Genomic DNA, 115,343 nt, shown 5'->3' with positions numbered 1-115,343 from the left:
CGTGAAAGCCAAAAACTTTTCGCATTTTTGTAATAGATCCAATAGCTAAGGCATGACGAATCGTATCTATCAATCTCTACTACAACAGAAAGCGAAAGGACATAAGTCGTTTGCCGTACTCATTGATCCAGATAAGGTAAACGCAGCGAAGATTGACGAGCTTACCACCTTGGCGGTGGAAGCGGGAGTAGATTATCTCTTTGTAGGTGGAAGCCTGGTTATATCGAACCAGCTGGATGAGGTTGTACAGCAAATAAAGCGGAATTGTGACATCCCGGTGATCCTGTTTCCCGGTAGCCCCTCTCAGGTTACCCGGTACGCCGATGCCTTATTATATCTCTCTGTCATTTCGGGCCGCAACCCAGAGTTGCTCATTGGCCAGCACGTTATATCAGCCCCCTTCGTAAAGCAAAGTGGCCTGGAGATCATCTCTACGGGTTATATGGTCATCGATGGCGGGGCGCCCACAACAGTTTCTTATATCAGCAATACGGCCCCCATTCCGGCCGATAAGAACGAAATAGCGATGTGTACCGCCATGGCCGGCGAAATGCTGGGCATGAAGCTGATCTATATGGATGCCGGCAGCGGCGCCCGCCGCCCGATCACCGAAAGTATGATCGAGAAGGTATCGCAGGTTATCGAAGCCCCCCTCGTTATTGGCGGCGGCATCACCAATCCCGAGAAGGCTTACCTCAATTGCAAGGCCGGCGCCGACGTGATCGTGATCGGCAACGCCATTGAAAAGGACGCCTCCCTTATCCGGGAAATGAGCGCCGCCATCCATTCGGTGCCCGTAAAGACCTCATAATTAATCCTTTATTGCATTTTAAGCTAGTCGCAAGCACTCGACAGCTACGCTAATGCCCTGACTAACAGGCGCATAGGTCTACTCTTATTGCCTGAATACTTAGCCCGAATGGCACTGGAGTGCACTAAAACAGGCAGTTTTCATAGAGGGCCAGTGCGGTTTGCAGTGAAGTACAGTGCCTATCGAACCGGTTATTCAGGCGGGTGCACGCGTGTTAAGTGCGAACCCGGCCTACGCGGTACCCAGCCCCTTTGGTCCCTTGACCTCCTGACTGGGGTGCCCGAAGTTCCGGCCCCGGTCCCCGGGTAATTCGCATCTGCCACCTTAAGCCTCCCAGCTCCGAATTCACCTACCCCAGGCTCCAACCACCCTGTCGCATCTGCCTCTCAATTCTGCCCCGGCCCCGGTAAGTCGCATCTTCCCCTCAATTCAAACCCGCCGATCGCACCTATCTCCTGTGCCCCTGCCCCACAAGTCGCATCTGCCCCGTACCCCCACCCTGCTCAACCAATCCCCTTTCCCAGTTGTTTGAATTTTGCAATCAACGGTTTGAAAACCGTAATTTGTTGGGTTGCCGGGGAGTGTAGCTTTGTATAGACATCAGCACCGCTCCATATTCTTCACCCGCATAATTATAGCCTTATGACTTTGGAGAAATCAGAAACACTAGAGGAGTTTTACAAAAAGAAATTCAACTACCTGCCGCAGAACCTCAAGCAGGATATCGGACACTTCAATGTTTTCAAGATTGAAGACACTACCGGCCCCCATGGAACACCCGCTAAATACAGCCGCCGTGAATTTTACAAGATAACCATGATGCGCGGCAACAATATCTGCCACTATGCCGATAAAAGTATCGAAGTGTCGGGCACTACCCTCATGTTCTTCAATCCCAATGTACCCTATGCCTGGGATTGCGGCGTGGATGGCGTAACTGGCTACTTCAGCATATTTACCGACGGTTTCTTTAATGGTAAGATGCGTGGCAGCATACAGGACTTTCCCATGTTTGCGCCCGGTGGTAAACCCGCCTACCCATTAACCCCCGAGCAGGACAAACAGGTGTCCGCCATTTACCAGAAGATGCAGGAAGAGATCAATTCAGATTATGTATACAAATACGATCTGCTACGTAACTATGTCACCGAGCTGATCCATTTTGCACTGAAGATTCAGCCCGCCGAAGCCCTGTACCAGCATCCCAATGCCAAAGCAAGGATCACGGCTGTATTTACGGAATTGCTCGAAAGGCAGTTTCCCATCGAATCGCCTTCGCAACGGTTTACCCTGCGCTCGGCCAATGATTTTGCCCAGCAGCTGGCGGTGCATGTGAACCATCTTAACAGGGCAATCAAGGAAACAACCGGCAAAACAACTTCCGAACATATATTCGATCGCGTGATCGCCGAAGCCAAGGCGTTGCTCAAGCATACCAACTGGAACGTATCGGAGATCAGTTATAGCCTCGGCTTTGAAGAGCCGGCGCATTTCAATAACTTTTTTAAGAAGCAGGTAGCCATAACACCCACCGCTTACCGCAATGCCTGAGATGCTTTGAACAGCGCTTCCTGCTCTTTCGGGTGACGGATAGCAGAAGTTGATGGCGGGCATCAGATGGCAGCGGCAGATAGCAAATGCACCGGCACTCAGTGGCGGACAACATAAATGCGATGCCAGCGAGTACCTGCACCGGCACACAACAAAAATGCACCGGCCCGTTCTTACGAACGAACCGGTGCATTTTCATTTACGGGAAAACCTATTTGACAAACCACTCGCTCCTCTCCACTCTACACCACGGTACTTGTGACTTCGTCACATGACCATCATGGCTCTACCGTAACCGCCGATCCTTCCACCCAATGCTTCTCCTCGGGTGTATAATACTGATAAGCATTGCTGGCCTTCGCTTTATAGCTACCACCTATTTCTGCTTTAAGATCCAGGTTGATCGTTTTGGTTTCGTTCCCGTCGAAAGATGTCCAGTAAAACACCAGCCAGTTGTCGAACAACTCGTAATAGGCTACCTGGTTCTTTTCCAGGATCTCTTTCAATTGCCAGGGCTGTACGGTGAGGCCAGCCGGTATGCCGATCTTGGCGATCGTCATGGGCAAAGCGTACTGCTCTTTATTCGTCACGGCGATCTCCATGCGTACTGTTTGGCCTACGCGCACAATAGTATCTGCCAGTTGAGTAGAGAGCTTCACGGCTGTCTTTTCATTGGATGGAGGAATATGTGTATGGTAATTCACTTCAAACTGGTAAGGAATATAACTGCTGTCGTCGCTATACTTTACAGAGAACTCATTCTTACCCGCACGAAGCAACAGCGGCGACATGGTACCCGGCACAACGGTTTGCTTATTAAGCGTAATATGTACTTTCGTTTCGTTGTCAGCCCTTTTTCTGAATTCATGGTAGCTCACCAGGGCCTGCAGGGCCAACACGGTGCCCTGGGTGGAGCCAAATCCATAGTAACTTTTTCTTTTTAGTATTTCCGACAGCACGCCATACAAGGTTGGCAATTCACTGAATTTATCGTGCATCAGCGCCAATGCGTACAATGAATAAGTTTCCACCTTCAGCGATTCGCCGTAGGAGCCAACCATGCTGGTATTTGCCTTCAACCTGTTTTCCTCGTAAAGCTTGTTGGCCAGCGATATCAACTGGCGATAATCATGTTGTTGTTTCATCGCGATCGCCGCATTCGCCATCATGGCTACCATGTACCCGTCCCTTAGGGTTAATGCACGCTGTACCGCTGCCTGATATTGGGGAAAGACCTCCTGGCCATAACCAGCCTTCGCCATGGCATATACGACATAACAATTACCGACATCTTTATACATTCCCGCAAAGCTGTCATAGCCTTGACTGGAATGTTTGAACCCAGCCAGCGTATCGCGGTGTTGCAGCAAAAATACTTTGGTGCGCTCCAGCATCTTTTCATCTACTTCGATAAATGCTTTCATATCGGTAAACTCCAGCAATCCATAAGCCGTTAACCCGAGGTGCCCGGGTGCGTGACCAAACCACTCAAAGCCACCCTTCGGCGTCTCAAATGAAAGCAGTCGTTTGTATCCTGATCTCAGGTATTTCATAGCCCGCGCTTCCAATTCGGCAGATGCCATTCCTTTACTCCGCAGGTATTTTATTACCAGCATATTAGGATATACTGTAGAAGACGTTTGTTCAAAACAACCATACGGTTCCCTGATCATCGACTCAATACCATCCATCAATTGCTCATCGATCTCTCTGAACAGTTTCAGGTTTGTTCGATAGCTAAATGGTACCGGAGAAGCTATGGGAAAAGTATGCTCTGTTGTTTTATCGCCCGAGAAAACCAATGATACAGGAAAGCCCTGCGGATTCACCTGCACCGGCCAGGACAGGATCTGTTTATGGCCATTGCCTTCTACTACCACCCTGATCAATCCCTGCGCCTTGTCGCTGGCGATTACGGGCACCAGGATCTGCCGGGCACTATCCTTACCTATGCTGGCAATACAGTCGAATGGCTGCAACAGCAAGCCCTTAGGCATCCCGAGATCGATGGTTACCTGCATATCCGCTCCACTGTTATTGGTGATGACAAGTGGTAGTAACGCTTTATCACCCACGGTGAAATACGGAGGTATTTTAATGTCCACACTCAGCGGCTCGCTCACTGCATAGGTATGTTCTTTTCTACCTGCCAATCCATTGTATCCAATACCTTCAGCAATAGTCCGGAACGTAGTAGTTGCATCGGAATTATAGAAAGTCACTTCAGCCTCTCCTTTCCCATTTGTCTGAACAACACCATTCCAGTAAATGGTTTCCCGGAAATCATCGCGAACATCGGTATGCGTGGTGACATATTGAGGTGCATAGAATTTCCGAACAACCGGTCTCGTTGCTTCGAGTGGTTTAATACTGACCATACCAAAAGCGTACCAGTTGGTGACATCGACAACGATCGATTCAATGCCCGATTTACGGGTTTCGATGACTATAACCCCATTGGCCCCCTGCGCTCCGTAAAGAGCGATCGCAGCTGCGTCTTTGAATACAGTTACTGAAGATATTTCGGAGGGATTGATCGATTGCAACCTGAAGTCTTCCACCGGCACACCATCCATGATCATCAGGGGGGGCTGGCTACCTGTAAGCGATCCCATGCCACGGACGGAAATCCGCAACTTATCCGCCTCATTGAATTGCGGCGTAACGATCAGGCCAGGCACCCTGCCCTGCAATGCGTTGTAGATGGGGCCATAGAGTTCCATGCTGTTTATCCGCAGCAGGGAAGTCGAAAGCATGCGTTGTGATATAGCCCCATATCCCACGACCACTACATCGTTGAGGTTGGAAGAGGTCATCAGCTTTTGGTCCAGCTCCATTACCTGAACGTTTTCCGTCGCGGATAATAATTGTTTCACTTCCCCGACAAGCGGTTCATCGGTTACCGCAGCGCCAGGCAGCAGGTTCCTGTCTTCGCGCCGAAGAAAAGTATTTTGCTGCTGTATCGGAGTATGTCCGATCCCGTTTCGATGCACGATTATAAACGGTTTACCCATCTTCTCCACCGGCTTTGCCAACAGGCTGTATTCGGTGCGGGGCAGCAGGTTGGTAAACTGGAACGAACCGTCGGGGCGGGTAGATGATTGGATCAGTTCCTGTGGTCCTCCTTGCCGCACAAGATAGACGGCCGTTTGTAATGGCTTGCCTCCCTTATCGAGCACCACGCCACTGATCACGTGCCCCTGGTCGAACAGGTATTTCACTTTCTTGGTTTCCTGCACTTCCTTAACATAGTCGAAATACCGGTAACCGTGGGTCATCATTACCAGGTCGAGCGCCATGCTTGCTTTGGGTTCGTTGATGTCGAAATAAAACAAGGGCTCCTCAATGGTGCCCGCAAGCTCGGAGCTCATGAGCAACCAGGAAAGGATATTGTGCTGCTTGTCGTTGGCCAGCGTCCACAACTTGTCATCAACAACAGCCAGCGATATATTGGAAGCAATGGGCCGATCGTTGACATCAGTTGTTTTTATCTTCAATAGCACCTTCTCGCGTGGTCCATACAGTTGCTTGTTGGGATGCAGAGAAATCTGCAGACCCTTGTTCTCATGCATGAACACGAGCCTTTCCTGCAAAGATTGATCCCGGCGGTCTTTTACCTCAAACCTTGTAATGCCAGCGGGAAAAACAGCCTGATCGATCTCCACCGTCGACCTGCCTTTTACATACAGATCCTGTGAGTAATACAAACTATCGCGTGAATACGCTGATAGAGAGACCATTTGCACTTTTGACGACTGAAGGTTCACCTGAACCGTATACTTCGTTTTCAGGATGTTCATAACCAGCCCTGATGGTAATGCCTCCGGTAAAGTATATGACTCCCTGATGCCTGCAGGTGTCGTGATCACGGCTCTATAAGAAGCGCCGGGCTGTGGCATAAAGAAACATTTGCCCATGCCCCTGTGGTAGCTTTCGAATGCCGTAACTATATTTCCCGATTGATCCACGATGTTTCCCTTCACATCGGCGCCCTTTCCATATTCATCGACTGCTTTAAAGGCAATAATGGCTGGCAGTCCCACCACCATATTGCCGCTTTCGGGCAAAAACTGCAGGTCGATCTTATTCAACACGATCGGGATACTGCGGGATACCGATTCGGTGTAAGCGTTGTATTGAACAGTTACGTTTAGCAAACCATCGTTAACGGCCAGGTCCTGCGGAAGCCTAAACCTGATCTTTGCCTGGCCCTGAGCATCCGTTTTCAAATGCGACGTGCTGACCGTCTGACCTCCGATAGCTACAGTGTAGGCAATATCGTGTGCACCTATCGGCTGGTCTTTTAAATTTCGCATGGAAAAATCAGCAACCGCTTCATCGCCCGCCCCATAACCTTTGGCCGCAAAATCGAGCTTCATCAAAATCCTTGGCGCGATCAGTTTCTGCAGGTAGATCTCTTTCGTAAATATTGTTCGCTCTTCTTCATTACGCATCCAGGTAGTATACGCCCGCAACTTATAGATACCCCCCTTGGCCGTGGAATCAAAATTCCAGGCTCCTTCGGCATAGCCATCGGTTACCGGCAGTGTCATCTTCTGGGCGATACTGCCCGCGGGGTTAATGACCTCCACATAAATCGTCTTACTCAGGAACGATGGCTTTTGCGTCCTGGCATCCACGAGATAACATTTGAAAAAAACAGTTTCACCGGGCTTGAAGTACACATGGTTGGCGTGCAGGTAAACTTTTTCCTTCATGGAAGCATAATCCCATAGCTGGGTATAGCCGGTAAGTGGCAACAGACAATACGCTATGATGAAAGAGGCAGCAACATATCGGGTTATAGTTCTCAGCATACGATTAGAATTGAAGGGAAAGATTGAATGCCAGTGAACGGGCAGAAGGGAGGTTGAAGAAGTCAAGTCCCGCCGTGTTGGGCTGATCTAGCAGCAATTGGGCTGGATCGGCTCCTTTGTAGGGAGTCCAGATGATGAAATTGCCGCCATGAAGGCCCAGGGTTAACTGCGGCTTTCCATAATTATTTGGGAACTTATACACCAGGCTGAGGTTGCCGAGGCGCAGGTAATCACCTTTTTGAATATACGTTTCTGCAACACCACTGTATCCATAACGAACCCAGCGGTTGGCTTCAAGCGGTTGCGTTGGGTCGTAAAACTTTACCGGAATGTCATTCACATGACCATTGGCCAATACGCCAGGGAATATATAATTCTCCGTGTTTCGGGCATCACCCGATGTTCCGGAACGGCCGTAGTAATCCAGCACGGCCTGTGTGCCATTCCAGATATCGCCGCCTTTCTTCCACTCGAGGTTTGCGGAAAGACTGAAGTGTTTCCAATAAACTACCGGGTTGTATTTAATCACAAAATCAGGAATGGGATTTCCGATAACAACGGACTGATTGCCTGCCAGGGGATAGCCATCATTTCCGATGAGGATATTATTATGCGCATCGCGTAGGTAGGCATTGCCGGCGATGGCCCCCAGTACTTCTCCTGCTGCCAGCACTTTGTGCACATTACTGAAGCCGGCCAGTGGCACCATTTGCCGGCCATCCTGCACCTTCAACACTTTATTGTTGTATGTAAAGAAACTCAGGTTGTGATCGATGCGCAAGGCATTCGATCCGTAGCCATGCCGCCCCTGCAGGTAATTGAGGGTAAATTCATATCCCTGATTCTTATGAGAGGCCATGTTGTGCAATTGCAGCATTCCATTATTCAGTATTGGGAAAACATCGTCATACGTATTCCTGCTGAAAACTTCTGCAGAGAATTGCAGCTGATAATCGAGGCGGAGCTCAAGTTTACCGGTCCACTCCTGGTGGCGGATCGCTTTCAGCTTATCGAAGCTTTCCACCTCCATCACCGGGAAATAACGCAGGAAGTCAGCTACCGGGTACTGCAACAACGCCAGGTGCCCCATGGAGCGGTCGATGGGCAGCTCGCTATTGAACCGGTTAAAAGATCCTGAGAATTTGATACGCAGGTTGTCAACGACATTATCATTTAGGTCTATACTGGCATTTATACCTGGAAGAAAAAAAGCATCGCGGGCGGCGGTGTTGGAAAAGTACATCTTGTTATTTACCTGCGCGCTTAACTCCACATCTCCTAAATATTTACGGAACCGATAGGCGAAGGACAGGTCGTTGACGCTGCGTTGGTACCGGTAGGCCTTACCCGGTGTGTACACTATCGTCGACCTATTGTCGCTGAACAGGTAATTAATAGTGCCCGCCATTTCACCCCGGTTAATATTCCAAAAGTATCCCAATTCGCCGGCGACGTTGTACCTGGTGTCTTTCTTTTGCCTTGCGGCGGTAGTGCCTGAGGGATACCAGGCAGTACCAGGTTTGTATTGTTCCAGCGTGCCCAGGTTAGTGTGCTCTGTGGAAGGCGCTATCTTCCACCGGAATTTTCCATTTCTCTTATCGGCCGAGAAACTGGCGCCGTTCGTGTTGCGCCCGTAAGTATTGCCATTATCTTTCAACAAAAACCAGGGGTTATCGCCCTGCGGGCTATAACTTCTCTGGCCACCGGCCAGGATATATCCTTGTGCATTGTCGAAGGTAGTGGGTGTGAGCAGCGATTGCTGGTAGGCTCTATTTAGAAAACCGATCCGGTTGCTATTGGAGAAATCATCCCTTATAGAGTAATATTGCGCAAATAACGAAGTTTGTTTAACGTAGGAATGCAGGTTGACCATCAGCTCATCGGTCTTGTTCTGGTTGCTGCTGAGTACCAGGTTGTCTATCACTTTCTTCAGCCGCACATTGGTCCATATCTTATTGGATCCTTTCTCTACAAACCTGGCTCTCAGCGTAAGCGCCTGTTCGAAAAAAGAGCCGGTTCGTAAAACACTGTTGTCATAGTCATGCGCCTTAACACCACTACCGGTACCGGCAGGCACCAGCCGGCCATAATCGTCGTAGGGATATATGCTATTGTCATATTCAAGAGCTGTCAGTGGAGGTCCGTAACTGTATAACTCTCCCGTCTCGGCCCCCCGCCATTGTAATTTGCCTCCCACCGTTCTGCCCTGAGCGTAGGCAGATTGAAGATCGGGCGTGTTATTAGCCCACTTCACACCAGCTGTACTGGTAAAAGAACCTCCCAACCGTATTTCCTGCCTGGAATAAGAGACGATGTTGGCAACACCATTCCGGATACGGATCTTTCTCACCGGAGAATAGTCATAATAATATCCTGAACTATTGGATCTTATTTTTCGGAATACCGTTTGGACACCCTGGCTGCTTTTTGATCGCAGACTATCATTCCGGATCAGGTCAAGGTATTCAGACGATATAACAGGCTGTACCTCCTGGCTATGGGCAATAAAAGGCAAGAGCAGTAAAGCAGGTAACAATCGCTTCATGCAAATCATTTTGGTAATACAATAAGTGTTATTGCTAATTATGGATGCCCGAAATGGCGGCATTACACAAGGCGCTTGAGAAAATATTCCCGGGCGGTTTGATTTTCGTAATAATTGCATTGAAAGCCGCAACAAAAGAGGCCTGGATGCGCTGTAGCTTTGTATTCATAAAACAAATAAACATATGGCACATCCTAAAGTATGGCTCGTAACAGGAGCTTCGAAAGGCTTAGGTCTCACACTCGTACAACGATTACTGGAACAGGGATATTGCGTAGCTGCTACATCGCGCAACAAGCAGGAACTGATCAAAGCTGTCGATACCACCGATCATCACTTTCTGCCCCTGCAGGTAGACCTTAACGATGAAGGCAGCATTCAAAAAGCCCTTGATGAAACGGTTAACCTTTTCGGTCAGATCGATGTACTCGTCAACAACGCCGGCTACGGACTGGTAGGCAGCCTGGAAGAATTGTCGGATGCGGAAGCAAGAAAGAATTTCGACATCAATGTATTTGGCACGCTCAATATGGTTCGTAAAGTAATGCCTTATTTAAGGGCGCAACAATCGGGTCATATCATCAACATCTCTTCCATCGCCGGCTTCATTGGCGCCTTCCCCGGTTTCGGTATCTACTGCGCTACCAAATTTGCCGTAGAAGGATTTACAGAAGCGCTGTCGGCAGAGGTCAAATCGTTTGGCATCCATGCCACGATCGTATCTCCCGGTTATTTCAGAACGCAGTTCCTGGCCGATAGCTCACTGGGCGTACCTGCCAGGCCCATCGAGGCCTATAAGTCAGTAAGAGAAACACAACAGTTTCACCAACAGATCATGAACGGTAACCAGCTCGGCGATCCGGTGAAGGCAGCACAGGCCATCATAGAAGTAGCCGCCAGCAAAAATCCTCCCCTGCACCTGTTCCTCGGCAGCGATGCTTATGAACTGGCCTATAACAAGATCAACTCTATCAAAGAAGAGATCGAAGCCTGGAAATCTGTTACCGTATCTACAGCATTCGACCACCAGCTTGAACAAGCATAGGGCCGCGCTGCACTTAAAAAGATTAAGATGTATGCCAATCCCATCTATGTATTCAGACTGGAAGATAAAGAGCTGTACCATACCTGCCGCCAGGAGATCCCTTTTTATGCGATTTGCCTGGTAGCAAATGACACCCCGGACAGCGGCGCTACGATGCGGTTTGTTCATCCGCAAGCCGATCGTTCAGCGCCGCCGCTGGCGGGTACCCTCCAGGGTTTTTCCTGCCTGTTCAATGCGGCCTGCCTGTCGGAGAAAATGCAAAACATATTGCGTGCATTACCGATGTTCAGAAAAAGTGGCAGTCCCGTGTATCTTTTAAATCCTGTACAGGTAGATCGATTCCGCCGGCTATTCGAGCAGATGCTGGAGGAGGTCAACAACAACTACGCGTTCAAGTATGAACTGCTGGGCAACTACCTGGCCGAAATGCTGCACCAGGTATTAAAGTTGCAGCCATGCAGGGCGTAATGAGGAGAGGAGCTTGCTGATCACCCGGCCAATGGTTCCATTGACCGGAGACCGGCAGTCCTTCGGGCAACGATGGCGCATGAATGCAGGCGATGAACCGCTGCGCATGCCCGCCAGGGAAGCCCGTTTTACGGGCCATCCTCATTTTTAGAAATCCTTAATGGTGGTTGTTAACAGATACAGGCTGCATTTACTAGATTTGAGCAATATGGCGCTACTTCGATACACTATCCTTTGTATGTTGATCGGCATTGGATGCACCGGTTGCTTTCGCCGCTGGGTGATGACCGATAAGGAGGTCAGGAAGTATTATGCCAACAAACCCGTAAAGCCTACCTGGTTCACCATACAAAACGACTCTGCGACCCTGTACTGCGCCACTACCGGTTCCGATACCCTGCCGCCGTTGTTGATGATACATGGCGCGCCGGGCGCCTGGTATGGCAGCCGCATCTTACTCGATGACTCAATACTGCAAAAGCATTTTCACCTCATTGCCGTTGACCGGCCGGGATATCACAAGTCGCGTTTTAAAGGCAAAAAAAAGGCCGTTACCTCCATCACCACGCAAGCGCAAATCATCCATGAGGCTCTGCGCCTCAACCGTTCGCACAAACCGGGCGTAGTCATGGGCAGTTCTTATGGTGCACCGATCGCGGGGAAGATCGCCCTGCTTTACCCGCAGGATTTCAATCACCTCGTGATGCTGGCCGCAGCCATAGATCCTGATAAAGAAAAGTTCTGGTGGTTCCACCCCTGGATACAGAGCGGCGGCTTTCCTTATGTGTTCTTTCCCCGTTTCCTGAAAAGTGCCACCGATGAAAAATTTGCCCATGCTGGTGAGCTGCAGAAACTGGCGCCTGAATGGCAAAACCTCTCGATCCCGGTAACAGTCGTACAGGGCGGCAACGACGATATCATTGAACCCGCCAACCTCGACTATGCCCGTAAAGTGCTGGCCGGCAAGCCGGCCAACTTCATTTACCTGCCCGATGCCGGGCACCTGATCCGCCTCCAGCGCCCCGATGTGGTGCGGTCGATCTTGCTCAATCCGCTTCCGGGGAGTACAGGAAGTACGATGACGCGGTGAGTGCCGGGGGGCGACCAGCGGGGAACCTTCGCCCCAACAATTTATTGATTCTCTTAATATTATCAGCCATTGGCGGCTTCATTCGGACGACTGAAAACCCCATTTCGGCCACCCCTTTAACCTTCCCTGAAGGCCTCCCAAACCAGGCTCAGAACTTTTTACACAAACGCTTGTTTGCTGGTTTTTACGGAATTAGCTAAAATTTTACATTAAAAATCCCCCTGCATGCTGAAAAAATGTTTTCTTTGCGGTGTCAAAAAAGATTGACTAAAATTTTCATCCCAGCAGAAAAGAAATGCAAAAAAATCTCACCATAAAACTCGCTGATGTAGTAGCGCAAAGCGTTATTACTATAGTGCGTGGGGTTTTTGCTGTACAACTCCGTACAGTTTTTGTTAGTCGCCCCGTCCCCGTTAGGGTGCGACGTTGATACTCAATTACCATAGCACTCCTTTTGTAATGGAACTATGCGCCCGCCCCGCGGGATTCGTGTCTTTAGCAGTGATCACTTCCACTGCATTCGTTCACATTTATAGTCTTGTCTAACATGGAAACTCAACATACGTTCCAGATAATAATAGCCAATGAAACCCATTTCGATTTCGCACAGATCATCTGCGACGAAATGGCCTCTTCCGCCAAAGCACGGGGTACCGGCATTGCCAAGCGCTCGCCCGAATACATCAAGGAAAAGATGCGTGAGGGTAAATCCGTGATCGCCTTTAACCAGGATGGCATCTGGGCCGGTTTTTGTTATATCGAAACCTGGAGCCATGGCGAGTACGTTGCCAACTCGGGCCTCATCGTATCGCCCAGCTTCCGCAAGGGCGGATTGGCCAAAGCCATCAAGAAAAAGATCTTCGAGCTCAGCCGCAAGCTGTACCCCGAAGCCAAGATATTTGGTCTCACCACCGGCCTGGCCGTTATGAAGATCAACAGTGAACTGGGTTATGAACCTGTTACCTATTCCGAGCTCACCCAGGACGATGCCTTTTGGGCTGGCTGCAAAAGCTGCGTGAACTACGAGATCCTGATGAGCAAGGAGCGCAAGAACTGTATGTGTACCGCTATGCTCTACGATCCCAAAGACCACTACGAGCCCGAAGAGACCAAGCAGTTCTTCGAAGAGAAAAAAGGAATACTCGAGCGTTTGCTCCGCATCAAGCAGTGGAAGTTCCTGCAACCCTTCCTGAAGAAAGACAAGGAAGACAATAGCCGGAAAATGGTAACAGCAGGTGGCCGGCGCAAGTCGATCCTGCAATACTTTTTCAATCTGTAGCAGGCGCATGGCGGCCAGGCCTTTCGAAGGCAGGCTGCGGCCAGGCTCAACAAAAATATTCAACACTTAATTACCATACATCAGCAATGAAAAAAATCGTTTTAGGATTCAGCGGCGGTCTCGACACCACCTTCTGCGTTAAGTACCTCAGTGAAGACAAGGGTTATGAAGTACACAGCGTCATCGTTAACACCGGTGGCTTCAGCGAAGAAGAGTTGAAACAGATCGAAGCACATGCTTACAAACTGGGTGTTAAAACACACACCACTGTCAATGCCGTTACTACCTACTACGACCGCATCATCAAGTACCTGATCTATGGCAACGTATTAAAGAACAACACCTACCCGCTCAGCGTAAGTGCCGAAAGGTTGAGCCAGGCCGTTCATATCGCCGAGCACGTGCAGAAACTGAAAGCTGATGCAGTAGCACACGGAAGCACCGGCGCCGGTAACGACCAGGTGCGCTTCGATATGATCTTCCACATCATGATACCCGGTGTAGAGATCATCACCCCCATCCGCGACCTCAAGCTGAGCCGTGAAGCGGAGATCGAATACCTGAAAGGAAAAGGTGTTGACTTGAACTTTACAAAAGCACTGTATTCTATTAATAAAGGACTCTGGGGTACCAGCGTTGGCGGAAAGGAAACCCTTTCTTCCAAAGGCATGCTGCCCGAAGAAGCCTGGCCTACACAGGTTACCGCTACCGGTAGCCAGGAAGTGAAGCTGAGCTTTGTAAAGGGCGAGCTGAAAGCGGTGGATGGCAAATCGTTTGATCATCCTTCCCAGGCCATCCAGTACCTGCAAACCATTGCGGGCCCTTATGGCGTAGGCCGCGACATCCACGTAGGCGACACCATCATCGGTATCAAAGGCCGCGTAGGATTCGAAGCAGCCGCTCCGATGGTGATCCTCAAAGCGCACCACGCCTTGGAGAAACACGTACTCACCAAATGGCAATTGAACTGGAAAGACCAGCTGGCGCAATTCTACGGCAACTGGTTGCATGAAGGACAGATCCTCGATCCCGTGATGCGCGACATCGAAGCCTACCTCGAAAACTCGCAGCAAAACGTAACCGGCGATGTATTCGTAAACCTGCAGCCTTATCGCTTCCAGGTGATCGGCATCGAATCGCCCTACGATCTGATGAGCAGCAAGTTTGGTAAGTATGGTGAAATGAACACCGGCTTTACCGGTGATGACGTTCGTGGCTTCAGCAAGATCTTCGGTAACCAGACCTCTATCTGGAATGCCGTGCAGGCCGATAACAAGAAGTAAAATATTAGCCGCGGCCCTGGAGGAAGATCTCCAGGTATTGAAGTAGTTGATCAGGGCCGCATTCGCAAGCATACAGGGCCGGCAGGCCCACCAAACAGGTTTATTATGAGTAAGAACATCAAAGTTGGTATCGTAGGAGGAGCAGGTTATACCGGTGGTGAACTGATCCGTTTGTTGGTACACCATCCGTATGTAGCTGTTTCTTTCATTCATAGCCGCAGCAATGCCGGCAAACCCGTTTACGCCGTACACGAGGACCTCGTGGGTGAAACCGACTGGCAATTCACCGGCGATCTCAACCAGGATGTGGACGTCGTATTCCTCTGCGTTGGTCATGGCGAAGCCAAAAAGTTCCTCGCAGAGAATCCTTTCAACGACAAGGTGAAGGTCATCGATCTTTCGCAGGACTTCCGCCTGACGGCCACTGCCAAACTCGGCAACCGCGAATTCGTTTACGGATTGCCCGAACTGAACCGCGAAGCCATCCGCACCGCACAGAATGTAGCCAACCCCGGTTGTTTCGCCACCGCACTTCAACTCGGACTGTTGCCGCTGGCGAAGGCTGGATTACTCAAACATGTGTACACTACCGGCATCACCGGATCTACCGGTGCCGGCCAAAGCCTCAGCACCACCTCGCATTTCAGCTGGAGGGCCAACAACATTCAGGCCTATAAAACCCTGAACCACCAGCATCTTAATGAGATCGGTCAGTCCTTGCTGCAACTGCAGCCCCACGGACAGATCGATGTGAGCTTCGTACCCTGGAGAGGCGATTTCACCCGCGGTATCTTCATCAGCTCGCAACTCGATTGCGACCTTACCGAACAAGAATTGAACGATCTATATACTGAGTTCTACGACGGTCATCCGTTTACAACCGTAAGCAAGCAGCCCATTTTCCTCAAGCAGGCAGTAAACACCAATAAGTGTGTTATCCAGCTGGAAAAAGTAGGCAGCAAACTCGTGGTGCATTCCATCATCGACAACCTGCTCAAAGGCGCTTCCGGACAAGCCGTACAGAACATGAACTTGTTATTTGGCCTGGATGAGTGCGCCGGGCTGAAACTCAAGGCTAATTATTTTTAAATACAGCTGCGCCGAAGTAACAGTGGGAGCTATCAATGCCCCGCACGTCGCCGGCAGGTCGCAGCTAAAAAAGTAGACCATGAAGTTATTTGACGTTTACCCCATCAACGACATCACCATCACGAAAGCCCAGGGCTCCAACGTATGGGATGCTAACGGTGAAAAGTACCTCGACCTCTATGGCGGTCATGCCGTGATCTCTATTGGCCATACCCACCCGCACTACGTACAACGATTAACCGATCAACTCAATAAAGTAGGTTTCTATTCCAACTCCATCCGAATACCCTTGCAGGAAGAATTAGCGACAAAGCTGGGCAAGGTATCCGGAAAGGAAGATTACCAACTGTTCCTCTGCAACTCCGGCGCCGAAGCCAACGAGAATGCCTTGAAACTTGCTTCTTTCTATAACAACCGTAAAAAGATCATCGCCTTCAAAAAAGGCTTTCATGGAAGAACCTCACTCGCAGTGGCGGCTACCGACAATCCGTCGATCGTAGCACCCGTGAACCAGACTTCCAATATCATCTTCCTTCCCTTCAACGATGAAGCATCGCTCGAAGCCTGCTTCAAAGCACAGGGCAGTGATATCTCTTCCGTGATCATCGAAGGCATACAGGGCGTTGGCGGCATTAATGTAGCTTCCATCCCCTTCCTGCAAAAGATCCGTTCACTCTGCGATGAGTACGGTGCCGTATTCATTGCCGACAGCGTACAGTGTGGATATGGCCGTACCGGCAAGTTTTTCTCGCACGACTGGGCCGGTGTTAACGCCGATATCTATTCCATGGCCAAAGGCATGGGAAATGGATTTCCGGTGGCAGGCATCATCATCGCGCCTAAGTTCCAGGCAAAGCATTCCATGCTGGGCACCACCTTCGGTGGTAATCACCTCGCTTGTGCAGCAGCCCTGGCCGTACTGGAGGTGATCGAAAAAGAGAACCTGTTGCAGAATGCGGAAGAACTGGGAGCTTACATCATGGAGCAACTGAAGGCAATACCTGAATTGCAGAACGTGAGAGGCCGTGGCCTCATGATCGGGTTCGATGTGCCGGAAGAACTGAAAGACCTGAAGAAGAACCTGCTCTGGAAGCATAAGATATTTACCGGCGAAGCAAAGCCTAATGTGATCCGCCTGTTGCCTTCACTGGCATTGTCGAAGAAAGATGCCGACCAGTTCGTAGCGGCAGTGAAAGAGGAGATCAAGGCACTGGCGCCCGTTCTTTAAACAACTCGATTTTACACTTACACTAAAACCGCTCTTCGGGGAAATGAGAAACTTTATTTCTGTACACGATGTTACCAACATCAACGACCTGGTGGCCAAAGCCCTGAGCTATAAGGCCAATCCGCTGAAAGATAAAACGCTTGGATCCAATAAACGGATAGGATTGTTATTCCTCAATCCAAGTATGCGTACCCGTCTCAGCACACAGATCGCTGCACAGAACCTCGGCATGGAAGCCATCGTATTCAACGTTGGCCAGGAAGGCTGGGCACTGGAATTTGAAGAAGAAGCCATCATGAGCGGCAGCACCGTAGAGCACGTGAAAGACGCAGCGCCGATCATGGGTAAGTACTTCGATGTGCTCGCCATCCGTACCTTCCCCTCCCTGAAGAACCGCGACGATGATTACAGCGAACTGTTCATTAAACAGTTCATCAAATACGCCGGCATTCCTGTGGTAAGCCTCGAGAGTGCAACGCTGCACCCGCTGCAGAGCCTCACCGATGTGATCACCATCAACGAAACGGCTACCGTTCCTTTTGGTACAGCCGGCGGCCCCATGTGGGGCAGCAAGAAAAAGCCGAAGATCGTGCTCACCTGGGCGCCGCATGTAAAGCCATTGCCCCAATGTGTGGCCAACAGCTTCTCCCAATGGATCAATGCCTGGGGCCAGGCCGATTTCGTGATCACCCATCCGGAAGATTACGAACTCGATACCCAGTTCACCAACGGTGCCACCATCACCCACGATCAGGATGCAGCCCTCAAAGACGCCGATTATGTGTATGTAAAGAACTGGAGCACCTTCAACAATGAGTATGGCCGCATCTACACCAACGATCCTGCCTGGATGCTCACCAACGTAAAGCTCGCGCTTACCAACAACGCCAAAGTAATGCACTGTTTGCCCGTAAGAAGGAATGTGGAACTGAGCGATGAAATACTCGACGGGCCCAACAGTATCGTTACCCAGGAAGCCTCCAACCGCGTATGGGCTGCACAGGCTGTACTGTCGGAGATCCTTAAAGCAAACTTTTAAACTGCCCGTTTGGAAAAGTTATTCGTAGTCAAAATAGGCGGCAATATCATCGACGATGAGGCCAAGCTGGCATCATTCCTCGCCTCCTTTGCTGCCCTGCCTGGTAAGAAGGTCCTGATACACGGCGGCGGCAAACTGGCCACCCGCCTGGCCGAAGAAATGAAAGTTCCCCAGCAGCTGGTCGACGGCAGAAGGATCACCGATGCCGAAACACTCAAGATCGTGACGATGGTGTATGCTGGCTATATCAATAAGAACATCGTTGCCAAACTGCAATCGCATGGCTGCAACGCGATGGGTCTATCCGGCGCCGATGGCAATGTTATTCAGGCGCACAAGCGCGTGCACCCCACGCTCGATTATGGATTTGTAGGGGATGTAGACAGCGTGAATGCCCCCCTGCTGAAAGTGTTGCTCGATCAAAACCTCGCAATCGTCCTGGCGCCCATCACGCACGATAAGCAAGGTCTGCTGCTGAATACCAATGCCGATACCATCGCGCAGGAAACCGCCAAAGGCCTCAGCGGTCATTTCGATGTGCAGCTGATCTACTCCTTCGAGAAAAGTGGCGTGCTGCTCGATGCCAGCGACGACAGCACCGTCATCAATGCCATTACACCCGCTTACTACCAGCAACTGAAAGCCGAACAAAAGATATTTGCCGGCATGATCCCCAAACTGGACAATGCCTTCGCTGCCCTGAACAGTGGTGTTAAGAAAGTGATCATCGGAAAAGCAGAGCAGTTACAACAATTAATTACCGGAACCGCCGGCACAACCATTATCAATGAGCAGTGATCGCATCAACCTATTGTACGAACAGGCGGTAGCGTTGCTGAAACAGCTAATCGCAACTCCTTCCTTCAGTAAGGAAGAAGAACATACTGCACAGATACTTGAACAGTTCTTTGCCCAACAGGGCGTCAAGGCCAACCGCTTCCTGCACAATGTATGGGCGGTGAACAAGCATTTCGATGCGGCCAAACCCACCCTGCTGCTCAACTCGCACCACGATACCGTAAAGCCCAATAAGGGTTATACACTCGATCCGTTTATCCCCGTTGAAAAAGACGGGAAATTATTCGGCCTCGGCAGCAATGATGCAGGCGGCCCCCTGGTATCCCTCATCAGCACTTTCCTGTATTATTATTATCGTGCCGATCTGAAGTTTAACCTCCTGCTGGCAGCCACGGCCGAAGAAGAAATATCCGGCCGCAACGGCATCGAAGCCCTGCTGCCCGAACTCGGAACTATTGATTGCGGCATCGTAGGAGAACCTACGCAAATGCATATGGCAGTAGCGGAAAGAGGCTTGATGGTGCTCGACGCGATCTCCCATGGCAAAGCAGGACATGCCGCCCGTGAAGAGGGTGAGAATGCGATCTATAAAGCATTGACCGATATAGAATGGTTCCGCACGCACAAGTTCCCGAAAGTATCCGACCTGCTGGGCCCCGTAAAGACCAGCGTAACCGTGATTGAAACCGATAACAAGGCACACAACGTTGTACCTGCCCAGTGCAAGTTTGTGGTAGATGTGCGGGTGAATGAACTGTATACCTTCGAAGAAGTGCTGGAAGTGATCCGCGCCAACGTACAATGCGAGGTACAACCCCGCAGCACCCGTTTACGCTCCACCTCCATAGCCCTCGATCATCCGCTTACGAAAGCAGGCATCAACCTGAAGCGCAATTATTACGGTTCCCCCACTACATCCGATAAAGCCCTCATGCCTTTCCAAACCCTCAAAATGGGCCCCGGCGATTCGGCTCGCAGCCATACCGCCGATGAGTTCATTTACATCGACGAGATCAAAGAAGGCATCGAATTGTACATCCAACTATTAAACCAGGTATTATGAAACTGTGGCAAAAAGAAAACACTTCCGTATCAGACCGCATTGAGAAATTCACCGTAGGTCGCGACAAGGAATTTGATATCCTCCTGGCAAAATATGATGTGCAGGGCTCTATCGCTCACGTAACCATGCTGGGCGAAGTAGGCCTCATGAGCAAAGAAGACGCCACCCTGGCGGTGAACGGACTCAAAGCCATCGCTGCCGAAATAGAAGCCGGCAAATTCAGCATAGAAGACGGTGTGGAAGACGTACACTCGCAGGTGGAAATGCTGCTCACCAAACGCATCGGAGAGGCCGGTAAAATGATCCACAGCGGTCGCAGCCGTAACGATCAGGTAGCGGTGGATATCAAGCTCTATCTACGTGCTGAAGTACTCTCTGTAAAGGAAGAAGTAAAAGCACTCTTCGACCTGCTCATCGCCCAAAGCGAAAAATTCAAACAACACTTACTACCGGGATATACCCATCTCCAGATTGCCATGCCCTCATCGTTTGGCCTGTGGTTAGGCGCCTACGCTGAAGGTTTGGTAGATGACCTGGAACTGCTGGCTGCCGCTTATGCAGTAGCCAATAAGAATCCGCTGGGAAGCGGCGCCGGCTATGGTTCTTCTTTCCCGCTCAACCGTACCCGCACCACCGAATTGCTGCAATTCGGTGCCCTCAACGCCAATTCGGTGTACGCGCAAATGAGCCGTGGTAAAACCGAACGCGTAGTAGCCACCGGCATCGGCGCTGTAGCTGCTACCCTCAGCCGCCTGGCGATGGATTGCTGCCTCTATATCAACCAGAATTTCGGGTTTATATCATTCCCGGCCGAATTGACGACTGGCAGCAGCATCATGCCACACAAGAAGAACCCGGATGTCTTTGAGCTCATTCGTGCTAAATGCAACCGCATTCAGGCTACCCCCAACGAACTCATCCTCCTGGTCAATAATCTGCCCTCCGGCTATCACCGCGATCTGCAGCTCACCAAGGAGATCCTGTTCCCGGCTATTGAAACGCTGAAGGATTGCCTGCAAATGACCCGCCTGATGCTGGAGAACTTGAGCGTAACTGAAAACATCCTCGACGACGAAAAATACAGGTACCTGTTCAGCGTTGAAGCGGTGAATGAATTGGTGAACAAAGGAATCCCCTTCCGGGACGCATATAAACAAGTGGGCAACGATATCGAGAAAGGAAGTTTCTCATTTGATTATAAGAAACAATTGCACCATACCCACGAGGGTAGCCTTGGCAACCTGTACAATGATTACATTGTTACAGCTATGAACAAAGTGATCGATAAGTTCTAATAGTTATCATTTCTACAAAAGCAAAATCCCTCTCTGGTCGCAGAGAGGGATTCTTATTTTAAGGCAGCGCCGGGGCGCTGCACTACATTGACTGGTTGATTATACGTCGAGCTTAGCGTATTTGGCGTGGCTCTCGATAAACTCACGGCGGGGAGCTACCTCATCGCCCATCAGCATACTGAAGATTCGATCGGCTTCAGCGGCACTCTCGATGGTTACCTGCTTCAACGTACGAGTTTCGGGGTTCATGGTGGTATCCCACAGCTGGGTAGCGTTCATTTCACCAAGACCTTTGTACCGCTGGATGGTAACGCTGTCTTCTTTACCGGCGCCAAACTTGGCTACAAGGCCCTTACGTTGCTCCTCATTCCAGGCGTAAGATTGATCCTTACCCTTCTTAACGAGGTACAATGGCGGCTGGGCGATGTAAACATACCCTTGCTCCACCATGGGGGCCATATAGCGATAAATAAAGGTCAGGATGAGGGTGGCGATGTGGCTTCCATCCACGTCGGCATCCGTCATGATGATCAGTTTGTGATAGCGGAGTTTAGCGAGGTTGAGGGCCTTGGGATCTTCGGGCGTACCCACGGTAACACCGAGGGCGGTGTACATATTGCGGATTTCCTCGTTCTCGTAGATCTTATGTTCCATTGCTTTCTCAACGTTCAGGATCTTACCACGCAGTGGCAGAATGGCCTGGAACGAACGGTCGCGGCCCTGCTTGGCAGTACCACCGGCCGAGTCACCTTCCACAAGGAACAGCTCGCAGCGTTCAGCATCGCGGTCCGAACAATCGGCCAGCTTACCGGGTAAGCCGCCGCCGCTCAATACGCTCTTACGTTGTACCAGCTCACGTGCCTTGCGGGCTGCTGCACGGGCCTGTGCCGCGAGGATCACCTTCGAAATGATATTCTTGGCTTCTTTGGGATTCTCTTCGAGGAATTTCTCCAGCGCTTTGGATACGGTACTGTCTACCACACCCATTACATCGCTGTTACCCAGCTTGGTCTTGGTTTGACCTTCAAACTGCGGCTCAGGTACTTTTACAGAGATGATGGCGCTGAGACCTTCACGGAAGTCATCCCCTTCTATCTCTACTTTCGCTTTCTCAAACAGGTTTTCCCGATCTCCGTATGATTTGAACATACGCGTAAGCGCCCGGCGAAAACCGGATACGTGTGTACCCCCTTCGATCGTGTTGATATTATTTACGTAAGAGTAGATATGCTCGTTATAACTGTCGTTATACGTGAGCGCCACTTCTACGGCCACATTCGTCTTTTCATCGCGGCCTTCAACGTAGATGATGTTGGGGATCAGGTTGGTTCTGCCGGCGTTCTTGTCGAGCATAGCGACAAACTCGGTAATGCCACCTTCGCTGTAGAAATTCTTGGTATAAGTAACATCCTGCTCATCCTTTTCACGCAGATCATTCAGCGTAATGCTGATGCCCTTGTTCAGGTAGGCCAGCTCACGCAAACGGCCTTCTAGGATGTCCTTCTTATAAACACTAACCGTGAAAATGCTGGTATCGGGCCAGAAGTGTACTGTGGTTCCGGTTTTCTCAGAAACACCGATCTCTCTTACAGGATACTGGGGAACACCAATGCGATACTCCTGCTCAAAAATCTTTCCTTCACGCTGAACTGTCACGTGCAACAGGGTGCTTAAGGCGTTCACGCAACTTACACCCACACCGTGCAGACCACCGGAAACCTTATAAGTGTCTTTGTCGAACTTACCACCGGCATGCAACACGGTCATTACTATTTCCAGAGCGCTTTTCTTCTCCTTGGTATTGATACCGGTAGGGATACCACGACCATCATCAATAACCGAGATCGAGTCATCTTCGTGTATCGTCACAACGATATTCTTACAATAGCCCGCAAGAGCTTCATCGATCGAGTTGTCAACTACCTCATATACCAGGTGGTGCAGGCCTTTTTCGCCAACATCGCCGATATACATGGCAGGACGCTTACGAACCGCTTCCAATCCTTCCAGAACCTGTATACTATCTGCTCCATATCCATTCGTAGCGGGGGTAAGAATTTCCTTGATTTCTGTATCCATAAATGGTTGAGAAAATGCTTGTGAGAGTTAAGAATGTTGTATCCCGCAAATGTACGAAAATTAAGGCTTTCAGCCGCTTTCGGAAGGCCATTTTATACACCTTTTTTCACCGTTTAACGCATTGTTTCTGAGCCCTTCAAAGCCCACTTTTAACACTCCTTTCAGATACCCTTAAAAAGCCACTTTTAAAGTTCGTAGTTTTACTGCACGATATTTGTTACAGAATACACCATTATCCCACTTACGACTATGGAATCTAAGAACCAATCTCAGATTACTTTCGATTTTTCTGAAGCTCAAACTCAGGAAAATGCTTCTGTGGGGGTAAGGATAAAATCCATCAAGCCCATAGAACTGCCCAGGGAAGAGCCCGAGGCCGAACCTGAGCTTGACCAGATCGATGAGGAGCCACAGGCAACCCCATCCCCCCTCCAGGAGGTGATGGCAGAAGCCTTAACGGCCGTAACCGAAGCTCCGGCCGCCAAACAGGCCGTTAAAAAGTCTACAAGGGGGCGTAAATCGCTGAAAGCACTCGACGCGGAGGCAGACCTTGTTCACATACCAGCAGACGAAATACTGTTCCAGCGGCAGTATTATGCGATCGGGGAAGTAGCCGAAATGTTTGGCGTAAACCAGTCCCTGTTGCGTTTCTGGGAAAATGAATTCGATATCATCCAGCCCCGCAAGAACCGCAAAGGCGACCGGCATTTCAGGCCCGTCGATATCAAGAACCTGGAATTGATCTACGACCTCCTGCGCCGCCGTAAACTCACTATAGAAGGCGCCAAAGACTTCCTCAAGAAGAATAAACAAAGCAAGGAAAACTTCGAAATGATCCAATCACTCCAAAAGGTAAAGGAGTTCCTGCTCGAGATCAAAGCAGCCCTGTAAATAGTTAGCCCTCCTTCGTAAAGATCGTAGCCGCCGCAGGTTCCGCAGCCGCCCTGGTTAATTGGATCCGCTGGCAGACTCCTTCATAACGATCACTCCCGGCTCTTTCGTAGCCAGCTTGATCTTCATGTCCTTCATCAGCGCGATGATAAAGAGGTTTACGTCCTGCCGCAGCGCGTTGAAATCGGCCACCGGAATAGTAGCAGTAAAGAACTCCACGTTCACGAGGTAGGTATCTTTAACAATATCAGAGAGGAATACAGTATAATTTTCTACCACATTGTTCCGCACCTGGAATTGCTGCTGAATGCGCAATATCAGTTGCCCGATGGCCTCATGCGGCGTATCGATGGCCAGCTCCAACTGCACAAAAGCCCTTCTCTGCGTACGCAGCGTGAGGTTATCCATGATACTGTCCACCATCTGCTTGTTGGGCATCGTAACAAAAGTCTTCTGGTCCGTACGGATACGCGTACTCCGCAAACCTATCTTCTCCACCGTACCGGTGATCGATTGCACCTTCACCAGGTCGCCCACCATGAATGGCTTATCAAAAAAGATGATGAAAGACGCGATCAGGTTCTCCAGGCTTTCCCGGGTGGCCAGCGCGATGGCCGCACCGCCGATACTCAGGGCCGTGATCAAATTTGTGATAGGATAGTGGAAAGCCAGCTTCAACACCATCAGCACACCCATGATCACAACAATGGCCTTGAAGAAATCCTTGAAGAACACCACCAGCTGATTATCTGTCTGGTCGGGCGTAAGATCGGCTTTGTGCTGTAGTATCATCGCTACAAAATCGATGATGCGCAGCAGCAGCCAGTTGAAAGTAATGATCATGACGATAATGGCAACGCCATCGATAAAACCATGCAGCTTCAGTTTGTATAAACTGATATCGAATAACCGGGGAAAGGTAAGTTTGTCGAGAGAGATGATGATCACCAGCATCAGCAGAAAAGTCTCCAGCGGTGATACTACGAGGTTTACAAACGATTTTTTGTCGACCCCACTGGCCACCCGGTGAATGACCCGGTACAACAAACCGGCAATGTACCGCGACAAATAACGCTTGAACAGTACGGCTAACAGTATAGAACCACCTACCAGCAAATAACTTCTGATCGTATTATCCAAAAAAACACCATCCAGGAATCTGTCCATGCTGCAAATTTAATTAAAACAGCCTCCGGAATCCCAAAGAGAAAGTTATAAGTGGCCTGTAATTAACGATAAGTATAAATTTCCAACTGCCCGTCGCGCAAAAGATAGAGATAGCCAGGAACAATTTTGATCTTCCGGGCCTTTTGCATGGAAGGTGGAATAGGATATTGCTGCAGGTTGAGGGTACCTGGCTCATAACGATACAATAGACCGGCATCACGTCCGAAGATCGTATTGTTGATCACCGAAAAATCGGTCCACCCGATAAACCGGATGCGGTTCTTGAAAGCGCCGTAATAGTCAAATAAATAGACACCCTTGGTGGCATCGTACAGGTACACCTGCTTGTTCTGGTCTACAATGAAATTGGGCGAGGGCATTGAATCGAACAGCAGTCTGAAATCGGCCGTCTGGTCAATAATGCGTCCATCCTCTCCTATCCGCTTCAGCTTGCTTTCCAGTTCGTCAAACACCCAGATATTGTTGTCATACGCCTGGCCGATCGCCTTTACCTGGAACAATTGCCGGCGCCGCAGATCGAGTGTAGAACGGGTATTCAGGAAACGGTCAAGCGTAACGACCGTACCAAAATCCTTAAAATACAACAGCACCTTAAGCGGGTTCGAAACATCGATGAACTGGATCTTGCCATACTGTCGCACATTATTGAAAACGGCAACAGAATCACCAGCCGGCCCCATCTTCTTCAACTGACCCGATTGATTGAGCACGTAGATATTACCCAGGTTATCGACCGTGAAGTCGGTAAAGTCTCCGGCGATGGTGCGCGACAAAATAAAAAAGCTGTCACGCTGCGCGGGCTGTCCCTGCTGCGCAAACAAGGTTCCGCCGGCGCCCGGCAGACAAAGGATCAATAGGAGGAATAATATCGTTGATCTTAATTGCATTATTGGGCTGCTTGCCCGCGGATGATCTTGTGTTCCAATTCAGGATACCTCGATTGCAAGGTAAGCTCTGCACCGTCAAACACCGCGTAGGTATAGTAACGGATCCAGTCGCCCAGGTTGATATACCGGCTGTCCTTATTCATCACAAAATCGATGGGTAAATGCCGGTGACCAAATATCAGGTATTTATAAGCCTTCTTCTGTAACACCTCCTTGCTGTAGATGATCAGCCACTCGCCCGCTTCGCCAAAGAACTTTTCGTCCGTTTGTCCGGTCATGCGGCGGCTGCGCCGGCTCATGTAATTGGCGATGCCCATGCCCATATAAGGCGGCAGCACACCAAACAGCCATTGACACACCGGGTTCCTGAATATCTTTTTGATGAATTTGTAGCCATGATCGCCGGGCCCCAGGCCATCACCATGCCCCACGAGGAACTGCTGGCCATTGAACTCAAACTCTCTCGGTTCGAAATACACGGGAATATTCAACTCCTGCTGCAGATAATCCTTCATCCACATATCGTGGTTGCCGACAAAGAAATGAATGGGAATGCCGCTATCGGTGATCTCTGCCAGTTTGCCCAACAGCCGCACATATCCCTTGGGCACTACCATGCGATACTCGTACCAGAAATCGAACATATCGCCCACGATAAAGATCACGGCTGCATCTTTCCTGATCTCTTCAAGAAATTCCACAATGAGCTTTTCCCGCTTCAGGCTCGCAGCCGCATCCGGAGCACCTAGATGAAAGTCGGAAAGAAAATATACTTTTTTACCAGCGGGTATGTTCATAGCAAAGCCTTAAAAAAATCCTGACTGACTCTTCTTCTGTTGTTCATCACGATACTGCAATACACTACCCGATACAATTGGTGGTTTACCCACCACATCCTGGTTGTACCAGTAGATCCACGCCAGTGTATCCTTTTCATTGATCACTACATTCACAGGTTCGCGGCGATATAAAGGCTGCTCGCCAGCATCGGGAAACACCCCCTCATAATCATCGAGCTGGCTCATCGCCCAATCGAATTCATCTTTATTGTTGAGCAGGTATAGTTCGCCCACGATCCACGCATCCTGATTAACAGGTACCGCAGCAGGGTATTCGCCCATATCGAACAACTTACCCTGCACCTTTGCCGGACCGATCAGCGTAAAATACCGGCTGATGTAGCCATAGGCAGGATGGTGAAAGCCGCTCAGCAGCGATCCGTACACAAATAGTTGATAGATTTCAGGAGCCATAAGAGGTGTAATGAATAGGTGAATACACGTAAATGCACAAAGCATGCCCACGTTTCACATTCCCTGTAAAGATAATGGCAATTGAAGAATAATACCGACGCAGGCTATTTGTCGACGAGGAATACATATACCTCTTTCGGCCCATGCACCCCTACCACCAGCGTTTTTTCGATGTCCGCCGTACGGCTGGGGCCGGTTGCAAAGGTGATCAGGGAAGGCAGGTTATTGCCATATTTCTCCCTGGCTTGCAACAGCCCGTCGCGGATATCGTACACCAGCTGGCTGGTATAGGCAATACAAATATGGATGGGGGCATATACGCTTACTGTTCGGCCGCTGGGCTGGCCGGCACTCAAGACGATAGTGCCCGTACGCGCTACCAGCCACTCGCAGGTAGTAATGGCCGCATCGCAACTGGCTACATCGCCATGGTTGAACGACTTAAAACCGTGGGTAGCAAGGTTACGCCTCAAATCATCTTCGCGGCAATAGATCTTTTCCCATTTATTATGGCCAATCACATGATCCAATTGGGCAGCCAGTTCCTGTTCGTTAAGGCAGAAGACAAACTTACCCTGGAGCTTGGAGAATTGTTCCGCGAACTGCACTTCCAGTTCCTGTTGAGAGGGCTGGAATACCGAACTGTTTCCTTCACTTTGCGGAAAAGGAAGAGGCGTTGACTGAGTCAACGCCTTCCGTATTTTCTTGAGAATACTTTCCCTTGCAGGAGAAATCTTCATAATATCAATTAAGAAGTAGCAGGATGGTTGGTTACATTGCTGTCGTACGGCGGCACACCTTCACTGATAGAACCTTCTTCAGCACCGTGCGTAGGATCACCATCCACATCCAGTAATTTCTTTTCACCGTAAGGACGTTTGCCGATCAATGCTTCCACATCGCTTTGGAATAATACTTCCTTGCTCAGCAAAGCTTCTGCCAGTTTTTCAACCTGTCCTTTCTTTTCAGTAAGAAGTTCTTTGGTCTTTTCGTAGGCATTATCGATCAGCTTCCTCACTTCTTCGTCGATCAACTTGGAAGTTTCTTCGGAATATGGCTTGGTGAAAGAATTTTCTGCAGCCGGATCGTAGAAACTTACATTACCTACCTTATCATTCATACCATACACCGTGATCATGGAGTAGGCAATGCGGGTGATCTGTTGCAGGTCATTCTGGGCACCGGTCGAGATCTTACCAAAGAAGATCTCTTCGCTGGCACGACCACCGAGGGTCATGCAGATCTGATCGGTGAGTTGATCGGTATTGTACAGGTATTGCTCCTTCGGTGTGTATTGGGCATAACCCAGTGCAGCCACCCCTCTCGGAACGATAGTCACCTTCAGCAGCGGATAAGCGTGCTCCAGGTACCAGCCGCAGATCGCGTGACCGGCCTCGTGGTAAGCGATGATCCGCTTTTCATCGGGCGATATGATCTTGTTCTTTTTTTCCAAACCACCGATAACACGGTCAACGGCATCCTGGAAATCTTCCATTTCTACTGATTGCTTGCCTTTACGGGCAGCGATCAGGGCCGCTTCGTTACAGATGTTGGCGATGTCCGCGCCGGCAAAACCAGGGGTCTGCTCAGCGAGTTTATGGATGTCTACTCTTTCAGATATTTTAATGGGCTTCAGGTGCACTTTGAAGATGTGCTCACGGCCTTTCAGATCGGGTTTGTCGATAGAGATCTGGCGGTCGAAACGGCCGGGTCGCAGCAGGGCAGAGTCGAGTACATCGGGACGGTTGGTAGCCGCCAGTACGATGATACCGCTTTCGCCGCTGAAACCATCCATTTCCACCAGCAACTGGTTGAGGGTGCTTTCTCTTTCGTCGTTGCTCATGATGGCGTTCTTGCCACGGGCACGGCCGATAGCGTCGATCTCATCGATGAAGATGATACAGGGCGCTTTTTCACGGGCCTGCTTGAACAGATCCCTTACACGGCTGGCACCCACCCCTACGAACAGCTCCACGAAATCGGAACCACTCATAGAGAAGAAAGGAACCTGTGCTTCACCCGCCATGGCTTTCGCCAGCAGGGTTTTACCGGTACCGGGAGGGCCTACCAGCAAAGCTCCCTTAGGGATCTTACCGCCAAGCGCTGTATATTTCTTGGGATTCTTTAAGAAGTCAACGATCTCCATTACTTCCACTTTCGCTTCGTCGAGACCAGCTACATCAGAGAAAGTAATATTGACCTTAGTGCCTTTATCGAAAAGAGTAGCCCTTGATTTACCAATATTGAAGATGCCGCCGGGGCCACTGCCGCCGCCTGCACCGCCACCCATCTTACGCATCAGCATCACCCAGATGAGGATGATCACTACCAGCGGAAGCAGGAATTGAATAATAGAGGTGAACCATTCGCCTTCCTGGGCAGGTTTGTTGGGTACTACCTTTACACCAGTATGGTCTTTGTACCAGCTTTTCAGCTCTTTATCAAACTCATCGGCCTTGATAACCTTGAATTCGAAGTGAGGGCCTTTTTCTGATACACCAGGCCATTTCTTGGAAAGCTGGTCTTTGTATTTCTGATAACCCGCAGAGGTAAGCGTGATCCTGATAAGGTTCTTATTGGTGATCGTCGTTAACTTATCGATATCCCCTTTCTCCAGCATCTGGTAAAACTCCAATTCATCAATTTCTTTGGCGTCGGGGGCAAAGGAACCGAATAACTGAAAAGCTACCAGTACAGCAAAGATGATCGCCCAAACCCAATAGATATTGAATTTCGGACCTTTACGCTGGCCATTATCATCACCTCTTGGGCGTAGGCGCGGAAAACCGCGTTCATTCTGTCTTGAATCGTCCTGTGACATATTGTACTTGCTTCAGCTTGTTTTTCTAATTAAGGATTATAGTGATGAAATTGTTCGAAAAAACCTGTTGAAATGGCAGATTCTGAACAGCTCCCGGTACACAATATCAAACATCCGGCCTTAAGAATCAAATTATTTATGCTCTTCGGCGTCGGCGTCGCTCCACATTTCTTCCAATTTGTAGAACTTACGAGTCTCTGGCAACATGACATGCACCACGATATTAACGTAGTCTACGATCACCCATTGTGCACCCTGGTGACCTTCGTGATGATAAGGCGTGTCTTTGGCTGCCTCCTGCACATGCGCTTCCACAAAATCGGCAATGGCTTTTACCTGGGTTGTACTACCAGCCTCACAAATGATGAAAAAATCAGCAATAGCTTCGGGAATTTTCCGGAGATCGATCGATATGATATGACTGCCCTTTTTCTCCTGAATAGCGTGGATGATGGCTTTAAAAATCTTCGAGTTCTTAGTTAACCTCGTTACACTGGTCCGCTTACGACGGGTAGCTAACATTGACAGTTGTTCCAATAATCATTACGTTTTAGATGGTCAAATTGTAATCCTGAATAGCTTATTGATCGCTGTCAGGATCCGCTGTATCCCGTTTATCAGCCTTGCTATTCCATTATCCCAATATAACAGCACAACAGCTTAAACGTTCAACAGTAATATCTATTTTCGTGCAATCCAAAAATAGTAATCTTTTGCCACATCCCGCTATTGGCCAACAGCTTATTATATTGCCGGTTATAGATAGCACCAACAACTATGCCATGGCCCAGGCAGCGGCTGGCAAAGCCCCGCACGGCAACGTCTATTTTACACTCGAGCAAACCGCCGGCAAGGGCCAGCGCGGTAAAACATGGCATGCCACCCCCGGCGAAAATATCATGATGAGCGTGGTAATCTACCCGGAAAGCCTGATAACCAGTCAACAATTTTTACTCTCCGCCGCCATCGCCCTTGGTTGTTATGATTTCTTTAAAATCTACGCCGGTGAGGAAACACGCATCAAATGGCCCAACGACCTGTATTGGCGTGACAGAAAGGCAGGGGGTATCCTTATTGAATCCAGAATCGGAAGGGCCGATCAGGAAGGCGGAACACCCGCCTGGTTGCTCGCCATTGCAGGTATGGGTATCAATATCAACCAAACCGGTTTCACGCCGCAAACCCTGCGCCCGGTCTCGCTAAAGCAGATCACTGGTAAAACCTACGATATCATCCCCTTGGCAAAGGAGCTTTGCCAGGCGCTAGAAAACCGCTACCAGGCATTACAGCACCCGCAACAGCTATTGGCTGATTATCACCAGGCCCTTTATAAATACAACGAGACCGTAAAACTCAAAAAGGATAATATCGTTTTCGAAACCACCATCCGGGGGGTTACCGCCGATGGCAGGCTGCATACGCAGGACACCATCGACCGGTGGTTCGGGGTTGGGGAAGTAGAATGGGTGATTCATCCCTGATATATATCAATTAAACGGAAGGGTGCAGCGTTTACTTCCATAACCGTATCAGATAGGGTATGAAAGCAATCCCTATCATAACCCCTTTAGCCTTTCTCTTAAGCGCCTGTGTCGGCATCGTCGACCCGCCGGCGCCCGACGGAGAACAACAAGCCTGGGTACCCGTATACGCCACGCCCGCCGCGATGCAGGCGATCGACATAACCGCCGCCAGGCCTACCCTCAAACCGGGAAAGATCTACAGCTATGGCAGCTATGTATTCCAGAATGAAATCCAGGAAGGCGTTCATATCATCGACCGTTCCGGCGCACAGCCTAAAAAGATCGCCTTTCTGAAGATCCCCTTCAGCACCGAGATCGCGGTAAAAGGTCATTACCTCTACGCCAACAGCGTGAGCGATATGGTCGTCATCGACATTGCCAACCCACAGCAACCCACCATCGTTAAACGGCTCAAAGACGCCTTCCCACCGGTATCGCAGGATTACCCGCCCTACAATAATGTTTATTTCGAATGTGTAGACCACTCCAAAGGCATTGTTGTTGACTGGGAACTGAAAACCGTTAAGAAAGTAACCTGCCGTCGTTAACATTAAACTATTACAGTGAGAAACCCCATCATATATACGCTCCTCCTGGTCAGCATCGGCATCACCAATCTGCGATGCTCCAAGGATTCTGCCGCAGCCTTTGTATCAACCACCGGCCAGGGCGGTTCGCTGGCCCGGTTTGCCATTACGGGCAATTACCTGTATACCGTAGATGCGTCGAAGTTGCGCGTGTACAACATCAGCGATCCCGCCGATCCCCTACTGAAGTCAACGGTAGAAGTAGGCTTTGAAATAGAAACGATCTATCCTTTCAAAGACAAGCTCTTCATTGGCTCAACCAGTGTAGTACACATATTCTCCATCGAAAACCCCGAACAACCGCAGAAGCTAAGCACCGCCATCAGTCCACAAGTGCTGAGGAGATGCGATCCCGTGGTAGCCCGCGATAATGTAGCCTACGCCACCCTGCGCACCAATGGTGCTTGCGGAGGCAACCAAAGCATCCTCGCCGTGTATGACATTACCAATGTCACCAACCCCATTCAGAAAACAGCCATCAACGTTCCGGAGCCTTACGGTCTGGGTTATCAACAGAACGCCCTGTACGTATGCAGCCGCGACAGCCTGCTGGTATTCGATATCACAGACGCCTGGCAACCCAGAAAGACAACAGCCCTCAAGGACGGATCTTATGTGGATGTAATACCTACATCCAATACCCTCATCTGCTGGGTGCGGGATGGCCTGCTGCTCTACGATATCTCAACCCCATTGACCCCTCAACTGATCACAAAAATCAATTAATGCCTGCTATACGATTTGTACTCTTATTCAGCCTCAGCTGTTGGATAGGCACCCTTACTGCCCAACCGAAAAAAGGATATACCATACCGCCAGACACCTGGTTGCTCCGGATAAACCCTATGGGCCTCATCGATCCCATCGAAACCAATCTTTCCCTGGGCACCGAATACCGGTTTCACGAAAGCTGGGCTACCTCGGCCGATGTAGCTTATGTATTTCAATCCTACAACGTGCGCAATGCCAAACACGCCAAAGGGTTCATCGTCCGCCCCGCCATCAGGAAATACTTCGACCGCGGCCTTAACACCTACGTGGAAGCCGAATTACATTACAAGATGGTGTCCAGCACAGTGGAAGATTGGGTGGGAAGGAAGACCGTAAACGGCGTGGCAGCTTACCAGGAATACAAGCGTTTCCATGCCCGGAAAAATGTAGGTGGACTGCACCTGAAACTGGGCGTGCAGGAAAGCCTCAACAGGTCACATCGGCTATGGCTGGAAGTATATGCCGGCATTGGCGTACGCCACCGCTGGCTCACCAACGACCTGCCCTCCGACGCCACCTACCAGTTCATGCGATCGATGTTTGCCACCAACCTCAACGAAGAAAGATCCACCGTACCGGCCTTTGTTGGCGGCTTCAGGCTCATGTATAAGATTAATTGAGCGCACCAGGCGCCGCTCCCCCTCGGGTGCCAATAAAGCCATGACAGCAAATACGGCCCATGAAAAAGGACCACCCCTTACGGGATGATCCAGCCGTGTTAAAATAAACCCGGATTCCTATTTTTTCTTACTGAGGGTGAATACACGCGACAGGTTGAACCCAAAGCGGATCTCTCCTTTCCAGAAGTCATCGGTGGTAGTGGTTAAGAAAGCCCGTTCGTTCATACCGATGGCATTGGTAAAATGCAGCTGAAAAACGTGCCCTCCGGTCTCGAAATCGAAGCCCATTGCAATCGGGTCCTTGGTGCCCTCCTGCCGGCCAGCCAATATCGGTGTATAGTCTAACACAAAAGCCGTGCGTTTAGAGAGTTTGACACGCCCTCCCATGCCGAGTGCCCAGGTATTGTTATCGTCCTCTGCACCCGGCACCAGGTTGCGGTGCAAAAAGATAGGATTCAGCTGCAAGCTCAGCCCCTCACTGAACTTTCGGCCAATGATCACTTCCTGAAAAAAAGCCAGCCGGTGCTTGAACTCATACGCATCTTTGGGCTCGGGAAAATCCTGTGTTCTAACTGTCATGCCCGTTATCAATACCACCGAGAAGGGAAACCCACCCGGCCCCTTCGATTGCCATATAGGACGATATTTAATAAATCCATCCAGTTCTTTGTTCACATTGCTTCGACCTATACCGATTGTAAGGCTTTTCCCCACCCCATAGTCAAACCCAAAACGCGTATTGGCCTCATCCAAGCCGAAAAGATCTTCGAAGCCGTTTTGAATAGTGCCAAACCGGTGCAGGATACGCACATCCATCACCCCTTTGCCAATGAACTCCATCGAGTGGTTGTTGATTACCCGCGACGATTTAAAAGCATTCTTCACATACTCCTTCTTCGCCGTATCGGGCCCAAGCTGTTTCAGCAGGTCTTCGTCTTGCGCATAGGCTGTATGGGCCACGACCAGCAACAGCAATGCGGCCAGGCGGCCGCCTATTCTTTTATTCATAATTCAGTAGTTATAAAGGTTTGAGTATTACTTAAGGGGGTCCAGCGGGCAATCGATCGTGATCGTTACTGTATTGGAAATATTCTCCTTCACGATGGCCGGGATCTTGATCTGATAGTCCGACAACAGGATGTTGAAGCTGGCATTCAACTGAGGTTTGCCGCTTCCGATCGTAATATTGCCCGGCACCTCGATCTCTTTACTAATGCCATGTATGGTGAGGGTACCCTTTACCCGCGCAGCATACACACCATCCTGACCATATTTCACATCACCATTGTTGCTCACCTGCCCCTTGAAATCGCCTTTTGGATACTTGTCACTTTCTACATAATTCTCATTGAAATGCTCCTGCATCAAAGCCTTGGCGAATTCAAAGCCCTTCATCAGCACGGCAAACTGCAGAGCGCCCGACTTTGCATCCAGCACACAGGTAACACCTTTATGTTTAGCCGCAATGGTCTCGATATTGCCTTTGGATACGAACGAGATCTTACCACTCTTGGTAAAGTATCTGTCTTGTGCAGTAGCCAGTACGGATAGCAATAAAAGCACCTTGGCTATGCCAATAACACGCAAATTCATTGTTCAATAGAGTTTTAAAGTAAAACTTAAGGTTTACCGGCAACTACACACCGGTTCAGTTCAACATCCGACCCCAGCAACCCTGTTTCGTCTTTCTTGAAACCAGTGATAGCACCTTTTAATGTAATGTGATCGCCCCTTTTTAACGCGATGGCGGTGGCAGCAAAACCGCTGTCGACCAGGCAACGTACCGCCGAAGACAATGCTATGGTATCGCCCAGCACCACCGTACAATCGCCCGCCGCCGTATCGATCGATGTAACCATTCCATGTACTGCGAGTATCTTATTCCGGTATTTGTTATAAGCCACACTATCATTGGTAAGGAATTCATTCACCAACCCCACAGCCTCTACTGTTGCATCGGCCTCCACTGCCGCTAAACTTTTATTGGCACGGTGATATTCCCGGTAAGCGTACATCGCGATGATGGCCGCCACCACTCCACAACCGAGTATCACCCATGTTCTCTTACGCATGCAATTAATTATTGGGAGTTCCTGAATCAACCCAGCACTTGATCATCTTGATCTCGCTCGACGGAAGCGGTCCGCCCACTTTCGGCATATACCCGGTTACTACTGCCGTTCTTATCTTTGCAGCAGCATTTTTAATCTCGTTATAATTGGTCAGTTGCCCGGGACCGTTGGTAGATCCCGCACCATGGCACCCCTGGCACTTAGCCTGAATGATCGGCAACACATCATTCGCAAAGCTGGCATTGACGCCCGTGCAATCATTACCAGACGGATTGAGCAACTCCTCTTTGTCATTCGTACAAGCCACAAACACCGCCAGACAAACAACCAGGGTGATAAACACTTTTTTCATCATATTAAAAATCGTTTCCTGTGTCTAACCTTACGGCGTTTTATTAACGAGGGTTGCCTGTAAAAAAAATCCCTGTCCTGGAAAGGACAGGGAACCAAACCCTTAGAACTTATGATAACCCATAGAAGGAGCTCCTATCTGCATAGACAGTGCTGGCAGTGGCTTCTTCCGGGTTTATAATTTTTGATACGTTAATTCCGATTGCAGGGTTTCCTTCAATCAGTTAAAGTGTCGAAACGCCCTTTAAAAGTGCGGCAGCCGTTCAGTACTTCCTCGACGAGGTTAGAGAAATATCGGCCCACTGCCAGGCTTTCTCAAAACGCTGGCGCACCAGCTCCGCATCGGCATTTCGCTCCTGGCCTTCAAGGCTCTTTAACAAACCCATCAGGGCCCAGCCATTTTCGGGGAGTATCTTCAGATCATCCCGGTAAATAGCTTCGGCTTCTGTAAAACGTTTCGCCTGCAACAACACATGACCCAACGAATGACGCACCGAGAAAAACCAATCGGGCGGCTCCTGGTAGTTAAGCTTATCTTCTATCACCACAGCCTGTTGAAGTAGCGCAATGGCCTGATCGTATTGATGGCCGAAAGCCAGCATCTCAGCCTCCAGCGTCAGCGCAGCAATAGAGATCAGGTCCAGCGCACTATTGGTTTCCCATATGAGTAATGAACGCAGCGAGGACTCGCCGGCATATGCTTTCAATTTCTTCAGCTCGGCAGTAGCCTCCTGCCATTTACCTCGGGCCGTAAAAGCCATGCCCCGCGCATAATGCCAGATGGCGGTGGGATACTGTAATGATCCGCCCGGAGCCGGAATAGAAAGAATATCTTCCCATTTGCCCAGATGCACCAGCACATAAAAAGGAATACTATAATAATGCTGTACCGTACCATTGGTGGCCAGGTAACGCCTGTCCGCATGCCGCGATACAGACCACGCAGCTTCCATCGCTTTCTTACTATTGCCTTCCAGAAAAGCACAGGCAGCCAGGAAATGGATATTGTGCGGAAAATACAATAGTGGATAAGTACCCTGCGATTTGCACTGGGCAATATAACTGCTGTCCGAAACCTGCGCCAGTTCAGTAGCCTGCACCCCGTCGTGATAATGCCCCGTGCGGATATAGATATGCGCCGGCATATGCACCAGGTGCCCCGCAGCCGGCACCAGGTTCAATAATTTCCGCGCCGCCGGCAGGCCCCGCGATGCAGTGGACGATGCCTCCACCGCATGTATATATAAATGAAGCGCACCCGGATGGTTGGGATGCCTTTTCATCGTTGCTTCCAGCAACTGCTCGATGCCCGGCGTCCAGGGCTGCGCCTTCCCATCTTTGCTGTAGAGATTCCAGGGATGCTCGTTCATCATCGCATCGGCATACAACGTTGCCACATCCGCATCCTGGGAAAACTGCTCATAAGCCTGCTTCATCGCCGCAGCATAAGCCGCATGGAAGGGAGCCATTTCACTCACCGGCTCCGCAGGATAGCGTTTCAGCAGCGCGTTGATCAGCCACTTTTCTTTGGCACTAGCTTTCCATTCATGCTGCTTCGCATTCGTCATAGACTTATTGATCTCTTCCAGGCTCGAAGGATTGAGCGCCGCATTGTAATTGGGCCCCAACACCATGGCCATACCCCACCATCCCATCGCAGCAGAAGAATCCAACCGGGTCACTTCCAGGAACGACCGCGCCGCCTCGCCATGATTGAATGCATACATCAGCATCAATCCTTGGTCAAAATACCGCTGCGCCTGCTTCGACCGGGTAGATATTTCGAAATGAAGATTGCCCAATCCTTTGATCAAAGGAGCATTCCCCGCTTTGAGTTTCGACAGGTCGAGCGAAGGCGAACAAAATATAGTGATCGCACGCCCGGCGGTCTCTTCGCCCAGGGCCGGACTGTCATACGCTTCCAGCATGATCACTACCGAAACGATGCAAAGCGCGAAGCCCATCACATAACTACTTCTCATAAAAAATGATTTTCACATTAAAGTCGGGAGCCGGCAGATCGTCGAGCACCCTGTCATAAACATTGATCCGCTTCCATAGTCTTTTAATTAATTGCCAGGTTTTCATACAGCAACAATTGATTAGTGTTTATAGACCGCCAAAAAGCGTTCGTCATCATTAAAACCCATTGATAAAAGTGATCAGGTCGTCGGCAAACCGGCTGGGCGATTCCCAATGCACAGCATGCCCGATGCCCTCGTAGACCAATACTGTGGAACCAGAGAGCGCCACGGTCAACAACTCCTGGTCGTGCCGCGGAGAAAAAACATCCCTGTCGCCCCAAATGATTTTGACCGGCTTTGTGTATGATCTCAACGGCGCGAGGTAATTAACGTGAAACAGCGATTGCCCCACTTTCTTCCATACATGCGCCGGCACCTTGCAGCTTTCACCAATCATCGTTTTCAGGAATGCCGGTTGAATTGGATTGGCCAGTGTACCCTGTTGAAAGGAAGCAGCAAACTCGCGGTCGATAGGATCTTTCAATCCCTCCAGCGACTGCGCAAACTCCTGCACAGCGGCATTGTTAGAAAAATCAGCGAAACTGCCTACCAATACCAGGCCCTTCGTCATTTCGGGATGGTCGAGGGCAAACTGCTGGGCGATCATAGAACCCATAGAATGCCCTACCACGATAGCATTGCTGATTTTTTGTTGGTGGAGAAATGCGGCGATGTCGGCCGAAAAGTCGTGCATCGCATACCCTGTTGCAGGCTTATCGGAATTGCCATGGCCGCGCAATGTAACTGCCAGCACATGCACATTACCAGGCAAGAGCGGCAGTACCGGCTCCCAGCTATGCCAGGAATCGGTAAACCCATGCAACAGGATAACTGAAATACCTTTTGCATCGCCCTGCTCGACGTACTCGAGCTTCACGCCAGTCGACAACTGAATGTTTTTAACCAGCGGCAACGGCGCTCTAAAAGAAGAATACTGTCCCAACCCCAGGGTACTCAATAGCAATAACATCCCTAACAGGGTAAAAAGTCTTTTACTCATGGCTAACATTTTTTTTGTGATACAATAGCGTACACAAAATTGCCCGGCTTATCTCATGTATACAATCACCAAAACCCGTAACGGGGTGACCGGATATGGGGAAAGATTCAACCGGGTAACAGATAAATTTGAAGAAGAGAAAGAAGACAAATGAAGGGGGGTAGATATAGAATACAAATACTAAACGATGCGTTGATGGATGGCCTTCGCCACCGCTTCGGTCAACGAAGCCACATGCAACTTCTCATAGATCTTCTTGACATGGCTGCGTACCGTTTCATAACTGATGGTGAGCCGGTCGGCGATCATCTTATAGCTCAGGCCTTCTACAATACAGGCCAGCACCTCTTTTTCACGAACTGTGAGGCGGTAGTCGGGTGCCTCTTCGGGTTTCACATGCTGCGGGATCTGCTGCAGCTTACCCAGTACCTTACGTGCAATGGACGGCGACATCGGCGAGCCGCCATACTGCAGCTCATTGATGGCATCCACCAGCCTGGTATTGAGGTGGTTTTTGAGAATATAGCCCGAAGCACCCGAGCAGATAGAGTCGAACACCCGGTCGTCATCCTCAAAAACCGTTTGCATCAACACCTGTATGTGCGGATATTCTTTCCGGATGGCGGCCACCGCCTCGATCCCCGTCATGCCGGGCATCTCGATGTCCATTAAAACAATATCCGGCTTGCACGACCGAACATCATCCACACAATCCAGTACATGCGAAAACGAGCCCACCACTTCAAAAGTGGGCACCGTGTCCAGCAACAGCGTAATGCTTTCCCGGATATTCTTGTTGTCATCAAAAATCGCGATCCGCAAACTCATAAAATGGATTTTATCAAATGTCTGAATAATAGGTTGCCGCCACAATCCCCATATCCGGGGAGAAGACCCAGGCTTACCAAACACCCATGCCCAACAAACCTGTCATGAACGCTTCTTAACTCCTGCCTGAAGCCATCAATCACGTTTCCCCTACACGATCGGGAACCGCAGGTGCACCGTGGTCCCCTTGCCGGCCAAACTGTCGATCTTCCAGCGCCCCCGCATCTCCTCGGCCCTCATCTCCATATTGCGCAAGCCATTGCCGGAGAGTGACTGCGCCGTTTCCAGTTGCACCGTAGCGGGGTCGAACCCGATGCCGTCGTCGGTAGCCACCAAAAACAGGTGATGCTGCCGCACACCGATCTTTACCCACAGATTCTTACATTGCGCATATTTCAAGGCGTTGTTTATTGCCTCCTTATATATAAGGTAGAAGTTCTTGCGGCGCGTCATCTCCAGGTTCAGCATGTTGACGCCGGGATCCACCTCGAAATGAAAGTGGATACCCTGCGAGGCCAGCAAGGGCCGGGCAAAAGACTCCATTCTTTGCAAAATGGTATCCATGCTGTCGTGCCGGGGGTTGATCGTCCACACGATATCATTCATTTCCGAGATCATCTCCACCGACGTTTCACTGATCTTCTCCAACGCCTGCTTCAAGTCTTTACCGCGGTTCTGCTCATGGTAGATCTTGGCTACCTGGCTATACACCGAAATACTACTGAGGGTGGAGCCTACATTGTCATGCAGGTCCTGGGCGATCTTATTGCGAATGGCCTGCTGCTTCAAAAGCTGGTCAAACCGGTACTTGTAAATGAAATAGAAGATCACCCCGATCGAAAAACCACAAAGCGCATAGAACCACCAACGCTGCCAAACCGGGGGAATGATCGTGATGAGCAAAGTAGCCACCTCTTCATTGCGAAGGCCCGCAGCCGTGGCCCTCACCTTCAGCACATAATCCTTGGCTTCCAGGTTCGAGAACTCGAGGGTGTTGCGCGAACCAATATCGATCCAGTCACGGTCTCTTCCTTCCAGCATATACGAGTAATGGAGTGATCGGCTGGCTGAGTAGTCGGGCGCAGCAAACTCGACCGTAAAGTAATTCTGGCCATAACGTAAACGAATGTGCTGCTCCTGCAGCAGTTCACTGTTCGATTCATTGAAAACCTTGAAATCGGTAAAGAACACCTGCGGTGTTTGCCTGGTTTCCCGCACACCAATGGGGTCAAAAGCGATAAAGTAATTAGCGCCCGCCACATAAAACCGTCCTTTCTGATCCTTAAAAATATCACCCCGCACCCCGCCCGATTTATCGATATCGGGAAGCTCGAAAGAAACATAAGCCCTCCGTTGCGGATCATATTTATGAATGTTGCCATTGCTGATCATCCACACCTGCCCACGCGCATCCACCTGGATACCCTCGAGCAGGTTATTGGAAACGGGCACATGCGTAAAAGTCAGGCTTTGCGGGTTGAACCAATGCAATCCGCCTCCATAGGTGCTTACCCACAAACGGCCCGCGCCGTCTTCCTGCAGGTCGAATACATGATTGCTACTGATGCCCTCCGGACTACCTGAGTCGTTCGAAAAAAAGCGGAAAGCCGGAATATTGTTACGTTCGTTCATACCCAACCCATCCGAAACGGAGGTGAGCCACAAACGGCCATTGCGCCCTTTGTATATTTTACGGATGAGGTTATTGTCGCCCAGCCTGAAGCTGTCGATGATATTGCGGACAGTATCATGCCGCGAAACCCATCGTTTATCGGTGAGATCATAATAGGTAATAAAATGTCCATAAGGCGCGGTTAGTAACACCGGATGCCCGCCAATGGTATCCCGGACGATCGAAACTATCCGCGATTCGATGACCCGGTTCATCACGCGGTCCTTATCGGTATTGGGCAACAGGGTAACCTGCCAGGAGTCAATGTCCAGCAGGAACAGGGAATAGTCAGTACCCAGGTACAACGCACCATCTACATCCTCATATATTTTAGTTACGCGCAAAGGATAATTGCGGTAGCGTAATGGTTTATGGATAAACGCATCCGAGCCGGTAGGCCGGATAAAAATACCCTCGCTGGTGCCCACCCACAGATCACCCTTCCGGTCATAAAAATCGTAGATAGTGATCTCCTTCCCTTCCAGGCGTGGCAGAAAACATTGGGCAAACTGCTGCTGTGCCGGCCGGTGGATGCTGATACCCCGGTTGGTACCCACCCAAATGATCCCATGCCCGTCATTGTACAAACAATTGATGCGGTTGTCGGCAATCGTGCCCTCCCGCGCAGGGTCGTACCGGTAATTATAAAAACGCCCGCTGCGATGGTCATAAATGTGGAGACCGGCCATTCTACCGCCCATCCACAATCGTCCTTTCGCATCGGTGGCAAAACAGCTAAGCTCATCGTTGGTGAAAGTGAAAGCATTTCCCGACTGCTGGAAAACCGTTTCCCGTCCATTGGCGGCACGGCGGTAGAGGAACTTATCCCACGATCCAAACCAAACCTGTTGCCGGTCGTCCGTGTGAATGGCAGTTATAGCTACGTGAGGCAGTTTCGCATACAGGTCGTCATAGGCTGCATCTGTCTCGTGCTGAAGGGTATGCGTATTCACCTTCAGCATGCCGCCGCCCACACGCCCAACCCACAATACACCGGAACTATCCAGCTTCATATCCAGGATTGTGCGTGTGCTGCGCGGAACAGGCTCTATGAACTTTTCCTTCAACCGGTCGAAGCGCAGCAAACCAGCCCCGCCGGTACCAATCCACAAAAAACCACGATCGTCGAGCAGCAGTTTATTCAGTATGTTGATGGGGAGAGAGCCTGGGTTGCCTGGCAAATGCCGGTATTGTCTGAACTGCCGGCTGGGCGCCTGCCGGTGATCATACCTGGTGAGGCCACCATCGGCCGTAGCGATCCAGAGCACGCCCTGTTCGTCTTCCAGTATGTCATTGATAATGTTGCCCGAGATGGAGGTGCTGTCGCCGGGGCGATGTTGAAAAACAAGGAAGTTGTGGCCGTCGTAGCGGTTCAGTCCGTCGTTGGTACCAAACCACATAAAGCCCCGTTGATCGCGCAGGATACAATTGACCTTGTTATGCGAAAGTCCATCCTGGGCGGTCAGCTTATCGAAAAAAAGAAAGGGTGGCTGTGCAGGCAAACGAAACCAACACGTTAGAAAAAAGCACCACAATAACAACGTTCTACACATAGACTGTTAATTGGTACAGCAGGGACAAGACACTAAAAGTACTGTCCCGATACTACAGGCAGAACGCTACTTGAGTAAAAACCCTTTCCGATTGATTGAATGACTATTAAAAAAATACCGCCGGATGCTGTTCACATGCCGGCGGCTCGATAAAACCCCTACCTGAAAAGAAAGTTGGCCTATACACCAGCGACGCCTTCGCCCAGTAAAATGCGGAACTCATCCAGTACACCCGGCATATAGCCGGCTTCCAATAGAGGGGTGCGATGCCCCTCACCTCGATCTTTTTTGCAGGCTGCCAGCAGGCAGGCCATGATCAACACTACGGTCAGCCAGGTCTTGAGCGGCCTGGATAATATCTTATTTTCCATGACTACATGAATAATGATTGCACCTCACAAATATCTGCAGATTGCATAGCGCAATCAATCCCCGGAGAGGGGCAATGGTGTCACCTATTTCGGGCAGGGGTAAATATCAGCGCAGACTAAACGCAGTGGTAGCACTGGCTCAGTACGATCAGTTGAAAACAGCCTGGTTGGAGGTCTGTTAGATCAGTACTTCCTGTTCCTTCCACGCCGCAACGATCTCTTCAGCATGCTGTTTGCTTTTGGGGCGCAGGATCACTTTTCGGATGAACCCTTTTTCATCGATCACGAACGTAGTGCGCAACAGCCCCATGTATTTGCGTCCGTAGAGCTGCTTTTCATCCCATACGCCATATTTATCTATGATCTTATGTTCGGGGTCGGCGAGCAACGTAAAAGGTAATTGATGTTTCGCCTCGAACTTTTTATGCTTTACTGCTTCATCCGGGCTCACGCCCAGGATCTCAAAACCTTCCGCCTTGAGCAGGCTGTAATTATCGCGCAGGTTGCAGGCCTGCACCGTGCAGGTAGGCGTGCCATCCTGCGGGTAGAAGTACAAAACCACTTTTTTGCCTTTGAATTCACTCAGCGATACCACCTTGCCATCCTGATCTTTGCCTTTGAAGGCAGGCGCTTTATCGCCTGCTTGTAGTGTAACCATTATGCGTTCTGAAATTGTATAAATCGATTCTTAATTAATATAACAGCTGCCATGAGCACCCTACCACGTAGGCTCCTCCCGGGCCGCCTCTAGGGAGCTGCACCACGGCTGCGCCTTTACCTACCGCGTAAACCGGAAGCTCTTCTCCACCCGGTTGCCGGCCTCATCTTCGGCCGAAATGGTAAGTTCATGCGATCCGGGCGGGCAAAGTTCGTCAAACTTATAAATAAAAAAACGGCCTTTGTCGTTCGTAAACCGTAACCATTTGCCATCGAGCAGGGTACGTACGTTTTTACCCCGGCCAAGATTGTCGGTCACCGAAAAGACCAGGCGGGTGGCCTTGCTCAGATTGGCCCCATCGGCAAAACCCGAAGGAACGATCTCCGGCGGTGTATCATCCGTCAGCAACCGGAACGAACCAAAATCCCGGAATCGCGCCGAAGCCCAGCCATTCTTCCATTCAACCCGCTGCACGTCGCTCTTACTGCCGCTATACCACTGCATCACGGTCTTTTGCCATTCCGCAGCTGTCAGCTGCCGGGTAGGCTGTATCCTCACCAGGAAAGCTTCCTGCAGGGGGATCGTTGGAGCCCCGATAGTATGTACATCCGAAGCAGCCTGCGGATGCGTATTGGCCGACCGGCTATGCTTAATGTGCACGGAATCGTACAAACTACGCTCTCCGATATAAAATTCACATTGCTCTGCTTCGAAGCCATCCAGCATAAAAGGGTAGAACATTTTGGCATCATTGACTACTGGTACTTCAACATGCCCGTTGTATTGTATGGAGTATTCAAGCGAGGAGGCATTACCATACGCATCGCGCACTACAATGCGAACCGGATGAACCAGGCCATCGCTCACATCAATCGCCCCATTACCCTTGAAACGCTTGTAAATGGAATTGATATAACCCGGCGGTTCGGACAGATGCTGCAGCCAGGCACCACCATTGGCCTTGGTGCGGTAATCAATATGGGCATTGAGGTACCTGGTATCGCTATAACTGATATTATCCATCCTGAAACCTGTTACCGCCTCATTGTCGACATACAGCAGCCCCTCATAGATCCCGTTGAGGTTGGTCGACCCGGTATGTGTATCGAAGGCCGTCACGGCAAAGCTCACTTTGGGCGAAGAAACCGTGATAAGGCCTGGCGAAGTAGCATAGTTATTACCGGCTGCCTTCACCGCAATCATTTTTGGCGCTTGCTCGTAGATACTTTTCGTACGGTCATATACCGCGAGGCGCAGAATGCGCGGACTGGTGTTATCGGCCAGCGGAAAACCAAACAGCATCGGGTTCAGGTTCACATCGTCGGCCGTACGCCTGATCTCGAAATGTACATGCGGGGCCTGCGAACCGCCGGTGTTACCGCTATAGGCGATAAAGTCTCCTTTTTTGATCGGGAATTGCTGAGGCGATAATTCGAGAAAGATATTCCACGATTCGCGCGCATACTGTTGCTCTTTTACCCACTTCTCCAGCCGGGGGTTGAAATCGTTCAGGTGCGCGTAGAGGGTAGTGTACCCATTGGGATGATTGATGTAAATGGCGCGGCCAAAACCACCGGCCTCAATCTTTATACGCGAGATATACCCGTCGGCAGCAGCATACACCGGTTTGTTCTCTACCCGGAGGGTCTTCAGGTCGAGCCCCATATGGTAATGGTTGGGCCGCAGCTCGCCGAAGTTGCCGCTGAGGTCCATCGGAAGATCCAGCGGATTACGGAAATACCCTTTGGGGTAATTGACAGGTGGGAATTGCTGGGCCTGAATACATTGGGTACAGCATAGGAGAACAAAGACCAGTGAACGCATCAAATCAAATCATTTTTTGGGTTAGTAGAATTGCAAAACTAAGGCGAAACCAATTTCGGATACGGTATTTTCGGACTTCTCTATCATCTTGGATGTTTACGGGCATAAGCGCAATTAACTACTGTTTGTTCCACGGCCTGCGGTAAGATGTAGTAATACCAATCCTGTCGAATAACACAGATACCAGAAGCACTGTGGAGGTTTTTAATGAGAATTATCAATACTTCTTAAGCAGAATAAGTCAGGGTGTTTACAGGCCAGGATCCACTTAATGGCTGCATCCCGCTATTCACTATAAATTGACCACCATTCACTCGAATTGTTTACGTAGACATTTAAAAAATCGACTAATTGCAGAACAAATCCGGGCAACCAAAAACCCGATTGAATAGCTAATATTAAACTAATATTAAAAGTTCAAAAAGCGGGTTACCCGGCACGACAATTTGTATAAAGAGTATAGGATTTTTTAATTCGCCGGTAGACTGTTAAGTTTTTGAAAATACCCACTTAGTTGTATGAAAAAAAGTGAACCTTGGAACAGCTTTTGGCGTATATAAATTGTCTAAGAGAATATGAAATGAAAGTATAAATCTACAACCTTTGTTTTATGAGTATGATACGTAATAGGACGGTGTTACTACTGGCATTATCGGTAGGGTCCATAGTAGGGATGTTTAAGGGAACAGAAGCGAAGCAGAAATGGGTATTCCGTATCAAGAGTCGTTTTGAGGAAAAGCGTCAGGTGGCAGCAGAAAAGAAGTTCGTCCGCCAGGGTGGCGTCCCTCTCGACGATATCGAGATCGCTGCTTTTCACAATTCGTAATCAACTTTTAATTTCCGACCAGCAAAATATAGCCCCTGCCGGTTGCAGGGGCTTTTTTATGCAGCCCTTAATTCGTTCCCAATTCGGGGCCCAACTTCCCAAACTGGGTTTGCCGTCACCAACACACCACGGTCCAGTCTCGCAAAAGCTGGCCAATCAGCCTCACTCCTTACGTACAACATCACCCTTATCGAGACCTTGTAGAGACCTTTTCGAGACCTTATCGAGACCTTACCGAGACCCGGCTCCGTATCAGCCCTGTACCAGACAGGTATCTCCGCCATACCAGCCATTAGGGTTCCCACGATATTCCTCCTCATCTCCCCCTCATCGATCACGTCTAAGCATTTTCTATCCTCACCACCACTTCTATCTTCGACCACGTGTGAGCACCTCCCGTCCTCCACGGTCAATTTCTTTATCGGTCACCCTCACGCTCCCCAGGCCTCACCAGCCACACCGTACACCAATCATCCCCGTATCTCTCATCCCACCGAAGCCCGGGAACCCTTTGAAGGCAGAAACGCAGTCACGTCACCGCCTCCAGGCCGCCTATCCTTCGCCTCTCATTATGGCCTCCTCCTAAATCGCTCATAACGACCACCTTCCCGTCAACTTTGCCATGAACTAAAAAATAATCCGCAGAATTCCCCCCATCACCTTACTTTTGCGCAATTTATCCCGCCAGTAAGCCGTGGGAATTTTATTAAAAAAGGAAAAAAACAGCGTAAAAGAAGATGCCCAAAGACACCTCGATCAAGTCAGTACTTATCATCGGTTCAGGCCCAATTATCATCGGACAAGCATGCGAATTCGACTACTCCGGCTCACAGGCCGCCCGTAGTCTCCGTGAAGAAGGGATCAAAGTGATCCTCATCAACAGTAATCCGGCTACCATCATGACCGATCCCATGATGGCCGACAAAGTGTACCTGCTGCCCTTAACAGTAGAAAGTATTGAGCAGATCCTGGAAGAAAACCAGATCGATGCCGTATTGCCCACCATGGGTGGACAAACAGCCCTCAACCTGGCCAAAGAAGCAGAGGAGCTGGGTGTTTGGGAAAAATATCATGTACGGATGATCGGCGTAGACGTCGCCGCCATCGACACGGCAGAAGATCGTGAGAAATTCCGCCAGCTGATGGTGAAGATCGGCGTAGCCGTGGCACCCTCAAGAGTAGCCAACTCCCTGCTCGAAGGAAAGGAATTTGCCCAGCAGATCGGGTTCCCCCTCGTTATTCGTCCTTCCTTTACCCTCGGTGGTACCGGAGGCGGTTTCGTACACGACAAAACAGAACTGGAAGCAGCACTCGACAAAGGCCTTAAAGCCTCCCCCATCCACGAAGTACTGGTAGAAAAAGCCGTACTGGGCTGGAAGGAATACGAGCTCGAACTGCTCCGCGATAAGAACGATAACGTATCGATCATTTGTACCGTTGAGAACGTAGACCCCATGGGTGTACACACCGGCGACTCCATCACGGTAGCGCCCGCCATGACCCTTAGCGATACCGCCTTCCAGGACATGCGCGACCAGGCCATCCTGATGATGCGCAGCCTTGGCAATTTCGCCGGCGGTTGTAACGTACAGTTCGCCCTCAACCCCGATACGGAAGAGTTGATCGCTGTAGAGATCAACCCCCGCGTAAGCCGTTCTTCAGCCCTGGCCTCCAAAGCCACCGGTTACCCTATCGCCAAGATCGCCGCTAAGCTGGCCATCGGCTATAACCTCGATGAGCTGAAGAACCAGATCACCATGACCACATCGGCCTACTTCGAGCCAGCCCTCGACTATGTGATCGTAAAGATGCCCCGCTGGAACTTCGATAAGTTCAAGGGCGCCAACGATACCCTCGGCCTGCAAATGAAGAGCGTAGGAGAAGTAATGGCCATCGGCCGCAGCTTCACCGAAGCCATCCAGAAAGCCTGTCAGAGCCTCGAGAACAACGCAGTAGGCCTCGGCTACTACGGTCACAGCCGTATGCACGCCGAAGAACTGATCGAATACATCAAGATCCCGAAATGGGATCGCATATTCCGTATTAAGGACGCACTCACCCTCGGCGTATCCGTAGGCACTATTTCCAAAGCCACCGGTATCGACCGCTGGTTCGTGAACGAGATCCAGAAGATCGTGAACCTGGAAAAGGAGATCGCGAAATACAAACTCAACACCCTGCCCGAAGACCTGCTGAAACAGGCCAAATTCCTCGGCTTCAGCGATCAGCAGATCTCTATCATCATGCAGGATGGCAACGACGAGGCCGTTTACGAAAAACGCAAGGCAGCCGGCATCACCCGTGTATATAAAATGGTAGATACCTGCAGCGCCGAGTTCGAAGCCAAAACACCCTACTTCTACTCTACTTTCGAAGGTGGCAACGCAAACGAAAGCAAGCCCAGCAATAAAAAGAAAGTGATCGTATTGGGTTCGGGCCCCAACCGCATCGGCCAGGGTATCGAATTCGACTACTGCTGCGTACACGGCCTGCTCGCCCTCAAGGAGAGCGGTTACGAAGCCATCATGATCAACTGTAACCCCGAAACAGTTTCTACCGATTTCGACATGGCCGATAAGCTCTACTTCGAACCGGTATTCTGGGAGCACCTCTGGGAGATCATCGAACTCGAGAAGCCCGAAGGAGTGATCGTGCAGCTCGGTGGCCAAACAGCCCTCAAGCTCGCAGAACGTCTTCACAATAAAGGCATCAAGATCATCGGTACCTCTTACGATAGCATGGACATCGCCGAAGACCGCGGCCGTTTCAGTGACCTGCTGAAAGAACTCAAGATCCCTTACCCCGATTACGGAACAGCCTTCGATGTGGATGAAGCCGTCGAGGTGGCCAACAAAGTAGGTTATCCCGTACTTGTTCGCCCCAGCTACGTGTTGGGCGGGCAAAGGATGCGTATCGTGATCAACGACGAAGAAGTAGAAAAGGCAGTGATCAGCCTGCTCAAGCATATCCCCGGCAACAAGATCCTCATTGACCACTTCCTCGACCGCTGTCAGGAAGCTGAGATCGACGCCATCTGCGACGGAGAAACCGTTCACATCATGGGTCTCATGGAGCATATCGAGCCTGCTGGTATCCACTCTGGCGACAGCAACGCGGTACTGCCCCAGTTCAACCTCTCTCCGCTCATCGTGGAGACTATGGAAGAATATGCTAAAAAGATCGCCTTCGCCCTGAAGATCAAGGGTCTTATCAACATCCAGTTTGCCATCAAGGATGGTAAAGTGTATGTGATCGAGGCCAACCCAAGGGCATCCCGTACCACGCCGTTCATCGCCAAAGCTTACCAGATACCGTACCTCAACATTGCCACCAAAGTAATGCTCGGTACCCAAAAGCTCCGCGACCTGAAGGTGGTAAAACGCCTCAAGGGATACGCGATCAAGGAGCCTGTGTTCAGCTTTGAGAAGTTCCCCGGCGTAAACAAGGAACTCGGACCCGAAATGAAGTCGACCGGCGAAGCCATCCGCTTCATCAAGGACCTGCGCGATCCTTACTTCCGCCAGCTCTACAAAGACAGAAGTATGTACCTGAGCAAATAAGCCAGGCAGTTATAGCATTACGTAAGGGGATATCTGAGAAGATGTCCCCTTTTTTATGAAATCTCATCAATTCCGGGATCCAATCAAAAGCGTCATCAACTACACAACCTGGCACGAGACACCCAGGGTATCATCGCCACCATAAATCCTTTCGTAACCGGTACCTGAATGTATCCCGGCCCCTGGCCGGGTTTTTTATTGGCAAATGTGTTTACCTTTCCTGTACGATTCAAACTTTTGCCATGAACACCCAAATACTAAAGATCACCCAAAGCCTGCAGGAAACGCTCACCGGCGATCCCTGGTATGGGCGGTCCCTGTACAGCCTGCTGGACCAGGTAGACCCCTCCACGGTCTTTGTAAATCCCGATGAAAAAGGTCATGCCCTGATAGAGCTGCTTTACCACATCATCAACTGGGCACAGTTCGTGCAAAGCCGGCTCGAAAACGACGACACCAAAGACGTGAGGTACTACGAACAGTACGACTGGCGCGTGATAGACCCCACCATCCACACCTGGAAGAACGGTGTAAAGGAGCTTAAGGCCACCAACCAGCACATCCTCGACCTGCTCAACAATTGCGAAGACTCTGTGCTGGAAGACCCGGTCCCCCATCGTGCCTATAATGTGGGTTACATGCTGGATGGATACATACAGCACAACATCTACCACCTCGGGCAGATGTTTTACGTAAAGAAGTTATTGGATTAATTTCCCCTAAGCCTCCACCATGCCGTTCCGGATGGCATACAGCACCAGGCCTACCCTGGTCTTGACCTTTAATTTATCGAAGAGGGAATTGCGGTAGTCATCTACGGTGCGCGGACTTACAAACATTTTGGCCGCTATGTCTTTGTAGGTGAGTTCGGAACACACCCATTGCAGAAACTCTTTTTCCTTTTCTGTCAAAGACACCGGTTCTTCGGGCTGGTCGATGTCTTTATGCAGCCCGCTGATGATCTTACCTGAAATATACTCTGAAAGATAGAAGTTCTTTTCCATGACAGAATCGAGGGCCATCTTCAGCTCCTCGGGCTCCGTGTTCTTCATGATATACCCCTTGGCGCCCAAACGCAGCATGCGGATGATCGTGCTTTCATCGCTCGACATAGACAGGGCCAGCACTTTAATATGCGGGTGGTTCTTGAACAACCACTTTACCGTTTCATAGCCGTCCATACCGGGCATATTCACATCAAGCAACAGGATGTCGGGAATAACGTGCCGTCCGATCTTCTCTTTTACATCCGAGCCATTGTCTGCCTCAAAGAGGATGGTATAATTATCAAAGGTACTGATCAACCTGGCCAGCGCCTTACGCATCAGCGTATGGTCATCAGCAACCGCTACTTGTATTTTTTTTCCAACTGTCATTCGGAGCTTAACTTTCTTGTGGCAAAGATAATTGAATGGTTACTGTGGTCCCCTTCCCAGGCATACTTTTCATATCCAGGTTGGCCCCTATCAATTTTGCCCTGTTGAAGATACTCTTTAATCCAACACCGGAAGAGGAAGACACGGAATTTCTCTTCGCCTCTACATCGAAACCAACACCATTATCGGCCAAAACAAGTGTGAACTTATTGTCTTGTGAAAATGACAAGTTAAGGTTGACTTGGGTGCCCTGTGAATGTTTTAAAATATTGTTAAGCATCTCCTGGAACATGCGGAACAGAAAGATGGCCTTCTCTCCGGCAAAAAAGTGATCTTCAACCCCTTCAGCCTCGAAACGTACATTCATCAGTCCGCTTTTGCGAATACTCTCCATCTCAAACCCGATCGCCTCTACCAGCCCCACTTTAGCGATCCGGTCGGTATGCATGCTCTTGGTGAGGTTCGACAGATCGATGGCCGCCTGGTTCAGGATCTGCCTTGAATTCAGGATGGACTCAAACGCCGGATGGTCCTTTTCGATCGGCAAAATGGCCAGCGACAATTTCACGACCGACAATACCTGCCCAATATTATCATGAAGCTCTTCACCGATCATTTTGAACGTCTCTTCCTGCATCTCCAACTGAGAACGTAACACTTCCTGCTCGTACTGGTCTTTCATACGCGTCAATTCTTTTTCATGCCGATGCTGCCTGCGCTGATATTGCAAAACGACAATGACGATAAACGTCACCACAGCAATGGCCAACACACTGCTGATAAGTAGCATTACATATAACTCCTGGCCCTGATTATTCATGCTGATATTACTGTTAACTGTACAAGTGTAAGGATGGCAAACGGCAATTTACAAAAAATTAAGTGCAGCCGGCTCCCCATCGCCCTTTCAGGACTTCAGTATCGGTTTACGAAAACGAACAACACACAGAAAAGCGACTGTAAATAAAGTATACAACAACACGTTCATGACGGTCAATATAACCGATATATTTTCCATGATGATGGTCGTTGCCCGGTAAATCAAACTGTACATGCCAAACAGCGGTAAGCTGCAAATATAAAAGAACAACAGCCCCGTGCAGATCCAGAAAGCCGGTTCACGCAACAGGTTCACCGAACTTGGCAGGTGAAAAAGCTCATAGAAATAGTAGATGCAGATGGTAACAATCAACAGGCAACCCAATGAATAGGTAAATGAGGGGAAAACGCCTGCCTGGAGATAGTAAATATTGAACACCGCAAGCAACGGATAGATCACGAGCGCATAAAGCACCGCTTTCTTAATGCCGGGCGTTTGAATGATATGATATAGTATGAAGAGATAAAACTCAAATTCGAAGGCAGAGAAAGGAAAGATCAGATCCGACGAATTAACCTGGTTGTTGATCATCTGCCAGGACGTGATCTCCACGATCAGCGTTAACAACAGGTACGGCGAAAACAACTTCAGGTAGAAGGGCGTATTCTTCCTGAAGAGCAGGTGAAGCGAAGCCAGCAAACTGATGAATTCTACATACAAGTAACCCGGAATATTCATGGCGCTCAATATAACATATATTTCGATCGACGATCTACTTAAATGGAAAACCCCTGCTGGGGGTCAACAGGGGTTTTCCAATATAGTAAGGCCGATTAAACGATAGTGAGACCTTTAGCACCACGATCAACGATCGTTACGCCAATGCCGCCCCAATCATCTGCATCACCGGTTTCACCAGGTTTGCTGGGTGGTTTGGTTTGACCGCCTGTACCGCAGTTCGGAGGACAAATGCTACCGAGGTTGTAGGCTAGTATCTGACCAGGATTGGTGTAGAGATCTTTATTAGCTACACCAGCCTCTGTTTGACGGCTACGGGTAGCTACCATCACGATTGTCTGACGTCCACTGTATTCGGGTCTTTTCTCAAAATTTTCGGGGTATGCGGCAAAATACATTTTGATGCCATCGCCGCCGTTGGCTTTTATCCGCTCAATGAACCCTTCCAGTTCTTCTACGCTGTACCATACGCTCAATGAATCTTCCTTACCGATGTGCTCTGAATTGTGCACCCACCTTTCTCTCTTGTAATTGCGAATTACAGTGTCAACATGGTTAGTGTCTACATAGCTACCTACCTTTAAGGATTTTTTCTGAATAGTTGTCATTGCTTGGGGGATTTAAACATGAATGATTTGGATACCGATGTAAAAGTAGTCACCCAAGGCGCAGAACTTCGGCTACAATTGAATGTTAGCCATATAATTACGAATTAGCATTATTCATAAAGTGAAGTATTTCAAGGAGTCACGTTGAAAACATCCAAAAAAAACCGTTAAAGCGGCGGGGATAATACCGCAAAAAACCGGGCTTTCAACCCCGTAAAAAAACGGGGGTCATACACCCGTAAATAAACTGACGAAAAATCCGTATTTAATAAATAGCCCATTGTATGGGCAGGTTAGAATTTTGTCTGAAATTAGATATCGGAGAGTTGCTATCATCCCGTTTTTCAAAATCCAATACTCCTGTGGAAGCCAGCCGACAGATTTCCTCAAGGCCTTTGTTTCTGACAAAAACTTTGAGGAAATTTTATTCTGATCTTTCCCAACCTGATTTAAGCACCGCAGCTACCTTATTTCCCATTACCATTATTACCTTATCCTAATTTCTACCGAGTCGGTAGATGTGGTGCTTTTTTCTTCTTCTCAGGGTCAAAACTTCCTCAACGCTGGTTCCATATTCATAACAGAGAATCCTATCTTTTAGTATGCGTTTTCCCAGAATATTAGACTGGAAAGAAGCACCTTTTTTACGTATCCTGATACCCTTTACAGCTGGCATATTTTTCCAAACACTCAGCCCTATCGCCCCCCTCCCCGCCTGGCTATTGGCCGTGGGCTGTATCACAGTCCTGGCACTACTTTCACGAACATCCACTACCCTGCTTTACAGGTACCAATCCGTTCAGGGCGCCCTGATCAATCTGCTCCTTTTTTCAACAGGTATACTGCTCTGTCATTACAAGGATCCGCAACACCGCAACGACTGGTTTGCGCATCATATTAAAACCAGCGATACACTCCTGGTCGACATCGAAGAACCACTCACGGAGAAAGCAAGATCATACAGTACAACCGCCACCATCATAGCCCTGGTCAGCAACAAAGGCCTGCAACCGGTTAACGGGCGTTTGTTGCTTTACTTTAGTAAAGAAGGCCCGCTACCCCAAATTGATAATGGCAGCCGCTTATTAATTGTCAAATCGCCCGAAAGCATCCAGCCATCCGGCAATCCGTTCGCATTCGATTATCAGCAATATTGCAGCCACCAAAAGATATGGCACCAGGTCTACCTCCGTGAAGACAACTACAAATTGGCCGCTAAAAGACCGGGTAACACCGTTAAAAAGGTACTGTTGGATACCCGTAAAAAAATGCTCGGTATACTTCGGGAAAACATCCCTGACAAAAAGCACGCCGGTTTAGCAGAAGCCCTGCTAATAGGTTATAAAGAAGACCTGGACAGACCACTATTGCAATCGTATATCAATACCGGCATCGTGCACATCATCGCTGTATCAGGCATGCACCTTGCCCTCATCTACGGTATCCTTCTTATGATAGGCAGGCAACTCCCCACCCGCTGGAGAAGATGGCCCACATTACTTATCATATTAACAACGCTATGGGCTTTCGCTTTTCTAACGGGAGCCTCCCCATCGGTGCTGCGTGCCGCCATCATGTTCACCTGTCTTCTCATCGGCAGGGAACTTCCGGTTCGCCATTCACTGTACAACGCACTGGCCATATCTGCATTCCTGCTGCTCTGGTACGATCCCTGGCTCTGTTTCGACGTAGGCTTTCAACTTTCTTATGCAGCAGTATTCGGTATCCTGCTCTTCAACGAACCGGTTTATCGCTTGTTCGTCATCAAAAACCGCCTTTTGAACCAGGTGTGGAAACTGATTAGCCTTACGCTCGCAGCCCAAATACTTACTCTCCCCCTCTGCCTGTATCATTTTCACCAGTTCCCCAATCTTTTTCTCCTGACCAACCTGGTGGCCGTACCGCTGTCAAGCCTTATCCTGCTGGCCGAGCTCGCCCTCACTGCTGTATTTTTCTGGCCTCCCGTAGCTCATGCCATCGGGTGGGTAATTACGCAGCTCATCGGGCTGCTCAACCAATTTGTAGAATACGTTGATCGCATTCCCTTCAACACCACCCAAAACATTCCTTGTTCGCTTTCGCAGGCCCTGCTCCTTTATATACTCATCGCCATGATCACCTGGTGGTGGCTGGGGAATCGGAAACATGCCGTCTATCCTGCATTGGCCGCCACCTGGCTGCTGGCACTTACAGCTGGTATGCTAAACTGGATAGCCAGCCGCCAGCAGGCATTCGTTGTATATAATATCCCCGGGCGCCAGGCCGTCGATTTTCTGGCAGGGCAACAATACCAGTTCGTGGGTGATACCGCCCTGACCGCCGACGCCAGGTTCACCAGCCTGTTCCTGCAGCCCAACCGAACAGCCCGGCGCGTAAAGCCAGCCGGTCAATTATCCTGTCTACTCAACCAGGGCAACCTGAGCTTATTCGGCCCACGATCGCTACTCCGGCTCGATGGGAAATTGCACGGGCGCCTCTACCATCGAAACAAGCCCCTATCTCCGTCGCGGCGGCTCCCGATCGATTTTATACTGCTTTCCAATAACCCCGACATATCTATAAAAGAACTCATTGCACTTTTTGATTGTTCATATATCATCATTGATGCAACCAATTCTTACTGGAAAACAAAGAGTTGGACCGAAGATTCGCGCCTGCTGGGCGTTATTTGCCATGCCGTTGCCACCCAGGGCGCCTTTGTTTTCACCCTCCATTAAGTTACCTTTGCGCCTCTCAAAGCATTTACCACAACGTTCTGCGGCAGGAAACCATTCCTGTTACGGGATCCTCTTAGTAAACAATACGATTTATGACAAAAAAGATTCAGTCAGCCCTCATTTCCGTCTTTTATAAAGATGGGCTGGAACCAGTGGTGCAACAATTGCACAAGTTGGGTATTACCATTTATTCTACCGGCGGCACACAAGCTTTCATAGAAAAGCTCGGCATCCCGGTAACGCCGGTTGAAAACCTGACCACCTATCCTTCCATCCTGGGCGGACGAGTCAAAACCCTTCACCCTTCGGTATTCGGTGGCATCCTGGGTCGTCGTGACAACGAGACCGACCTGCAGGAGATGAAACAATACAATATCCCCGAGATCGACCTGGTGATCGTAGATCTTTACCCCTTCGAGGAAACCGTAGCTTTTACATCAGAAGAAAAGCTCATCATTGAGAAGATCGATATTGGAGGTCCCTCCATGATCCGCGGTGCCGCCAAGAACTTCCGCGACCTCGTAGTGATCGCTGCCAAATCCGAATACGCAGCCCTCGAGCAGATGCTCCGCGAACAGGAAGGCACTACCAACATCGAACAGCGCCGGGCATTCGCCGCCAAAGCATTTGAGATCGTTGCTCACTACGATGTGGCCATCGCTAAATACTTCAACACCGAAAACGCTCTGTATTTCGTGGAGTCGATCCCGCATCCCAAAACCATGCGCTATGGCGAAAACCCCCACCAAACCGGCGTATTCTACGGCAACCTGGATGAACTCTTCAACCAGCTCAACGGAAAAGAACTCTCTTATAATAACCTGGTAGATGTGGACGCCGCCGTGCAACTCATCAATGAATTTGCAGGCGATGCCACCAACCCCGTATTCGCGATCATCAAGCACACCAACGTGTGTGGTATCGCTTCCCGCGACTCTGCAAAAGGAGCCTGGGATGCAGCCCTCGCCGGCGACCCCGAAAGCGCCTTCGGCGGTGTACTCGTTTGCAACGGCACAATCGACAAAGCAACTGCTGAAGCGATCAACGAGATCTTCTTCGAAGTATTGATAGCTCCTTCCTTCAATGAAGATGCACTCACCATCCTCAAGTCGAAGAAGAACCGCATTCTGCTGCAACAAAAAGCTCCTTTCAGGAAAGCCAAAGAATACAAATCCGTATTGAACGGTGTATTGATGCAGGGCGCCGATGAAGGCAACTATATCGACTGGAAAGAAGTAGGCGGCCGTGATACCAGCGCTGCCGAAAAAGCCGATCTCGAATTCGCCAACCTGGTGTGCAAACACCTCAAGTCGAACGCGATTGCCCTGGTGAAGAACAAACAGCTCATCGGTAAGGGTTGCGGACAAACCAGCCGTATCGACTCACTGCGCCAGGCCATCGAAAAGGCAGGACAGTTCAAGTTCGATCTCACTGGTGCCGTATTGGCCAGCGATGCTTTTTTCCCTTTCAACGATTGTGTTCAAATGAGTCACGCTGCCGGCATTACAGCGTTCATTCAACCCGGCGGCTCGGTTCGCGACAAAGATTCTATCGAATACTGTCAACAAAATAAACTGGCCATGGTTATGACAGGCATGCGCCACTTTAAGCACTAAAAAAAACAATGACCCCACTCACCAGCAAAGCTCCTTTCCTGCAAAAAAAGGGCGTCCGCCTAAAAGCCCTGATAGCGCTCGGAATGGTATGTTTTTTCTGGGGAACTACCTGGATAGCCTCCAGACAAGGGGTAAAACATATGCCCGCATTACAATTGGCCGGCATTCGTCAATCGATTGGCGGCCTATTGTATGTGGTATATTTCATCAGTAAGGGACGGGCATGGCCCAGGGGCAAAGAATGGGGCCCTATCATCATCCTTAGTCTGCTCAACTTCTTCTTAAGTAACGGCCTCTCCACCTGGGGCGTCAAATACATCTCTGCTGGCCTCGGTTCCATTATCGCTGCAACCTTCCCCTTGTGGATCGTGATCATCAATTTATTTACTGCACGTGCAAAAATTCCTGTGCTCGCCCTGATGGGGCTGCTGCTGGGCTTTGGAGGCGTATGTGTGATCTTTTATGAACACCTGGCCGATTTCATCGATCCCGAATTCCAATTCGGAATCCTGTTATCGCTCACCGCCTCCTGGACCTGGGCTTTCGGTACCCTATATACCAAGAAGCAGGCGGCCAACTTCAATCCCTACTTTAGCCTGGGCCTTCAGATGCTTATCTCCGGATTGTTGACCAGCCTCATCGCCCTACTCAGCCACCAAACAGTACCCATCCAGGATATACCCTGGCAGTCATGGACCGCCATCGCCTACCTGGCAACATTTGGCTCCGTCATTTCGTTTATTGCCTACCTCTATGCCTTGCAAAACCTGCCCACCGAGCAGGTATCCGTATACGCTTACATCAACCCCGTAGTAGCCGTGTTATTGGGTTCAATATTGTTCGATGAAAAGCTCACCATCTTCATTATCGTGGGAGGAGGGATCACCCTGCTTGGCGTAAACCTGATCAACCGGGCTTACCGGCAAAAGAAGTCGTGACCCCAAGGGGCTAGCCGGTAGCACAGAAAAGCCATTCAGCCGAAGCCAAACCAATAAGCGGGAAAGGAAAGCTAATGCAGATCATTAATCGGAATAGGCATCCCAATATACCGTCTCCTTCATAAACAACTCAAACATCTCGCGCCAGCCGGCAAACTTTTTATCGGTGCCCAGGATAGAGTTGTGCCAGATAGAGATCATCATACCATTCAGTTTACGCACCTGTTCGTGATAGAGGATCAATTCAGCATAAGCCTGCTGGGGAGTATCCTTCTGCTCGTAGAAGGAATTGGCATCCATGAAACAAAACGGATAGAGCATTAAAGGAGTGCTTTGCTCATGCAGCAGGTCATACCAGGCAAAAGAAGAACAAACAGAAGCCCTGAAGCCATTGATGCTGCCATACCCCATGGAAAATTCCTTTTCTATACCTGCCTTGATAAGGTGACGGAAAGTATCGGGCAGCTCAAACCGAATGTAGTGCTGCCTGCTTCGGGTGATCTCTACATCGGTCACCACTTCCAGCCATTCCTTTTCCTCCAGTAGCAGGTCCGTATCATCACCACTTTGCCAGGAAGGATGGATACCAGTTTTATAGGTGTTGGCATAGTATTCTATCAGATCGCGGAATGGCTTAACCTCTGTAGGTGTATTCTTATCAACCCCTGCCTGTTTACGGGCTACAAGAAAGAAATAATAGGGCCGCAGGCGGCAGTACAGGTGCAAAGCATCCAGCCATTCAAAACAATCGTAAGGATCCTTCCGGGCGCCCCGCAACACATCCCAACGCTCTTTTACATCAACCCATTGCCCTTTCAGTATCGAGCGCGCAAAGCCACCCGCCGTACGCACAAATCCTTTGTGCAGGTACGACCAGGCAATATCTATATCATACGATAAAATGCACTTGAAGTTATGCTTCCGGAACAGGAGGTCGGGAAAATGCTGCGCCAGCACCTGTTTAAAATGCTGCAGCCAGTAATTCACCAGGGGCTGGTCCAGAAATCCTTCCCGGAATGCCAGTGAGTTCGTATGCGCATAGCGGCCATATTCATCCTTTTCGTGAGGCAGGTATTCCTCGTATCGGCTCAGCAGATAAAAGGTGGCAGCAAATACATCAAAGGGGAAACTGCCGGGGCATGGAAAGAAAGCAGGTCGCCCGTTCGACACAAAACAATGGATGGGCTGGGGTGTGATGCCCTTCTCAAAGAGCAGATCAACCGGTCTTATGTTGAACACCGTTTCCGTAAAGACCTCGGCAGAGTAATTGATCCTCGGTCCTACGGCTTGTTCAAATACAGATCTGTCGGCAGTAATATGAATGGGCGCTTCGAACAATTCCTTGTTGAAAAAGTCAACAGCATATTGCAGTCGGGGAGTAATGGTATTAGCAAAAAGCAGCATCCGTTACACAAAATAAAAAAGTCAACTGATAAAGTTGACTTTCTATCTAAAATGTTATCATTTTTTGACGGGAGGGGCATGTTTCTCCTGCCATTGCTGGTTAAAGGTCTTCGGCGCAAAGTCGAGATCGCCCCGGTGAGCCGTCCATCCCTTGAATACTTTATTCACCATCCAGTTCTTCATCTTCTGGTTGCCCTTGTTCATCCATTTACGGTTGAGGCTGGCAACTTTCCAGGCCTTCCAGGCCATCTTCTCCGTCCAGGCAGCCGCGCCTTCTTCAACCGCTTCATGACGGTTCTCGAGCAGCAATTCGTGCAGGTTGATCTTTACGGCGCAAACTTCGGTACAATTGCCGCACAACGACGAAGCATAGCTGAGGTGCTTCCAGTCGCCCATATCTTTCAGGTGCGGGGTGATCACCGAACCAATGGGTCCGCTATAGGTAGTGCCGTACGCATGACCACCGATGTTCTTATAAACAGGACAGGCATTCAAACAAGCCCCACAGCGAATGCAGTAAAGGCTTTCCCGCGTTTTTTCGTTGGCTAGTATATTGGTACGCCCGTTGTCGAGCAGTATCACATACATCTCTTCGGGCCCGTCGGTTTCGCCAGGCTGGCGGGGGCCGCTCACGATCGTATTGTACACCGTAATCTGCTGTCCGGTACCATAGGTAGCCAACAGCGGCCAAAACAAGGCAAGGTCATTCATGGAGGGAATGATCTTCTCGATGCCCACGATCGCAATATGTGTTTTGGGAAACGCACAGCTCAGGCGCGCATTGCCTTCATTCTCCGTCACGGCAATACCACCAATGTCGGCAATGATGAAATTGGCACCGGTAATACCTACTTCCGCTTCCACATACTTGGTGCGCAATTTCTCGCGGGCCACCAGGGTGAGCTCACTGGGAGTAAGATTAGGAGCCGTATGGAGTTTATTGTAGAATAACTTGGCAACGTCTTCCTTGCTTTTATGCATCGCAGGTGTTACGATGTGATAAGGAGGCTCGCCATCCAGTTGCTGAATATATTCACCCAGGTCGGTTTCAATGCTTTCAATACCCTGCTTCTCGAGGTAATCGTTGAGGTGGATCTCTTCGGTCACCATGCTCTTGCTCTTCACCACCGTTTTGCAGTTCTTCTCCGCACAGATCTTGCCGATCTCCTCCAGCGCCTGTTCAGTAGTTTCGGCCCAGATCACCTTACCACCTCTCTTGATCAGGTTGGCCTCAAACTCTTCGAGGTATACATCGAGCATTTCGATCGCACGCCACTTAACGTTCTTAGCCCTTTCGCGCGCCAGATGCACATTGGAAAACTGTTGTTTGCCCAATGGAACAGTAGCGTCGTACTTGCTGATGTTGAAATGCACCTTCCGGCGATGCTCCAGATCGGCCGCTTTCACGGTGCTTTTCGCCATAAAGGTTGAAACGATATCGCTCATGCTTGCGGTTGTAAAATGAAAAACAAGGTTAACCTTCCTTATTGTCCTTCAGGTACAGTTTGGCGGCATTGTCCAGCGCTTCATAAAAAGCCTCGCCGTACTTCCTGATGATGGGCTCTTTCAAAAACTGGTAAGCAGGCACTTTCAGTTTTTTACCCAGGCCACAGGCAGGTTTACACAATACCTCCCGCGGCTCGTAGTTCATGTGGTCAAACTCGCCGTCGCGGCCGTTCTTTTGTATAATGGGGAAGAAATGACAACTGATGGGTTTCTTCCAGCCGATAACACCGTCGTTGTAGGCCTGTTCAAACGCACATTTGATGATACCCTTCGAGTCCCTGATACCATACACACAGATCTCGTTGTCGTTACCCAGCGTAGGGGTCACCCAGCCGAACTCGCGGTGATAAACATACTTTCCCTTCCGCTCGATCTCCGCGATCGACTCGGGAGTGAGGTAAGGAACTACTTTTTCGTACAGGTCTACGATGAGGTCCAGTTCAGCATCCTCCAGTGGAGCGCCGGCATCTCCTTCTTCGCAACAACCACCTTTACACTTCACGAGGTCGCATACAAACTGCTCCTCTACAACATCATTACTGATTAAGACATTATCAACTGCTATCAAGAGAATTAATTTTTGACTGGGCAAATTTACGACCTTACCGTCAACCCGTTCTCATATATTTTGCCTCAAAAACAAGGGGGTTGGGGCCAATAATCATGCCGCTATGGCAAACGGGGAGTAACCGGGATAACCCGGCAAACCACTGGAGTCGGGATCCTTAACGGGATGCAGAAATAGGGAAGTGGCGTGTAAAGTAGTTACAATCAATTACCTCCATTTCATCGAGTTGATGAGGTGCTTCATGTCGGCCTGCAAAAATTCATTCACCACAACCAGCGAATCCTCATTGGGTGTAGCATCGAAATACAGCGCGCCGCGCAGGAAGTGTTTTACCGAATCGGTGATGAAGAATTGCTTGGCGGTGGCAGCGTTGCCCCCCACATTGAAGAAAATACCGCTGATGCCCTGGGGCGTGCGAAAGGCAGAATCGGTGATCTCTGTAGCTTTCTGGGCGTGTTTATAGGTCATCTGAAAAGCATCGTCGATCAGCTTGGTCAGGTTATTGGCGCCCACCTCTTTATAGCTTATATAGATCTTTCCGGCGAATTGCGGGAAATCGACGTTGATCCAATAGTCGTTTTCGGTCTTATCGCCAAAGAAGATGCTGTCTTTCACCACCTTCCCATAAACGGGATATTCGAAAGTATATGGATAGCCGGGCTGGTCAAACAACTGATACTTATGTGCCGGAAAATCGATCTTATAGTAACCCCTTTTCTTGATAGTATAATCACTATTGCAGGCCGCGAGGACGAAGAGGAACAGCAGGGGAAGTACAATACGTTTAAACATATACTAGTTGGGATCAACGGTAATTGAAAAGCTGGACAATTGATAGGAGCGGCCTTCCACGCTCGATCAGGTTGCTGCGACAGCCTGCACGAAGGCCATTAAACGGTACCGGGCTTAATATCAACCTTCACTTTTTTGATCCGGTTGCGCTCCACCTCCAGGATGGTAAACTCGAAATCGCCGATGGGTACTACATCACCGGCCTTGGGAATCTCACCTGCCAGCTCCAGGATAAGGCCCGCCAGCGAGTCGCTTTCTCCTTTCACCTGGTCGAAAGTATCGGCAGGCAGGTTCATAGTGCTGCAGGCATCGTAGATCATCGTACGGCCTTCAAAAATATAAGTGGCATCGTCAATCTTCTTATTGCCCGATTCTTCATCGTCAAATTCATCCTTGATCTCTCCAATGATCTCTTCCAGGATATCCTCCAGGGTAATGATACCGCTGGTGCCACCAAATTCATCGACTACCACGGCAAAATGGATGCGCTTGGTCTGGAATTCAGTGAGCAGGTCTTCAATAAATTTTTGTTCATGCACAAAGAAAGGTGGCCGCAACAGGCTCTGCCAGTCGAAGTTATCAGGCTCATTGAGGTGAGGCACGAGATCCTTGGAATGTATGATGCCCTGGATATCGTCCAGGCTCCGCTTGTAGACTGGCAAGCGGGAGTAATGCTCGTCCTGCACGATCTTTTTCAGTTCTTTGAACGAAATGCCATACTCAACGCCATGTACATCCAACCGGGTACACATGACCTGCTTAACAGTAATATTGGCAAACTTGTAAATGCCCGCCAGGATGCGCTGCTCGCCTTCCTCACGGATCGTGGAGCGGATCTCTTCTTCGAGGTGTTTCTGCGTCAGGGCTCTGGAGGCCTTACCGCCGAAGATCCTTTCTACCCTGTCGGAGAGGTTGACGAGTCCGCCAGCCAGTCGTTTGAACAGGTAATAGATCACCTCCACCAGGAATGATGACTCGTAGGCAGACCGAAGGTTGTTTTGATTGGCCCTTACCTTGGGCAGTATCTCGCCGAACAATACGATCACCGCAGAGATAACAATAGCTTTGAGGAAGTACACCAAAAACTGGACAAACACTCCATCCTGTTTGAATGTAAAGATGTTGTCGATGAGAAAGTTCGCCAGTATGATGATCGCAATGTTAATAAGGGTATTGGCGATCATGAGCGCCGCCTGGAGCTTACCGGGCTCCTCCAGCAGGTTGGCAATACGCTTCCAGCCCGAGTCCTGTTTGGTTTTCAGCATATTCACATCCCGGTAAGTGAGCGAAAAGAAAGCCACTTTGGCTCCAGCTATGAAGAAAGAAAGCAGCAAGAGAATTAAAACTACTGCAGATAAAATGGTCGTGGTTTGTACGTTTACCGCTAAAAATACGGGCTGCCATACTTCGCCTGATAACAAACACCGGAAAGGATTATCCAAAGCAATTGGTTTTTGTTAAAAATGATCGATCAACAATGACCGGGTGTTATTTACTGTGCCGCATCAGAAAGGCAGGTTTTAACCTGCCTCAAATAAACAAAATTTGTGCAAAAGTATTATCGCGGGCCGGAAAGATCAAAAATGGATTTAGGGGGACTTTATTGCGCTGCGGCCCGATTAAATCTTGTGAATGCCGGATAAGCTGTCATTAAAAGGGTAGGTCTTGCGAAGGTTCGCCCATGGGGGGAATATCGGCACTGTTGAACCCTTCAATGTTTTCTCCATGAGAATTGGATTGCGGGCCATGGTGGGCGCCATCAGTGCGTTTATCGAGCATAATGAGGTTATCACCTACAACTTCGGTAGCGAACTTCTTGTTACCCTCCTTGTCTTCCCAGCTACGGGTACGCAGGCGGCCCTCGATATAAACCAGGCTCCCTTTATGCAGGTATTTCTGGGCAAGCTCGGCCAAACCCCTCCAAAGTACTACCGTATGCCACTCTGTTTGTGAAATCAGTTTACCGGCTCTGTCCTTAAAGGTCTCGGTAGTGGCCAACGGAAACTTTGCTACTGCGATATTGCCTTCCAGGTACTGTACATCCGGATCTCTTCCCAAATTGCCAATGAGCATAACCCTGTTAACGCCTCTCATAAATGGTGAGTTTATTGTTAGAAATCGTCTACCGGTTTTATTTACTCTTAAAGTTAATTTTTTTTGTAGACATTTTCCACTTTTTTGCCCCGTCTAAGTGTTAATATAGGGAGCATCCCAGTCATATTCAAAGCATTAAAATAACTGTGCCAGAGACGCTTTTTCTTCCAGGAAGGATTTAATGATACGCGGAAATGCGACCTTTTTCAATTGCTTTTTATCAACGAGGTCGTAGCCCTTCAAAGCAGTAACCGGTTTCAATGTGGTTACTGTAATGAACTGGCCATGGATGTGCTGATGGGTGAGCTGCTGATGAAAAACTTTACTAATATGAGTGACCGAATATGATTGTTTGCCGAAAAGTTCTTTCAGGAAGGGGAGGTCCTGGAACAGGGTTTGAACCGGTGTTTCCGCTTCGTACAGTGCAAACTCATGGAGGTCCTGCCAAATGTCTTTTCCGGTACGTTGGTGAATATAGATCTTGTCCTGGAATTGAATGATGAAATAATAGAACCATCGATCTTTTTTGGCCAGGGTCTTCTCCTTGACTGGCAATTGCTTCACCAGGTTGTGCTTAAACGCTTCACAATCGGCTTGTTGAGGACATTCACCGCACAATGGGTTTTGCGGCTTGCAGATCACAGCGCCAAAATCCATAATCGCCTGGTTGTAAACACCAGGCTGTTCAGTATCCAGCAATGCGGTAGCCAGTTCCTGATACATCTTCTTGCCGGCGGTAGTGTCGATCGGCGTTGAGATACCGAAGTAACGGGCAATCACACGTTGCACATTACCATCAACAACAGCTTGTGCTTCATTAAAAGCGAAAGAGGAGATCGCCGCTGCTGTATAGGGACCGATACCCTTGAGTTTTTTGATCTCCTCATAAGTAGCTGGAAATTTTCCCTTGTAATCATTGACAACGATCTGCGCAGTGGCCATCAGGTTTCTGCACCTGGTATAATAGCCCAACCCTTCCCATAATTTGAATATTTTCTTTTCGGGTGCTTTTGCAAGTTGTTGAATAGTAGGAAATGCTTTGATAAATTTCTCATAATAAGCCAGTCCCTGTTCAACCCTTGTTTGTTGTAAAATGATTTCGCTGAGCCATATTTTATAGGGGTCTTTTTCTCCTTTCCAGGGCATCGACCTCGAATTTTTGGACTTATTCCACGCTAAAAGCTGTTCTGTGAAGATTGGTTTCATGGTAAATATTGAATATATAACCTTTTGATAATGAGACTGGTTAATACTAACCGGCACGGAAATTGATACCCCTCACTATCAATTATTTAGACCTTTTCTTGCAAATGTGCGAATTAACCTTTAATTTGAGTAATGAATTGATTTTGTGCCAATTGCCGTTTATAGTAAACAATTTTTAAAACCCGTTAAAAATTCAACGACATGAGAAAGGCAGACCTCGTTAACCAAATATCTGAAAAAACAGGTATTCCAAAGGTTGATGTTTTGGTTACGCTGGAGACCATGTTCAAGGAAGTGAAAGATACCTTATCCCAAGGAGAAAACATCTACATTCGTGGGTTTGGCAGCTTCATTACAAAGAAGCGGGCTGCTAAAATCGGCCGCAACATTAAGAAAAACATTGCGGTACACATCCCTGAACATTACATTCCTGCATTCAAACCTGCCAAAGAATTTGTGGCAGAAGTTAAAAAGTTACAATCCGTCAAAGAAGATCAACCAAACCCCGATGATGAAATGTAAATTTGCTGCTCACTAAATTGTTCTGATTCGTGAAAAAGCAGCAGATGGTCCTCATTGGCAGTGGAGTAGTCCTCCTTTGCCTGGTTTACTTCTTTGGCCGAACAATCCCCCCGAAAGATAAGACGATGCCTGCAGCAACAGCCAATGCTGCGGGCCAGTTAGACATTGAAACTATTCTGGCGGCCTCCCGCCAGAAGTTAACGCCATCCCAGCAGGCTCACGTTAGCAAGCTGGAATCTGCTGTTGTGCGTGGTGATGTAAAAGAGCAGCAAATCAAGGTATTCCGGCAACTGGCCGAGTTCTGGAAAGACTCGGCTCATATGCTGCTGCCCTTTGCCTGGTACAGCGGAGAAGCTGCTAAATTGGAAAATTCTCAAAAAAACCTCACCTTTGCTGCCCAATTCTATTTAGACGGTATTCGCCGACAGGATGAACCCGCACTGAAAAGATGGATGGCCATAGAGGCTAAAGAGTTGTTTGAGAAGGCTTTACAATTGGATCCCAACGACGATTCCCTGAAGATCGGACTCGGTAGTTGCTACCTCCTCGGAGGCATTAGCGACAATCCGATGCAGGGAATTCAGATGATCCGGGAAGTTTCTGAACGCGATCCGCATAATATGTATGCACAATTTATGCTCGGCATCGGCGGTTTGGTTTCCGGCCAGTTGGACAAAGCCATAGAGCGCTTGACCAAAGTGGCAGAGCACGAACCCAACAATCTGGAAGCAATCCTGATGTTGGCCGATGCCTGTGAACGTAAAGGTGACAAAGCCAATGCCATCAAATGGTACACCGCCAGTAGAAAGCTTTTGAAAGAGCCTGGTTTTGTAAAAGACATTGATGATCGCATTGAGTCGCTGAAAAAGTAAACCTGTCCATAGAACACTGAGAAAGAGAAATTCGAAATCCCAGTAGTATCCGTTCGGTAAAACGCGGATTTCGGGTTTTCACTTTTAGACCGATATAGCTAGCCTTTCATCAGAAAGCACACAGCCAAGATGAAAGCAAAGCTCAAAATTATTAGTTAATTAAAAATCATTGGTGTATTATGCCTTGTGGTAAAAAAAGAAAACGTCATAAGATTGCGACGCATAAGCGTAAAAAGAGACTGAGAAAGAACCGTCATAAGAAGAAAAATCGTTAAGTTTTATCTTCTTGCAACGGGTCCCGCTCAAAACGGGGCCCCTTTCCTTCTTTAGCTGAATTTATTATTTGTCATTTATTTACAGTCGTGTTGCTTGCAAATCTGACCGGCTGGATATTTGACAACTAATTCCACTTCAGCGCCTTCCTTGTAGTGATGATTGGTAAGACGGTAAAAGATGTAACGCTTGAATAAGGAGCTAATTATAAATGCTGCACCTCAGGGCGTGGAAATTGCCCTATTAGAGGATAAGAAGCTGGTAGAACTGCATCACGAAAAAGCTGATGCCAGTTTTGCCGTGGGAGACCTCTATCTTGGCAAAGTCAAAAAACTGATCCCTGGCCTTAATGCGGCTTTTGTAGACGTGGGGTTCGAAAAAGATGCATTTCTGCATTATACCGACCTCAGCCCTTATGCCCGCTCTCTATTGAAATTTACCCAACAGGCCATCAATGACAACGGCAAAGATTTCGAATTCGGCACCTTCCAGGTAGAACCCGAGATCATCAAAACCGGTAAGATCAACGAAGTATTGAGCGGCAAGCCCAATATACTCGTACAGATCCTCAAAGAACCCATCGCCGCCAAAGGCCCGCGCCTCAGTTGCGAGATCTCTTTACCCGGTCGCTTCGTTGTTATTACACCCTTTAACGATATCGTTGCAGTATCCCGTAAGATCCACTCTGCGGATGAACGTAAGCGCCTGCAAAAGATCGTTGAAGCCATCAAGCCAAAGAACTTTGGCGTAATCGTGCGCACAGCCGCCGAAGGAAAGAACACGGCCGAACTGCACGAAGATCTCTCCATGCTGGTTGAAACCTGGAAAGCTATCCAAAGCAATCTTAAAGGTTCCGTAGCGCCCGCTAAAATATTAAGCGAGCAAACCAAAACCACCAGCATCCTCCGCGATCTGTTGAATGAAGACTTTAACAAGATCGTCATCAACGACCGCAATATCTACAACGATACACGTAGCTATATCCAGCGCATCGCTCCGGAAAAAGCCGACATCGTTGCGTTCTACCAGAACGGACTCCCCATCTTTGATCAGTTTGGCATCACCAAGCAGGTAAAAGCCGCCTTCGGCAAAACCGTTAACCTGCCCAGCGGAGCCTATCTCATCATCGAGCATACCGAAGCGTTACATGTGATCGACGTAAACAGCGGTTACAAAAGCGTAGGTAACAACCAGGAGTTGAACGCACTTGAAACCAACCTCGAAGCAGCAGCCGAAATCTCCCGCCAGCTTCGCCTTCGCGATCTCGGTGGTATCATCGTGGTAGACTTCATCGATATGAAGCTGCCCGATAACAAGCGCAAGCTCCTCGAGGCCATGGAAGAATTCATGAAGCCCGACAGGGCCAAGCATGCAGTACTCCCCATCTCCAAGTTTGGTATCATGCAGATCACCCGGCAACGGATGAAACCTGAAATGAATATCAATACACAGGAAGTATGTCCTACCTGTGCGGGCACAGGAAAGATCTCCTCTACCCTGCTCCTCGAAGATGAGATCGAAAAGAACCTCAGTTACCTCCTCACACACCAGCACAAAGACCTCAACCTGGTGGTACACCCTATCATGTACGCCTACCTCACCAAAGGAGGTTGGCTCTTCAAATCCAAAAAATGGAAGTGGAGAATGAAATACGGGCAGAAGATCAGGATGTCTGAGAACACCAACTATCACCTCACCGAATTTCATTTCTTCGATAAACACGAGGAAGAGATCAAGCTTTGACAATTCTCCTGAACTGAATTTACTCTCCCATTAGGACTTTGCGTTCCCTGTACACGCTGTAAGGGTTACGTGATTGAATATATTATTCAACCGGTAACCAATGATCGGCGGCCTTCCCGCTCCTTGCCTGGAAGAAATCTATATGCAGTAATAAAAAAAATCGGGCACCGTAGGGAAGGTACCCGATAGACTATAGAAAGGCGAACCAGAAACTCTCGTGATATCAGAAATAACAGGACGTGAAATTATGGAGCTGCGCGCATTACTCCTACAACAAACCAATAAGTGCGTAGGTTTCGCCTGTAAGTGTGCAGATTTGGCCCATAAGTGTGCAGGCAAATTCCGAAAAAAGGGAGATTCTCTATTGCCCGATACCGAAAAACACAAAATTTCCATCTCGCTTATCTCCCCCATTTAGACCCGGCATCTATTCAAATCCTTCAGAATTTTCCCCTGCTCCATCAATAAATCGCCTGAACCCAGGCATACGATAGCACTCCGGTACAGGCAGGAAAAAAAAACTCCGGCCGTCGGCCGGAGTTCGCGTCACAGTTAGCATTGGTTATTGATAGCCGGGTAATTGTAGCAGGTTCAGTCCCGGCGCAGTTAGATATGGTGCCAGACTGGGTTTCGCCCAGTTCGGTAAAAATTCTTTAGTGATTTTGGAGGATTACGCCCATGGCTGACAGGCGTAGCACGACAAGAAGACAAATAAGCTGTGCAGGATGCTGCACAGCTTTTATTCATTTTGCTAAATGTTTCTGAAAAAAATTCGATTAATTCCGCTCACGGTTACCGCCCAAAAAGATGAGGATATATTGCACCAGGGTCGCGATAGACGCCACAGCCGCAACGACATAGGTAAGAGCTGCCCATTTAAGGGCGTCTTTGGCTTTGGGAAATTCCTGCCTGTTGGTGACATTCGTTCGCTCCAGCCAGGCGAGGGCCCGGTTGCTGGCGTCGAACTCTACGGGAAGGGTGATCAGAGAAAAAATGGTCGTCAGCCCAAAAAGGATAATACCGACCAGCAAAAGGCCCGGAAAGGCATTAATCATAACAACCCCGGCCAGTAAGATCCACTGCACAAAATTCGAACTGAACTGCACGACCGGAACCAGCTTGCTCCGCATCGTAAGCCATTGATAAGCAGTAGCATGTTGCACCGCGTGGCCACATTCGTGAGCCGCCACGGCCGCCGCCGCTATGGAGCTGCCATTATACACATCGGGACTCAGGTTCACCGTTTTAGTGGCGGGATTGTAGTGATCGCTCAAAAAACCGTCGACCGACACTACTTTCACGTCAAAAATGCCATTATCCCTCAACATTTTCTCAGCAACCTCCCGGCCGGTCAAACCGGAATAAAGCCCGATCCGGCTGTAGGCCGTAAACTTGCTTTTCAGTACCCCCGAAACGAGCATACTGATGCCTAAAAAAATCAAAGAAATAACCAAAATGGATGGTGTCATTTTTTGTCCAGTTTTATACTATATAACACCTGTACTTCAAAACAGTTACCAGCTTTTTTTGTGTGTTTTTTTGTCTGTTTTTAGCCCTCCGGGAGCGGCATTTTGTCACCGCATTTTTTGACAAAAGGTAATAGCTGACATTTTATCACAAAGACTTTCCCATAAATACTAATATGATTCTTATTTATTAATTATCAATGCTTTACGCCCCCTCTTTCCACCGACCTTGCCTACCTGAAAAGAGGCCCATAATTTATTCACAACCTCAAAAAATAATTTTGTTATGTGGTGCTTATTTGTAATTTAGTGCAAGAATTTAATGGGTTAGTAAGTAAGGGGTCAACAGCAATGTTGGCCCTTTTACTTTTGAAAAATATCCCGCATCAACAGCCTCATTTTTTATCTGTTTTTCCACCACTTTTCTATCCTCTTTCGCGCAGCTGCTGATCATGCAGATGAAGCACCTTTAATCAACACGAAGTTTCATTAACAGATCCGTTTTGAACACATCAACGATCACAAAAAATCAAAACATACAAACTTCAATCAACGATTACTCCATAACACCACGTGATGATCATTTCAATTCACTTCAATACTCATTATACCACTAACTTTATCGCATGAGTAAAGTGAAAACTGCCTTCTTTTGTACTAACTGTGGATACGAAAGCGCTAAGTGGCTCGGTAAGTGTCCTTCCTGCGCATCCTGGAATACATTCGTACAAGAAGTGATACACAAAGAGTCTTCCCAAAAAGAGAATACCTGGAAAAACTTTCATGAAGACAAAAAGGAAATTAAAACAATACCGCTTCATGCAGTAACTACGCCCGAACAAAAGCGCATCATAACTCCCGATGTTGAACTCAACCGTGTACTTGGCGGAGGTATCGTTCCCGGCAGCATCACATTGATAGCAGGAGAACCTGGTATTGGTAAATCCACGCTGTTCCTGCAGATCGGCTTACTGCTGAAAGACATTACTACGCTCTATATCAGCGGCGAGGAAAGCGATCAGCAAATTAAAATGCGCGCCGACCGGCTTAAAATACTCAATGATCAATTCTACCTCCTTACAGAAACTTCTACCCAAACGATATTTCAGGAGATAAAAAAATTAAGACCGCAACTGGTGATCGTAGACTCTATACAAACCATACAATCGCCTTATATCGATTCCTCCCCCGGCAGCATATCGCAGATACGGGAATCCGCATCCGAATTTCAGCGATTTGCCAAAGAAACCAACATACCGGTATTCCTGATAGGCCACATCACCAAAGATGGTGCTATAGCAGGCCCGAAGATACTGGAGCATATGGTCGACACCGTACTGCAGTTCGAAGGCGATCGGCACTATGCCTATCGCATACTCCGCACCATCAAGAACCGTTTTGGAGGAACAGCCGAACTCGGCATCTATGAAATGTCGGGCGAAGGCATGCGCGGCGTCAACAACCCCAGCGAGATCCTCATCAGCCAAAAAGAAGATCGTCTCAGCGGTATCGCTATAGCAGCTTCTCTCGAAGGCATGCGCCCACTCCTCATCGAAGTACAGGCCCTCGTCACCCAATCTGTGTACGGCACCCCTCAGCGTACCGTTTCCGGGTTCGACCTTCGTCGTCTGCAGCTATTGCTGGCAGTACTTGAGAAAAGAGGAGGCTTCCATTTTGGCATGAAGGACGTTTTCCTGAACATCGCCGGTGGATTAAAAGTCGAAGATCCTTCTATCGACCTCGCAGTACTTTGCGCACTCCTGAGTTCGTACGAAGACGTACCGCTGCCGCCACTCACCTGCTTCGCGGGCGAAGTAGGCCTCAGTGGAGAGATCAGGGCCGTAAACCGCATCGAGCAAAGGATCGCAGAAGCCGAGAAACTTGGATTTGAAAAGATCATCGTCTCGCGCTACAGCCAGAAGGGACTTAACCTGCAAAAATTCAACATCGAAGTACTCTCGATGGGCCGGGTAGATGAAGTGTACCAATATCTTTTCTAAGGTCCAATCCAAATACATCGATAAAGGGTATATGTACATGCACATGGAGCGGCTTTCGTCGCTCCATGTTTTTCTGTTTAAATCACCTGGCATGAACATATCCGATATCATCAGGTCTTTCCTGCATCTATTCTTTCCGCACACTTGCGCCGGATGCGGCAACGATGCCCTTCACCAGCAACAGCTGCTTTGTCTCACCTGCATCAGTGAACTACCGCTCACCAACTTTCACCTTTATGCCGAAAATCCGGTGCACCACTTGTTCCGTGGCCGGCTACCGCTCGTCAACGCCACCAGCTTTGCTTACTTCACCAAAGACTCCCTGCTGCAACACCTGCTCCATGAATTCAAATACAAGAACCGGAAAGACATTGGCACATGGCTCGCACACAGACTGGGGGAAGCCCTGCAGGAAAGCCAGCATTTCAATAAACCCGATGCACTGATACCTGTACCGCTGTTCAGCGCACGCGAACGGCAAAGAGGCTACAACCAATCTCACCTATTGTGCGAAGGCCTCGCCGAAAAATGGCAGTTACCCGTATTGCCCAATGTAGTGGTTCGTACATCCCGTACCCAATCTCAAACCCGGAAGAACAGGATAGAACGCTGGCAGAATATGGAAGGCAAATTTGAACTGCGCAGCCACACCCTAATCGAAGGAAAACATATTCTGCTGGTAGACGACGTGCTCACCACCGGGGCTACGCTCGAAGCCTGCGGCAGGGCCCTGCTACAGGCCCCGCAGGTAACCCTCAGCGTCGCTACCATCGGTTTTGTTACCCGGTAGTCACCTGACAATTATTCGGCCCTGACAGCGTTAAAACAACCGGAGAAACGTACACCGCCGGAAAGGGCACAAAATAACATACCACCCAATCCGGATTTCGTATTTTCAAAGATCGGGTATACATTAGCAATCCATGAAGAAAGTACAGGTATTCATAATGATCGTAGCCTTGATGGCCCTCTCTTGCAAGAAAGATTCATTCATTACAGGCAACGCCAACCTCAGCACCTCTGCCGATACCCTGCACTTCGATACCGTATTCACCACCATAGGATCAGTGACCCACTATTTTCGCATCTTTAATGACAATGACCAAAAGCTTCGCTTACGGAGTGTGTCGCTCGCCGGTGGCATGAATTCCTATTTTAAACTTAATGTAGATGGAACCCCAGGCCCGGTCGTGAGTAATGTGGAGATCGAAGCCAATGATAGTGCCTATGTATTTGTATCCGTAAAAATAGATCCTTCAGCGGCCGATCTTCCCTTCGTCATCAAAGACAGCATCCACCTGCAGTTCAACAACCAGGAAAAATGGATACAACTGGAAGCTTGGGGGCAAAATGCCCATTTCCTTCGCTCAAAAGTGATAGATCACGACGAAACCTGGTTCAACGATAAACCCTATGTCATCCTGGGCGGATTACAGGTAGATACCAACGCCACCCTTAATATCGCCAAAGGAACCCGCATATATTTACACGCTGATGCGCCATTTATCGTGGATGGAACACTACAGGCCAATGGCGAAAAGTATGATAGCACCCGTGTCATCTTCCGCAGCGACCGTCTCGACGATCCCTATAGGGATTATCCCGGCGCATGGCCCGGCATTTACTTCCGCGGCGAAAGCAAGAACAACTACCTGCAATACACAGTTGTAAAAAATGCCTACCAGGGCATCATCGCAGTAGGCCCTTCCACCAATAGCCTGCCCAAACTCAGGTTATACGAATCCATCATAGACAATTGTTATGATGCAGGTATCCAGGCCATCCAGTCTTCTATCAGCGCCGAGAACTGCCTCATCAGCAATTGTGGTAAGAATATGATACTGGCCCTGGGTGGTCAGTACAGCTTCAACCACATCACCTCCGTAGCCTATTCAAACGGATACATACAGCACAAGGACCCTATACTGCAGGTAACCGATTTCATCAAGGACGGCAATACGATCGTCACCGGTGATCTGAATGCCAGCTTCTCCAATAGCATTTTCTGGGCCGACAACAGTGTTGTGGAAGATGAAGTGATCACCGCCAAACAGGGTAGCGGGGCATTCGCCGTCAGCTTCCAGAACTGTTTATGGAAACTGAAGAACAGCCCTGCCAATGCGGTAACCGCCAACATCATTGCCAACCAGGCGCCCGTGTTCGATAGCATCGATAACCAGAAACGCATTTATAATTTTCGCCTTCGGGAAGAGTCGCCCGCCATCAACAGAGGCAAAGCCACTCCCCTCACCATCGATCTCGATGGTAAACCGCGCCCAGTAGGTATGCCCGACCTCGGATGTTATGAAAAACAATAATATGGCGCCAGGTAGCTGGTATGGCTGATAATAATTACCCCGATCAGTTCAGATTCCCCCTTTCGATCGTCTCCCATCCAGGACGCAAGATCACTCTGCGCCCGTTAAGCAATCGTTATCGCCGACAGCCCGGTTAAATTTTCCAGCCCCAGCAACCAATTAAGCACCATCTTTGTATTAGATTTATTATCTCAAAAAACTTACATCTATGATACGCCTGTTAATTGGTTCGCTTTTGCTCATTGCAGCAACATCTATCTATGATTTTAAAGTGCCGGCGCTCGAAGGAAAAGAAAGCATCAACTTTTCCAAATACAAAGGCAAGAAGATACTGATCGTGAATACCGCTTCTAAATGCGGCCTCACTCCGCAGTATACCGAATTGCAGCAGCTATTCGAGAAATACAAGGATAAGCTTGTTATTGTCGGCTTCCCCGCCAACAACTTTGCCAACCAGGAGCCAGGCACCAGTGAAGACATCCAGGAAGTATGCCGCAAGAATTATGGCGTAACCTTCCCGATGGCAGAAAAAGTATCGGTAAAGGGCGACGATATACACCCGCTCTTCAAATACCTCACCGAAGAAGCCAAAAAGCTCGGCGTTGAAGATCCCATCAAATGGAACTTCACCAAATTCCTCATCGACGAAAATGGAAAACTCGTGGCAGTGATCCCCAGCAAGGTAAAGCCCATGAGCGAGGAGCTGACGAAGTACCTCAACTAAGCATTAAGAACAATTATTGTATAAAGCGGATACTGGTTATCCGCTTTTTTTATTTCATATCAGTACTATCGCAATGCTCCCCCTGGGCATTATTACCTATACCCTTGAAAGTCCATTTGATAGATATAAATCAAAGGTTTAACCCGATCTATTTGATTGATTATTAATGACTAACCGTTTACGTGTACCAACATCGACCGTATAACGCCAAAAATCGCCCGGTTGCAACCACTCGCCGAATAGATTTATTGTTCCGCTGACATTTAAACACCTTTACATCACCAATCCAATCCGCCGGAAAGACCAGATCCAATTAGTTTGAAATCCCGACCTGAAACCATCCTTTGAAAGGAACGATACAGCTTGCCGGCGAAAACAATCCATCCAATACCATTGAAAATGGCCGAACCAGTAACTGCGAAACGATGATCCAATTCCTGAGAAAGCCAGCAACCATGTCCAAACGGAAAACCACCACTGAATCCACCTATCCATTGACTAAAGCCTATCCTGGAGCGACGACCCAAAGACTAGCATTTCAGTAGCTCAAATAAATAGTAGTCCGGGATATCCTGTAGTAAGAACCCTGTTGAAATCGTTTCCGTACAGGAAGATTTTTAAACCGTTCGCCCCCAGCGAACGGTTTATTTTTTACGCCTATCTTCGCCGCATGTCTTTCAAGGATATCATCGGCCAGCAGGATACAAAAGAGCACTTAGCAGGAATGGTACAGCACAATCGCCTCAGCCATGCACTGCTTTTTCTCGGTAAGGAAGGCAATGGATCGCTCCCGCTCGCCATCTCATTCGCCCAGTATATAGTGTGTGAAAAGGTCAACGGGAAAAAAGACGCCGCCCAGGCCGGCCCTTCCCTCTTTGGAGAAGCACCGGAGGTCGATGCCCATGCCCTGAAAACCACCCTTATGGATGCCTGCGGCGTTTGCCCCTCCTGTCAGAAAGCGCAGCAACTGGTGCATCCCGATATTCATTTTTCTTATCCCGTTATTCCACGCAAAGCCGGCGATAAACCCATCAGTTCCGATTATATCACCGAATGGAGGGAATTCCTCAACGAGCAGCCCTACGGCAACTCCTACGACTGGTTGCAGTTCATTGGCGCCGAGAACAAACAGGGAAATATCACCGCCTACGAGTGTAACGAGATCATCCGCAAACTTAACCTCAAGAGCTTCGAGAGCGGGTTCAAAGTCCTGATCCTTTGGATGCCCGAATACCTGGGCAATGAAGGCAACAAACTCCTTAAGCTCATCGAGGAACCGCCGCCCGATACCCTTTTTATCCTGGTGGCCGAAAACGAATCGCAGATACTCGCAACCATTCTGTCGAGGACGCAACTGGTGAAGATACCCGCCCTCACCACCGAAGCCATCACGGAAGCCCTGATATCGAAGGTCAACTGCAGCGAAGAACAGGCAAGGCCCGTGGCATCCATCGCTGCCGGCAATTACCGCGAGGCACTCCACCTCATCCGGCATGCCGGAGAAGACTGGCAGGCGCTCCTGCGCGAATGGCTCAACGCCATACTCAAGAATGGTCCGGTATCGCAGGTAAAATGGATAGAAGACATTAGCAAACTTGGACGGGAAAAGCAGAAACAGTTCCTCCTTTACTTCAACCATTTGCTCGAACAGGCCATTCGCCTGCAGGCCATGGGGCCAAATGCGGTGTACATGCCTGATACTGAACGCGACTTCGCGGCCAGGCTCAATAAGATCGCCGGATTTGAGCAACAGGAGGCCATAATCGAAGAACTTGACCGTTCCGCCTACTTCATAGAACGTAACGCCAACGCCAAAATGCTCTTTCTCGCCCTCACTATCAAACTGTATCACATAATTGCTCACAAGCAGGTAACCAGGCTGATGTAACGTTTTACACTTAAAAACCTATATTTGTAAATCGGCCTGTGGTGTAGGAATTTGTAGAGAGTGGCTGTAGCGGGTGGATTTTGTGCGATAGGAGCGTTTACGTGGTTATCTTACTTCGCTATATTAATGTGTTGCAATTGCGTATTTGTCTGAATATTGCCCGATGGGTCAACAACCCCGGGACAGACTAAAGTGCTATATTTCAGTCGTTAAAAGGGCTGATTATAATCGACTTATTGGCGCCGGCAACCCACCCTCTCATACAATGTGCTGACCAGCAGCCGTCAACAATTTTTTTCATCGTCAATTACTGATAGAATGGGATGTAGTTCATGTGGAACCACAGGAAAAGTGGCTGGCTGTAAAAGCAATGGAGGCTGCAGCACAGGTAGTTGTAACAGGATGAATGCATACGATTGGCTCATGAATCTGCCATTGAGCGATCTTGACACCGGATGCAAAGTAGTAGAGGTGAGTTTTAACCGGGGCAGCCGGAAAGATTTCTTCAGGAACACCACTATCCAGCAGTTCGAAAAAGGCGATCTCATCGCTGTAGAAGGGATCAGCGGATTCGATGTGGGAGAAATATCACTCACCGGGGAAGTGGTGCGCATCCAAATGAAGAAACGGAATGTGAGCGAATTCGACTCCGACCTCAAAAAAGTGCTTCGCCGCGCCACCGACAAGGACCTCGAGATCTGGCAGCAAAACAAAGCCCGCGAAAAAGAGGCCCTGATACAAACCCGCGCCATCACCAAACAACTCAACCTCGAAATGAAAATGAGCGAGGTTGAAATACAGGCCGATGGACGCAAAGCCACCTTCTTCTATATCGCCGACGACCGGGTCGATTTCCGGGAGTTGATCAAGATACTCGCCCGCGAGTTCAAGGTGAAAGTGGAAATGAGGCAGATTGGCGCCCGCCAGGAAGCCGCCAAAGTAGGCGGAGTGGGAAGCTGCGGACGCGAATTGTGCTGCAGTACCTGGCTCACCGATTTTAAATCGGTCAACACCACCGCCGCCCGTTACCAGAACCTGTCCATCAACCAAAGCAAGCTCAGTGGTCAGTGCGGCCGTCTCAAATGCTGCCTCAACTACGAACTCGATACCTACCTCGATGCTTTGCAGGCGTTCCCCGACAATGCCGATATGCTGCAGGTAGGAAAAGGCAATGCCACCCTCATCAAAAAGGATATCTTCAAAAACCTGATGTGGTACGTATTGCCCGATAGCAATAAGCAATACCCCGTTACCATCGAAAGGGTACGCAAGATAAAACAACTCAATGCCCAGGGCGTCATACCCGATCAGCTGGAAGCGGTAGAAGTAACCAGCAGCAAACCGAGGGAAGTAGAACCCGAATTCGTAGATGTGGTTGGTCAGATCAGTCTGCGCAGTCTCGAAAGGGCTGAGAAGAAGAAAAAACACCACCAGAAAGAACACCGTCAACAGCAGCAAGGCAGACAACAACAGCGTACTGGCCAGCAACAAGGCGGTGGTCAGCAACAGGGTGGAGGCCAACAACAGGGCCAGCAACAAAAACCTCAGCAACAGGGTGGTCAACGCGGCCAGCATGGCCAGGGCGCACAGCAACCGAAAGCACAGGGAGGCCAGCAACAAGGCAGCCAACGCCCTCAACAGGGAGGCGGCCAGCAACGCTCTCAGCAAGGTGGCGGTCAGCAAGGCCAGCAACAAGGCGGCGGCCAGCAAGGTGGCCAACGACCTCAACAGGGTGGAGGTCAACAACAAGGCGGAGGCCAACAAGGCCAGCAACAAAACAGGCAACAACAGCAGCGCAGGGATAATCGCCAGCAGCAGCAACAGCCTAAAAAAGAAGATCGCCGGCCACCCAATCCGCCTCAACAAAAGAATGATTAAGCGGATCAATGCTTAGATAGCGCGATCGCAAACATAATAACGACGGTGAACCACGCACACAAAGGCAGGTTCACCGTTTCTTTTACAGCTCCTGCAACCTAACGGCACTCCCCCACCGATACCCGCCAGCTGATCAGCCTGATTCCGGAAACAAAACGTTGCAAAAGGGAGATCAATCGTCGCAACGCTCATATTCAAATAATATTATGTTAATTCCCAGCTCTATATGAAGGGGTTGACACTTGCAGCTTCATGTATTTCAACTAAATTTGTATCTTGATCAAATAAAACAGAACAACTATGGCCCTATTCAAATCCGGTAATCCGGCATTAAGTGAAAAAATCTTCGATCGCGCCATTGGACAACAGCACACTGATGTGATGACAGTGCGCGGTACCCTGAACAAATTCGGTATCCTCTTCATCCTCGCCATGGGAACAGCAGGCCTCGCCTGGAAAATGGCAGCCTCTGGTGTTAACGTCGTTCCCTACATGTGGGCATCGATCATTGGAGGACTTATTCTTGCTTTCATGATAATCTTCCGCCCGCATTGGGCTACATGGGCAGCACCCCTGTATGCACTGGTGGAAGGCTTCTTCCTCGGCACCGTTTCATCCTATTATAATTTTGCTTTCGCCAAACTCGCGCCCAATATTATCATGCAGGCGGTAGGCCTCACCTTCGGTGTGGTGATCGCGATGTATGTACTTTATCATTTCCGGGTCATCAAAGCCACGGAAAGATTTAAATCGATCATCATAACCGCAACAGCGGGTATCGCCGTCTTCTACCTGATCTCGATGATCCTCGGATTGTTTGGCGTGAACATTCCATTCATTCATGAAGGAAGCACCATCGGTATCATCTTTTCGCTGGTAGTAGTAGGTATTGCAGCCCTCAACCTGATCCTCGATTTCGATATGATCGAGCAGGGTGCTGCACGCCAGGCCCCCAAATACATGGAATGGTATGGAGCCTTTGGACTGCTGGTAACCATCGTATGGTTATACCTGGAGATCCTTCGCCTGCTGGCTAAATTGTCCGACAGAAAATAATCAGTAGAACTAATACTTAAAAGGGCTGACCGGATATCAACGGTCAGCCCTTTTTTATGCTGATATACACTATTTACAACCCGGTAAGAAACTCTACGCCCAACCTCCTCCCCCCACGCTCACTCAGCTTATCATTAAAACTGCTCTTCCACCAGTTCGCGGTTAATCCAGGCACCCGCTTTATTACCTGCAGCTACAGCAGCCGCTACGGAACGCATCATATTCGCATTGTCGCCCGCCACAAACACCCCCGGTACATTGGTCTTACCAAAATCATCGGCCTGAATATACCCTTGCTCCGTAAGGTTGCAACCCAGCGCAACGGGCAGGTCACAATGCTGCCGGAAGGCAGGCCTGTAAAACAATGCATCTACCACTTCTACCTCTCCACTGGCTAGCATTACGCCGCTCAGGTATCCACCAACATGCGCAACACCGCTTACAGGCGTTTCAATGATCGCAATACCGTGCTGTTGAATTTTCTGCCGGTGAGCATCTACCAGGGTCGATGGTCCATTCGTAAATAAGGTCAGTTGTTTGCTCCATTGATGAATAAGGCGCACATAGTCAAAGGCTATATCGCCATTCGCCATAATGCCCAGTCGCTTACCATTCACTTCATAGCCGTGGCAATAAGGACAATGAAGCACCGAGATACCCCAGCAGGCCTGAAACCCGGACAATTCGGGCAACATATCATAAATGCCGGTAGCAAATAAAACCCTCAGCGTATGGAACGATTCGTCCGAAGCGGTGGTGATTACAAAACCACCGGCCTCTTTACGGGCCTCTGTAACCATACCGTTAATCCACTGTACACTTGGATAAGCCAGCACCTGGTCCCGCGCCTTGCCGGCAATCATTGCCGGAACGACCCCGTCCTGCGTAATGAAATTGTGTGAATGAGCCGTTTGCCGGTTACAGGGCAAGCCTCCATCAATCACCAATACCCTGCGCAACGATCTTCCAAGCGCCATAGCCGCCGATAAACCAGCATAGCTGCCGCCAACAATGATAACTTCAAGGTCGGCCGCTCCTGTTGTAGTTATTGCTTCCATAGATCAAAAGTAGGAAATATTCACTATTTGCAACCATATTGCATTTAAGTCAGCCAATATAGCCCCCCCTACATCGATGATCCATCCCCACTCAGTCATTCCCGCCAACTATCACCAGGCTCTGTTAACTGCTCACTCCCGCATCCATCATTGCCCGATTAGTGGTAGCTTTAAAATCGGGGGAGTAGCCTGATAAGAGATGGCTCACCCCGAGCTGACTAATATGGGGAAACAGATCCTACTTGCCTGCATATGCGTATTGCTGGGTGTTGGCCTTCAGGCGCAACAAACAGATAGTCTGCAATTGCTAAAACTAAAAGCAAGTCTACCGACCACCTACGGCACCGATAAAGCCGACCTGCTCAACAGGATCGCTGCCCGCTATATATGGGCAGGCATGATCAAATCTGACTCGGGCATCCGTTACGCGCAAGTTGCCTTCGACGAAGCGCAAAAACTCAAATACCAAAGAGGCATATATATCGCCGCCAATCACCTTGGCAACGTATTACTTCAACAATCGAAACCCGATGAAGGAATAAGATGGTTTCGCCTGTCGACCAAAGTGGCGGCAGAACAAAAGAACGACACCTTAGTAGCGTTGGGATACCGGGGCACGGGGCAGGCACTCTGGTATAGGGGCGATTTCGAAGAAGCGATCCACACCATAGACCTTTCCATTCGTTATTTCAAACAGCTCGGTCTCAAACGGGAAATATCCGATGCCACCATGACGATCAGCAGCATCTATGGCAATCAGGGTAATTATGAAAAAGCGTTCGAGATCGCCCAGCATGCACTCGCCCTGAGCCTTGAGTTGCGCGACAGGGCCAATATTGTATTGTCACTGGTGGAGATCGGAAAATCATACCGCAATATTGGCGACCATGCCAGCGCCCTCGAATACTATCGTAAAGCAGCAGCCTGGAATCCCTGGAAGATACAATGGGCCTATCGCCACCTCTCGCAATGCCTCGGCGATCTCTATAGCGATCTTGGCCGGTACGATTCGGCCTGGCACTATTACCAGGAAAGCTACAGCGGCAATGCCGGCAGCAAATCCACAAAACTGAGGGTAGCAGATTATTATCTGCAGCGCGGCAAAAAGGATTCGGCCGAAGCCATCTATACCGATCTCTATCACACGCTGAAGGCGGGCGGCGAAAGACATATCTACATGTATGCTATGCTGGGCCTTGGCAAAATATACCTTGACCGGAAAGACTTTACCCGTGCCAAACAGTTTGCCCATGAGGCACTAAACCTGGCAGAGGAAAAAAATGCCCGTCTCAACATCCGGCACGCTTGCGAGCTCCTGACTGCACTGTACGACACATTAAAACAGCCAACCCAATCCTATTACTACTATAGGCAATACGTACAAACGAAAGAAGCCATCCTAAGCGATCAGTTTAAAGGTAAACTGTACGAATTTCGCCGCATTGCCGACGATGAAAAGAACCTTACCAGAATACAACTGCTCGAGCAGGAAAAGCTGATCAATGAACAAAAACTCCGGGGCAATCAACTATTCAGAAACATACTCCTCGGCGGTCTCGCATTAGTGGCATTTTTAAGCCTCATGGTACTGGGTAACATTTCCCTTAAGCGGAAGAATGAAAAGCTGAAGAATGAAAAGATCCGCCGCGAATTTGAGCACCGCACTACCGAGCTTGAAATGCAGGCCCTGCGCGCCCAGATGAACCCCCATTTCCTTTTTAACTGCCTAAGCTCCATCAATCGCTTTATCCTGAAGAACGAGGCCGAAAAAGCATCCGATTACCTTACCCGCTTCTCCAGGCTCATCCGCCTGGTACTCATCAATTCCCAAAAACCGCTGATCGTATTGGAAGATGAGATTGAAATGTTAAGGCTGTATCTCGAGATGGAACAGTTGCGGTTTAAGAACGCATTCGACTACAGCATCATCTATAACAACGACATAGAGCCATCCAATATCATGCTGCCGCCACTATTGTTGCAGCCTTTCTGCGAAAACGCCATTTGGCACGGATTAATGCACAAAGAAGGGCATGGACAACTATCAGTTGCATTTAGTATGCGTAATAATGTTCTAAATTGCGTCATAACGGACAACGGCATAGGACGAGCAAAAGCAGCCGAGATCAAAAGCAAGTCGGGCGAAAAGATCCGCTCCATGGGCATACAACTTACAGCCGACAGGTTGGCCCTGTTCAACGAAGACCGGTCAGTGCAACATTATTATAGAATCGAGGACATTACCGATGATCAGGGCAATATAAGCGGTACAGAAGTAAACATCGGCATCAGGTACAAAGAGCAATTGCACGAAACAGCTTGATAAGAAAATATGATCAAAGCCATCATCATAGACGACGAACCATATTGTTGCGAAGTGCTCAGCACCTTGCTCGAAAAATATTGCCCCACGGTGACCGTCGAAGCTGTGTGCCATTCGGCAGCCGAAGCTATGCAAGCGATTACCAACCACCCGGTACAGCTCGTATTCCTCGATATCGAAATGCCGCACATGAATGGCTTTCAACTACTGGAAAAGCTGCCCCACATTAACTTTGATCTCATATTTACCACCAGCTACGACCAGTATGCGTTAAAAGCGATCAAGTTCAGTGCGCTGGACTATCTCCTGAAACCTATTGACCGTATAGAACTACAAGCAGCAGTGCGAAAAGCTCACGACCGCCTCATGCGTCCCCTGCCTCAACAACTGCAGATACTATTACAAAAACTGCATCAGCCGGCCCAGCAGGTAAACCAGGTAGCACTACCCACCATGGAAGGTCTGCAACTCGTACCCCTCGACAGCATTATCAGCTGCTCTTCAAGCAGTAACTATACTATCATTTCGTTAAAAGACAAACTAAAGATCACTGTTTCACGTACCCTTAAAGAAGTAGAGGAAATGCTGGAAGAGTCAGGCTTCATGCGGGTGCACCATTCGTATCTTGTAAACCTGAACGAGATCAGAAAATACATAAAAGGTGAAGGAGGAAATCTTATCATGAGTGATAGATCCTCTATCGATGTTTCCCGCAGCAAAAAGGAACTTTTGCTGAAGAAACTGCAACCCGGAAAAAATCAGTTCACAACCAAATAATCCCACCCTTCCAAATAATAAAAACGATAACAACCCAGGCAGTATGTTCAAAAAAGAAAGACAGGCGTACATTCTTAAGGAGATTACCGAACACCAAAAAGTCATCTCGGCCGACATTTCACAAAAAATGAATGTGTCGGAAGATACCATACGCCGCGACCTGCAGGAACTGGCCAACAAAGGGAAACTACTCAAAGTGCATGGAGGGGCGCTCTCACTGACGTATACAGAGGCAGTAACCCCCGGGCCCGGTGAAGAAACAACTCACCCCGAAACCCAACAAACACTTCCCGAAAAGATCATCGCCCAAAAAGCAGCCCAATTGATCCATCGCGGCATGTTTGTGATGACCAGCGGCGGCACTACCGCCAGCCAGCTCGCCAGAACACTGCCCGAAGACCTCAAAGCTACTATCATATCCGGCAGTATACAGGCCATCGTGGAGTTCACCCGCCACCCATCCATCGAGGTGATCATTATTGGCGACAAGGTATCCAAGAACGGAAAACTTACCGTAGGCAGCGAAGCCATTGCCAAGATCAAACAGATCAAGGCTGATATCTGCCTTCTCGACATCCAGGCCATCGACGTGCAATATGGCCTTAGCGAAGCCGATTGGGAAATTGCACAGATCAAAAAGGCCATGATCGAAAACTCGCAGAAAGTAATTGGCCTGTGCAGGGCAGAACGCATCAACCAGGTTCGGCCCGTGCAGCTTTGTCCCATCACAGCATTGGATACCCTTATCACCGAACAGGATCCTGCACAGGAACTGTTCAGGCCCTATGCCGCAGCAGGCCTCGGTATATTGTAAGCCAACTTGATTAACTTTAGGGCACTATGCGCCCTGTCAGAAAAGAACCGGTCAAGGTAGTTTTTGTCATCCCCCCATTGGTACACCTGCTCGATATAACCGGACCCGCCCATATATTTTATGAGGCAGCCTGTTACGAAGCACCGGTCAGCCTGTATTTCACCAACCTGCAGGCCAGCGATAAAAGCATCATCAGCAGCAGCCACCTCATGCTCGGTGGCCTCGTCGACTACCATACACTCGACCTGCACAAAGGCGACCTGGTATTTGTGCCAGGCCTCGAAGCTTCTTTGCTCCTGAACGAAGAGTTTTTAAGAGGAAGCTCCCGTCCCTTCCAGGAATGGCTCACCAGCCAACATCGCAACGGGGTAATGATCTGCTCCGTTTGCACAGGAGCCTACCTCCTGGCCGAAGCAGGCCTGCTTGACAACAGACCTTCCACCACCCACTGGAAATACCTCGATCGCTTTGCCCGGCGTTATCCCGAAACCCTGGTGCAGCACAACCGGCTATTCGTACATTCCGAGGGCATCTACACCAGTGCCGGCGTGGCATCGGGTATTGATCTCTCACTCTTCCTGCTCGAAGAGCTGTTCGGCTCGCGGATGGCAGCCAGTATCGCCAAAGAGGTTGTAGTATATATGCGCAGAACAGAAACCGATCCGCAATTGAGCGCCTTTCTGCAATATCGCAATCACCTCGACGATCGCATCCATAAAGCGCAGGATATACTCGCTCAATCACTCGATAAGAAGGTCAACATTGAACAACTGGCCGAGCAGGTACACATGAGTGGCCGCAACCTCACCCGACTGTTCAGGAAAACCACCAGGATCTCCATCAGCCAGTATGTAGGAAAACTCCGGGCCGACAGGGCACAGCAATTACGTAAAGAAGGCCATACCATGCAAACCATAGCGGCATCGATCGGGCTCAAAAGCACCAATCAGTTGCGCCAATTGTTGAAGAACAGCTAAACGGCCATTTTATCCGGATCACCCTCCGCACACACTGAGCTTCCCCTCGCACTCCGGTGACCCGACATTATTGTCCGTGAACTTTGTCCCAAAACTGCGCCATCCTGTCCTGCCCGCCCAGGCTATTCAATGGTAGATTTGTGAAAAGTATAGCCATGAAACAAACATTGATCCACCTGTTCATTCTCCTCTCGCTCATCGTCAGGCACCAGCCGATAGCCGCACAGGCACAAACTGCCAAAGCCTGGTATTGCATGCCCTGCAACAACTCCTGCGACACCATCACCTTCGCAGCAGCCGGCAAATGCCCGCATTGCGGAATGACATTGTTACAACAAACATCCAACGAACACAAAAAGACAATGAACAAGAAGAAGCTGAAAGTGGCATTTTACCTGCAGAACGGTGTGGAAGTACTGGACTTCGCCGGCCCCATGGAAGTATTTGCTTATGCCCAGTTTGAGGTATTTACCGTATCCAAAACCAAGGCCCCCATCGTGTCACAGGGCATCCTGAAAATATTACCCGATTACAGCATCGAAGATGCACCCAAGGCCGATATCATCGCCTTCTTCGGTGGCAATGCAGGTGTAGCGAGCAGCGACCCGCAGGTCATTGACTGGCTTAAAAAACAACCCACGCCCGATTACTATTTCTCGGTATGTACCGGCGCCTTCATATTGGGCAAAGCCGGACTGCTCGATCACCTCACCGTAACCACTTTCCACGAAAGCATCGATAACCTGAAAAAAGCAGTGCCCACTGCGAAGGTCTTATCCAATGTTCGTTTTGTCGACAATGGAAAAGTGATCACCACAGCGGGCATATCTGCCGGTATCGACGGGGCGCTGCACCTGGTGGCAAAGATCCGCGGCGAAGAAACAGCCCGCAACGTAGCCACTTATATGGAGTACGATAAATGGGTACCCGGCGAAGGCCTGACCGTACAAAAACAATAAAGAAGAGGTAAGCACATAATGAATGGTCAAGAGACAGGTCATGCCGGAATGCAGGCAGGCCTGTTGCCTTTTTGATCCTGCCCTACTCCGGTCAATCTATTCGAAGAAAGCCGTCAGCACATCGCTTCCTACAGTAACAATCTAAGCTCGTAACATAATTTCCTTGATCTCCTGCACACAATCGTGATGGCTCTCCGTAAACCCATCCTGCCAGGCCAGGCCCAATTCCTTCAGATCGAAATGCTTCAACATCGTACCTGAAGCCAGCACCTGCCCTTTGTCATCGGGCGGATACCCGAGTATGTAGATCGAATCCGCCAGTTCAACAGCCAGCTCAATGTCGTGCGTGCTGAAGATGATCGTATTCAGATCGTGCCGTTGACTGATCAGGTCAAAAGATTTCTTCACACTCATGATATTCCCGATATCCAATCCCGAAAAAGGTTCATCGAGCACCATATAGTACCCTGAGCTCAGCAACTGCTCCAGGATAGCCGTCCGCTGCCGCTGACCGCCCGATAAAAAATTCGGGTACTGGTCCTTGTGTTTCTCCAGCCCCCACTCTTTCAGGTAATGCATGATCTCATCTTCTTTCTCAGCTTTGGAAAAACCACTCTTCCGCATAGCAAACCACAGCGCTTCATACACCGTTTTGTGCCTGAACAAAGTATACTTCTGGTTTACAAAACCCACATCACCCTCCTGTACCAGCTTGGCGGGTTGCTTACCATTGGCTGCCACTTTATTGAAATCAGGGATCAATACCTTACCCGAACTGGGCTTTTCCAGGCCCGTCAACGCGCGGAACAAGGTCGATTTACCACGGCCCGACCTGCCCAGCACAGCAATCACCTGCCCCTGCGTTTTGCCCTCCCGAATAGTATCTCTTTCCACCATGTTCACGTTCTGCAAAATAATCCGGTCGCCGTAGCTAACACAAAGGTTCTCTACATGCAGGATCGTATCCTTTTGTTCATAAGGGATCACCATCATCGATTAAAAAGTTGAGTATTTAAAGAAAGACTTACGGGCCAGGTGCAGCACGCGGTCCAGCAACAAGCCCACCAGCAGGATCACCAGTTGCAGCGCTACAATGCGGCCATGGTTCATGAACTTATCGCTGTTCTTGATCAACACCCCCAAACCACCCGCCGCCACCAGGATCGACTCCACTGTTACCAGCATCATCCAGGTAATAGAAAGGTTCTGTCGCAATACATCCATCACATAATCCAGCCGCCCTTTGATCACCACCTCCCACAATACTTCCCAACGGCTGCATTTCAAACTGCGGGCATGGTCGATCTCATCGGCAGGAATATCCTTCAGCACAGCCAGCAGCGACGTGATAAAATAAAGGCTCATGAATATGAATAGCACACTTACCTGCATCGTACGCGCATCTTTTACGAGAATGGCGAGATAGAACGTGATACCCGTGAGCGGCAGGTAACGCAGCTTGCTGAAAGCGCTCGCCAAAGGCCTGATCGCTGGCAGGGGCGACAAATACACGATCACCAGTGAAATCAGGATCGACAACAACGTTGCCTGTAAACACAGCCCTAAAGAACTACCAATATGTACCACCAGCCCTTCATCGTACAGCGATCGAAACCCATCCCACACCTGTCCCGGCGTGGGGAACAAATGCTTGTTCCCCGCCGAAGACAAGAACCAATAGCCCAACACCAGCAGCAACCACACACCACCGATCAACAACTGCTGCTTTCGGTCGACTGTCTCAAAAGGCCGGAGCCATTTTTTTATTTCCATTGATTCATTGAATAAATTTTTCGAAATGTGAGCATCCCGCTCCACCAACCCAACACTGCCAATAATTCAATCCGACCCACTATGGCTTTTCTCCACACATCAAATCCACGCAATCTTCCGCCATTACTTCAACAAGCTGATCACCACGCGCCTGTTCTTTGCCTTACCGGCAGCTGTACTGTTATCGGCAGCAGGCTCATCCTGCCCGCGGCCATCGATCTTCTGGAATCGGTCCGCAGGAATCCCTTTGGCGATGAGGTAATTCTTCACAGCCTCAGCACGCGCAGTCGACAAAGCGTAGTTGCCATCCTGCGTACCGGTATTGTCGGTGTGGCCTACCAGCTCCAGTTTGGAGTCTTCTGCCTGCACCAGCAGGTTATAGATCTGCTCCAGCACATCCTTTCCTTCCGGACGGATAGCAGCCCTTCCCGACTCGAAGTTGATCCTCCATTCGCCCGAAGCCATCACATTGGTGGCTTTCTTCGAATAATCGGTGGCATAAGTAGTTCCCGCATCGATATCTTTCACGTCTTTCAGAAACGCCATGTTCACCGCCTCTTCATAAGGCACAACACGCTTCACGTTCTGGTTAAACCCTGCAGGGTTCAGGTCTTTCAGGTAACGGGATACCTGGTCATACACCGCCTTGTATCGGTTGGTACCGTCCGAAATACCATAGTACTGGTTGGCATCCGCCAGGTTGAACACCCGCGAACCACCCATATTGTACGATACGCCGCCCTTCTCGCCCTGCTGACCTTTGAACATTGCATACCAGTAAGCAGGCGTTTCCATATTGAACGACTTTGCAGTGGTTTCTGAAGCACGCTTCCGCCAGTTGTCGTATTGCTTCATCTGGTTCGAAGCTGCATAGGATGACTTCAGGATATTGCTCACTATTTGCTTGTTAGCATCCGCCCATTGGCGCAGGAAGATGATCGTCGCCGCCATTTGATTATTGAACTCTTTCGTCGACACCACGTCGGTAAAACCGCTCAACGCATCAAACACCATCTTATCACCGGGTGTCCAGGTGGCACAACCGTCCACCTTCTTATCGATGGTTTTACCCGTCAGCTTTCCAGCCTTCACTTCTTTCAGGGGCACTGTCCAGCCCTGTGTTTGTGACTTGATCAGCTCCTTCGCCGATTCGATATAGTCATCGTTGGCCGAAGCAAGAAAGTTGACCGCCTCCGCATCATAGGTCGAAGGGTCGGGGTTGATCTTGATACCATTGGCAGAAGCGTAGTTCACCGCAGTAACCCAGTCACCATCACCGATCACCGCCGATACCAGTGCACCCTTCATCGATTGAGGGTTCATCTTCCAGCTCGGTGGCCCGATCAGCTTGTCCTCACCATAACTCAAACCGATAGCACCCACAGCCTGCAGCTGATACTTACCTGCGCCATATTTGTCATCCAGCGCCTGTTGTGCTGAGCTGATATAGAATGGCACGCCATCACCCATGATCATGATGCCTGCCGCACCTTCTTTCGGAAAACTGTTCCCCTTGTCAAACTCATCTACGAATTTCATCTGCAGGTTACGCAGTTCCGAGAGCCAGTCCTGGCGGATGATCTCGAGGTTTACGCCATTCGACTCCATCACTGAGCCGGTAGCCGTCTTCGGACCACCATTGGCCACGATGATACCCGACTGCGCATTCCACGCATAGCCGGCAATACGCACAAGCGGTTTACCATTAACCGTGGTAGAAGGCGCGTCGCCCGGTAAGGGCAATTCTGCCGACGTAACCACATTGTTTACATCTTTATCGGAAAGATTCAGTTTCTCCACCGATTTTGATTCATCCACCCGCAAACCGGGTGAGAGATAATATACAGCACCACCAATACCACCGGCCAATACCAGTGTGATGAGTGATTTAGAAAATAAGGTTAAACTTGACCATTTCATTTTATTAGTATTTAAGGGATTAATTGAATATGTCACCAAAACCTTTGCTTTCCATTTTATCTTCCTGCGAAAGCTGGTAATTGGGATTGCTATATTGTTTGGAAGCAGGGATGTCATAATTGTCGGTCTTGATCTGATCGGCCAGTGTATCCAGCTTACTGTACAGCTCATCGCTGTCCAGCGAGTACTGACTGGTCAAAGAGTCGAGGTCCAACAGGTTTTCACGGGTAGTGGCCAGGTCAATGGCGATGGTATCAGTAACCACATCCAGCGCATATTCCAATTCCCAGCCTTTGGTGAACAGCATCGCACTCTTAGCCTGTTCCGTTGCATTACGCGCGGCCTGTGCAAAAGCGTATTCCTTCTTCAACATATCGATACTCACTTCAAAGTCAGCGATCTTGATCTCCATGGCCGTATCCACTATGTTCAGCTTTTTGTCGAGCTTACCGATCACGTGCGCACGGCTACCGTATTTGCGTACCAGGCCGGTGCTTTGGTTCAGCATATGACTCACCCGCTGCGCTTCGCTTAGCGTTTTCATCATATTGGTTTGCAGTTCCACATACTCGTCTGTTTCCTTAGCCGCTGCTTCTCCTTTACGTTTCTCCAGTTCCTGCATCTTTTGCTTGGTAGTGGTAGCACGCGATTGAAGGTTCACTACTTTATCCTGGTAGTCCTTCGCTTCTTTCTCCGCTTTGATCGATTCGGATTCCATATTCGATTTGATCGCTTTGATCTTGGCTTTCGCTTCTTTGAACTGAACCCTGTTTTGCACCATCTTTTCTTTTTGCTCTTCCAGCTCGCCGAAAGGATCATGACGGATCAAGGCCTTGTGCATCGACCGCGAGATCTTCTTCAGTGCCTTAACCAGTACCGGCAGCATAATAAAGAAGGCGATCACCAGCACGGCAGCCGAAATGGCGCCCAACGCCTGTCCTATCCAGGTAAATACAATGGGCAAAATGTATTGGTACAGCCCCCAGGCCATGGTGCCTAGTAGAACAAGGCCCACGATCCAGGCGATACCTTTCTCTCCCTTTCTCCAATTCTTTGGATTCAGGGTGATCTGATTTTTTTCAAAGTGCTTAAGAATAGGAAGCTCAAGCACCTTGTTTGTTTCTGCTGACATGTTTATTTGGGTGTTATTGGTTTTTATTTAATGAACCGGGAAATGCCCTCCCGGATCTTCTGTAACTTTTCGATACTGATACTGCGCGCCGCATCATTGGCAGCCAGCTTCTCGCGTACCGATCGCTCCTGCGGCGCAAACCCTTCATCGATCTTCGCCAGCATACCTTTCTGCTGACCCACAGTCGACTCCAGCTGCTGTAACTCTGCCCGCAGCTGCGCAATCCGTGCTGCTCCCTGATCGATCTCACTTTGCAGCTGACCTTTCTCGGCCAGCTTTTTTTCTTCCAGCGACCGCAGCTTAGACTGTCCCTGCCCTACATACTGTCCGTGTACCTCATTGATCTTGCTGATGTAGAACTCGGCATCCTGCAAAAGCTTTTGCACGGTGATCGTCTTGTCCATCGACCGCGCCATCTGGAAAGCTAACTGATAGGTATGCTCGCCTGTTTGGCCGGTAATGGTGATCGCCTGGTAGAACTCATAGAAGTCGTACCCTGGCATATTGATCGACTCCAGGCCCGATTCATAGACTTCAATAACTTCCGACACAGCGGCATCCTGAGCTTTGACCGGAGTTATACTGCTTTTTCCCGCAGCTGGGGCAATAGGTTCACTGGCCGGTAAGGAGAAAGCTTCAATAGCTTCTTCTTTTCCAGCAGTGGGTTCATCTGTTTTTACAAACAGATGTTTCCAACTTTTAAGCATGGAATGAAATGTTTATGTAATAATTAGTGTTGCATGGTATGCGAGGTATTCAACTGCATTGTTGATACATCAGTGTGGAGTGAATAAGAATTGTTACACGTAGAATATTTAAATATTTTTTTGCAAATGCATGCAACTAACGTCGTGTAGTAGCCCAAACAAAAATATTACAGGTAACAGGCAAAAATATTTTACACCTTTGCAATTGGCTCATTCTTAGCCCATTCCAATAAACGTTTACACAACGCCCATAAAAAAAGCTGCCCGGTGTTTCCGGACAGCTCACTATGCTTAGATCATATCGATCAGCCTTTTACATCGTACCACAATTGCACCAGTCCCGAAGGATAACTGATACTGCGCAAAAGCGTCAACTCCTGATCGGGTCTTCCGTCTTTAAAGAGACGTACACCATTGCCTACCAGGTGCGGAATAACAGAAATGACCATCTTATCGATCAGCTTTTCTTTCAACAATTCAAACACCACCTCACCGCCACCATCGCAATAAATATGCTTGCCTGGTTGCTCGCGTATCAGCGCAATGAGGTCTTTGATAGGTGCATTGAAGTATTGTACATTTTCATCGGCACCTGTCTTCGACCTCGACAGCACATATACCTTCTTGTCCTTATGCGGAAATTCAACACCAAACGACAGGAGCTTGTCGTACGTTTTGCGGCCCCAGATAACTGTATCTACAGACTGCTGAAAATCCAGGTACCCATAGTCTTCACCCGGACGGTCAACGATCGACAGGAAATCAATATTATCTTCATCTTTGGCAATGTACCCATCGATACTCATGGCGATGAACAGAACAACTTGTCTTTTCATGATGCTATACTATTTAAGCGGCCAATAATAATGCATTTGATAAATACGCCGGGAACGAGATGAATGAACCGTATGCAGGGTACCGCCCAGGTTACTAGTGGGGCAGCTTGTCGCGAAAACGCCCGTAAACCCAGGTGCCGGCCACCGCACTCAGCAACATAATGATGATCACCGTAGCGCCGGTACCGATCTGTGCAAACAACGGACCCGGACAGGCACCAGTAACCGCCCAGCCAAGACCAAACAGCAGGCCACCATAGATCTGTCCTTTATTGAATTGCTTTTTATGGAACACGACAGACTCGCCATAAATAGTTTTGATATTGAAACGCCTGATCAGCCACACAGAGATAATACCCACCACCACTGCCGAGCCGATCACGCCGTACATGTGGAAGCTCTGAAAACGGAACATCTCCTGGATCCTGAACCAACTCACGATCTCCGCTTTCACGAAAACGATCCCAAACAATATTCCTACAACGAGGTACTTGATATTGTGATACCATTTGTGCGTCAGTTGCGATTCGTTCACACATACCGTATCCTGCGTGCGTACTTCAAAGTCTGTATCAACAGTCGATTGCATAACTTATAAGGATAAAATGAATGGTAAAATAAGATTGGCCATGGCCAGGCCACCCACCATAAAACACACCGTTGCCACCAATGATGGCCATTGCAGCATGCTGAGGCCCGTGATCGCATGGCCGCTGGTGCAACCACCCGCGTAGCGCGTGCCAAAGCCCACCAGGAAACCACCGCCCACCATCATCAACAAACCACGCGCAGTAAACAACTGCGGCCAGCTGAAGATCTCCGGCGGCGTCAGCCTATCGAAGTTCGTAATACCATAACCCGCCAGTTCGCTGGCCAACGCTGCATCGACCTGCACAGGGGCAGGGTTGGCCAACAACCAGGCCGACAATACGCCACCCAGCACGATGCCGGCAACAAACACCAGGTTCCACGCCTCGCGCCGCCAGTTGTATTGAAAGAAAGGGATATTGGCTGGCAAACACATCGCACAGATATGCCGCAGGTTGGCCGAAATACCAAAATGTTTGTTACCCAGTAATAACAGGGCAGGAACGGTTAAGCCGATCAGGGGGCCCGCCACATACCAGGGCCAGGGCTGCCTGATCCATTCAATGAATTGATTCATGTGTACATTAAAAGTTTAGAGCATTGTCGTAGGACAAACGTAATCGGTGATGTGGAACTGGCCGCTATCCTTGATCGATTTGAAGCCACCTTTAACATCCACGAGCTTATCGAAACCTCTTGCCCGCAAAATGGAATTAAAGATCATCGAACGGTAGCCTCCGGCACAGTGAATATAAGTCGTTTTGTTCTTATCCAGTTTCGAAACCTGTTCGTTGACATAATCAAGCGGCATATTTTCCGCACCCACAATATGTTCGGAAAAATATTCGCTTTCCTTGCGCACATCCGCAATAGGAAGTCCAGGAACTTTTGCCAGTCGGGCTCCCAGTTCTTCGGCCGTGATGGATTCAATAACATCCACTTCCTTCCCTGCCTTGCGCCAGGCATCGATACCGCCCTGCAGATAGCCAATAGAGTGATCGTAGCCAACACGCGCCAGCCTGGTCACCACTTCTTCGGCACGACCTTCTTCTGCAATGATCAAAATAGGCTGGTATATATCGGTGATCAACGCCCCTACCCAAGGCGCAAAATTGCCATCGATACCAATGTTCACAGAGTTGGGAATAAAGCCCTGCGCAAAAACTTCGGGAGCGCGGGTGTCAAGCATCAAAGCACCGGTTTCATTGGCAGCAGCTTCAAAAGCATCCACCGATAAAGCCTGCGTACCATGTTTCAGCACATCGGCGATGTTCTCATAGCCTTCCCGGTTCATTTTCACGTTTTGCGGGAAGTAAGCTGGCGGTGGCATTAAACCGGTAGTAACTTCCTTAATGAATTCATCACGCGTCATATCTGCCCGCAGCGCGTAGTTGAATTGTTTTTGACGACCCAGCGAATCAGAAGTCTCCTTCGACATGTTCTTTCCGCAGGCCGATCCTGCACCATGCGCCGGGTAAACGACCACATCGTCTGCCAGGGGCATGATCTTAGAGCGCAGCGAATCGAACAGGGTACTCGCCAGTTCTTCCTGCGTCATATGCGCTGCTTTCTGCGCCAGGTCGGGCCGGCCCACATCGCCAATGAACAAAGTATCACCCGAAAACAAAGCAGTGTCCTTACCATCTTCATCGGCCAGCAGATAACAGGTCGATTCCATGGTATGGCCCGGCGTATGCAATACTTTAATGGTGATATCACCTAGTTTGAACACTTCATTGTCCTTGGCAATATGCGCTGCAAAGGCAGGAGCTGCTAGTGGCCCGTATACGATGGTGGCGCCCGTAGCTTTCGCCAGGTCGATATGGCCCGAAACAAAGTCGGCGTGAAAATGCGTTTCAAAAATATATTTGATGGTAGCGCCGTTGGCAGCAGCCTTTGTGATATAAGGTTGGATCTCGCGCAGCGGATCGATCACCGCAGCATCCTTGCCCGACTGAATATAGTAGGCGCCCTGCGCCAGACATCCCGTATAAATTTGCTCTATTTTCATATTGACCCTTTTTATTAATAATGGTTCAGCCACAAAATTGTTTAATTACAGGCAGGTAAACCATGACCTGCGTCATATACGTTATTTAAACAGCAACTCTTTGATAATGATATAGATACCCATCGCCAATACAAACCAGCCAAAGGCTTTTTTGAGCACATCTGCCTTGATGAACCTTTGCAGCCGGTTACCAATGAAGATACCAGCCACCGCCATAGCGGCAATTGGCAACACAAATCCCCATTCTATCGGGTAATTCATCAAATCGCCGGCAAAACCAGCCAGCGAGTTGATGGCTATGATCACCAGCGAGCTGCCAATCGCTGTTTTAACCGGCAGTTTCAACATCCACATAAGCGCTGGAACGATCAGGAAGCCGCCGCCGGCGCCTACCAGGCCAGTTACCAGGCCGGTAAATATCCCTTGACTGGCAATCCGCCACCAGGGACTGGCACCGGATTCATCGTCTGTATGCATCGTTTTATTCGCGATCATAGCCACACCGGCCATGATCATGAGCACGCTGAACAACAGCAGGGTGAAAAGCGATTTGGTAAAGGGGAAGGAACCTGCATAAAAGAAAACATCTGGCAGGGCAGGCATGATCCATTTGCGCGTAACAAAAACAGCCAGTAAGGAAGGAAGACCAAAATAGGTAACCGCACGTGCATTCACCAGCTGCTCTTTGATCTTACCGGCAGCGCCCACCAGGCTGGTAGAGCCCACCACGAAGAGAGAATAAGCAGCGGCAACGACCGGACTCACGCCAAACAGGTAAACCAGTACAGGCATCGTCAAAATAGAGCCCCCGCCGCCGGTTAAGCCAAGCGCAACACCAATCAAGCCTGCCGCGAAATAGCCAATTACCATCATCTTCTTTTGTTTACCTCACAAAATTGGCAAAACCCTGGCACCTGCACAGTGACTTTAGTCACATAGCCACCACTGCCTTATCAAGCGCCTCCCAACAGCCCAAACCTTATCCCCGCCATTCTATGTAGTTGCGGTGCAGCACCAGGCGGCCTTGCTGCTCCATCTTTTTAAGCAGGCGCGAGATCACTTCGCGCGACGTATTGAGGTCATTGGCAATTTGCTGGTGCGTAATGGAGAGATCACGTTTTTGCAGCTTATCATATTGGTTTTTGAGGTAGAATTCGAGGCGTTCATCCATACCTTTGAAGATCACATGATCGATCACTACCAGTAATTCCTCGTAGCGCGACCGGTAGGTTTCGATCACAAAATAATACCAGCTCCGGAACTGCCGCATCAGGTCGTCCATGAGGTCGAGCGGCAACAGCAGTACCACAGTATCCTCCTCAGCCACCGCCATCACTTCGCTCGATTGCTGTCGATCGGAGCACACCATCGATAGCGCGCAGGCCTGGCCGGGCTCCAGGTAATACATAAAGAACTCTCCCCCTTCTTCACCTTCGCGGTATAACTTGGCGCGACCTTCCGCAACAAGCATGGTAGAGCGGAAGTATTGTCCGGTCTGCAACATCTTTTCACCAGCCTTCAGCGGCCTCACTACACAATGTTGTGCAAGAAGCGCCCGCAGTTCAGGCTCAAATTGAGGAAACCGGCTATCGAGGTATTCGTTGGCAGTCAACATAGCGTCAAAGGTAAGAAGCCCGCCGCTCACCAGGAGTCCTTGTAAAACGAAACAGGCCACCCGTAAGGGTAGCCTATTCAACGTTGCTGATATTTATCAATGGTTCATGGCTATACACTCGCCTGAAAACAGCTGCTACCTGGACGGCCGGTAAGCCGCCAGCAGTTGCTGTCTTATTTTCTGCTTCACCGCATCGGTGGTAAAAGCATGGTCGATCGCTTCGAGGTTGCAGCGAAGGAACTGCGCCTGCTCCCAATTGAACACCCGGTGCAGTAATTCGTATTCCGAACTCAAACTCACGTTCGAAATAGTACGGGCATCCGTATTGACGCTCATCGATACGCCAGACTGATATATCTTATTGACCGTATGATCGGCAATGGTATTATAGATCGCTGTTTGAATATTGCTGGTAGCACACACTTCGAGATGAATGTTGTGCTTCTTGAGATAAGCCATCAGTGAGTCATCCTCAGAACTGCGAACACCATGACCAATACGGGTGGGCCCAAAATGTTTCAGCGTCTCCCATACACTGGCTGCTCCTTTGGCCTCACCAGCATGAGCCGTGCAGGGAAGTCCTTTCTCATGGGCATACTTAAAAGCGGCCACATGGTTCGTGATCGGGAAACCCGCTTCATCGGCGGCAATATCGAACCCTACTATATGCGTTCCCTTGAATTGTTCCACCAATTTCACCGTCTCCATACTTTGCGCTTCCGAATAATGACGCAGGGTACAGAGTATCACGCCTAACTCGATGCCGTTTTCACGCATTCCATCCTCCACAGCCTTATTAACGATGCGCACCACCTGCTGGCTGGTAAGCCCTTTCTGCAGGTGCTGCAAGGGGGCAAAACGCAGTTCACCGTAGATCACATTGTCCTTTTTCAATTGCCTGATCACGTCGAGGGTCACCAGTCGCAGTTGCTCTTCCGTTTGCATCAGGTTCACCGCCTTAATGGCGCGGGTGATATAGTCAGCCAGGTCGGTGCATTTGGCCGGTGCAATGAACTCACGCTGATAGGTTTCGTAAGTAATATCGGGAGCGAGTTTTTGTACCACTTCGTAGCTCAGCGAGCAATCCATATGATGGTGCAACTCTACTTTGGGAAGCGCCGCGAAGGGCGGAGCGGCATTACCTTGCGCCATGGCGTCTTGTTGGAGAGAAAGATTCATAACAATAAGGGTTGAAATCGCCGTAAGTCTTTTCATCAGCTTCATTACAGTCATAATTTCTGTGCAAAAATACTGGCCGCTACCAAAAAAGGTGGGACATTTGTCCCGGACATTATGATACGTACAAACCAGGATTTGTTACAGTTCATCGACCGGCAGCCCGGAATGACACAGCAGGTATTTACGCCGGGACAGCAGGTATTCAGGCAGGACGCGCAGGCCCGCCAGGTGTACTTCATCAAAAAGGGCATTGCCAAGTGTTATATTACTGAAGATAATGGCAAAGATTATATCCTCGAATTCTTTGGAGAAGGAGAAGTGATAGGAGAGCTGGAACTGTTTCGCAGTGCCCCGATCTTAAGTACGGTGGAAGCTGTTACCGAACTTACCCTGTTCAAAACAGATCACACTACATTCTGGCAGCTGATCGACAACAACAAAGATTTTAACCGTCTCTTATTGAAGGAGCTGGCCACCAGGGTAAGCCAACTGGCCATCCGTGTATCGTATCAACAGCTGTACCCACTGGAATATACTTTACTGAAATTACTGTCGCTCTTCTCTCACCAGGAATTGCCTTTGTCCAAACAGGACCTCGCCGATTACCTGGCCATCACCGTACGAAGTCTTAATCGTACGCTAAAACAATTGAGAGAGAAGAATTTCATGCCACCCGATAGCCTCGACCTGCATCTCACTAAAAAGGAGCTGGACCTATTGCTGAAGCGGTTTGAGGAAAGCTAAAGCTACAAGCAAAACAGCATTTTCTGGCAAAGGAACGTCATAAGTGAACAGGGAGAAGCCACTTGTAATTATCCAGGCTTCCGTCCCGCAATCATTACTCTCAGCCTTTAACGCAATCCATCACCAACTAAACCCGCCTCACCTTACGCCTCGTCCGCATAACGAGACCCAAATCAAGAAAACACTCACCTACACAATGACTCTCACCCCATCTCTTCCTCAAACGCCGCCAGGTACTTGTCGATGTAGACCTGCTTCGACTTCAACTTGTACTGCATCACGAAGCGGGGATGCTCGAGCGCCACGATCTTTCCAAAGAACTGTTCTTTCTCATTCAACTGCCGCAGGAACTTTTCATTCTTGCCGGTGCCGAAACAAAAACATACATCGGTATGAACGCCCAGGGCGATCTGTTGGCGGATATTGTCGACAATGAAATCATATACCGCGTCGGTCAGGGCGGTGCTGTCATAATAGTTATAGTTGACCTCTTTACCATTGGGGCCGATAGCAGTAAAACCCAACGGACTCATGGAATTGATGTAGATCTTCTTGTAGAAAGCGGCAGGGCCTCCGAAAGCATTGATCACATCGTATACAAAAACAGAAGAAGGCTCATGGGTCTCCTTGCCTTCATACGGGATACCGCATTCCTGTTTCAGCCTTTTGGTGTCTGTAAAGGGAATCCCGGTTACACCACCGCCAAACCGGCCGGGATTGATCCCAAGAATTAGATGGCGCATCTCATGGTCGTCGTAGAATTTTTTATAGAACAGGGAAGAAAGCGGAAGAATGTTTTTGTCTTCCCGGAAAGGATTCATGATCCGGATACCTGCAGGCAGTTTACCCTCGAAATGAACATGCTTGTTGAAGTCGATCACTCGGTCGGCGAAGGTGGTGGTTAGCGGTAATTTCTTCTTGGCCATCGGCAAAAAATTAGGATTGCGAAAATACAATCTTTCGCACAGAGCCTTACTGGCGTCCCTATCAACAAAAAGAACTTCCACGATTCCAGTTGCCCGGGTATCCGCGGCAGTTGGCTCCTATACGCTTTAACGCCCCACCTTTAGCAGGCCTCACCGGATCCCCTTCGCCGCCTTCAGGATAAAGTCGACGATCGGTGTGGGGTTGGGCAAACTATGCGGATGATGTTTTGCCCCGGGCTTATAGATCACCGTAATATCACCCTTTACCGCTTTTACTTTTTGCTCAAACAGGATCGTGTTCTCTTCAGGCGCTACTGCTTCGTCGGCATCTGCGCAAAGAATGAAAATGGGATAATGCCCTTTCACGATCTGCTTCACTTTATCGATCGGACTTCCCTTAAACGCCTTCATCTCCTCGTCGCTCTTCAATCCATAATCGGCTTTAAACAGTTCTTTTTCTTTGGGCCAGGCTGCATATCGTCCCAAACCACCCGGCCAGGAGGTAAGATCCAGCACCGGGTTATCGACATATACGCCCGCCACCCGCTTGGGATTCGCAGCCGCCCAATTAAAAGCATACACGCCGCCACGGCTCATCCCTTCCAGGATCGTCCTACGGGCTAGTCCGGCCTTCGTCAACAGATCATAAAATGAATTCCAGGTATTAATAGCTTCCGTATTGCCCAGCAATTCTGCCACATCGCAATACACGATATGGAAGCCACGCTCCAGCAAAGCGATATCGGCCTGCGGCTCATGACCCCAAAACCGCGCTCTCCATACCCAGGGCTTATTCCTGGCCGTCCATTTGGGCTTCACCACTTTGCAACCACGACGCGCGTAAGAAAAATCGGCGCAGGGATATCCATGGAACGAACTAATCTTACGCTGCTCTGGCAAATGGGAAAACACATCGAACTGCAAATCGCGCTCCGCAGTAATCAATTCCTGCAAACGCTTCGCAAAGATGGTCGCCCCAATTGCGGTGGGATGAATTTTATCGGGCATCAGCGAAGCCTGATCAACAAATAGTGAATGCATATCCAGTACTTCTACCTGTTCGGCAAAAGCCACGCGTTGAATGCGGGGATTGATCTCTTTTACGATCACCCGGTCATTGATCTGCGAAGTATCGGTAAGAAAAGAAGGGATCGCCAGCAACAGCACAATGCGCGGGCGTGAAGACAGTTGACGGAAGGATTGAATAAAAGCCGCATAGTCCTGCTCCAGGTCGGCCACCTGAACCCGGTTTACCAGTTTGCTGTCATTGCCGCCAAGATCGATCACTACGATATCGGGCAGGCTCGCCAGCGCAGCCTGGTATTGCGGCGTATTCCAATAAGGCCGGTCGCCTTTGCGCAGCAATGTAGTGCCGCTTACGCCATAGTTGGCAACCTCGTATCCGCTACCCAATAATTGCTGCAATTGCGCTGGGAACGAATTGCGCTCACGCTGATCGATGCCATGACCATAGGTAATACTGGCACCAATGCAGGCAATTTTCTTAATAGCAAAACAAGGAATGGTACATAGCAACAGGAGGAAGGAAGCGGCAAACATTTTCATGGAACCGAAGATCGTGAATATAGAGTAACCTATTTATTCAAAATTATAAGCCCGATTAGCCATTAACACGCCCCGTCCATTAACATCACCAACCTCATCGCTGGCTCAATCCATACTGCCAGCCCTACCTTAGTTCTATCAAACAGATCCTTCCTTATTTCAGGTCCACTACATGCCGCCACGCTCCCTTCCTGTTCACTAGCTTGCCTGTTAACGCTCCTGCACGCAATCATTCAACACAAACTCTCGCACGGCTTCGCCAATCTCAGCGGGCGAGTCTTCCTGGATATAGTGGATCCCTTTTACCGAAACTTCCCGCTGATTGGGCCAGCTGCGGCAAAACTCCAGCGCACGGCCTACGAGCAAGGCACCGGGCTCGGCAGCAATCAATAGTTTGGGAAAACTGGATTGAGCCAGCCATTGGCCGTACTGCTCAACGATAGAAACGATGTGCGGCGGTTCACCTTCGATAGGTATTTCACGCGGAAAGATCAGGGTAGGCAGGCGGTCGGCGGGGTTGGCAAACGGAGCGCGGTAAGCGTCCATCTCTTCGGCGCTCAGGGTGCGCAGGATACTCTTGGGCAAAACGGTTTCAATGAAGAAATTGTTTTCGATCACCATTTGTTCGCCTTTGTCGGAGCGCAGGCTGCGGAAGATGGCGTCGCGCCCTGCCGGGAAGTCGCTCCACAATCTGGGCTGCACGATCGCTTCCATGTAGGCAATGCCTTTTATCTGATCGGGAAAGCGGAAGGCACGATAAAATCCGAGGGCCGAACCCCAGTCGTGCAACACCAGGATAACGTTCCTATCGAGCCCTACTGCATCAAACCAGGCATCGAGGTAGGCGGCATGGTCGGTGAACTGATAGGCCTTGCGGGGCGACTTGGCAGATTGCCCCATACCCACCAGGTCGGGCGCCAGGCAACGGCGGTACTTGCTGAGCCAGGGAATGATATTGCGCCACAGGTAAGAAGAGGTAGGATTACCGTGCAGGAAAACGACGGGCTCGCCGACCCCTGTATCGACATAACTCATTTCGGTATCCAGCACTTTTATGCGCTTGCGTGGATGCGGATCGTTCGCAGCAATGATGCCGGAAGGCTCACCGGTCAAAGCACCGGCGGTTAAAGAAGAAGATTTCATGGCTATACTTTTTTGTTTTTCGGAATGATGAAACAAAACTAATAGCCATCGGCCACCCCCATTGGGTCCATTTTAATCAAAGCGCTAAGACCAATTCAAAAAGGCGCTCGACCGCCACAGCAATCAAAGTCCCGGGCTACTCCCCCTCACCTTCACTCCCCTTTCACTCCCTCTTCTAAACACGCCGCCAACCGCTCCACGGCCTGCTTCATCCTGTATTCCGTGTAAGCTGTAAAACCCAGCATGATCGCAGGCCGCAACGCATGCTGCAGCGTAAAAGAACTCACAAAAGACACTGCCACCTGCTCCCGCTTCGTTGCCTCCCTAAATCTTTTTAGATCGATCCCTTCCGGCAGCCAGCAGATCAGGTGCATGCCCGAGGGCGTAGCATGAACCTGCAGACTACCCTTCAAATGCTTTTTCAACAATCGCAGTAACTGCTGTTGCCGTTCGGCATACAATAACCGCATCTTGCGGATGTGCCGCAGAAAATATCCTCCCTCCATAAAGGCACACAACATCAGCTGCTCCATCACGGGCGATTGCCGGTCAAGGTTGTCCTTGAGCTTCCTGAACCTGGCCACCATCTCCACCGACGGCAACACGATATACGCGAGCCGCATACCGGGAAACATCACTTTGCTGAAAGTACCCGTGTAGATAACCCGGCCATGACCATCCATGCCCTGCAAACTCGGCAAGGGCCTGCCTTCATACCGGAACTCACTGTCATAATCATCTTCCAGAATCCAGCTATCCCTTTCCGCCGCCCAGGCGAGTAACCGGGTACGCCGGGCAGCCGATAAGGTGTAGCCCATCGGGAACTGGTGCGACGGCGTCACATACGCCATCTTCGCATTGGCGAAATGCTGGATGCCATAGTCAACATCGATGCCTTCCTGCGTCACGGGCACCGGACAAAGCTGGGCTCCTGCCTGCTTAAAAGCAGCTTTTGCACCGTGATACCCCGGGTCTTCCATCCACACCTTGTCGCCGGCATTCAATAGGGCGGCAACAATGAGGTTTAGTCCCTGTTGCGAACCTGTTACCACGATCACCTGTTCAGCCTCACAGGTAACGGCGCGTGCTATCCGCAGGTAAGCCGCAATGGCTTTCCGCAGATTCCAGAAGCCAAGCGTATCCTCATAACCCAAATGGGCAACTTTAAGATCTTTCAATACCTGGTTACCTACCTGCTGCCACACCTTGTAGGGAAATTTATCGAGTGCAGGCATCCCGATCTGGAACGGTACAGTGCCGATACGTCCGCCTGGCTGGTGATCGATCTTCTCCTGACCATAAATCGTTTTTACGTCATTCGCACCGGTCGTTACACCACCTGGTCCGGCACCACTTGTTCCACTCACTTCCGCCATGCGCGGCCCGCCTTTCACGGAACCACCCGGCGCCACTCCACCCAACTCCGTTCCACTTATTCCACCCACTGCTGCTGTACGCCCACCGGCTTGCGCCGCCATACCTTTCGCCGGCCTCTTTACCGGCTTGGCCTGCAGCAAATGTTCGGGCAGGGGATCGGCCACAAAAGTACCTGCCCCCGTTTTGCCACTCACATAACCCTCCATCATCAATTGCTCATAAGCCTGCGTAACGATCACACGCGCAACACCCAGCTCCTTCGCCAGGCTCCTGCCCGCAGGTAACCGCTCACCGGCACGTAAGCGTCCGCTCAGGATCATCGCCCGCAACTGATCAAACAATTGACTGTATAAGGGCGTCGCCGACTCACGCACCAATTCGATGCCCGCAATATGTATCTCTGCTGATTCTTTTGCCATAATCGATAACTAAATTACACAACAACTTACTTATCTACGAGTGTTCAAAATCGCCAAATTGTAAGAGTCCTGGCCTTTCATCCTTTCGACCTAACCGCCTGAATTCATGCACTGCATTTGCCGGTTCATGAAGCCCTTCACGCATAAATGATTTCCCCTGCAACAGCCGCTGGCCAATTCCCGCAAACAACAACAAGTTTTAGAGGATTTTAAGCCGCCTGCACACCATTCCTTTCCCCGTACCTGTATCTTTAAGGCCACACAGAAAAACAGCGTTACAAAACTGCACTATGCTCAACAGATTATTATCCTTTTTGACCGTCCTGCTAGCCATCATGGTATTGCAGGCCTGCTCATCGTCCAAACCCACAACAAAACAATTAACAACCAACAACGCAGCACCGGGCGCCGCTCCCAAAGCATCGCGCGAATTCCGTGCCGCCTGGGTAGCCACCGTAGCCAATATCAACTGGCCCAGCAAACCCGGCCTCACCACCGATCAGCAAAAGCAGGAAGCCATCACCCTGCTCGACTATTTGAAGGCCAACAATTTCAACGCCGTCGTATTCCAGGTGCGTCCGCAGGCCGATGCCCTGTACCAAAGCTCACTCGAACCCTGGTCTTATTATCTTACCGGCACACAAGGCAAAGCACCCAGCCCTTATTACGATCCCCTGCAGTTTTGGGTAGATGCTGCACACGATCGCGGCCTCGAACTGCATGTATGGCTCAACCCCTATCGCGCCCATCATACTGTTGGCGGCGAAGTAACCGATAGCTCAATCGTCAAAAAGAAACCCGAACTCGTTGTTAAGCTCAAGCAAGGTAATTACTGGTGGTTCGATCCCGCCCTCAAAGGAACGCAGGATCATTCCACCGCTGTTGTAATGGACATCGTGAAACGCTACGATATCGATGGCGTACATTTCGACGACTATTTCTATCCTTACCCCGATTATAACAACGGAGCCGATTTCCCTGATAGCGTAAGTTATGCAGCCTATAAAGCAGCAGGCGGCCAACTGGAACGCGGCGACTGGCGCCGCAATGCCGTCAACGTATTCATCGAAAGACTGTATAAAGAGATCAAGGCCGAAAAGAAACACGTGAAGTTTGGACTAAGCCCCTTCGGCATCTGGCGCCCGGGATACCCCGAATACGTAGCCGGGTTCGATCAGTACAGTGTATTGTATGCCGATGCCAAACTCTGGCTCAACAAAGGATGGATCGATTATTTCTCACCGCAACTCTACTGGCCCATCAGCCGCCTGCAACAAAGCTTCCCGGTATTATTGGGATGGTGGGCTGGCGAAAACACCATGAACCGTCACCTGTGGCCCGGCATGAGCGTAGGTACCGATACCAGCGCACGCAACGTTAGCGAGATCATCGGGCAGATCATGACCACCCGCGGTATGCTTCCCAACAGCACGGGTGCCATCCATTGGAGCATCTCGCAGCTTACCAAGAGCCCCAACATGACCAACGGGCTCATCAATGGCCCTTATAAGAAACAGGCGCTCATCCCATCCAGCCCCTGGCTCGACGATAAAGCACCCGATGCCCCCGTCGTCACCCTCGATCAACTGGGCGCTGCCATCAAAGTAAGCTGGACGCATCCCGACGACAAAGATGTGTTTCACTATGTCGTTTATGCTAAATACAAAGACCGCCTCGGTAATGATGTCTGGAAATACCAGATACTGAACCGCAATGACCGCTCAGCCTTAGTAGAAGCCAATACCGATAAGAGCATGCCCACGCATATCAAAGTAACGGCCGTTGACCGCACTGGCAATGAAAGCCCTGCCAAAGAAATAGAGAACAATATTAAATTCATCAATACATCTGCCATCATCGTGCCCCGCACGGGATGGCAGGCCGCTGCGGCGAAACCCTTTCGCACCCACACACCGGTAAAGATCACCATCCACCATGAAGGCACTTATTTCGATAGCACCAAAGACGCGGCAAAACATATTAAGAACGTGCAAACCTGGGGTATGGGTAAAGACAGGAACTGGACTGATATACCCTACCACTTCCTCATAGCACCCGACGGAACTATTTATGAAGGAAGGAATGTATACACCGTGGGAGAAACCGCTACAGAATACGATCCCGCAGGGCATTTACTGATCTCCTGCCTCGGCAATTTCGAGGAACAACAGGTACCACAAAAACAACTGGATGCCCTTACCAAACTCATAGCCTGGTGCGCGCAGCAATACAATATTCCTTTAGAAACGATTGCTTCGCACAAAGACCATTCCACCAAGACCGATTGCCCCGGCAAGAACCTTTATCAGTACCTGCAAAACGGATATATCAAAACGAGAGTAAAGGAGCTTAACAATTAGTTCCCCGGTACCTGGCCTCACAAACCACCAGCCCAACGATGCCCGCTCGCACGCGCAGGATCCCGCAAGCCCTGTTTCAGGTTACCCCACGAAGCACCCCTCAACCAAATCCATTTCCCACCTTCACCACTTTCATTGCATGGTATTTGGCGACCTCATCGACATACCTGCCCGCACAACTCACTTTCAACATGGCCATCCACGGCTTCTTAGCCGGCAGCTGCAGCGACAACAAACAATTGAATAGTTTCGGATTATCCTTATCATCAAACTCATATACTTCCGAAGCCGTACTATCCACCCGCAGGGTTTTATCGCTAGCCGGATCGCCAAACAATATGATCAACTCCACTGAATACCCTTCCGCCAGCTTACTATGTCTTTTAACCGCTCCTTTGCCAAGACCAATGGAAAGGTGCAGCATATCGTCGATGATCGCAATTTGATAGCGTCCCTTTACCAACGAATTGAATGCATAATCTTCTTCCTGGAAATCAAAATCGACGAGGTCGCTATAGTTCATCTTTTCGCTCACCAGTAAGGAGCGTTTGAAAGACCCTGCGATATACGAAACGGAGTTCCTGATCAATAAGGGCAACGTAAAGGGGATCAGCTTAGCCAATACACGTTTAGCGGCCTGGTTGGTGATCGCTGTGTTGTCGGCATTGAGCCGGCAAACCGCATTCAACGTTGCTGGTTTAACGGTACCGCGGTTCAAGCGCCAATATCCTTGGCCATTTCGCTTTTGAACCCAGGTGTATCGCCCGGGGTCAGGGCAGGGAGGCCGCTCACTCGGCAGCATCTTCTTAAACTTCTTTCTTCTCTTAGGCATCAGTGTTTGGTTTTATAGATAGAAAAATGGATCGACACTACTAATTTAAGGCCCAAAACACATATTTTCAAACATAATATATTAAAAACTACAGAGCACCTACAGAGCAACTACAGAGCACTTACAGAGCACCTACAGAACCCCTGCTTCATGCATAATTCATGGATAGTAGTAGTGGAGTTCATGGATACCCGCCTGCTGCTCCACTGGAACTTCTCTGCAACCATACTAAGTATACACAGTGCTTAGTATAGTTTGATAGGCCCTCCGGTATAATACCAGAGAAGCCTACGTGAATACCTCACCTATACCACTAGTACAGCACGCGGATAAGTCATACAGACAGCCAGAAATCCTGGCTTTCGAATGCGCCAAAAGCAGGCGACATGTACATTTCAACGTTCTCGTCAACATTACACGAAACCGGTTTCGCAATAAGATAAAAGATCATATTTAGTTCTCATTAACTTAACGCATTGATAATCCTTAAACGATCCCTACCCTCTGATTTTCTAACAACTTTGCAACTCAATTAAAATTTACGCCAAATGAAACTCATCAACCCACGGGTAACCATGTGGGGTGGACTGCTATTGCTGCACCTCATCATGTACGCGACTGCGTTTACCCAAACCAACCAGGCTACTGCTACAGGAATTGTCCAGAATGAAACTGGCGCACCAATGCCGGGAGTAACCGTAGTAATAGCCAGCGAAAAAACATCGTTTAAAAGATCAGTTCAAACCGACATCAAAGGAGCATTTGAATTCAAAGGACTCGACGCATCAGCCTCCTACAACTTCACCTTCTCGCACGTAGGTTTTGCAGAAAAAGTGATCAATGCAAAGCCCGATGCATCGAACAACATTACACTCGAGGTAAAACTGGAGATCGCAGCTTCCAACACCGCTGCTGAAGTCGTGGTGGTAGGTTATGGCCGGGCTTCCAAAAAAGACGTAACCGGCTCCGTTAAATCAGTAAAATCAGCCGATTTCAACCGCGGTATCATCAACTCGCCCGAAGAATTGCTGCAAGGCAAAGTATCCGGCGTAAACGTGACCTCTTCTACCGGTGAACCCGGAGGTATACAAAAGGTCACTGTACGCGGCCCCGGTAGTCTCCGTGCCGATGCACAGCCACTCTATGTAGTGGACGGAGTAGCCCTCGATAATGCCTCTACCGGCGGCGCTACCAATCCGCTCGCCTTTCTCAACCCACAGGATATTGAATCGATGGACGTATTGAAGGATGCATCGGCAACCGCCATTTATGGAGCCCGCGGCGCCAATGGCGTCATCCTCGTAACCACTAAGAAAGGAAAGGCCGGTCTCAGCACCACTACCTATTCCTTCAATGGTGGCATGAGCAATATCTCCCGCAAATTGCCCGTATTCTCTACCGAAGAATACAAAGCACAGGTTACAGCCCTCGGCGGTACCGTCGAAGATTTCAAAGGCAGCACCGACTGGCAGGATGAAGTTACCCGTACAGCCTATACGCAAAACCATAACCTGGCATTGGCTGGCGGCACCAACCGCTTCACCTATTATGGTTCAGTGGGCATGCAACAACAACAGGGTATCCTCAAAGGAAATGAGATCAAACGTTATACAGGCCGCATCAACCTCACCCAGAAAATGCTGGATGATAAGTTGCTGATCGAAGTGAACCTGAGTGCCAACAATACCGCCAACACGCGCCCATCTATCGGTGGCCTCATCGGTGGCGCTATCTCTACCAACCCCACGCTGCCAGCTTATGGCGCCGATGGCAAGCCCTACCCTTTCCAGAACGGCACCAATCCGCTCACCACCCTCGCGCTTGAAAAGGACATTACCAACATCAACCGCATATTGGGTAATATCAGCGGGTCGCTGACCATCTTCAAAGGACTGGTCTATAAGATCAACTTCGGTATCGACAACTCAACCGGCACCAGGGATATTCAATCACTGCCCAATACTGTTCCCTTGCGCCCGGGCCGTCTTGAAACCTACAACGCCGTTAACCGCAACCACCTGCTTGAAAACTACCTTACTTATAACACTGCGTTTGGCCGTAGTAAGTTGACAGCACTGGCCGGTTACTCTTATCAAAAGATATTCATACAAAACAGGAACACCAGCATCAACAACTTCCCCATCTCCGATATCGAACCTATTTACAATCCGGGGCTGGGTCAGGAGTTGACACTCGCCGGAAACAAACCCGGCGGCTCTGCCACCATCAATGAGTTACAATCATACTTTGGAAGGGTGAATTACACCTACAACGACCGCTACCTGCTCACTGCCACATTGCGTGCAGACGGCTCATCCAAGTTTGGTTCCAATAACAAATATGGCTACTTCCCCTCCTTCTCGGCAGCGTGGATCGCATCACAGGAATCATTCATGGAGAACTCGCCCTTCAGCAGTCTGAAACTGCGCGCAGGCTGGGGACAAACCGGTAACCAGGAGATCCCCGCCAAGATCACCCAGGCCCTGTACACCTCTACTGTATCAGGTACCACTAGTTATCCGCTTAACGCTTCAACAACCTATCCGGCAGGCACCACTTATAACCGCCTTGCTAATCCCGATATTCAATGGGAGGTTTCACAACAAACCGATATCGGCGTTGACTTTGAGTTGATGAGGGGAAAACTGAGCGGTACGATCGATTACTTCCGCAAAGTATCCAGTAATATCCTGCTGGTGATCGTTCCTTCGGACCCCATTCAACCAGCCACCACTACCTGGACCAATGTGAAAGACATGAACATCATCAACCAGGGGGTTGAACTGGATCTTAACTACCGCAACTCTACCCGCAGCGGATTCACCTACAGCATAGGCGGTAACATCACCTTCATCGATAACAAGGTGAAAAACTCCCCCTACTCGGTGCTGGCTTCAGGGTATGCACAAGGTGCCGGATTGACTGGCTCGCCGGTTAATGGATACGTGAACGGCGAACCGATCGGTACTTATTACCTCAAGGAATTCATTGGTTTCGACGCCAACGGCAAAAGCGCTTACCGCGATGTGAACAAAGACGGACTGGTGAACGACTACGACCGCGTAGCCATCGGTACTGCGTTGCCCGATAAGACCTATAACATTTTCCTTACTCTGGGTTATAAAGGCTTCGACCTCGCGGCCAACTTCAACGGTGTTTCCGGCAACAAGATCTACGACAACACCGCCAACGCCAACTTCTACAAGCTGCTGCTGTCGAAAGGCGTAAACACCACTGCCGAGGCCACCAAGTATCCCGAAGAAGCGAAGACCAACGATGCCCCCATCTCCTCCCGTTATGTAAAAGATGGCAATTACTTCCGCTTCAACAACCTGACCCTGGGTTACAACCTTAAGCCTTCTTCTATCGGTCTGTCAAAATGGGTATCGAACATCCGCGTATCACTCACTGGTCAGAACCTGTTCGTGATCACTCCCTATGATGGCTATGATCCTGAAGTGAACATAGACCGCCAGGATGGAGGCGTATCCTCTTATGGTATCGATTACCTTACTTATCCGAAAGCACGCTCATTCCTTGTTGGCATTAACGTAACATTCTAAAGCGAACTCTCATGAAAAAGCAACTATATATACTTCCACTGATAGCTGCCCTGGCAGCCGGTACAGGATGTACCAAACTGAACGAAAAGATCCTGGATGAAACATCGGGCATCGGGCAAACCGATAAGCAGATCGCCGAAGGCATCATTGCACCGGTGTACGCACAACTGCCGAATATCTTCCTGCACACCAACTACCTCACCCTGCAGGAGATATCGACCGACGAGGCCATCCTGCCTTACCGCGGCGGTACCGATTGGGGCGATAACGGTATCTACATTGCGATGCACTCCCACAACTTTACCACTACCGATCAGAATATCCGTAACACCTGGAACTTCATCACCCAATCAATTTCCAGGTCGATCACGGCGCTCAATGCATTGCCTACCGCCAAAGATCCGTCTGCCAAAACCTTCCTCGCAGAAGCGAAAGGCATGCGCGCTTACTACAATATGATGCTGTTGGATCTGTTCGGACTGGTGTATGTAAAAGACCAACCCGATGAAGTGTCAAAGATCCTGCGTGGAGCTGACGCGTATGAATATATCAAGACCGAACTGTTGGCTGCGGAACCCAACCTCGAAAGCAATGTTACGCAGGGCCGCCTGTCGAAAGAAGCCTGCTGGGGTTTGTTGGCAAGGCTTTATCTCAATGCCACTGTGCACAAGAACATCTATGCATCGCAATTCACTTTTGCGCCAGCTGATATGGACAAGGTAATCGAGTATTGCGATAAGATCATCGCAGGAAACAAGTATCAATTGTCGGCTGAGTACTTCTCCATCTTCGACGATAACAATGACACCAACAAGGAGATCATCTTTTCGGTAGACCAGCGTGCTGAATTGAATGGTCACAACCGGATGGCTTATTTCTCCCTCTCGGGCGATCAGTTTCCCCTGCCCGATTACGTGAATGCCAACGGTACCGATGGGCCGGCCATCACGTCGGATTTCTATCGCTCCTGGGTGAATGCCTATGGCGCTACCGATCCAGCAGTAGCTGATCCACGTTTTTACAAAGAGAACCTGTCTATCTATTCCAATCCTGCCGATAGTTGCGTACCTGCCGCGCAGTTCCGCATCAACCGCGGTATTCTACGTGGACAGCAATACGGACTCATCCGCAAAAGCGGTGTTTTCGTAAAATGTACCAATGGGAATATGAAAGTCGGGGCGCTCGTACATGATACACGCAGCCGCCCTACCCTGCCGGTGATCTTTACCGAGAAAGTAGATTTCACGACAGAAGGCAGCAACTACCCCTCGGGCTATCGCGTGTCGAAATATGAGTTCAGCCGCAAATCAGTGAGCGGCCGCAACTTTGGAGAAGCTAATATCGTAATCCTCCGCCTCGCCGACATCTATCATATGCGTGCAGAAGCAAAGTTGCGTAAGAGCAATGATGCCGCTGGTGCATTGGCCGACGTAAACGTGGTTAGGGCCGCACGTACCGCTCGCCAGGTTCCGCCCGCCCTCACTGCGATGAGCCTCGACATTCTCTTCAGGGAACGTGGTTTCGAGTTCTATTGGGAGTGCCTGCGCAGAACAGATATGATCCGCTTTGGCAAATACGAAGGCACCTGGACAGAAAAGAGCAACACCGATCCCAAGAAACGGATCTTCCCGATCCCGCAAACAGCCATCGACGCTGCTGCTAACATTCCGGGATACCTGAAACAAAATGACAGCTACTAAGACGTTGAATAAGTAAGTAGTTCCTGTAACAAAAACAGAGAGGGTGTCTCAAAAGTAATTTGAGGCACCCTTTTTCGTTTTCAGTTTTTAGGTGGGGTTTATCCACAAAAGCACTGTATAAAAAGACGTGACTGAGGGTTGTTTTAGTATTGTTTTTGTGG

Annotated in this window: 95 protein-coding genes; 44 read left to right on the top strand and 51 right to left on the bottom strand. The window is 49.5% G+C overall.

What is annotated here, in order from left to right; all coding sequences use genetic code 11:
- Positions 1-52: 52 nt before the first annotated feature.
- Positions 53-811: a geranylgeranylglyceryl/heptaprenylglyceryl phosphate synthase gene (locus P2H89_RS34660; RefSeq protein ID WP_275836036.1), complete on the top strand. Its 759-nt coding sequence runs from the start codon at positions 53-55 to the stop codon at positions 809-811.
- A gap of 642 nt (positions 812-1,453) precedes the next feature.
- Positions 1,454-2,362: an AraC family transcriptional regulator gene (locus P2H89_RS34655; RefSeq protein ID WP_345799386.1), complete on the top strand. Its 909-nt coding sequence runs from the start codon at positions 1,454-1,456 to the stop codon at positions 2,360-2,362.
- A 278-nt stretch (positions 2,363-2,640) separates the two neighbouring features.
- Here the strand turns inward: P2H89_RS34655 and P2H89_RS34650 are convergent, their stop codons facing one another.
- Both P2H89_RS34650 and P2H89_RS34645 read right to left on the bottom strand, forming a co-directional pair.
- On the bottom strand, positions 2,641-7,179 hold the full coding sequence (locus tag P2H89_RS34650; protein WP_275836035.1) for a TonB-dependent receptor plug domain-containing protein: 4,539 nt from the start codon (positions 7,177-7,179) through the stop codon (positions 2,641-2,643).
- Between the two features lie 4 nt (positions 7,180-7,183).
- Positions 7,184-9,724 carry a hypothetical protein gene (locus tag P2H89_RS34645; protein WP_275836033.1) on the bottom strand — a complete coding sequence of 847 codons (2,541 nt, stop codon included), beginning with the start codon at positions 9,722-9,724 and terminating at the stop codon, positions 7,184-7,186.
- A gap of 184 nt (positions 9,725-9,908) precedes the next feature.
- Between P2H89_RS34645 and P2H89_RS34640 the strand changes: the two genes are divergently transcribed.
- From P2H89_RS34640 to argH, 11 genes are all read left to right on the top strand, one after another.
- On the top strand, positions 9,909-10,769 hold the full coding sequence (locus P2H89_RS34640; RefSeq protein WP_275836031.1) for an oxidoreductase: 861 nt from the start codon (positions 9,909-9,911) through the stop codon (positions 10,767-10,769).
- 27 nt (positions 10,770-10,796) lie between these two features.
- Positions 10,797-11,237 (top strand): hypothetical protein, encoded by a 441-nt coding sequence (locus P2H89_RS34635; protein WP_275836029.1) that lies wholly within the window; start codon positions 10,797-10,799, stop codon positions 11,235-11,237.
- Positions 11,238-11,445: 208 nt separating this feature from the next.
- Positions 11,446-12,327, top strand: a complete 882-nt coding sequence (locus tag P2H89_RS34630) for an alpha/beta hydrolase (RefSeq protein ID WP_275836027.1) — start codon at positions 11,446-11,448, stop codon at positions 12,325-12,327.
- 547 nt (positions 12,328-12,874) lie between these two features.
- Positions 12,875-13,606 (top strand): GNAT family N-acetyltransferase, encoded by a 732-nt coding sequence (locus P2H89_RS34625; RefSeq protein ID WP_275836025.1) that lies wholly within the window; start codon positions 12,875-12,877, stop codon positions 13,604-13,606.
- 86 nt (positions 13,607-13,692) lie between these two features.
- A complete protein-coding gene (locus P2H89_RS34620; RefSeq protein WP_275836022.1) occupies positions 13,693-14,889 on the top strand; it encodes an argininosuccinate synthase domain-containing protein in 1,197 nt (398 codons plus the stop codon).
- A gap of 105 nt (positions 14,890-14,994) precedes the next feature.
- Positions 14,995-15,978: an N-acetyl-gamma-glutamyl-phosphate reductase gene (gene argC / locus P2H89_RS34615; RefSeq protein WP_275836020.1), complete on the top strand. Its 984-nt coding sequence runs from the start codon at positions 14,995-14,997 to the stop codon at positions 15,976-15,978.
- 79 nt (positions 15,979-16,057) lie between these two features.
- The gene (locus tag P2H89_RS34610) at positions 16,058-17,206 is read left to right on the top strand and encodes an aminotransferase class III-fold pyridoxal phosphate-dependent enzyme (protein ID WP_275836018.1); all 1,149 of its coding nucleotides are present in this window, start codon (positions 16,058-16,060) and stop codon (positions 17,204-17,206) included.
- Between the two features lie 43 nt (positions 17,207-17,249).
- Entirely contained in the window at positions 17,250-18,245 is a 996-nt protein-coding gene (locus P2H89_RS34605; protein ID WP_275836016.1) for an acetylornithine carbamoyltransferase, read from the top strand.
- A gap of 9 nt (positions 18,246-18,254) precedes the next feature.
- Entirely contained in the window at positions 18,255-19,043 is a 789-nt protein-coding gene (gene argB, locus P2H89_RS34600) for an acetylglutamate kinase (protein ID WP_275836014.1), read from the top strand.
- Complete coding sequence (locus P2H89_RS34595) at positions 19,033-20,106, top strand: M20 family metallo-hydrolase (protein WP_275836012.1); 1,074 nt, start codon at positions 19,033-19,035, stop codon at positions 20,104-20,106. Before argB ends, P2H89_RS34595 begins: the two co-directional genes overlap by 11 nt.
- Positions 20,103-21,401, top strand: coding sequence for an argininosuccinate lyase (gene argH, locus P2H89_RS34590; protein WP_275836010.1), 1,299 nt, complete (start codon positions 20,103-20,105; stop codon positions 21,399-21,401). Before P2H89_RS34595 ends, argH begins: the two co-directional genes overlap by 4 nt.
- A gap of 99 nt (positions 21,402-21,500) precedes the next feature.
- Here the strand turns inward: argH and gyrB are convergent, their stop codons facing one another.
- A complete protein-coding gene (gyrB, locus tag P2H89_RS34585; protein WP_275836007.1) occupies positions 21,501-23,480 on the bottom strand; it encodes a DNA topoisomerase (ATP-hydrolyzing) subunit B in 1,980 nt (659 codons plus the stop codon).
- A gap of 249 nt (positions 23,481-23,729) precedes the next feature.
- Here gyrB and P2H89_RS34580 point away from each other — a divergent pair, with 249 nt between their 5' ends.
- Positions 23,730-24,371: a MerR family transcriptional regulator gene (locus P2H89_RS34580; protein WP_275836005.1), complete on the top strand. Its 642-nt coding sequence runs from the start codon at positions 23,730-23,732 to the stop codon at positions 24,369-24,371.
- A 57-nt stretch (positions 24,372-24,428) separates the two neighbouring features.
- On the opposite strand, the gene P2H89_RS34575 is transcribed toward P2H89_RS34580, so the two are convergent.
- The 7 genes from P2H89_RS34575 to rsfS all read right to left on the bottom strand — a co-directional run bounded on the left by P2H89_RS34575 (position 24,429) and on the right by rsfS (position 31,042).
- Positions 24,429-25,538 (bottom strand): mechanosensitive ion channel domain-containing protein, encoded by a 1,110-nt coding sequence (locus P2H89_RS34575; RefSeq protein WP_275836004.1) that lies wholly within the window; start codon positions 25,536-25,538, stop codon positions 24,429-24,431.
- Positions 25,539-25,600: 62 nt separating this feature from the next.
- Positions 25,601-26,446: a hypothetical protein gene (locus P2H89_RS34570; RefSeq protein WP_275836002.1), complete on the bottom strand. Its 846-nt coding sequence runs from the start codon at positions 26,444-26,446 to the stop codon at positions 25,601-25,603.
- Positions 26,446-27,243: a UDP-2,3-diacylglucosamine diphosphatase gene (locus tag P2H89_RS34565; RefSeq protein WP_275836000.1), complete on the bottom strand. Its 798-nt coding sequence runs from the start codon at positions 27,241-27,243 to the stop codon at positions 26,446-26,448. Before P2H89_RS34565 ends, P2H89_RS34570 begins: the two co-directional genes overlap by 1 nt.
- Before the next feature lie 9 nt (positions 27,244-27,252).
- Positions 27,253-27,699 carry a gamma-glutamylcyclotransferase family protein gene (locus P2H89_RS34560; RefSeq protein WP_275835998.1) on the bottom strand — a complete coding sequence of 149 codons (447 nt, stop codon included), beginning with the start codon at positions 27,697-27,699 and terminating at the stop codon, positions 27,253-27,255.
- Positions 27,700-27,803: 104 nt separating this feature from the next.
- Positions 27,804-28,439, bottom strand: a complete 636-nt coding sequence (locus P2H89_RS34555) for an LUD domain-containing protein (protein ID WP_275835996.1) — start codon at positions 28,437-28,439, stop codon at positions 27,804-27,806.
- Positions 28,440-28,447: 8 nt separating this feature from the next.
- Positions 28,448-30,520: an ATP-dependent zinc metalloprotease FtsH gene (gene ftsH, locus P2H89_RS34550; RefSeq protein ID WP_275835994.1), complete on the bottom strand. Its 2,073-nt coding sequence runs from the start codon at positions 30,518-30,520 to the stop codon at positions 28,448-28,450.
- Positions 30,521-30,652: 132 nt separating this feature from the next.
- Positions 30,653-31,042 (bottom strand): ribosome silencing factor, encoded by a 390-nt coding sequence (gene rsfS, locus P2H89_RS34545; RefSeq protein WP_275835992.1) that lies wholly within the window; start codon positions 31,040-31,042, stop codon positions 30,653-30,655.
- A 191-nt stretch (positions 31,043-31,233) separates the two neighbouring features.
- Here rsfS and P2H89_RS34540 point away from each other — a divergent pair, with 191 nt between their 5' ends.
- The 4 genes from P2H89_RS34540 to P2H89_RS34525 are packed head-to-tail and all read left to right on the top strand — an operon-like array spanning position 31,234 to position 34,021.
- Entirely contained in the window at positions 31,234-32,001 is a 768-nt protein-coding gene (locus P2H89_RS34540) for a biotin--[acetyl-CoA-carboxylase] ligase (RefSeq protein WP_275835990.1), read from the top strand.
- A gap of 59 nt (positions 32,002-32,060) precedes the next feature.
- Positions 32,061-32,591 carry a hypothetical protein gene (locus P2H89_RS34535; RefSeq protein WP_275835988.1) on the top strand — a complete coding sequence of 177 codons (531 nt, stop codon included), beginning with the start codon at positions 32,061-32,063 and terminating at the stop codon, positions 32,589-32,591.
- 15 nt (positions 32,592-32,606) lie between these two features.
- Entirely contained in the window at positions 32,607-33,356 is a 750-nt protein-coding gene (locus P2H89_RS34530; protein ID WP_275835986.1) for a hypothetical protein, read from the top strand.
- Positions 33,356-34,021 carry a hypothetical protein gene (locus P2H89_RS34525; RefSeq protein ID WP_275835984.1) on the top strand — a complete coding sequence of 222 codons (666 nt, stop codon included), beginning with the start codon at positions 33,356-33,358 and terminating at the stop codon, positions 34,019-34,021. Before P2H89_RS34530 ends, P2H89_RS34525 begins: the two co-directional genes overlap by 1 nt.
- Before the next feature lie 117 nt (positions 34,022-34,138).
- Here the strand turns inward: P2H89_RS34525 and P2H89_RS34520 are convergent, their stop codons facing one another.
- The 11 genes from P2H89_RS34520 to P2H89_RS34470 form a co-directional block, all read right to left on the bottom strand.
- On the bottom strand, positions 34,139-35,029 hold the full coding sequence (locus P2H89_RS34520; protein ID WP_275835982.1) for a DUF5777 family beta-barrel protein: 891 nt from the start codon (positions 35,027-35,029) through the stop codon (positions 34,139-34,141).
- Positions 35,030-35,056: 27 nt separating this feature from the next.
- Positions 35,057-35,614 carry a YceI family protein gene (locus P2H89_RS34515; protein ID WP_275835980.1) on the bottom strand — a complete coding sequence of 186 codons (558 nt, stop codon included), beginning with the start codon at positions 35,612-35,614 and terminating at the stop codon, positions 35,057-35,059.
- A gap of 26 nt (positions 35,615-35,640) precedes the next feature.
- Positions 35,641-36,093, bottom strand: a complete 453-nt coding sequence (locus P2H89_RS34510; protein ID WP_275835978.1) for a hypothetical protein — start codon at positions 36,091-36,093, stop codon at positions 35,641-35,643.
- Between the two features lie 4 nt (positions 36,094-36,097).
- Positions 36,098-36,448: a cytochrome c gene (locus P2H89_RS34505; protein ID WP_275835976.1), complete on the bottom strand. Its 351-nt coding sequence runs from the start codon at positions 36,446-36,448 to the stop codon at positions 36,098-36,100.
- Between the two features lie 259 nt (positions 36,449-36,707).
- Complete coding sequence (locus P2H89_RS34500; RefSeq protein WP_275835974.1) at positions 36,708-38,426, bottom strand: hypothetical protein; 1,719 nt, start codon at positions 38,424-38,426, stop codon at positions 36,708-36,710.
- Positions 38,427-38,583: 157 nt separating this feature from the next.
- Positions 38,584-39,468: an alpha/beta hydrolase gene (locus tag P2H89_RS34495; protein WP_275835972.1), complete on the bottom strand. Its 885-nt coding sequence runs from the start codon at positions 39,466-39,468 to the stop codon at positions 38,584-38,586.
- 180 nt (positions 39,469-39,648) lie between these two features.
- On the bottom strand, positions 39,649-40,296 hold the full coding sequence (locus P2H89_RS34490; protein ID WP_275835970.1) for a response regulator transcription factor: 648 nt from the start codon (positions 40,294-40,296) through the stop codon (positions 39,649-39,651).
- A gap of 150 nt (positions 40,297-40,446) precedes the next feature.
- Positions 40,447-43,470, bottom strand: a complete 3,024-nt coding sequence (locus tag P2H89_RS34485) for a sensor histidine kinase (protein ID WP_275835968.1) — start codon at positions 43,468-43,470, stop codon at positions 40,447-40,449.
- Positions 43,471-43,700: 230 nt separating this feature from the next.
- Complete coding sequence (locus tag P2H89_RS34480) at positions 43,701-43,892, bottom strand: hypothetical protein (protein WP_275835967.1); 192 nt, start codon at positions 43,890-43,892, stop codon at positions 43,701-43,703.
- Between the two features lie 178 nt (positions 43,893-44,070).
- A complete protein-coding gene (gene bcp / locus P2H89_RS34475) occupies positions 44,071-44,550 on the bottom strand; it encodes a thioredoxin-dependent thiol peroxidase (protein ID WP_275835965.1) in 480 nt (159 codons plus the stop codon).
- A gap of 120 nt (positions 44,551-44,670) precedes the next feature.
- A complete protein-coding gene (locus P2H89_RS34470; protein ID WP_275836066.1) occupies positions 44,671-46,374 on the bottom strand; it encodes a peptidoglycan DD-metalloendopeptidase family protein in 1,704 nt (567 codons plus the stop codon).
- A gap of 610 nt (positions 46,375-46,984) precedes the next feature.
- Here P2H89_RS34470 and P2H89_RS34465 point away from each other — a divergent pair.
- The 3 genes from P2H89_RS34465 to P2H89_RS34455 all read left to right on the top strand — a co-directional run bounded on the left by P2H89_RS34465 (position 46,985) and on the right by P2H89_RS34455 (position 51,473).
- Positions 46,985-47,200, top strand: coding sequence for a hypothetical protein (locus tag P2H89_RS34465; RefSeq protein WP_275835963.1), 216 nt, complete (start codon positions 46,985-46,987; stop codon positions 47,198-47,200).
- A gap of 737 nt (positions 47,201-47,937) precedes the next feature.
- Entirely contained in the window at positions 47,938-50,760 is a 2,823-nt protein-coding gene (gene carB, locus P2H89_RS34460; protein ID WP_275835961.1) for a carbamoyl-phosphate synthase large subunit, read from the top strand.
- Positions 50,761-51,002: 242 nt separating this feature from the next.
- The gene (locus P2H89_RS34455) at positions 51,003-51,473 is read left to right on the top strand and encodes a DinB family protein (RefSeq protein ID WP_275835960.1); all 471 of its coding nucleotides are present in this window, start codon (positions 51,003-51,005) and stop codon (positions 51,471-51,473) included.
- A 6-nt stretch (positions 51,474-51,479) separates the two neighbouring features.
- On the opposite strand, the gene P2H89_RS34450 is transcribed toward P2H89_RS34455, so the two are convergent.
- From P2H89_RS34450 to P2H89_RS34435, 4 genes are all read right to left on the bottom strand, one after another.
- Positions 51,480-52,136, bottom strand: a complete 657-nt coding sequence (locus P2H89_RS34450; RefSeq protein WP_275835958.1) for a response regulator transcription factor — start codon at positions 52,134-52,136, stop codon at positions 51,480-51,482.
- 7 nt (positions 52,137-52,143) lie between these two features.
- The gene (locus tag P2H89_RS34445) at positions 52,144-52,956 is read right to left on the bottom strand and encodes an ATP-binding protein (protein WP_275835955.1); all 813 of its coding nucleotides are present in this window, start codon (positions 52,954-52,956) and stop codon (positions 52,144-52,146) included.
- Positions 52,957-53,043: 87 nt separating this feature from the next.
- On the bottom strand, positions 53,044-53,694 hold the full coding sequence (locus P2H89_RS34440; RefSeq protein WP_275835954.1) for a hypothetical protein: 651 nt from the start codon (positions 53,692-53,694) through the stop codon (positions 53,044-53,046).
- 95 nt (positions 53,695-53,789) lie between these two features.
- A complete protein-coding gene (locus P2H89_RS34435) occupies positions 53,790-54,302 on the bottom strand; it encodes a hypothetical protein (RefSeq protein ID WP_275835952.1) in 513 nt (170 codons plus the stop codon).
- 602 nt (positions 54,303-54,904) lie between these two features.
- Between P2H89_RS34435 and P2H89_RS34430 the strand changes: the two genes are divergently transcribed.
- The 3 genes from P2H89_RS34430 (at position 54,905) to P2H89_RS34420 (ending at position 59,573) form a co-directional block, all read left to right on the top strand.
- On the top strand, positions 54,905-57,019 hold the full coding sequence (locus tag P2H89_RS34430) for a ComEC/Rec2 family competence protein (protein WP_275835950.1): 2,115 nt from the start codon (positions 54,905-54,907) through the stop codon (positions 57,017-57,019).
- A 92-nt stretch (positions 57,020-57,111) separates the two neighbouring features.
- Positions 57,112-58,635: a bifunctional phosphoribosylaminoimidazolecarboxamide formyltransferase/IMP cyclohydrolase gene (purH, locus tag P2H89_RS34425; RefSeq protein ID WP_275835948.1), complete on the top strand. Its 1,524-nt coding sequence runs from the start codon at positions 57,112-57,114 to the stop codon at positions 58,633-58,635.
- Between the two features lie 8 nt (positions 58,636-58,643).
- Complete coding sequence (locus P2H89_RS34420) at positions 58,644-59,573, top strand: EamA family transporter (RefSeq protein ID WP_275835946.1); 930 nt, start codon at positions 58,644-58,646, stop codon at positions 59,571-59,573.
- Between the two features lie 84 nt (positions 59,574-59,657).
- Here the strand turns inward: P2H89_RS34420 and P2H89_RS34415 are convergent, their stop codons facing one another.
- The 7 genes from P2H89_RS34415 to mutY all read right to left on the bottom strand — a co-directional run bounded on the left by P2H89_RS34415 (position 59,658) and on the right by mutY (position 67,143).
- Complete coding sequence (locus P2H89_RS34415) at positions 59,658-60,977, bottom strand: hypothetical protein (protein ID WP_275835944.1); 1,320 nt, start codon at positions 60,975-60,977, stop codon at positions 59,658-59,660.
- A 57-nt stretch (positions 60,978-61,034) separates the two neighbouring features.
- Complete coding sequence (locus P2H89_RS34410; protein ID WP_275835942.1) at positions 61,035-62,423, bottom strand: LutB/LldF family L-lactate oxidation iron-sulfur protein; 1,389 nt, start codon at positions 62,421-62,423, stop codon at positions 61,035-61,037.
- Positions 62,424-62,451: 28 nt separating this feature from the next.
- Entirely contained in the window at positions 62,452-63,051 is a 600-nt protein-coding gene (locus P2H89_RS34405; protein ID WP_275835940.1) for a DUF3109 family protein, read from the bottom strand.
- Positions 63,052-63,258: 207 nt separating this feature from the next.
- Positions 63,259-63,843 (bottom strand): hypothetical protein, encoded by a 585-nt coding sequence (locus P2H89_RS34400; RefSeq protein WP_275835938.1) that lies wholly within the window; start codon positions 63,841-63,843, stop codon positions 63,259-63,261.
- A gap of 98 nt (positions 63,844-63,941) precedes the next feature.
- Positions 63,942-65,285 carry a gliding motility-associated protein GldE gene (gldE, locus tag P2H89_RS34395; protein WP_275835936.1) on the bottom strand — a complete coding sequence of 448 codons (1,344 nt, stop codon included), beginning with the start codon at positions 65,283-65,285 and terminating at the stop codon, positions 63,942-63,944.
- A 208-nt stretch (positions 65,286-65,493) separates the two neighbouring features.
- A complete protein-coding gene (locus tag P2H89_RS34390) occupies positions 65,494-65,937 on the bottom strand; it encodes a single-stranded DNA-binding protein (protein ID WP_275835934.1) in 444 nt (147 codons plus the stop codon).
- A gap of 135 nt (positions 65,938-66,072) precedes the next feature.
- Positions 66,073-67,143 (bottom strand): A/G-specific adenine glycosylase, encoded by a 1,071-nt coding sequence (gene mutY, locus P2H89_RS34385; protein WP_275835932.1) that lies wholly within the window; start codon positions 67,141-67,143, stop codon positions 66,073-66,075.
- 201 nt (positions 67,144-67,344) lie between these two features.
- Here mutY and P2H89_RS34380 point away from each other — a divergent pair, with 201 nt between their 5' ends.
- The 4 genes from P2H89_RS34380 to P2H89_RS34365 all read left to right on the top strand — a co-directional run bounded on the left by P2H89_RS34380 (position 67,345) and on the right by P2H89_RS34365 (position 70,553).
- Positions 67,345-67,665, top strand: coding sequence for an HU family DNA-binding protein (locus P2H89_RS34380; protein ID WP_014221934.1), 321 nt, complete (start codon positions 67,345-67,347; stop codon positions 67,663-67,665).
- A gap of 29 nt (positions 67,666-67,694) precedes the next feature.
- Positions 67,695-68,537 carry a tetratricopeptide repeat protein gene (locus tag P2H89_RS34375; RefSeq protein WP_275835928.1) on the top strand — a complete coding sequence of 281 codons (843 nt, stop codon included), beginning with the start codon at positions 67,695-67,697 and terminating at the stop codon, positions 68,535-68,537.
- A gap of 179 nt (positions 68,538-68,716) precedes the next feature.
- A complete protein-coding gene (locus tag P2H89_RS34370; RefSeq protein ID WP_218827573.1) occupies positions 68,717-68,812 on the top strand; it encodes an AURKAIP1/COX24 domain-containing protein in 96 nt (31 codons plus the stop codon).
- A 187-nt stretch (positions 68,813-68,999) separates the two neighbouring features.
- Complete coding sequence (locus tag P2H89_RS34365; protein ID WP_275835922.1) at positions 69,000-70,553, top strand: Rne/Rng family ribonuclease; 1,554 nt, start codon at positions 69,000-69,002, stop codon at positions 70,551-70,553.
- Positions 70,554-71,329: 776 nt separating this feature from the next.
- On the opposite strand, the gene P2H89_RS34360 is transcribed toward P2H89_RS34365, so the two are convergent.
- Positions 71,330-72,022, bottom strand: coding sequence for a zinc metallopeptidase (locus P2H89_RS34360; RefSeq protein ID WP_275835920.1), 693 nt, complete (start codon positions 72,020-72,022; stop codon positions 71,330-71,332).
- Positions 72,023-72,645: 623 nt separating this feature from the next.
- On the opposite strand from P2H89_RS34360, the gene radA reads away from it, so the two are divergent.
- The 7 genes from radA to P2H89_RS34325 all read left to right on the top strand — a co-directional run bounded on the left by radA (position 72,646) and on the right by P2H89_RS34325 (position 81,883).
- On the top strand, positions 72,646-74,019 hold the full coding sequence (gene radA / locus P2H89_RS34355) for a DNA repair protein RadA (RefSeq protein WP_275835918.1): 1,374 nt from the start codon (positions 72,646-72,648) through the stop codon (positions 74,017-74,019).
- 91 nt (positions 74,020-74,110) lie between these two features.
- Complete coding sequence (locus P2H89_RS34350) at positions 74,111-74,809, top strand: ComF family protein (RefSeq protein ID WP_275835916.1); 699 nt, start codon at positions 74,111-74,113, stop codon at positions 74,807-74,809.
- A gap of 133 nt (positions 74,810-74,942) precedes the next feature.
- Positions 74,943-76,337, top strand: a complete 1,395-nt coding sequence (locus P2H89_RS34345; protein WP_275835914.1) for a choice-of-anchor Q domain-containing protein — start codon at positions 74,943-74,945, stop codon at positions 76,335-76,337.
- Between the two features lie 208 nt (positions 76,338-76,545).
- On the top strand, positions 76,546-77,061 hold the full coding sequence (locus P2H89_RS34340; protein WP_275835912.1) for a glutathione peroxidase: 516 nt from the start codon (positions 76,546-76,548) through the stop codon (positions 77,059-77,061).
- Between the two features lie 670 nt (positions 77,062-77,731).
- Positions 77,732-78,949, top strand: coding sequence for a DNA polymerase III subunit delta' (locus tag P2H89_RS34335; protein ID WP_275835910.1), 1,218 nt, complete (start codon positions 77,732-77,734; stop codon positions 78,947-78,949).
- Positions 78,950-79,372: 423 nt separating this feature from the next.
- Positions 79,373-80,827 carry a regulatory iron-sulfur-containing complex subunit RicT gene (gene ricT, locus P2H89_RS34330; RefSeq protein WP_275835908.1) on the top strand — a complete coding sequence of 485 codons (1,455 nt, stop codon included), beginning with the start codon at positions 79,373-79,375 and terminating at the stop codon, positions 80,825-80,827.
- 300 nt (positions 80,828-81,127) lie between these two features.
- Entirely contained in the window at positions 81,128-81,883 is a 756-nt protein-coding gene (locus P2H89_RS34325; RefSeq protein ID WP_275835906.1) for a Bax inhibitor-1/YccA family protein, read from the top strand.
- A gap of 134 nt (positions 81,884-82,017) precedes the next feature.
- Here the strand turns inward: P2H89_RS34325 and P2H89_RS34320 are convergent, their stop codons facing one another.
- Positions 82,018-82,941: an NAD(P)/FAD-dependent oxidoreductase gene (locus tag P2H89_RS34320; RefSeq protein ID WP_275835904.1), complete on the bottom strand. Its 924-nt coding sequence runs from the start codon at positions 82,939-82,941 to the stop codon at positions 82,018-82,020.
- A gap of 223 nt (positions 82,942-83,164) precedes the next feature.
- Here P2H89_RS34320 and P2H89_RS34315 point away from each other — a divergent pair, with 223 nt between their 5' ends.
- From P2H89_RS34315 to P2H89_RS34295, 5 genes are all read left to right on the top strand, one after another.
- The gene (locus P2H89_RS34315) at positions 83,165-85,264 is read left to right on the top strand and encodes a histidine kinase (RefSeq protein ID WP_275835901.1); all 2,100 of its coding nucleotides are present in this window, start codon (positions 83,165-83,167) and stop codon (positions 85,262-85,264) included.
- Between the two features lie 9 nt (positions 85,265-85,273).
- On the top strand, positions 85,274-86,041 hold the full coding sequence (locus P2H89_RS34310; RefSeq protein ID WP_275835899.1) for a LytTR family DNA-binding domain-containing protein: 768 nt from the start codon (positions 85,274-85,276) through the stop codon (positions 86,039-86,041).
- A 43-nt stretch (positions 86,042-86,084) separates the two neighbouring features.
- On the top strand, positions 86,085-86,855 hold the full coding sequence (locus P2H89_RS34305; protein ID WP_275835897.1) for a DeoR/GlpR family DNA-binding transcription regulator: 771 nt from the start codon (positions 86,085-86,087) through the stop codon (positions 86,853-86,855).
- Between the two features lie 26 nt (positions 86,856-86,881).
- Positions 86,882-87,832, top strand: a complete 951-nt coding sequence (locus P2H89_RS34300; protein WP_275835895.1) for a DJ-1/PfpI family protein — start codon at positions 86,882-86,884, stop codon at positions 87,830-87,832.
- 155 nt (positions 87,833-87,987) lie between these two features.
- Positions 87,988-88,791, top strand: a complete 804-nt coding sequence (locus P2H89_RS34295) for a DJ-1/PfpI family protein (RefSeq protein WP_275835893.1) — start codon at positions 87,988-87,990, stop codon at positions 88,789-88,791.
- A 141-nt stretch (positions 88,792-88,932) separates the two neighbouring features.
- On the opposite strand, the gene P2H89_RS34290 is transcribed toward P2H89_RS34295, so the two are convergent.
- The 12 genes from P2H89_RS34290 to add form a co-directional block, all read right to left on the bottom strand.
- Positions 88,933-89,784, bottom strand: a complete 852-nt coding sequence (locus P2H89_RS34290; RefSeq protein WP_275835891.1) for an ATP-binding cassette domain-containing protein — start codon at positions 89,782-89,784, stop codon at positions 88,933-88,935.
- Positions 89,785-89,787: 3 nt separating this feature from the next.
- Positions 89,788-90,564 carry an ABC transporter permease subunit gene (locus tag P2H89_RS34285; protein WP_275835889.1) on the bottom strand — a complete coding sequence of 259 codons (777 nt, stop codon included), beginning with the start codon at positions 90,562-90,564 and terminating at the stop codon, positions 89,788-89,790.
- A 123-nt stretch (positions 90,565-90,687) separates the two neighbouring features.
- Positions 90,688-92,484, bottom strand: coding sequence for an OmpA family protein (locus tag P2H89_RS34280; protein ID WP_275835887.1), 1,797 nt, complete (start codon positions 92,482-92,484; stop codon positions 90,688-90,690).
- Positions 92,485-92,503: 19 nt separating this feature from the next.
- Positions 92,504-93,616 carry a hypothetical protein gene (locus tag P2H89_RS34275; protein WP_275835885.1) on the bottom strand — a complete coding sequence of 371 codons (1,113 nt, stop codon included), beginning with the start codon at positions 93,614-93,616 and terminating at the stop codon, positions 92,504-92,506.
- Positions 93,617-93,639: 23 nt separating this feature from the next.
- Positions 93,640-94,323, bottom strand: coding sequence for a hypothetical protein (locus P2H89_RS34270; protein WP_275835883.1), 684 nt, complete (start codon positions 94,321-94,323; stop codon positions 93,640-93,642).
- A 305-nt stretch (positions 94,324-94,628) separates the two neighbouring features.
- Positions 94,629-95,159, bottom strand: a complete 531-nt coding sequence (locus P2H89_RS34265; protein WP_275835881.1) for a dihydrofolate reductase family protein — start codon at positions 95,157-95,159, stop codon at positions 94,629-94,631.
- Between the two features lie 94 nt (positions 95,160-95,253).
- Positions 95,254-95,748: a DUF6691 family protein gene (locus P2H89_RS34260; RefSeq protein ID WP_275835880.1), complete on the bottom strand. Its 495-nt coding sequence runs from the start codon at positions 95,746-95,748 to the stop codon at positions 95,254-95,256.
- A 3-nt stretch (positions 95,749-95,751) separates the two neighbouring features.
- On the bottom strand, positions 95,752-96,324 hold the full coding sequence (locus P2H89_RS34255) for a YeeE/YedE thiosulfate transporter family protein (RefSeq protein ID WP_275835878.1): 573 nt from the start codon (positions 96,322-96,324) through the stop codon (positions 95,752-95,754).
- A 15-nt stretch (positions 96,325-96,339) separates the two neighbouring features.
- Positions 96,340-97,758 (bottom strand): MBL fold metallo-hydrolase, encoded by a 1,419-nt coding sequence (locus P2H89_RS34250; RefSeq protein WP_275835875.1) that lies wholly within the window; start codon positions 97,756-97,758, stop codon positions 96,340-96,342.
- An 81-nt stretch (positions 97,759-97,839) separates the two neighbouring features.
- The gene (locus P2H89_RS34245; RefSeq protein ID WP_275835873.1) at positions 97,840-98,631 is read right to left on the bottom strand and encodes a sulfite exporter TauE/SafE family protein; all 792 of its coding nucleotides are present in this window, start codon (positions 98,629-98,631) and stop codon (positions 97,840-97,842) included.
- Between the two features lie 106 nt (positions 98,632-98,737).
- Entirely contained in the window at positions 98,738-99,373 is a 636-nt protein-coding gene (locus P2H89_RS34240; protein WP_275835871.1) for a Crp/Fnr family transcriptional regulator, read from the bottom strand.
- Positions 99,374-99,508: 135 nt separating this feature from the next.
- Positions 99,509-100,552 carry an adenosine deaminase gene (gene add / locus P2H89_RS34235; RefSeq protein WP_275835869.1) on the bottom strand — a complete coding sequence of 348 codons (1,044 nt, stop codon included), beginning with the start codon at positions 100,550-100,552 and terminating at the stop codon, positions 99,509-99,511.
- 114 nt (positions 100,553-100,666) lie between these two features.
- Here add and P2H89_RS34230 point away from each other — a divergent pair, with 114 nt between their 5' ends.
- On the top strand, positions 100,667-101,296 hold the full coding sequence (locus tag P2H89_RS34230) for a Crp/Fnr family transcriptional regulator (RefSeq protein ID WP_275835868.1): 630 nt from the start codon (positions 100,667-100,669) through the stop codon (positions 101,294-101,296).
- A gap of 203 nt (positions 101,297-101,499) precedes the next feature.
- On the opposite strand, the gene P2H89_RS34225 is transcribed toward P2H89_RS34230, so the two are convergent.
- The 4 genes from P2H89_RS34225 to P2H89_RS34210 form a co-directional block, all read right to left on the bottom strand.
- A complete protein-coding gene (locus tag P2H89_RS34225) occupies positions 101,500-102,222 on the bottom strand; it encodes an SMUG2 DNA glycosylase family protein (protein WP_275835866.1) in 723 nt (240 codons plus the stop codon).
- A gap of 150 nt (positions 102,223-102,372) precedes the next feature.
- A complete protein-coding gene (locus tag P2H89_RS34220) occupies positions 102,373-103,788 on the bottom strand; it encodes a GDSL-type esterase/lipase family protein (protein ID WP_275835864.1) in 1,416 nt (471 codons plus the stop codon).
- A gap of 210 nt (positions 103,789-103,998) precedes the next feature.
- Positions 103,999-104,931: a haloalkane dehalogenase gene (locus tag P2H89_RS34215; protein WP_275835862.1), complete on the bottom strand. Its 933-nt coding sequence runs from the start codon at positions 104,929-104,931 to the stop codon at positions 103,999-104,001.
- A 152-nt stretch (positions 104,932-105,083) separates the two neighbouring features.
- Positions 105,084-106,727 carry a PLP-dependent aminotransferase family protein gene (locus tag P2H89_RS34210; protein WP_275835860.1) on the bottom strand — a complete coding sequence of 548 codons (1,644 nt, stop codon included), beginning with the start codon at positions 106,725-106,727 and terminating at the stop codon, positions 105,084-105,086.
- Between the two features lie 290 nt (positions 106,728-107,017).
- Between P2H89_RS34210 and P2H89_RS34205 the strand changes: the two genes are divergently transcribed.
- Positions 107,018-109,087, top strand: coding sequence for a family 10 glycosylhydrolase (locus P2H89_RS34205; protein WP_275835858.1), 2,070 nt, complete (start codon positions 107,018-107,020; stop codon positions 109,085-109,087).
- A gap of 100 nt (positions 109,088-109,187) precedes the next feature.
- On the opposite strand, the gene P2H89_RS34200 is transcribed toward P2H89_RS34205, so the two are convergent.
- Positions 109,188-109,919 carry a hypothetical protein gene (locus P2H89_RS34200; RefSeq protein WP_275835856.1) on the bottom strand — a complete coding sequence of 244 codons (732 nt, stop codon included), beginning with the start codon at positions 109,917-109,919 and terminating at the stop codon, positions 109,188-109,190.
- Between the two features lie 548 nt (positions 109,920-110,467).
- On the opposite strand from P2H89_RS34200, the gene P2H89_RS34195 reads away from it, so the two are divergent.
- Both P2H89_RS34195 and P2H89_RS34190 read left to right on the top strand, forming a co-directional pair.
- Complete coding sequence (locus tag P2H89_RS34195; RefSeq protein WP_275835854.1) at positions 110,468-113,482, top strand: SusC/RagA family TonB-linked outer membrane protein; 3,015 nt, start codon at positions 110,468-110,470, stop codon at positions 113,480-113,482.
- 11 nt (positions 113,483-113,493) lie between these two features.
- On the top strand, positions 113,494-115,182 hold the full coding sequence (locus tag P2H89_RS34190) for a RagB/SusD family nutrient uptake outer membrane protein (RefSeq protein ID WP_275835852.1): 1,689 nt from the start codon (positions 113,494-113,496) through the stop codon (positions 115,180-115,182).
- Positions 115,183-115,343 lie beyond the last annotated feature (161 nt).

The organism is Paraflavitalea sp. CAU 1676 (assembly GCF_029223285.1).
Classification (GTDB): Bacteria; Bacteroidota; Bacteroidia; order Chitinophagales; family Chitinophagaceae; genus Paraflavitalea.
The sequence above is the reverse complement of the archived record's forward strand: the minus strand, read 5'-3'. Positions and strand labels throughout refer to the sequence as shown.

What these genes read in the sequence shown, in the direction of transcription:
- argC (WP_275836020.1), top strand. Translation starts at nt 14,995, where the DNA reads ATGAGTAAGAACATCAAAGTTGGTATCGTAGGAGGAGCAGGTTATACC.
- P2H89_RS34620 (WP_275836022.1), top strand. Translation starts at nt 13,693, where the DNA reads ATGAAAAAAATCGTTTTAGGATTCAGCGGCGGTCTCGACACCACCTTC.
- P2H89_RS34410 (WP_275835942.1), bottom strand. Translation starts at nt 62,423, where the DNA reads ATGAGCGATATCGTTTCAACCTTTATGGCGAAAAGCACCGTGAAAGCG.
- P2H89_RS34290 (WP_275835891.1), bottom strand. Translation starts at nt 89,784, where the DNA reads ATGATGGTGATCCCTTATGAACAAAAGGATACGATCCTGCATGTAGAG.
- P2H89_RS34435 (WP_275835952.1), bottom strand. Translation starts at nt 54,302, where the DNA reads ATGACAACTATTCAGAAAAAATCCTTAAAGGTAGGTAGCTATGTAGAC.
- P2H89_RS34305 (WP_275835897.1), top strand. Translation starts at nt 86,085, where the DNA reads ATGTTCAAAAAAGAAAGACAGGCGTACATTCTTAAGGAGATTACCGAA.
- P2H89_RS34390 (WP_275835934.1), bottom strand. Translation starts at nt 65,937, where the DNA reads ATGAGAGGCGTTAACAGGGTTATGCTCATTGGCAATTTGGGAAGAGAT.
- P2H89_RS34360 (WP_275835920.1), bottom strand. Translation starts at nt 72,022, where the DNA reads ATGACACCATCCATTTTGGTTATTTCTTTGATTTTTTTAGGCATCAGT.
- P2H89_RS34195 (WP_275835854.1), top strand. Translation starts at nt 110,468, where the DNA reads ATGAAACTCATCAACCCACGGGTAACCATGTGGGGTGGACTGCTATTG.
- carB (WP_275835961.1), top strand. Translation starts at nt 47,938, where the DNA reads ATGCCCAAAGACACCTCGATCAAGTCAGTACTTATCATCGGTTCAGGC.
- ricT (WP_275835908.1), top strand. Translation starts at nt 79,373, where the DNA reads ATGAATCTGCCATTGAGCGATCTTGACACCGGATGCAAAGTAGTAGAG.
- P2H89_RS34470 (WP_275836066.1), bottom strand. Translation starts at nt 46,374, where the DNA reads ATGCGTTCACTGGTCTTTGTTCTCCTATGCTGTACCCAATGTATTCAG.
- P2H89_RS34275 (WP_275835885.1), bottom strand. Translation starts at nt 93,616, where the DNA reads ATGTCAGCAGAAACAAACAAGGTGCTTGAGCTTCCTATTCTTAAGCAC.
- P2H89_RS34230 (WP_275835868.1), top strand. Translation starts at nt 100,667, where the DNA reads ATGATACGTACAAACCAGGATTTGTTACAGTTCATCGACCGGCAGCCC.
- mutY (WP_275835932.1), bottom strand. Translation starts at nt 67,143, where the DNA reads ATGAAACCAATCTTCACAGAACAGCTTTTAGCGTGGAATAAGTCCAAA.
- P2H89_RS34210 (WP_275835860.1), bottom strand. Translation starts at nt 106,727, where the DNA reads ATGGCAAAAGAATCAGCAGAGATACATATTGCGGGCATCGAATTGGTG.
- P2H89_RS34250 (WP_275835875.1), bottom strand. Translation starts at nt 97,758, where the DNA reads ATGAAAATAGAGCAAATTTATACGGGATGTCTGGCGCAGGGCGCCTAC.
- purH (WP_275835948.1), top strand. Translation starts at nt 57,112, where the DNA reads ATGACAAAAAAGATTCAGTCAGCCCTCATTTCCGTCTTTTATAAAGAT.
- P2H89_RS34220 (WP_275835864.1), bottom strand. Translation starts at nt 103,788, where the DNA reads ATGAAAATGTTTGCCGCTTCCTTCCTCCTGTTGCTATGTACCATTCCT.
- P2H89_RS34640 (WP_275836031.1), top strand. Translation starts at nt 9,909, where the DNA reads ATGGCACATCCTAAAGTATGGCTCGTAACAGGAGCTTCGAAAGGCTTA.
- argH (WP_275836010.1), top strand. Translation starts at nt 20,103, where the DNA reads ATGAAACTGTGGCAAAAAGAAAACACTTCCGTATCAGACCGCATTGAG.
- radA (WP_275835918.1), top strand. Translation starts at nt 72,646, where the DNA reads ATGAGTAAAGTGAAAACTGCCTTCTTTTGTACTAACTGTGGATACGAA.
- P2H89_RS34370 (WP_218827573.1), top strand. Translation starts at nt 68,717, where the DNA reads ATGCCTTGTGGTAAAAAAAGAAAACGTCATAAGATTGCGACGCATAAG.
- P2H89_RS34295 (WP_275835893.1), top strand. Translation starts at nt 87,988, where the DNA reads ATGAAACAAACATTGATCCACCTGTTCATTCTCCTCTCGCTCATCGTC.
- P2H89_RS34455 (WP_275835960.1), top strand. Translation starts at nt 51,003, where the DNA reads ATGAACACCCAAATACTAAAGATCACCCAAAGCCTGCAGGAAACGCTC.
- P2H89_RS34190 (WP_275835852.1), top strand. Translation starts at nt 113,494, where the DNA reads ATGAAAAAGCAACTATATATACTTCCACTGATAGCTGCCCTGGCAGCC.
- P2H89_RS34240 (WP_275835871.1), bottom strand. Translation starts at nt 99,373, where the DNA reads ATGTTGACTGCCAACGAATACCTCGATAGCCGGTTTCCTCAATTTGAG.
- P2H89_RS34310 (WP_275835899.1), top strand. Translation starts at nt 85,274, where the DNA reads ATGATCAAAGCCATCATCATAGACGACGAACCATATTGTTGCGAAGTG.
- P2H89_RS34655 (WP_345799386.1), top strand. Translation starts at nt 1,454, where the DNA reads ATGACTTTGGAGAAATCAGAAACACTAGAGGAGTTTTACAAAAAGAAA.
- P2H89_RS34200 (WP_275835856.1), bottom strand. Translation starts at nt 109,919, where the DNA reads ATGCCTAAGAGAAGAAAGAAGTTTAAGAAGATGCTGCCGAGTGAGCGG.
- P2H89_RS34380 (WP_014221934.1), top strand. Translation starts at nt 67,345, where the DNA reads ATGAGAAAGGCAGACCTCGTTAACCAAATATCTGAAAAAACAGGTATT.
- P2H89_RS34450 (WP_275835958.1), bottom strand. Translation starts at nt 52,136, where the DNA reads ATGACAGTTGGAAAAAAAATACAAGTAGCGGTTGCTGATGACCATACG.
- P2H89_RS34480 (WP_275835967.1), bottom strand. Translation starts at nt 43,892, where the DNA reads ATGGAAAATAAGATATTATCCAGGCCGCTCAAGACCTGGCTGACCGTA.
- P2H89_RS34650 (WP_275836035.1), bottom strand. Translation starts at nt 7,179, where the DNA reads ATGCTGAGAACTATAACCCGATATGTTGCTGCCTCTTTCATCATAGCG.
- P2H89_RS34525 (WP_275835984.1), top strand. Translation starts at nt 33,356, where the DNA reads ATGCCTGCTATACGATTTGTACTCTTATTCAGCCTCAGCTGTTGGATA.
- bcp (WP_275835965.1), bottom strand. Translation starts at nt 44,550, where the DNA reads ATGGTTACACTACAAGCAGGCGATAAAGCGCCTGCCTTCAAAGGCAAA.
- rsfS (WP_275835992.1), bottom strand. Translation starts at nt 31,042, where the DNA reads ATGTTAGCTACCCGTCGTAAGCGGACCAGTGTAACGAGGTTAACTAAG.
- P2H89_RS34430 (WP_275835950.1), top strand. Translation starts at nt 54,905, where the DNA reads ATGCGTTTTCCCAGAATATTAGACTGGAAAGAAGCACCTTTTTTACGT.
- P2H89_RS34535 (WP_275835988.1), top strand. Translation starts at nt 32,061, where the DNA reads ATGAAAGCAATCCCTATCATAACCCCTTTAGCCTTTCTCTTAAGCGCC.
- P2H89_RS34280 (WP_275835887.1), bottom strand. Translation starts at nt 92,484, where the DNA reads ATGAAATGGTCAAGTTTAACCTTATTTTCTAAATCACTCATCACACTG.
- P2H89_RS34565 (WP_275836000.1), bottom strand. Translation starts at nt 27,243, where the DNA reads ATGAACATACCCGCTGGTAAAAAAGTATATTTTCTTTCCGACTTTCAT.
- P2H89_RS34205 (WP_275835858.1), top strand. Translation starts at nt 107,018, where the DNA reads ATGCTCAACAGATTATTATCCTTTTTGACCGTCCTGCTAGCCATCATG.
- P2H89_RS34495 (WP_275835972.1), bottom strand. Translation starts at nt 39,468, where the DNA reads ATGAGTAAAAGACTTTTTACCCTGTTAGGGATGTTATTGCTATTGAGT.
- P2H89_RS34335 (WP_275835910.1), top strand. Translation starts at nt 77,732, where the DNA reads ATGTCTTTCAAGGATATCATCGGCCAGCAGGATACAAAAGAGCACTTA.
- P2H89_RS34555 (WP_275835996.1), bottom strand. Translation starts at nt 28,439, where the DNA reads ATGAAGATTTCTCCTGCAAGGGAAAGTATTCTCAAGAAAATACGGAAG.
- P2H89_RS34300 (WP_275835895.1), top strand. Translation starts at nt 86,882, where the DNA reads ATGCGCCCTGTCAGAAAAGAACCGGTCAAGGTAGTTTTTGTCATCCCC.
- P2H89_RS34225 (WP_275835866.1), bottom strand. Translation starts at nt 102,222, where the DNA reads ATGGCCAAGAAGAAATTACCGCTAACCACCACCTTCGCCGACCGAGTG.
- P2H89_RS34610 (WP_275836018.1), top strand. Translation starts at nt 16,058, where the DNA reads ATGAAGTTATTTGACGTTTACCCCATCAACGACATCACCATCACGAAA.
- P2H89_RS34465 (WP_275835963.1), top strand. Translation starts at nt 46,985, where the DNA reads ATGAGTATGATACGTAATAGGACGGTGTTACTACTGGCATTATCGGTA.
- P2H89_RS34340 (WP_275835912.1), top strand. Translation starts at nt 76,546, where the DNA reads ATGATACGCCTGTTAATTGGTTCGCTTTTGCTCATTGCAGCAACATCT.
- P2H89_RS34605 (WP_275836016.1), top strand. Translation starts at nt 17,250, where the DNA reads ATGAGAAACTTTATTTCTGTACACGATGTTACCAACATCAACGACCTG.
- P2H89_RS34325 (WP_275835906.1), top strand. Translation starts at nt 81,128, where the DNA reads ATGGCCCTATTCAAATCCGGTAATCCGGCATTAAGTGAAAAAATCTTC.
- P2H89_RS34500 (WP_275835974.1), bottom strand. Translation starts at nt 38,426, where the DNA reads ATGAGAAGTAGTTATGTGATGGGCTTCGCGCTTTGCATCGTTTCGGTA.
- P2H89_RS34595 (WP_275836012.1), top strand. Translation starts at nt 19,033, where the DNA reads ATGAGCAGTGATCGCATCAACCTATTGTACGAACAGGCGGTAGCGTTG.
- P2H89_RS34445 (WP_275835955.1), bottom strand. Translation starts at nt 52,956, where the DNA reads ATGAATAATCAGGGCCAGGAGTTATATGTAATGCTACTTATCAGCAGT.
- P2H89_RS34265 (WP_275835881.1), bottom strand. Translation starts at nt 95,159, where the DNA reads ATGAAAAGACAAGTTGTTCTGTTCATCGCCATGAGTATCGATGGGTAC.
- P2H89_RS34570 (WP_275836002.1), bottom strand. Translation starts at nt 26,446, where the DNA reads ATGCAATTAAGATCAACGATATTATTCCTCCTATTGATCCTTTGTCTG.
- P2H89_RS34575 (WP_275836004.1), bottom strand. Translation starts at nt 25,538, where the DNA reads ATGGACAGATTCCTGGATGGTGTTTTTTTGGATAATACGATCAGAAGT.
- P2H89_RS34510 (WP_275835978.1), bottom strand. Translation starts at nt 36,093, where the DNA reads ATGCGTAAGAGAACATGGGTGATACTCGGTTGTGGAGTGGTGGCGGCC.
- P2H89_RS34350 (WP_275835916.1), top strand. Translation starts at nt 74,111, where the DNA reads ATGAACATATCCGATATCATCAGGTCTTTCCTGCATCTATTCTTTCCG.
- P2H89_RS34645 (WP_275836033.1), bottom strand. Translation starts at nt 9,724, where the DNA reads ATGAAGCGATTGTTACCTGCTTTACTGCTCTTGCCTTTTATTGCCCAT.
- add (WP_275835869.1), bottom strand. Translation starts at nt 100,552, where the DNA reads ATGAATCTTTCTCTCCAACAAGACGCCATGGCGCAAGGTAATGCCGCT.
- P2H89_RS34245 (WP_275835873.1), bottom strand. Translation starts at nt 98,631, where the DNA reads ATGATGGTAATTGGCTATTTCGCGGCAGGCTTGATTGGTGTTGCGCTT.
- gyrB (WP_275836007.1), bottom strand. Translation starts at nt 23,480, where the DNA reads ATGGATACAGAAATCAAGGAAATTCTTACCCCCGCTACGAATGGATAT.
- P2H89_RS34400 (WP_275835938.1), bottom strand. Translation starts at nt 63,843, where the DNA reads ATGTTTAAACGTATTGTACTTCCCCTGCTGTTCCTCTTCGTCCTCGCG.
- P2H89_RS34260 (WP_275835880.1), bottom strand. Translation starts at nt 95,748, where the DNA reads ATGCAATCGACTGTTGATACAGACTTTGAAGTACGCACGCAGGATACG.
- P2H89_RS34635 (WP_275836029.1), top strand. Translation starts at nt 10,797, where the DNA reads ATGTATGCCAATCCCATCTATGTATTCAGACTGGAAGATAAAGAGCTG.
- P2H89_RS34255 (WP_275835878.1), bottom strand. Translation starts at nt 96,324, where the DNA reads ATGAATCAATTCATTGAATGGATCAGGCAGCCCTGGCCCTGGTATGTG.
- P2H89_RS34315 (WP_275835901.1), top strand. Translation starts at nt 83,165, where the DNA reads ATGGGGAAACAGATCCTACTTGCCTGCATATGCGTATTGCTGGGTGTT.
- P2H89_RS34520 (WP_275835982.1), bottom strand. Translation starts at nt 35,029, where the DNA reads ATGAATAAAAGAATAGGCGGCCGCCTGGCCGCATTGCTGTTGCTGGTC.
- P2H89_RS34285 (WP_275835889.1), bottom strand. Translation starts at nt 90,564, where the DNA reads ATGGAAATAAAAAAATGGCTCCGGCCTTTTGAGACAGTCGACCGAAAG.
- P2H89_RS34215 (WP_275835862.1), bottom strand. Translation starts at nt 104,931, where the DNA reads ATGAAATCTTCTTCTTTAACCGCCGGTGCTTTGACCGGTGAGCCTTCC.
- P2H89_RS34440 (WP_275835954.1), bottom strand. Translation starts at nt 53,694, where the DNA reads ATGAATATTCCGGGTTACTTGTATGTAGAATTCATCAGTTTGCTGGCT.
- P2H89_RS34560 (WP_275835998.1), bottom strand. Translation starts at nt 27,699, where the DNA reads ATGGCTCCTGAAATCTATCAACTATTTGTGTACGGATCGCTGCTGAGC.
- P2H89_RS34270 (WP_275835883.1), bottom strand. Translation starts at nt 94,323, where the DNA reads ATGCTTAAAAGTTGGAAACATCTGTTTGTAAAAACAGATGAACCCACT.
- P2H89_RS34660 (WP_275836036.1), top strand. Translation starts at nt 53, where the DNA reads ATGACGAATCGTATCTATCAATCTCTACTACAACAGAAAGCGAAAGGA.
- P2H89_RS34505 (WP_275835976.1), bottom strand. Translation starts at nt 36,448, where the DNA reads ATGATGAAAAAAGTGTTTATCACCCTGGTTGTTTGTCTGGCGGTGTTT.
- P2H89_RS34625 (WP_275836025.1), top strand. Translation starts at nt 12,875, where the DNA reads ATGGAAACTCAACATACGTTCCAGATAATAATAGCCAATGAAACCCAT.
- P2H89_RS34580 (WP_275836005.1), top strand. Translation starts at nt 23,730, where the DNA reads ATGGAATCTAAGAACCAATCTCAGATTACTTTCGATTTTTCTGAAGCT.
- P2H89_RS34345 (WP_275835914.1), top strand. Translation starts at nt 74,943, where the DNA reads ATGAAGAAAGTACAGGTATTCATAATGATCGTAGCCTTGATGGCCCTC.
- P2H89_RS34320 (WP_275835904.1), bottom strand. Translation starts at nt 82,941, where the DNA reads ATGGAAGCAATAACTACAACAGGAGCGGCCGACCTTGAAGTTATCATT.
- P2H89_RS34630 (WP_275836027.1), top strand. Translation starts at nt 11,446, where the DNA reads ATGGCGCTACTTCGATACACTATCCTTTGTATGTTGATCGGCATTGGA.
- P2H89_RS34420 (WP_275835946.1), top strand. Translation starts at nt 58,644, where the DNA reads ATGACCCCACTCACCAGCAAAGCTCCTTTCCTGCAAAAAAAGGGCGTC.
- P2H89_RS34515 (WP_275835980.1), bottom strand. Translation starts at nt 35,614, where the DNA reads ATGAATTTGCGTGTTATTGGCATAGCCAAGGTGCTTTTATTGCTATCC.
- ftsH (WP_275835994.1), bottom strand. Translation starts at nt 30,520, where the DNA reads ATGTCACAGGACGATTCAAGACAGAATGAACGCGGTTTTCCGCGCCTA.
- P2H89_RS34490 (WP_275835970.1), bottom strand. Translation starts at nt 40,296, where the DNA reads ATGAGTTTGCGGATCGCGATTTTTGATGACAACAAGAATATCCGGGAA.
- P2H89_RS34415 (WP_275835944.1), bottom strand. Translation starts at nt 60,977, where the DNA reads ATGCTGCTTTTTGCTAATACCATTACTCCCCGACTGCAATATGCTGTT.